Here is a 96,141-nt window from a genome sequence, read left to right as displayed (position 1 = left end):
GCTCAGGCCCGACAGCAACCCGACCCGATCGGATCGAGCTCGCGCGGCAGATCTGTGGGGGAGTTCGACAGACAGCGTGACGTCGCTGCCGACAGCGCTGATGTAAGGATCACCGCCCCGCCGTCAAGGGCCTGCACGAGGTGCCGGCGCCCCGCGCTGCCAGCAGGCGGCAGCCGTCGGATGGGCCTGCACAAACCACCATCGAGGCCGTTGCAGCGCGAGGTGCGAGCGCGCCGGTGAGCTGCGCCCACCGGCCCACACGGGGCCCCCACCCTACAGCCGTGTGCAGGACGCCGGCGACCGAACTGACCGGCAATCTGCGGATCATCCAGACGGTCCACGGCGACAAGGGCGCTCCATGCCGATCCCGAAAACCGATTTCGGCGCTGTGTGTTGGCGAGCTCCGGCCTCGCGCCGGGAGCGGCGATGCCGCACGCGGTTCTGAACACGGCCAAACCAAGTCCCGATCACGCAAGTTAAATTCGCGCCTCGGTGAGCGTTAAACCAGAAGTTAGCATCTCCTCTCCTAGAAGGGCAGGGTTTACCTGCCGCGGGCTGTGCCGGGCAGACCCTTTCCAAGGCCCCGTGCATGAGCGCTGATCTCCAGCCTGTCGCCGTGGTGAGCCGGAGGGCGGCGCGTCCGATCCGGCCGGACCTGGATATGGTGACCCGCGACACCCTGATCGGCTACCTCGACGCGGTCCGGCAGGGCTTGCTGATGATCGACGGCGTGGGGACGATCGTCGTCGCGAGCAGCCCCGCGCAGCATCTCCTGTCCAGCCTGAACGTGACGGTGCGGGAGAACGCGTCCGCACTGCCGCTCCTGCGGGCCCTCCGGGGCGGGACGGCGCAGGAGCGTCGCACGGCGATGAGCGCCCTGCGCCACGCGCTCCAGCGCCGGCAGCCGGTCGTGTTCGAGCTGCGGGGCCGGGACCACACGGTCCAGGCAGAGCTTCACCCGACCGCGGGCGGGCGCTGGGTCGTGACGCTGGAAGATGTCAGCACCCGCAAGGCGACCGAGGCCCGCGCCGACGAGATGGCCCGCCTCGATCCGCTCACGGGCCTCCCGAACCGCCTGCTCCTGCGCGAGCGCCTCGCCGAGGCCCTCGCGCGCCTGGCGCGCAGCGGCGAGGCCTGCGCCCTCCTTCTGATCGACCTCGACCGGTTCAAGCCGGTCAACGACACGCTCGGCCACCCGATCGGGGACGCCCTGCTGGAGAAGGTCGCCGACCGCCTCCGCTCGACGGTGCGCCCCACCGACACGGTGGCGCGGATCGGCGGCGACGAGTTCGTCATCCTGCAAGCCGGAATCCGCGACGCCGCCGGGACGCAGGTGCTGGCCCGCCGCATCGTCGACCTGATCGGCCGGACCTACATGGTGGAGGGACACCTCCTGACGATTGGCGCCAGCGTCGGCGTGGCGCTCGCCCCGGAAGACGGGGTCGACGCCGACAAGCTCCTGAAGAACGCCGATCTCGCCCTGTATCGGGCCAAGCTCGACGGGCGCGGGACCTACCGGTTCTTCGAGCCAGAGATGGACGCGCGCATGCAGGCGCGGCGCAAGCTCGAACTCGACATGCGCCAAGCCCTGGCGCGCCGCGAGTTCCAGCTGCACTACCAGCCGCAACTGCAGCTTGAGAGCGGCAAGCTGATCGGCTGCGAGGCCCTGATCCGCTGGCGGCATCCCGAACGGGGCCTGGTCTCGCCCCTGGATTTCATCCCGCTGGCCGAGGAGATCGGCCTGATCGTGCCCATCGGGGAATGGGTCATCCGCCAGGCCTGCCGCGACGCCATGACCTGGCCGGCCCCCATGTCGGTGGCGGTGAACGTCTCACCCGCGCAGTTCAAGAGCGACCGGCTCGTGGAGACGATCATCTCGGCCCTGGCGACCTCGGGGCTGCCCGCCCAGCGGCTGGAGGTTGAGATCACCGAGGGCGTCCTGCTGCAGGAGAACGAGAATACGCTCCAGACCCTGCACCGGCTTCGGGAACTCGGCGTGCGCGTCTCGATGGACGATTTCGGCACCGGCTACTCGTCGCTCAGCTACCTGCGCAGCTTCCCGTTCGACAAGATCAAGATCGACCGGTCCTTCGTGAAGGATTTGGCGACCAAGCCCGACGGCGAGGCGATCATCCGGGCCATCGCGGGGCTCGGCAAGAGCCTCGGCATGACCACGGTGGCGGAGGGTGTCGAGACCCCGGAGCAGATGCAGCGCATCCGGCTGGAGGGCTGCACCGACGTCCAGGGCTATCTCATCAGCAAGCCGGTTCCCATCGAGGATCTGGTCCAGGTTTTCGCCAGCTACCCGCAGGCCTGATCCCCTCCCCTCTCGGACGCACCGTTATGAGCGACCTCTACCGCCTCGTCTACGCCAGCAAGAACCTGCTCCAGGGACCGGAGGCCGAGGTCACGGCGGCCGTCCGGCAGATCCTGGACGCCTCGCAGCGGAACAACAGGGCGGTCGGCGTGACCGGCGCGCTGATGTTCAATGCGGGTGCCTTCGCGCAGGTCCTCGAGGGTCCGCGCCAGGGCGTCGAGGCGACCTTCGAGCGGATCCAGCGCGATCTCCGCCACAGCGACGTCACGGTCCTGCAATGCGGGCCGACGGAAGGCCGCGGCTTCGCAAACTGGTCCATGGCCTTCGTGGGTCAGTCGGCCCAGGGGCAGGCCCGCTTCAGCAGCATCGCGGCCGAGAGCGGCTTCGATCTCTCGCGCCTCGACGGCGACCGCGTCTTCTCCATGCTGCAAGGGCTGGTGTTGGAAGAAGAGGGCGTCCCGGCCGCCGCGGTGCCTCCCCAAGATGCCGCGCAGGGCCGCGGCGCGGCCGGTCTCGACGTGGCGCAGGTGCGTGCCGAGATCGCGCAGCTTCGTCCGGAGGCCGCGGCGCCCGCCGCAGCTCTCCCCCCGGCTGCGCCGGCCGCGGTCCGGCCGCCGGACGCCCAGGCCGGCAAGGGCAGGCCCGCCGTGGCGCGGGGGGCGACCGATGCGGCCCTCTGCGTGCTCAAGGCGGCGCTGACGAGCGAGCGTCAGCGCACGACCGAATTGCGGGCGGAGATCGACGCCCTTCAGGTGGCGCTGGCCTCGGCGGAGCACCGGTTCGATATCATGCGCGGCGAGCGGGACCTCTGGGCCGGGCGTGCGCAGCTCCTCGCGCGGGCTATGGCCCAGGAAGCCGATGACATCCAGCAGGCCGGGCAGAGCCGGCCGCGCGACGACACCGGCCGGGAGGAACTCCCCGACGTCCGGGCGGCCTGACCGCTATCCCGCCGGCCGGGAACACCGAGCACCGTTCTCTTGATAGCCGGATGCGTTCGTCATAAAGAACGCGCGCCGCTCGCTCGTCGGCGGGCGGCGTGGTTCGGCGCGGAGAGAATCGATGTCAGAGGGATTAGCGGCCCGCACCATCGCGGCAGCCAACGGCGTCGCTCAGGACGCGGCCTTCGGCGCGGTGATCGCGCCGATCCACCTGTCGACCACCTTCAAGTTCCCCGCTTTCGAGCAGCCCGGTCCCTACGATTACTCGCGTCTGGGCAACCCGACCCGCGATGCCCTGGCCGACACGATCGCCAAGCTGGAGGGTGGCGCCCGGGCCGTCATGGTCGCGAGCGGCATGGCCGCCCTCGATCTCGCCCTGTCCAGCCTGCGGCCGGGCGATCTCCTGGTCGCCCCGCACGACTGCTACGGCGGGACGCACCGCCTGCTCAGCTTCCGCAGCGCCCGGGGCCATTACCGCGTCGCCTTCATCGACCAGACCGACCCGGACGCACTGACGGCGGCCCTGGCCGAGAAGCCGAAGGTCGTGCTCGTCGAGACGCCGAGCAACCCGCTGATGCGGGTGGTGGACGTCCGTCGCGTCACGGCCGCCGCGAAGGCCGTCGGCGCACTCGCGGTGGTCGACAATACCTTCCTGTCGCCTGCCCTGCAGCAGCCGATCACCCTCGGGGCCGATCTGGTCGTCCATTCCACGACCAAGTTCCTGAACGGCCATTCCGACGTGATCGGCGGCACCGTGATCGCCGCCGACAAGGCGGTCGGCGAGGAACTCGCCGCCTGGGCCAACACGATCGGCGTGACGGGTTCGCCCCTGGACGCCTATCTGACGCTGCGGGGCCTGCGCACCCTGTTCGTGCGCGTGGAGCAGCAGCAGCGGAACGCGGCAGCCCTGGCCGCCTTCCTCGACGCGCACCCGGCCGTGAGCCGCGTCCACTATCCGGGCTTGCCCGCGCATCCGGGCCACGCCCTTGCCAAGGCGCAGCAGGCCGGCTTCGGTGCCATGCTGAGCTTCGAGCTGGCCGGCGGACGCGATGCGGTGCGGACCTTCGTCGAGGCGCTGCGGGTCTTCACGCTGGCCGAGTCGCTGGGTGGCGTCGAGAGCTTGGTCGCCCATCCGCCGACCATGACGCACGCGGCGATGGACCCGGAGGCGCGCGCCATCGCGGGCATCACCGACGGGCTGCTGCGCCTGTCGGTGGGGCTCGAGGCCGAGGCCGATCTCCTGGCCGACCTGTCCCGGGCATTGGAGGCGGTCGGCGGCTGAGCCGGCTGCTCACTCCTCCTCGATCACCTGGAACCCGGCCTCCTCCTCGACCACCCGGAACTTGGAGAGCCGCAGGGTCCGGGAACGCTCGGCGGCCTCGTCTCGGCATTTGTCGACGTGCACGGCCCGGTTGACGACCTGCAAGTTCGGAGCCCCCCAGAAGGCGAGCAGGTCCGGCCAGGGAAGGCCGCGATGCTCGCGCCAGACCCGGTAAAGCGGCAGCGCATGATCGACCTCGGCGGTACGCAAGAGCCGCTTGCCGGAGGTCGCGCAGCGATGGTGCTGGCGGAGCTTCAGCGCCCGCATCTGCGCGTGCGGGGCAATCCAGAACTTCCACGCCGCGACACAGGCCGCGTGCCAAGCCGCATTGCCGTTCGGCACACCGCGCTTCCACAGATCCCGGTGCCACCCGAACTTGAAGACCGGCTGGCCGCAGATGCAGCAGGCACCGCGGCCGCGCGCGAAAGCCGGGTCGCGGTACGGGGCGGGCGGAATCCGGAAGCTCCCAGCTCGACATTCCGTCCCCAGTTGCCACGTCCAGCCCTCCGGCTGGCCCGAGCAGGCCGCAAGGGCGCGCGCCAGCCGGTCGGCCCGGAGGATGTGGGTGCGCCAGTAGCTCTCGACGGCGAGCCGGGGCGTCGGCGGGATCAGGGGGCGCGTCAGGGCGTGCTGCAGGACCGGGATGGGGAAGAGCGGCGGCAGCGCTCGTTCCAGCCGCGCCCGGGCGTGATCGTTGCGAAGGGTGCGCCAGCGCGATGTCGTCATGCTGAGGTTGCTGCTACCCTGCGGCAGCCAGGAAGGCGACGACGCCGGGGCCACAGGGCCACCGCCTCGTAGCGCGAGCGAACCAGAGCGGTTTCGCGAGGTTCTCCCTTCGGGATTCATGTCCGCCCCGCAGCCGGGCCGGACCGAACGGGAGCGCGGGTGAGGATCGTCGTCTTCGGTCTGACCGTCAGCTCGTCCTGGGGCAACGGTCACGCCACCCTCTGGCGGGGGCTGTGCCGGGCCATGGCCCGGCGCGGCCACCAAGTCGTGTTCTTCGAGCGCGACGTCCCCTATTACCGGGCCCATCGCGACTTGGCGGAACTGCCGGGCGGCGAGCTCGTGCTGTACGGCGCGTTTTCAGAGATCCGCGCCGGCGCGGTGCGGGCGGTGGCCGAGGCCGACGCGGCGATCGTCACCTCGTACTGCCCGGACGCGCTTCCCGCCACCGAGATCGTGCTGGCGGCGCCCCGGGCGCGACGGGTCTTCTACGATCTCGACACCCCCGTCACCCTGGCGCGCCTGCGCGCCGGCGAGGATGTCGGCTATATCGGCCCCGGGGGCCTCGGCGGGTTCGATCTCGTCCTGAGCTACACGGGCGGGGAGGCGCTGGACGCCCTGCGCCGGGATCTCGGCGCACGACACGCCCGGCCGCTCTACGGGCATGTCGACCCGGAGGTCCATTGTCCGGCCGAGCCGCAGCCGCAGTACCGCGCCGATCTCTCCTATCTCGGGACCTACGCGGCGGACCGGCAAGCCGCGCTGGCGGCGCTCTTCGTGGAGCCCGCCCGGCAGCGGCCGGCGCAGCGCTTCCTCATCGGGGGCGCGCAATATCCGGCGAATTTCCCCTGGACCGAGAACATCCACTTCGTCCGCCATCTGCCGCCGGCAGAGCACCCGGCCTTCTTCTCCGCCTCGCGCCTGACACTCAACGTCACCCGGGCCGCGATGGCCGCCATGGGCTGGTGTCCCTCCGGCCGCCTGTTCGAGGCCACCGCCTGTGGAACGGCCGTGATCAGCGATGCCTGGGAGGGGCTCGACGCCTTTTTCCGGCCGGGCGAGGAGATCCTGATCGCCCGCGACGGCACCGACGTCCTGGCAGCCCTCGACAGGAGCGAGGCCGAGATCCGCCGCATCGCCGAGGCGGGCCGGGCCCGCACGCTGGCGGACCACACCTCCGAGCGCCGCCTCGACGATCTCGAACGCGCGCTCTCCGAACGCGGCGTTCCCGAACCAGCGGAGTCTGTCTGAGATGTGGGGGATTGTGCCTGCAGCCGGGCGGGGCAGCCGGATCCAGCCCCTCGCCTTCTCGAAGGAACTGCTTCCGGTGGGCAGCCGCCTGCGCGACGGGATGGAGCGTCCCTGCGCGGTGAGCGAGCATCTGGTGGAGCGCATGATCCGCGGCGGCGCCCGCAAGATCTGTTTCGTGATCTCCCCCGGCAAATCGGACATCGTGGAGTATTTCGGCGCCGGCTACGGCGAGACCCCGATCGCCTACGTAGTGCAGCCACGGCCGAGCGGCCTGTGCGACGCCGTCTTCTCCGCGCTGCCGCTGATCGCTCCGGACGAGCCGGTGATCGTCGGCCTGCCCGACACGGTCTGGCTGCCGCAGGACGCCCTGATCCAGCTGCCCGACGACGTCCTCTCCTTCCTGCTCTTCCCCGTCGAGCGGCCGGAGAATTTCGACGCGGTGGTGGTGGATCGGGACGGCGCGGTGCGCGAGATCCAGGTCAAGCAGCCGGGCGCCGCCTCGAACTGGATCTGGGGCGCCTTCAAGATGCCCGGACGGGTGCTGATGGAGCTGCACGCCCTCTGGCTCGCTAGGCTCTGCGCCGACGAATATATTGGGACCCTCGTCAACGCCTATCTGGCAGGGGGTGGTCGCGCCGTCGGCGTGCGGGCGGGGTCGGCCTATGTCGATGTCGGCACGCTGGACGGCTATCGCGCCGCCATGACGCTCTTGGCAGGTGCCGATACGGCGGCTGCGGAAGCGCGGCTGTCGCTCGGTGCCCCCGCCGCACGGGCTCCCGCGGCCCTCAGGCCGGCCGAGTAGCGCCGGGCCTGTGTTTCCCGTGAAACATTCGGCCTATCCGGCGGCCGGGTCGCGCGTCGCGTCGCCGGGAGCCGCACGGGCGTAGAGCTTCGCCACAAGCGCCCAGAAATCGCAGCGCTCGCCTTCGGGGATCTGCTGCAATCGCACCTCGATGGCCGCCCGCGCGGCCTGGGCGAAGTCCACGACCTGCTCTTCCAGGATCTCGAGGGGGTCGGCCATACGGAACCTCACGGCGGCGATGTTACGTCGAGCAACATCAACACGTCGGACTCCCTGCCGATCCCGCATCGCACAATCACGAAGGCGAGACCGATCCGACGCAGCCAGCTCCGCCATGGACAGGACGTTGCCGGATCGCAACAAAGATTCGTTTTTCAAGTATCGCCTCTACCAAAATCCGCCTTATTCAGTCACCAATCTTCGAATGCAGCATCTCTGAGATTAACATTTTTTATCCCAGTTACGAGCGGCCCGCCGGCCGACGAAGCCTTGAGGGAACCTGCATGAAGTCCATCGCGCGGGTGGCAGCAGCGCCGCTCTGGGTCGCCCAGCTTCTGACTGGAGCCAAATCCTTCGTCGACAACCCGATCCTCGGCTCGGAGCGGCTCAACCGGGCCGGGCTGCACACGGTGCGGGTGCGTCTGGCCCACGCCATGGCGGGCCTGCGCCGCCGCCAGCTCGCCCACCTCGTCAGCACCCAGGACCGGACCGACTTCGCCCGGGACGGCTTCATCAAGCGTGCCGATTTCATGCCGGCCGACCTGCACAGGGCGGTCTACGCCGAGGTCACGAGCGTCGCCGCCGAGGGTCGCGAGCAGGTTCAGGGCGACACCGTCACCCGCCGCATCCCGCTCGATCCCGAGACCCTCAAGCGGATGCCGGCCATGCGCCAGCTCCTCGCCATGCCGGAGTGGAAAAACCTGCTGCGCTACGTGGCGAGCTTCAACTGCGAGCCAATCCTGACCGTGCAGACGATCCTGTCGCACGTCACTGACGCGCCCCCGGATCCGCAGACCAACTTCCACATCGACACTTTCCACCCGACCATGAAGGCGTGGCTGTTCCTCACCGACGTCGCCGCCGACGAGGGGCCGTTCACCTATGTGCCGGGCTCGCACCGCCTCACCAAGCGGCGCCTGGCCTGGGAGCGACGCACCGCCGTCAACGCGGCGCGCGGTCTCGACCGCCTCAGCGGCCGCGGCTCGTTCCGGGCCAGCACGGCGGAGCTGAAGCGGATGGGCTACGCCAACCCGGTGGCCTTCGCGGTCCCGGGCAACACGCTGGTGGTGGGCGACACGGTGGGCTTCCACGCCCGCGGCCCGTCCCTGCGACCGGCGGTGCGCATCGAGGTCTGGGCCTACGACCGCCACAACCCGTTCCTGCCGCTGGCCGGCTTCGATCTCTGGTCGCTCACCGGTCTCGCGCGCTGGCGCACCCGGATCGAGTGGTGGTTGCTCGACCGGCTGGAGCAGCTCGGCCTGCGCCGCAATGTCTGGCGTCCGGTCGGCCCGCTCACGGCCGACGCACCGCCCCGGATCGTCTGAGCCGGAGCATCCGGGGGACGGGAGCGTCCCCCTACGCGGCATTCCGCGGCGCCAAGCGCAGGTAGGCGGGATCGAACTCCGCGAGCGTTTGCAGGCGCGGCAGGTCGAGGATCCGCAGGCGGCACTTGCACAGCTCGATCAGCCCCTTTCTCCGCACATCCCGGAGCGGACGGTTCACGTGGACGCTGGCCAGGCCCGTCGTGTCGGCCAGATCGGTCTGGGTCACCGACATGGCGTAGCCGTCGTCGCTGACGAGACCGACCGCCTGCAGGCGCACGAGCAGCTCGCAGAACAGGTGCGCCAGCCGCTCCAAGGCCGAGCGGCGGCCGATATTCACCAGCCACGCGCGGGCGATCGCCGCTTCGACCAGACGGCTCTTCCGCAGGGCGGCGGCGATCGTGGGGCGCTCCAGAAGCGGCCCGATCCGCGCCACCCGGCGGGGCGAGAGCGTGCCGATGGCGTGATCCACCCACGACAGTGATGTCGCCTCAAGATCGCAGATGTCGCCCGGGACCAGATAGGCCGTGATCTGGCGCATGCCCGTCGCGCAACCAGCTCCTGCGAGCGATGCAGGAGAAGGATTTCGAAGCCCTGCAGCCGCATCTGCGCCCTGTGGAACTGCCGGCCGGGGAGCCGCTGATCCGCCGCCACCAGCCGGTCCGGCAGCTCAGGCTGGTGGCCGATGCGAGCTACGGGACCGCGGAAGCGGAATACGCCCGGCTAATCGCGGGCGCGGACCGGGCCGCTGCACCGTGCTGAGCGGCGGGTCCGGCGCGCCGTGCCGCATCCGGCCCGATCCCGGCAGATGAAGTTTCACCTGCCTCCGTACTGACCGAAGATCGACTTGCCCGATCCGGGCGCCGGGTTGGAGTGACCGGGCGGCCTGTTGCCAGGATTGCGCGCTCCGCCTAGACGAGGCCAGCGCAATACTTGTGCTCACTCCCCCCTCTTCGGCAGAGGATGCCGCTTCCGTGATCACCGGTCCGTGCCTCATCGTCCAGCCGATCCACGCGGCGGGCCTCGATCGGCTGCGCGCGGCAGGGTTGGAGCCGCGCCGGGCCAGCGGCACCGATGCCGCCACCCTGGCCCGCGAGGTGGCCGGCTGCGTGGCCGTGATCACCCGCAACACCGGCTTCCCGGCCCGCGCCATCGCGGAGGCGGCGAATCTGCGGGTGATCGGCGTGCACGGGACTGGCACCGACCACGTGGCCACCGCCGAGGCGACCGACGCGGGAATCGTGGTGGTCAACACGCCCGGCGCCAACGCCGTCTCGGTGGCCGAGCAGACGCTGGCGCTGATCTTCGCCCTGGCCAAGGCCCTGCCGGAGGCCGACCGCTCCGTCCGGGCCGGCGACGACAGCTTCAAGTTCACCGCCCGGCTGATCGAGCTCGCCGGCCTGACGCTGGGCCTCGTCGGCTTCGGGGCGATCGGGCAGGCGACCGCCAGGCTCGGGGCCGCCCTGGGCCTGCGGGTGCTGGCCTACGGCCCGAGCCGCCCGGACGCCGATTTCGCCAATGCCGGCGCCCTGCGGGCCGCCTCGGTCGACGCGCTCCTGACCGAGGCCGACATCGTCTCCCTGCACGTGCCGCTGACCCGCACCACCCGCGGCCTGATCGGCCGGGACCAGCTCGCCCGGATGAAGCGCGACGCCTTCCTGATCAACACCAGCCGCGGCGGCCTGATCGACGAGGCGGCCCTGGTCGAGGCGCTGGAGGCCGGCACGATCGCGGGCGCCGGACTTGACGTCTTCGCCCAGGAGCCGTTGCCGCCCGACCACCCCCTCGCTCGCCAGGAGCGGGCGATCCTGACGCCTCATGTCGGCGGCTCCACCGAGGCCGCCCTGATCCGCACCGCCGAGACCGCCGCGACCCGCGTGGTCGACGTCCTCGCCGGCCGGCGGCCGGGCGGGCTGGTCAACCCGGCCGTCTGGGAGCGGCGCCGCGCGCCGTGACGCCCTGAGACCGGTTGCCGCCACGGGCCGTGCGACGAGCCTCCGACCGACTCATCCTGAGGTGCCCGCGTCAGCGGGCCTCGAAGGGCGGCTTCCGCTTCGCTCCAGCACCTCAGGATGAGGGCGCGGGTGGGAGGGCCGCGCTCCGATGCCCCCGACCCCGCCGGATCACGCCCTTTCGTCCGGACCGCGACCGCCCGCCGCGCGCCTTGTCATGCAATCGTCGCAGACGGCCCGGAAAGCCACGCGCTGCATTCCCGGCAGAGAGGGCTCCATGGACTTCCACCGCCGCTTCACGGTCCTGATGTGCGCCCCGGCCTTCGATCCGGACGATCTCGAGGGCGCGCGCGTCAACCAGATCGTGGCGGCCGTGGAGCAGCGCGGCTTCGAGGTGGTGCGCGCCCGGCGCGTCGAGGACGCGGCGATCGCCGTCCAGACCGACGCCGCGGTGGGCTGCCTCGTGGTCGACTGGGGCAAGCGCGGCCTCGACGGCAAGGCCGCCGCCCTCATCGACATGATGCGCCGGCGCGGCCTGGAGATGCCGATCGTCATCATGGTCCGCCGCAAGCGGCTGGAGGACATCCCGGTCGAGCTCCTCGACTTCATCGACGGCTACATCTTCCTCGCCGAGGAGACGCCGGAATTCATCGCCCGCGGCCTCGTCAGCCGGGTCACGCAGTACGCCGAGACGCTCAAGACGCCGTTCTTCGGCGCGCTGGTCGACTACGCCGAGAAGGGCAACCAGCTCTGGACCTGCCCGGGGCACAACGGCGGCATCTTCTACAACCGCTCGCCGATCGGCCGGATCTTCGTGGAGCACCTCGGCGAGGCGATCTTCCGCGACGACCTCGACAACTCGGTCCTCGACCTCGGCGACCTGCTGACCCACGAGGGCCCGGCGCTGAAGGCCCAGAAGGAGGCCGCCAAGATCTTCGGGGCGGAGAAGACCTACTTCGTCCTCAACGGCACCTCGGCCTCCAACAAGATCGTCCTGTCCTCCCTGGTGGCGGAGGACGACCTCGTCCTGTTCGACCGCAACAACCACAAGGCGGCCCACCACGGCGCCCTGTTCCTGGGCGGCGGCATCCCGATCTTCCTGGAAACGGACCGCAACGCCTACGGTCTGATCGGCCCGATCTTCCACGAAGCCCTGGACGAGACGCGGATCCGGGAGAAGATCCGCCGGAACCCGCTGGTGACCGATCCGAAAGCGTGGCGCCGGGAGCGGCCGTTCCGCGTGGCGGTGATCGAGCAGTGCACCTACGACGGCACGATCTACGACGCCCAGGAGATCCTGGAGAAGATCGGCCACCTCTGCGACTACATCCTGTTCGACGAGGCCTGGGCGGGCTTCATGAAGTTCCACCCGCTCTACGCCCGCCGCTTCGCCATGGGGCTGACCGGCCTCGACGAGACCTCGCCCGGCATCGTCGCCACGCAGTCGACCCACAAGCAGCTCGCGAGCTTCTCCCAGGCCTCGCAGATCCACACCCGGGACGGCCACATCCGCGGCCAGACCCGGCGGGTCGAGCACAAGCGGCTCAACGAGAGCTTCCTCGTCCACGCCTCCACGTCACCCTTCTATCCCCTGTTCGCCTCCCTCGACGTCGGCGCCCAGATGATGAAGGGGCGCTCCGGCATGATCCTGTGGGACGACACGATCCGGCTCGGGATCGAGTGGCGCAAGAAGGTCCGGGCGATCCGGCGCGAGTTCGAGGAGAACGAGCGCGACCCGGCGCGGCGCTGGTTCTTCGACCCCTTCGTACCGGACGTGACGGTGAACGCCGACGGCGCCGAGGTGCCGTGGGAGAGCGTGCCGACCGACGAGCTCGCCGCCACGCCGCGCCACTGGGAGCTGAAGCCGGGCGCGCGCTGGCACGGCTTCACCCACGTGGCGCCGGGCTACGCCATCACCGACCCGAACAAGCTCACCGTGCTGACTCCGGGCTTCGACCGGCACACGGGGGCCTACGCCCAGCACGGCGTGTCGGCGCCGATCGTGGCGCAATACCTGCGTGAGAACCGGATCGTCGCCGAGAAGAACGACCTGAACTCGCTGCTCTTCCTGCTGACCCCGGGGGTGGAATCCTCCAAGGCCGGCACGCTGATCTCGGGCCTCGTCGCCTTCAAGCGGTTCCACGACGACAACGTCCCGCTGGAGGAGGCCATGCCGGAATTCGTCAACCGCCGGCCGAACCGCTACCGGGGCGTGCGCCTGCGCGACCTCTGCGGCGAGTTCCACGCCTTCCACCGGGAGGCCGGCACCTCGACGCTGCAGCGGCGGCAATTCGCCCCCGAGCACCTGCCCGAGATGGTGATGCCGCCCAAGAAGGCCGCCCAGCTGCTGACCCGCAACAAGGTCGACTACGTGCCGATCGCCGAGGCCGAGGGGCGGATCGCCACCACGCTGATGCTGGTCTACCCCCCGGGCATCGGCACGGTGCTGCCGGGCGAGCGCCTGGACGACCGGGCCAAGCCCATGCTCGACTACTTCAAGATGTTCGAGGCCTCGGCCAACCTGTTCCCGGGCTTCGAGGCCGAGATCCAGGGCGTCTACCGCGAGGTCGACCCGGACGGGCGGATCCGCTTCCACACCTACGTGGCGCGGGAGGGGGCCTGATGGAGATCGAGGTCGAGACGCCCGGCCCGGTCCCGGCCCGGTCCTGCCCCGACATCGTCATCCGCCCGTCCTCGGACGCCGATGTCGAGGCCATGGTGGCGATCTACGAGCACCACATCAGCCGGGGCGTCAGCGACGTCGGTGTCGCCGAGGAGGACCGGCTGCTCCCCGACGACCTGAAGCGGCGGCGCAAGACCATGCGCAAGAAGCGCCTGCCGCACCTCGTGGCCGACCGGGACGGCGCGGTGGCGGGCTACGCCTACGCGGTGCCGTTCCGGAAGCGCCCGGCCTACCGCTACACGCTCAAGCACTCGATCTACGTGCATCCCGACCACCTGCACGCGGGGATCGGCCGGCGGCTGCTGCCGGCCCTGATCGAGGCCTGCGCGGCGGGCGGCTACCGCCAGATGATCGGCTACATCGACGCCGAGAACGCGGCGTCCCTGCGCCTCCACGAGGCCTGCGGGTTCGAGCGGGTCGGCTACTTGCGGGCGGTGGCGTTCAAGTACGGCCACTGGGCGGACAGCGTGATGGTCCAGCGGGCGCTGGGCACCGGGTCGGAGGACCGCCCGGGGTAGAACGCGGCGCACGGCAGTCAATCGGAAGGCTCAGGTACGCCGCCATCCCCGCGAGCGGAGCGAAGCAGTCCGGGACGTGCCACGCTCACTGCGGTCGCGCCGCCCTCGGTCGCTTCGTTGCGCCCGCTACGACGGCGTTTGCCCCTACTCCTGCCGTTCAAAGGCGCCCGCGATGGTGAGGTATAGGTCGTCGCCGATCAGCGGCACGTAGGTCTTCACGCCGAATTCCGAGCGCTTGAGCGTGCCGGTGGCCTCAAAGCCGACCGTGACCCTCTTGCTCAGCGGGTTCACGCCGGCGCCCACCAGGGTGACGTCGAGCGTCACCGGCTTGGTCACGCCGTGAAGCGTGAGGTCGCCCGTCACCTTCGCGCGGTCCTTGCCTTCGGGCGCGACCTTGGTGGACACGAAGGTCATGTCGGGGAACTTCGCCGCGTCGAGCCACTGGTCACTCTTGAGCTCGTCGGTGAGCTTGGCGCTGGTGGTCGCAACCGAGGCCACCGGGATCTTCACCGACAGCTTGGAGGAGGCCGGGTTCTTCGGCTGAAGCTCCAGCGTGCCCGACACGTCCGAGAAGCCGCCGGCATAGTTCGAGAAGCCCATATGGGAGACCCGCCAGCCGACCTGGGTGTGGTTGGGATCGACCGCGTAGGTGCCGGCCTGGATCTGCGCCGGATCGCGGGTCGGCGGTGTCTGGGCCAGAGCCGGGGTGGCGACGAGCAGGGCCAGAAGGCTCGAGGCGAGAATCGACTTCAAGGATGTCTCCCACACAGCAGACGGGCGAGCGCGATTCGGTGCGCCCCGGCAGCCCTGTAGCCCCGTTCACGGCCATGGTTGAGCCTGCTATCCGGAACCGCATGGTTGCGAGATCGGAAACCTTCCGGGGCGGACTCGACGACGTGCGCGCCTTCTGCACCGTAGTCGATCTCGGCACGGTGACGGCCGCCGCCGCGAGCCTGCGGGAGACCAAGGGGAGCGTCAGCCGGCGGATCTCCCGGCTGGAGCGGGCGCTCGGCGCCCGATTGATGGCGCGGACCTCCCGGGCGGTCTCGCCAACCGCCGAGGGGCTCGCCTTCTACGCCAAGGCGCAGGAGAGCCTGACGCTCCTCGACGAGGCGGCCGAGACCGCCCGAGACGCCCGCACGGTGCCGGCCGGGCACCTGCGGATCACGACCTCCATCGATTTCGGGATTGAGGTGATGCCCGAGATCGTCGCAAGCTTCCGCGCCGCCTATCCGCAGATCACCGTCGAGATGCTGAACACGGATGCACGCCTCGACCTTGCGGCCAACCGGATCGACCTCGCCCTGCGGCTCGGCGGCGCGGAGGAGACCGGCTACCGCGCGCCCGTCCTGGCGACCCTGACGGTCGGCCTCTACGCCGCGCCGGCCTACCTGCTGCGCCGGCCGGCGCCGACGAGCCTGGTGGAGCTCGCCGACCACGACCTGATCCTCGCCCGCGAGCGGTTCGGCGCGGCGACCCTCTCCCTCACCGACGGGCACGGCCGCGCGGAGCCGCTGGCCTTGAGCCCCGCGATCCGGGTCAGCGACTTCGCCACCGCGCACCGGCTGACGCTGGCGGGCGCCGGGATCGGCCATCTCCCGAGTCTCGTCGCCGCCCAGGCGGTCGCGGCGGGCCAGCTCCTGCGTGTGCTCGCCCCCTGGGCCAGCCGGGGCGCCGCCCTGCGCGCCGTGACCTTGGCTGGGCGCGAACTGCCGGCGCGGGTCAAGGTCTTCCGGGAGCATGTGCGCCAGGCGCTCGCGGCCCGCGACCGTGATCCCGAGGATCCGACCCGGGTCGACGTCCTGCCGGGGCCGTGACTGTGCCTCCGGATCGTGACCTGAAGCCGGGCGCAGGAGCCGCTGACGCCTCGTCTGCGCCTCGGACGGGGGAGAACGCGCGGCGATCGAGGCTCGGGCGGGGTGCCCGAAGCCGGCTTCGTCGAGACGTCAGGAACGCCAACCCTTCGGGAATGGCCTCGAAGCAGCACCGCACACGACGGGCCGGACGAAGTCGCTGACCTGACGCGTCAGGCGCTCCGGCGCTGGTTCCGCACGTCCGCCTTCAACCCAGAGCGGTGATCTGCGGCCTGCGGCGCCATCACCTGCTGGTTCCCGGGGGAGGCGTTCTCGCTCCGCCGAGAGGCGAGAACGAGCGCTGCGCACAGGGCCGCGCTCCCCGCTCCGAATGGAGCGGCGAGGACCGAATACAGGCCGAGCCAGGGCCATGCGCTCACGAGGCTGATGACGCCACCGATCAAGGCGGCAAACACCAATACGATCATCGCGCATCCACCCGGACACGACGTCCTTGGCGTCGTGCCGGCACCTCACGCATGCCCACCCCCCTCGTTGCCGTCACAGCGTGAAATTCCTCGCTGCCGTGCTCCGGCGCCTTCCTGTTGGGTGCTCTCGCCGGTGCTTCGGCAACCTTCGCGAGGGTTCCAGCCATGGCGCCCGGCTGCCCGAGGCCGATTCGCCTCGCGATGGCGGCGCGCTCCGCGGCATAGCTTGGAGCAACCATCGGATAATCGGCGCCCAGCCCGAAGCGCTCGCGGTAGGCGCGCGCGTCGAGACCTTTGGCCGCCAGGTGCCGTTTGAGGCTCTTGTAGCGCTTACCGTCGATAAAGCTGACGAGACCATCGTCCTGAATGGAAGCACGGATCTGATCCGGGCTGGGTTGCTCGGAAACGAAGACTGGAACGGCACCGAGAGCCCCGTTTGTCTGGCCGCCGGCGATGCGGGACACGGTCGCATAAACCTCTTGTATGAAATCAGACACTTCGGATTTAGGAACAGGATTGCTCCCGATGTAGGCGATGACGATTTCCCCGGCCAGTTTGACAACGTCAGATATGCCACCTACCGCCACTTGCGTCACGTTTTTGGTACCTATAGTTGCGATTGCTATTTCGATGTAAGGCTGTTGCCCAACAGCATTGGCGGATGCCAAAAATCAACCCAGGTTAGAATGCGGGCATCGCTGGAATCATGGGTTTCAACAAAACGTGATCATGAAAACAGAATCGGCGCCCGCGCCGTGCGGCAGTTTTCACCCGCCGCGCTGCCCGTCGCACCGGGCGATCCTGATCGAGCCTGCCGGGCCGCAGTCGAGGCGCAAGCTTTGGCACCGATAGAATTAAAGCCCGAGCCCGAGCCTTGTATCTACGATTACAGTAAAACTCGAACACGCTAGAAATATCTGGCGCATATATAAGCCCGGTCCGATAAAATTTTATCGTTGGTCGTATGGCCGTATTGAGAGGCTCCGAGCACGATATGGGACAGCGGCATCCCGGACCGCTCGGTGACTGATCCACCTGCCCCGGGACGCATCAGATCTTGCGCGGACGCCAGACATGCCCCTTCGCAGCAGGTGCTTGCGTTGCCTTCTCGTCCTCGGGCCGCTCGCGCTGACCGGCTCCTGCATGGCGTTCGGGAGTGCCTGGGCGACGCTGTCGAGCACGACCCGGATCGTGCTGCAGAAGGGCCGCCACTACATGCCGACCGACCTGTACCTCCGCCGTGGTGACACGATCACGCTGCGCAACGGCGACGAGATCCTCAGCCATCACGCTTTCATCGAGGCGGACCGGTTCTCTTTCGATGCTGGCGATCAGGAGCCCGGCACCGAGACGCGCCTGACCCTGGCCGAGCCGGGCGACTTCGTGATCCAGTGCGGCATTCATCCGAAGATGAAGCTGACCATCCACGTCCAGTAGGACGCGGGTCAGGCCGGGCCGGGTGTCAGCCGTCGCGACCGAAGCCCAGGCCGCGGATGATGTCGCCGATCGGATCGATCTTCGAGGACGCCTCCGGACGAGCCGGTGCGGGCTGAGGGACCGACGCGGAGACCACCGTGCGATCGGCCTGCGCGGTGCGTGCGAGCGGGGCGTGCCGCAGCCGGGCGATCCGGCGCAGGCTGCGCCCGGATCCCCTCGGTCGATGCGCCGCGACGGCCTTCCGGGGCGTTTCGGTCGGGCCCGCCATCTCGTCCGGAAGCCGCAGGGCCGGAGTTGCGCCGGGCGGGACCACGGCAGCCTGTCGCGGGGCCGGAATCGCAGACGGGACCGCGTTCCCGAGGCCGCTGGTCCGCGCGCCCGTCGGGATCGCGCCCGTCGTCTCGGGAGCGCCGCTCCGGGCCGGCGGGTCGGTCCAGGTCACGGGTGCGACCTGTATTGCGGCAGCTGCGGCTGGCCGCGGGCTGCGCGTCTGCATCTCGTAATTGCCCGGATGCAGCATATGCGCGGCCGCAACCAAGCCGAATACGGCAAAAGCACTGGTGGCGAGGGTGGACCGATAGTGTTCCATGGCGGGAAAAACGGACCGCCAAGCTCCTGGTTCCGCTTGACCGGAACATCGGAGGCGCCTCCGTGCTGCCGGAGGCCGAAAAGAAAAAAGGCCACTCCCGAAGGAGCGGCCCGAAGTCTAGGGAGGAAACGCCCAAGAAGGGCAGCGGGATCGCGACGCCATCGCCATCCCGCACTGCACAGATAGGCTGCCGCACTGCGGCATGCAACAGGCGGACAGCTCCGGAGGCATGCATAAGTGGTGTGCTCAGACCGGGGCCGCATGCGTCCACATCATGACCATAAGCTTCAGGCTCCGCCTGACGGGCCATCGTGCCCAATCAGTCGCTCGACCTCGGCCATCGCCACGGCGCGCGCGGCATGCTCGGACGCGTACGGGCGGTACGATCCCCGGACCAGCTTGCCGCGGTCGCGGATCGCCCAGGTGAAGCGGCCCGGGTCATGCCGGCTGGGCCTGACCTCGACCGTGTAGAGATGCCCGCCATTCGCACCCATGGACAGAATGTGCGGGACATCCTCGTGCCGGCATAGGGGGTGCGACCGTGAGCGGCAGCGGCTACCGGGTTGGCCGTGAGCGGCCGGCTCCGAGCCCGGCCTGCGCCGCCGGAGCCTCGGTGCGAGTGGCGAGCCAGACCACGTGCTTGGGACCGCTGCCCCGGCCGCTGGCATGGACGCGCAGTTCGTCGACCGTGAAGCCGGAGCGCTGCAGACGGCTCTTGAACTTCCGGTCCGGCGCCCCCGACCAGACGCCCAGGATGCCCTCCGGCCGGAGCGCCCACCGGGCTCGCTTGAGACCCCAATTGTCGTAGAGCCGGTCGTTCGCCCGGCGCATCAGCCCTTCCGGTCCGTTATCCACGTCGAGCAGGATCGCGTCGTACCGGTCCGGCCCCGCCTGGATCAGGCGGTTCACGTCGGCCGCCTGCAGGTCCACCCGGGGATCGTCCAGGCAGCCCGCGAAGACGTGCGCGAGCGGGCCCCGGGCCCAGGCGATCACGGAGGGCACCAGCTCCGCCACCACCACCCGCGCCTCGGGGCCGAGGTTCTCAAGGGCCGCCCGCAAGGTGAAGCCCATGCCGAGGCCGCCGATCAGGATCCGGGCCCGGGGCCGGTCCTTGAGCCGCGCGCAGGTCAGCGCCGCGAGCGCCACCTCCGAGCCGCTGCGGCGGTTGTTCATCAGCTCGATCGTGTCGGCCAGGATCGCGAATTCGTCGCCGCGCCGCATCAGGCGCAGGTCGGTGCCGCCACCGGGCACGGATCCGGTGTCGAGATGAACCCAGGGTATCACGGAAGCTCCTCGGTTGGCGGTGTGGCGCCCGGCCGGGATTGGCGACGCGGAGGATCGCGGCGAGAGCGGGGCGGCGCACGGGCCCGGCAGTGCGCGCCGCGCAAACCCCCCGCCCGACGCCGCGCCTTGCCGCGACCGATAACGGCGGCGTATCAGCACCTATGGCCAAGCGCATCAAGTCCAGACCGCAGGAGCGGGGCTTCGTCCTGTTCGATATCGTCTTCGCGGACGGCTCCCGGGCCTCGAACCGGCGCGTGCCGGTCGAGATCCTCGGCGGCCTCGACGGCGACGAACCGGCCCGGCAGCTCATCGCCGAGCAAGAGGACGAAATCGCCCGCAAGGCCGGGCGGCCGGGCCGCGAGATCCAGAGCCTGACGCGCTCGCCCATCGTCAAGCCGAAGCCGGTCGCCTGACCGGCCGCGGCCGGGCCGGTCAGGCCGTCTCAGCCAGCCGGCGGGCGACCTCGTCCCGCACCGCCTCGTTCATCTCGGTAAAGCGGGCCTGCGTGCGGGCCCGCAGCCATGGGAAGAGGCCGGGTGCGAGCAGGCCCGAGAAGGTCTCCGCCTGGACGAGGCTGACGCCGGTCCGCGTTTCGGTGATCCGGAAATCGTGGGCGCCGGTGATGAGGTGCGGCATCGGGATGCCGCCATGCCAAGTCAGCCGCCGGCCCGGTTCCCAGCACGTCACCTGCACCCGGACCGTCAGGAACGAGCGGCCGTTCAGGGTCAGCTCCAGGCGCCAGCGCGCGCCCTCGCGCCGCTGGCCCTCCGCCTTGCGGATGAAGGGGTTCCAGGCGGGGTAGGATTCGAGGTCCGTCAGCACGGACCAGACCGTCCCGGCCCGCGCCGGGATCGGGATTTCAGTGCTGCTGATCCTGTTGAACGTCATGTGTCCCCTCCCGGCGGGCCCGGACCCGTTCGGGCCCGCGACGCGCCCCCGGAGAACGCAGGTTGCGGGTGGTACGGTTCAGATCGCACCCTCGACCACCTCGAGCGCCCGGAGGATCGCGAAGCCGATCCGCTCGGCTTCGGCCTCCGCGTCGGCGGTGGCGGGCAGCAGCGCCACGGTCTCGACAACCCGCTCGTCCGCCGGTCCGATGACGACCCGGACCACATCGCCCTCCTGCGCCGAGGGGTCCCGGATCAGGCCGACCCGATGGCCGGCGGCCGCGCCGAAGACGCGCAGCGGCGCCTGGGCTGGATCGGGCGCAAGGACCGGCTCCGAGGACGGCGCGGAGGGACGGGGCACGCCGAAGACGGGGCGGATGATGTTGTCGTCGGACATGCGTGACCCGGTCTCCGTTCGCGTGCGGCGCCGGTGCGGACGGCGCTCAGTCCCGGGCGATCCGGGCGGTGGCCAGCACCGCATCGGCCAGAACCTCCATGCCGGCCCGCGCCCAATCCGGCGTGATGCTCTCGGCCTCGTTGTGGCTGATACCGCCGTGGCACGGGCAGAAGATCAGGGCCGCCGGCACCACGCGGGCGCAGTAGACGGCGTCGTGATAGATCGCCGTCGGCATGCGCGCCCAGGCATGGCCCCGCGCCTCGGCGGCCGCCTGGACCCGGTCCACCAGGACCGGGTCGAACGGCGTCGGCGGCGCGCGCCAGAAGTCATCGACCCGGATCGTGACGCCCCGCTCCGCGGCCAGCGCTTCGGCCCGGGCCCGAATTCGCGCCCGCATGACTTCCAGCTGCTCCGTGTCGCCGTGGCGCGTGTCGAGGCTGAACCACACCCGGCCCGGGGTGATGTTGCGGCTCGCGGGCTCGGCGTTCAGCACGCCCACGGTGGCGCGGCCACGCTCGCCGCCGGCGCCGACCGCGTCCTCGGCAATCCCCTCGAGCGACGCGATCAGCGCCGCGGCCGCCATCATAGCGTCGCGCCGGCCGGCCATGGGACTGCCGGCATGGGCCTCCTCGCCCAGCACGGTGATCTCGTACCAGATCTGCGCCAGCGCCCGGTCGACCACCCCGATGGTGAGGCCCGCATCCTCCAGGCGCTTGCCCTGCTCGATATGCAGCTCGAAATAGGCGCCGATCCCGCGCAGGGCGGCCGGATTCGCCTCGCCCTGCCAGCCGATGCGCCGCAGCTCGTCGCCGAAGACGTGGCCCGAGAGATCCCGGGTGGCCATCACGTCGGCCTCGGGGACGATCCCCATGGCGACGCCGCTGCCACTCATCGGCGGCGCGAAGCGCGCGCCCTCCTCGTTGCACCAGTTGATCAGCAGGAGGGGCGCCTCGGTCTCGATCCCCGACTCGTGCAGGGCACGCATGATCTCGAGCCCGGCGAGCACGCCCAGCGGCCCGTCGAACTTGCCCCCCGTAGGCTGGGTGTCCAGGTGACTGCCGATGGCCACCGGCTTCAGGCTCGGATCGCGCCCCGGGCGGCGAAAGATCATGTTGCCGATCCGATCCACGGTGAGGGTGAGCCCCACCGCCTCGCCCCAGTGCCGGAACAGGGCACGCCCCTCGGCGTCGCGGTCGGTCAGGGTCTGACGATCGTTGCCGCCGTTGGGGAGCGCCCCGATTCGGGCGAGCGCCGTCAGGCTGTCCCAGAGCCGATCCTGCGAGAGCGGGAGGTTGATGCGATCCATGGAAGCCTTTGCCGCCTGCGTACCGGAAGCGGCGAGGTTAGAGCATGATGTGGAGAAGTGAAATCCGGCCTTCCGAAAACATCATGTAATAACAAAGACCTAGAGCGCGCTGCAGCCTCCGTGAAAATGCACCCCGCTTCGGGACGCGATCCGATTCCCCGCTCGGGAATGCACCCACGCCCTCCATCCGGCCACCGCGGCGCAGGCGCGATCCGGCCGCTGAGTTACTCCAAGGCACTGGAATATCCGGCTCTGCGGACGTCATCGAGCGGGCGTCTTCTCGTCCATCCGCCGAGTACATCCCTCTATCCGGCGACACGGCAGCATTCGGGAACCGCCCGCATCTCGAAAGAGGCTCTCCCTGAACTTTCCAGATCGCGAACTGATCTGCCCGAGCCCGCGACAACATGTCAGAGACCTCGGGGAAGCCGCCGCGCGGCTGACATCTGGACATTGGCCGCGCGGGCTGCCTCTCTCCGGATCATTCGTCCGTCACCGTACAATCATCCGTTGCGGCCGTTTAGGGGGGTCGATGAATCTGGTTACCACGGCATCCGCGGCCTTGCAGGCCGCGGGCTTCGTCGGCACCTGGGATACGGATGTGCCCGCCGGCCGATCCGTCCTCGACGCGGGTGCGGCGTCCCTGCTCGCGGGAAATCCGCGCCTTGCCGGCACGCCCCTCGCCCTCGACGACGCCCTGGGGGGTGTCCATCCGGAGGATCGGGACTGGGTGTTCGGAAAGATCCGACGCATCCGGCAGACGGGCGGCCGGGTCTCGATGGAATTCCGCATCGTGACCGGGACGGGAGAAACCCGGTGGATCCTGAATCGCGGCTGCCTGATGCCCGACGCACTGGGCCGGCTGCGCGGGCGCGGCGTCTATATCGACATCACCGATCTCCACACCCGCCCGGCGGCACTCCCGAACGGCGCCGCCGCGCAGGCGGATCCTCTGGATGCCGCGGCCGACTATTGCATCGCGGCCCATGGGGCCCTCGAGCGCCACGGCGACACGCATCTGCGGATGGTCTCCGGCATGCTGCTTCTCGGGGTCGGCCGCGCACTTGCCCGGCGCGCCCCCTGAGAGCGGCCGGCCGGGTCAGGTCCGCCAGGGATGGGCGGGCAGCTCCGTGCGGCCGATGGCCTTGGCGCCGGCCTCCGCGACGGCGTGGTCGTTCTCGACCGTCGAGCCGCTGACGCCGATCGCCCCGGACATCACGCCGTCGGCATCGACGATCGGGATCCCGCCCGGAAAGGTGATCAGACCGTCATTCGAGTGCTCGATCCCGTAGAGGGGGCCGCCGGGCTGGGACAGTTGGCCGATCTGGCCGGTCATCATCCCGAAGAACACCGACGTCTTGGCCTTCTTCTGGGCGATGTCGATGGACCCGACCCAGGCATCGTCCATGCGGTGGAAGGCCTTGAGATTGCCGCCGGAATCGACCACCGCAATGCACATCTGGGTGCCGAGCTCAGTCGCCTTCGCCCGGGCCGCGGCGATCGCCTTCTCGGCCTGCTCGATCGTGACGTGCATGATACTCCCCTGACTCGTGTTGGCCGGAAAAGCGTAAGACGCGCGGACGGTTCCGGTAAAGGGTCAGGGGGCCTGCTCTCGGGCGGCGCGGATCCGCTCGAGGAGATCGGCCGCCAGGGCCGCGCAGGCAGCCGCGTCGGGACAGGGCCGCTTCCAGACCACGCGGTCCTCGCGCAGGACGAGCCCGCCCTCCACGGCCATGGCGGGGAGCGGCCGGTCGGGCCTGAGGTCGGCCGCCACGCCCTGCGGACCGCCCCGGAGCCGCGCCACGCTCAGCTCGCAGCAGGCGGCGCGCAGCCGCGCGAGGTCGAACAGGGCGAGCACCGGGTCCGGCGCCGCGCCGAACCGATCCTCTACCTCGCCGGCCAGCGCCTCGATCGCCTCGGCCTCGCGCAGGCGCAGCAGCCGCGTGTACAGGCTCAGGCGGATCTCGGGCTCCGGGACGTAATCCTCGGGGATCCGGCTCGGCAGGCCGAGCTCGATCTCCGGGCTCCAATCCTCGGCCAGCTCCCCCTTGGCGGCGGTGAGCGCCAGCTGCAGCAGGTGCTGGTAGAGGCCGAGCCCGACGAGCTTGGCGTGGCCGGCTTGGTCCTCGCCGACCAGATCGCCGGCGCCGCGCAGGTCGAGGTCGCGGGCGCTCACCGCGAAGCCGGCGCCGAGACGGTCGAGGGCCTCCAGGGCGCGCAGGCGCTGCAGGGCTGCCGCGGGCGGCGGCGCGGCCGGGTCACCGAGCAGGTGGACGGTGCCGCGGCGCTGACCGCGGCCGACCCGCCCGCGCAGCTGATGGAGCTGCGCCAGCCCGAACCGGGCGGCGTCCCAGACCAGCATGGTGTTGGCCCGGGGCACGTCGAGCCCGCTCTCGACGATGGCGGTGGCGAGCAGGATGTCGCCGTCGCCCTCCGCGAAGCGGACCATGATCTCGTCCATGGCGGAGGGCCTCAGATCCCCGTGCGCCACCAGGATCGAGAGGCCCGGCACCAGGGCGCGCAGGCGCTCGGCCATCGGGGCGATATCCTCGATGCGCGGGCAGACGACGAAGCTCTGGCCGCCGCGGCGGTGCTCGCGGATCAGCGCCTCGCGGACCGCCTCGGCGTCGAAGGGCGCCACCACGGTCCGGACGGGCTGGCGGAGCGCCGGGGGCGTGGCGAGCACGCTGAGGCTCTGGAGGCCGACGAGCGCCGCCTGGAGCGTGCGGGGGATCGGCGTCGCGGTGAGCGTCAGCACATGCCCGGCCCCGGCGAGGCGGCGCAGATCCGCCTTCATCTTGGCGCCGAAGCGCTGCTCCTCGTCGATCACCGTCAGGGCGAGATCGGAAAAGCGCACGCCGCTGCCGGCGAGGGCGTGGGTGCCGACCACCAGCCGGATCGAGCCGTCGGCCAGCCCTGCCTTGACGCGCTTGGCCTCGGCCGGCGCCACGAGACGCGAGAGCTGCGCGACCTCGATGCCGAAACGGCCGAAGCGGCGGCGCAGGGTCTCGGCGTGCTGGCGCGCCAGGACGGTGGTCGGGGCGATCAGCGCCGCCTGTTTCCCTGAGAGGATCGCGGCCGCCAGAGCGTGCAGAGCCACCTCGGTCTTGCCGAATCCGACGTCGCCGCAGACGAGCCGGTCCATCGGCCGGCCTGAGGCGAGATCGGCCATCAGCGCGTCGACCGCGGCGGCCTGATCGGGGGTCGGCGCGAAGCCGAAGCCGGCGGCGAACCGCTCCATGTCGCGGCCGGGAGGGTCCAGGACCGGTGCCTCGGTCTCCCGGCGGGCGCGGGCGGCCTCCAGCATGAGCCGGGCGGTCCGCGCCATGGTCGCCTCGGCCTCCAGGCGGCGCCGGGGCCAGGTGCCGCCGTCGAGCTTGTCCAGGGTGACGGCGTCCGGCTCCGGGCCGTAGCGCCAGATCCGGTCCGCCTGGGCCACCGGCACCATCAGGATCGCGTCGCTGGCAAAGCGCAGGCGCAGGGCCTCGGAGGACTCGCCACCCTGAGTGGCGACGGGCTCCAGCCCCTCGAACACGCACAGGCCGTGATCGCGGTCGACGGCGACGTCGCCGGGGCGCAGGTCGACCTCGCCCATCGGCAGGATCGCCCGCACGCCGCCCGTGACCGCGGCGTCCGGCCCGAACAGGTCCGCAGCGGCGATCACGGTGGCGCCCTGGGCGGGCACCCGGAAGCCGGCCCCGAGGGGCGCCTCCAGGGCGAGGACGTCGCCCGGCGCCGCCGCGGCCACGTCGGACCATGCGTCGATGAGCCGGATCGGACGGTCGGCGATTTTGCCAGCCTGGCGCACGAGGCGCCCGAGCGGCCGGCGCGTGCCCGCGAGGACGACGATGTCGCCGGCCTTCAGCCGCTCGCGCATCGTCTTGGCGAACGCCGTGCCCGGCCGGCGCTCCCGGGCGAAGGCCGGAAGCGCGAGCGATTCCCCGGCCGCCTCCGTGGCGGTGATCCGGCCATGCGCCGCCACGAGGTCCCGCCAAGCCTTGGGCGTCAGATAGAGGCCCGCGCCGGCCTTCCTGCGCCCGTCGCGGGCATCGAGCCGCGCCCGGGCCTCGTCCATCTGCTCGAAGAAGGCGTCGATCCGGGTCTGCGTGCCGTCCTCGACCACGAGGCGCGCTCCGGGCACGTAGTCGAGGAGGGTGACGAGGCGCGGGTAGTAGCGATCGAGACGATGCTCCTGGCCCGTGAAGGGCTCGATGGTCTGGCCGGATCCGGGCTCCAGGACGATCTCGGTGGCCGGGTCGATCAGCAGCTCATCCGCCTCCGCCACCGAGCGCTGCGAGATCGGGTCGTAGGAGCGGATCGCCGTGACGCGGCCCTCCGCGTGCTCGATCCGGCAGGGGCGCGGCGCCGCGGCGGGAAACACCTCCACGGTGCGCCCGCGGACGGCGATCTCGCCGGGCTCGTCGACCCGCTCATCGAGGATGTAGCCGAGGCGCTTGAGGTCGGCCGTCGCCGCCGCGACGTCGAGCGGGTCCCCGACCCGGAGGGTCACGCGGGCGGTGGCCCAGGTCTCGGGCGGCGGCACGCGCTGGACGAGGGCCGGGGCCGTGGTCAGCACGAAGTCCGGCAGCGCGTCCCGGTCGGTCAGCCAGCGCATCACGGCGGCCCGGGCGCCCATCGTGGCCCGCGACGGCGAAGCGTGGTCGAAGGGCAGGCAATCCCATTCCGGATAGATCGCCACGCGGGTCTCGGGATCGAGCGCCCGCAGGGTCGCGGCGAGGTCCTCCAGGCGGCGGGCGTCCCGGGCGACGTGGATGAGGGGCGCGGGGCCCGCCGCCAGATCGAGGAGGGCCACGGCCAGGGCCCCCGTGGGCATCAGCGGCGCGTCCTCAAGTCCCTGTTGCGCGCCCGCCTTCGTCCTGCGCTTGGCCATGCCTGATCCGAACCCGTCTTCCCTGTGCCGCAAACGCGGCATGCGCCCGCAGGGCTCCCGTCCGCGGCGATCCGATCCACAGCACGCGCGGGCTTCGCCGGCCGGGCTCTCGGATCGCGTCCGTCGCTGGACACGAAATCGTTATCGGGCTCGCGCGCCCCTCGGTCGTCCCGTGTCGCTGCGTCCCCAGCGTCGCGCCAATAGTACAATTTGGAATTGTATTGTGTGGGTACAGTGATAGTCGCGGCAACCTATCGGTCCTCTGAAAGATCCGGCCGCCGCGGAATCCGGCCCGGTCGTTCAAGAGCTTACCGTCCCGGGAACCGCCGGTTCGCCACGCGGCCAGAGCTGCGTTGCATGGACTCACTTGGGAGGGTCAGAGGGGTGGGATATGACGCTCCGGTGTCGCGGAACGAGACCATGTCCTGCCCGTCGGGTTTCGAGCCCCACAACCCTCAGCGGTTGGCCGCTCTGCGCGCCTATTCCATCCTCGATACACCACCGGAGCGCGAGTTCGACGAGATCGCCGAGATAGCCGCCCAGGCCTGCGGCACGCCGATGGCCCATATCAACTTCATCGACGCCGACCGGCAGTGGATCAAGGCCGCGGTGGGGCACGCGGCGCGGGAGATGCCGCTCCATCTCGGATTCTGCACCGAGGCCATGCGCGAGGACGGCGTCCTCGTGCTTCCGGATCTGATGGCGGTTCCGGACTGCGCCGCCAACGCGCTCGTCACCGGCGAGCCGCATCTGCGCTTCTACGCGGGCGTGCCGCTGGTGACGCCCGACGGCTGGGCCATCGGGACCCTGTGCGTCCTCGACCGCGAGCCGCGCACGCTCACCGACCAGCAGCTCTTCATCCTCAAGGCTCTGGCCCGGACGGTGATGACGCAGTTGGAGACCCGCTGCGCCGAAGCCGCCCTGCGCCGGCACGAGGAGCGGTACCGCTCACTGTTCGAGTTCATCGATGCCGGCTTCTGCCTCGTCGAGGTGCAGTTCGGGGAAGGCGACCGTGCGGTCGACTACCGCTTCCTGGAGGTCAATCCGGCCTTCGAGCGGCAGACCGGCCTGAAGGACGTGGTGGGTCGATGGATGCGGGACCTCGCGCCCGACCACGAGCAGCACTGGTTCGACCTGTTCGGCCGGGTCGCGCTGACCGGGGAGCCGGTCCGTTTCGAGCGTCCGGCCGAGGCCCTCGGCCGCTGGTACGACGTCCACGCCTACCGCGTCGACGGGCCGGCCCGGAACCACGTGGCAATCCTGCTCAACGACATCACGGAGCGCCGCCGGGGCGAGCTGGAGCTCCGGGCTCGGGAGGCGGAGCTTCGGCTGGTGGCGGACGCCATGCCGGTGCTGATCGCCTTCATCGACAGCACGCTGACCTACCAGTTCGCCAACGCGGCCTACGAGACCTGGACGGGCCAGCCGGCCGCCGAGGTCGTCGGGCGGACCGTGTGCGAGCTTCTCGGCGCCGAGGCCTTCGAGGCCCGGCGCCCCGCCATCGAGCAGGCCCTGGCCGGGCACGAGGTCCGGCACGAATGGATTTGGACCTTCCCGAATCGCGAGATCCGGGTCGCCGATACGCGCTATCTCCCGCGCCGCGGGGCGGACGGACGGGTCGACGGGTTCTATGTCTTCGCGCACGACGTCTCCGAGCGGAAGCGCTTCGAGGACCTGCTCCAGTCGCGGGCAGAGAGCCTGGAGGCGCAGGTCGCCGCGCAGACCCGCGACCGCGACCGCGTCTGGACGCTGTCGCCGGTGCTGAAGCTCGTCTCGAACCGGACCGGACAGGTCCAATCGGTGAATCCGTCTTGGAGCCGGGCGCTCGGCTGGTCCGAGGAGGAGACGCTGGGCCGGACCGCCCTGGACTTCGTAGTGGCCTCCGAGCGCGAGGCGGCGAAAGCGGCGCTGCAGCCGCTCTGCGAGGACCGCCGGGTCGAGGATGTCGAGCTCTCCTGCGTGACTCGCGCCGGCGATCGGCGGCGCGTGCTCTGGACAGTCGTCCCGGAGGATGGGCTGTTCTACGGCTTCGGGCGGGACATCACCGAGCAGCGCCAGGCCGAGGAGGCGCTGCGGCAATCGCAGAAGCTCGAGGCCATCGGCCAGCTCACCGGCGGCGTGGCGCACGATTTCAACAACCTGCTGACCATCATCCGATCCTCCGTCGAGTTCCTGCGCCGGTCCGACCTCGCCGAGGAGCGCAGGCGGCGCTACCTCGACGCGGTCTCCGACACCGTCGATCGCGCCGCCAAGCTCACCGGCCAGCTCCTCGCCTTCGCCCGGCGGCAGGCGCTCAAGCCCCATGTTTTCGACATCTGCGCGCGCCTGCGCAGCATCGCCGACATGCTCGATTCGGTGACCGGCGCGCGCATTCGCGTCCTCATCGACCTGCCGGAGGCGCCCCGCTTCGTCCGTGCGGACGAGAGCCAGTTCGAGACGGCGCTGATCAACATGGCGGTCAACGCCCGCGACGCCATGGACGGGGAAGGCAGCCTGACCCTGCGCCTCGAGGGTGACCGCCCGATGCCCCCGATTCGCGGGCATGCCGGCGCACCGGGACCGTTCGTGGCGGTGCGGGTCTGCGATACGGGCGCCGGCATCCCGGCCCCGGATCTGGGGCGGATCTTCGAGCCGTTCTTCACCACCAAGGAGATCGGCAAGGGGACCGGGCTGGGCCTGAGTCAGGTCATCGGCTTCGCCAAGCAATCGGGCGGCGACATCGACGTGGCGAGCGTGGTCGGCGGCGGCACCACCTTCACCCTCTACCTGCCGCAGGTCGAGGCGCCGTCCGAGGCGGCCGATGCCGGCCGCGACGACCGGCGGGAGACGGAGCTGCAGCGGGGCCTGTGCATCCTCGTGGTGGAGGACAATCTCGGCGTCGGGCGCTTCTGCACCCAGATCCTGGAGGATCTCGGCCACGCCCCGGTCTGGACGAAATCCGCCGAGGAGGCGCTGGTCGAACTCGGCAGGACGCCGAACCGCTTCGACGTGGTCTTCTCCGACGTGGTGATGCCGGGCATGGGCGGCTTCGCCCTCGCCCGCCAGCTGGAGGTCAGCCGCCCGGACCTGCCCGTGGTGCTGACCTCGGGCTACAGCCACGTGCTGGCCAAGGACGACGCGCACGGTTTCGCGCTCGTGCGCAAACCCTACTCCGCCGAGCAGCTCGCTCAGGTCCTCTACGAGGCGACGAAGCGGCGGAGCCCGGCGAGGCCGATGGCGGCCCGCTCCGCGGCGGAAGGATCCACGCGGGATTAACAGTCTTCCGCCAAAGGCTCGACACTCTAACCTAGACTGTTCCCGTCCTTAGCGGCCGGTTGTAGTATGCGCGTTTCGAATACCGACGCGCGGGACTGCCATGACCCTCACCGGACGTTTCTGGTTCCGCCGGACCTGGACCGGCAGGCTGATCCTGCTTGTCGAGGAGGAGCGCGAGCGCTGGTTTCGCCGCCGCCTGGGCAACAAGCTGCGCTGGCGCGATGCGAAGCTGCTCGATCTCGCAGAGACACCCCTGCGGACGCTCATGACACTGGAGCGGACCTACCGGGCCGAGTTCGGAAGCGGGGATGCGCGCCGCCCCTCCGGCCTTCCGGCCGCGACGCCGCCGCTGGGCACGGGCGATCCCGCCTGGAAACGCGGGACATCCACCCCAGGAACAAGGCCGCCCCTCTCGGGTTGACGCAGTGCAGCACCGCGATGGCGTCGCTGTGCTGCTGCCCCTCGTGGGCGTTTCCTCCCTAGACTTCGGACCGCTCCACTGAGGACGGTCCTTTTTTTTGGCCAATGCAGACCAACGCGGCCTGCGACAAATGGTTCTCACAAAATCCTTAGAATCCGCCGCTCATGCGCGGGATTCCATTGGCAGGCCCTTCGGGCCTCAGAGCCAGCAGGGCGAAGCTCGCGAGCCAGTGCTCGCCCATGTAGTCGCCGGCCACGTGCGGGAGCCCTGCCGCGAGGTGCGCCTCCGCCGCCGCGGAGAGCGGCGGGCGGCGGGGATCGTCGGTCTTGAGGGCAGCGGCCAGCGCCCGGAAGCACCAAGCGCGGCTGAGGTTGAGTCCGTCGAGATGCGCGATCTTCCCGTCACTGCGGTCGGTCGCGGCGGCTGGTCGGAACAGGGTTGCCGGTCGGCCCGCCGCGAGATCGGGCAGGAACCGGTCGAACCAGGGCCGGAACCGCGCCGGAGGCAGGAGGCGGCGCATGCACTCGGCCTCGATCAGCGCGGAGGACAGGAAATCGTCCCCGCCCGGCTCGCCCCAGGCGGGACAATCTGCATCCGCCCCGTACCAGCCCTCGGCGGTCCGCAGCAGCAGGGCGCCGAATTCGGCATGCCGCGCGCCCTCGGCGTAATCGGCCGCGAGGCGAAGCGCGAATGCGCTGTTGAAGTGGGTCCCCACCCGCACCGGATAAGAGGCAATCGGCAGGAAGTCCCGGAACCGCTGGACGATGAGGCCGGTCAGCGGTGCGAGGGCCTCAGACCAGCGGGGCTCGGGCAGGCGGGCGAGTTCGTCGGCGAGTTTCAGGAGCCACGCCCAGCCGTAGGGCCGCTCGAAGCCGCGCGCGGTCGGCGCGGCGAAGTAGGCGCATTCCCCCGCCACCGCGGCGGGGGTCAGCTGCGCGTCGAACCGGGCGCGGATCGCCCCGGCCTGGGCCCCCTCCGGAAACAGCCGCAGCACCCGCGCCAGCAGCCAGTAGCCGTGGACGCAGGAATGCCAATCGTAGCTGCCGTGGAAGACCGGGTGGAGGTCGGCGGGGGTACGGGCGTCCTCCGGTCCCGCCAGGACGTGACCCGGCTTGTTCGGGTATTCGCGGGTGACGTGGCCGAGCGCCACCGCCGCGAAGCGGGCGCCGATCTCCGGGGTGAGCGCGGTCGTCATCGCGGGGCTCCGGATTCGGGACGGGCCGGCATAGCGGGTTTTCGGCAAACCGTCAGGACATCCGGACGCTTTGCCGCGATGGTCCAGGATCGGCTATCGCGGATCCGCCAGCCGAGCCGGGATGCCGGCCTCACCGGGAGCCCCCATGCGCCGCGCGATGCTCGCCGCCCTCCTCGTCGCGCTCGCGATGCCGGCGCAGGCCGGCCCGGATCCCAGCCGGGACGTCCTGTGGGCGGCGCTGAAGACCTGCGTGCTCGCCAAGCGGGTCGCCAACCGGACCTTCCCCTGCCTCTCGGTCGACTTGGGCGACAAGGACCGGCCCGGCTCGGCCGTCCTGCGCGCCCCCGGCGAGCCGACCCATAGCGTGGTCATGCCCACCGCCACCGTGGCCGGGCTCGAAGCCCCCGTCCTGCGCGGCCCGGCCGGCGCGGCCTACTGGCGGGCGGCGCTCGCCGCGCGCCCCTTCGTGTCCGACGTGCTGAAGGGACGGCTGTCACCCGGGGAGGTCGGGCTGGCGGTCAACTCGGCCCGGGGCCGCAGCCAGGACCAGCTCCATATCCACCTCGACTGCATGAAGCCCGGCGTGCTGGCGGCCCTCAAGGCGCACGGCCACCAGATCCGCAGGACTTGGAGCCGCTTTCCGGTACCGCTGGCCGGCGACCGCTTCTTCGCGTTGCGCGTCCCGAACGCGGAGGCCGAGCGCTTCAACCCGTTCGCGGCCCTCCACACCCTGCCTGGCGCCCGGCCGGACCTGCACCGGACGAGCTTTGCGGCGCTCACCACGCCATCGGGCGATCCCGAGCCGGGCTTCATCCTCTTGGCCTACCGGGCGCCCAACGCCAGCGCCGAGGATGTCATGGACCACAGCTGCGCCGTCGCCTCCGGCCGCGGAGGTGCCTGAGCGGGCCCGAGCGCCCTATCCGGCCCCCACCGGCGGCGGCAGCGCGTCGATGAGCTGGCGCAGGAACGCCCGCACCGCCTTCGGGAGCCGCCGGTCACGCATGGCCTGGACCTGGATGCCGCGGGCGAGGCTCGCCCGGGACCGGATCGGCAGGCTGACCAGCTCGTTCAGGCGCAGGGGCGTCGTCACCGACAGCGCCGACATCAGCGCGAGCCCGCGGGAGCGCCGCACGAAGGGCAGCAGCGCCGAGAGCTTGTTGGCGGTCAAGACCGGCTCGATCACGATGCCCTCGAGCGCGCAGGCGGCATCGAACACCTGCCGCAGGGTCGTGTCCCGGGTGGGCAAGGCGACCGGATAGGTCGACAGGTCGGCGAGGCGCAGGGCCGGTACCCGCGCGAGGGGATGATCGGGCGCGGCGAGCGCCAGCATGTCCACCTGCCCATCGTAGAGCACCTCGACCTGCGTGGTGGGGGTGAGCGCGAAGGTGATGCCGAGATCGGCTTCGCCCACCGCCACCGTCTGGGTCACCTGCGCGGGCGGCTGCACCGTCACCTCGAAGCGTATGCCGGGATGGACCGCGTGGAAGGCCGCGATGGCGTTCGGCACGATGTCGAGGGAAAAACCCTCGGAACTCGCCACCCGGATCAGCCCCCGGGCGAGCCCTTCCAGCTCCCGGATCTCCGTGACCACCTGCTCGGAGCGAATCAACACCTGGTGGGCATGCTGCGCCAGCAGCTCGCCGGCCGGGCTCGGCACCATGCCGCGGGGGCGCCGCTCGAACAGCACGCAGTCGAGCTCGGCCTCCAGATTGGCGATCTGCCGGCTGATCGCCGACGCCGCCACGTTGAGCTGATCCGAGGCCGCGGCGATCGAGCCGGTGCGGGCTACGGCCAGGAAGTAGCGTAGCCCGGTTGTTTGCATTATTCTGCCTCGAAGCGACTGTCTCGCCATATCCGTTGCCGAGATGGCAAGGCAGCACTCGCCAAATTCTACTTGTTGCGATCTCAGATGCACAACATCATCGCAGGGTGAAAAAGGCGGCAGCCGCGGATTCGTCCCGCTCGGCCTGTTCGCCGGGCCGTCGGAGACGGAGTTCCCATGTCGATCCGGACACTCACCCTGGCTGCTTCCCTCGCCGTCCTGACGGTCGCGAGCCCAGCACTCGCCGGCAAGGCGGACGACACTCTGGTCTACGCCTCGGACAGCGAGCCGGAGAACGTCAGCCCGTATCACAACAGCGCCCGTGAGGGCGTGATCCTGGCCCGGAACTGCTGGGACACGCTGCTGTGGCGCGATCCCAAGGACGGCACCTACAAGCCGATGCTGGCCACCGCCTGGACCTGGAAGGACGACACGACCCTGGATCTCACGATCCGAGAGGGCGTGGTCTTCCACAACGGCGACCCGCTCGGGCCGGAGGACGTGGCCTTCACGTTTAATTACGTGCTGACGCCCGAGGCGCGCACGGTCACCCGCCAGAACGTCGACTGGATGAAGTCGGTGGAGGTCACCGGCCCGCACAGCGTGCGCATCCACCTCAAGGCGCCGTTTCCGGCGGCGCTTGAATACCTCGCCGGCCCGACGCCGATCTTCCCGGCCACCTACTTCAAGAAGGTCGGGCTCGACGGCTTCGCCAAGGCGCCCGTCGGCAGCGGTCCCTACCGGATCACCAAGGTCGACAGCGGCCGCGGCGTCACCATGGAGCGCTTCGACAAGTATTGGGCGGGCAGCCCGCTGGGGAAGCCGAAGATCGGGAAGCTGCAGTTCCGCGTCATCCCGGATGGCGAGAGCCGGATGGCCGAGCTGATGACCGGCGGCGTCGACTGGATCTGGCGGGTCCCGAGCGACCAGGCCGAGCAGCTGCGCGCCGCGCCCAACATCACCGTTCTCAACGCCGAGACGATGCGGGTCGGCTTCCTGCAGTTCGACACGCTGGGCCGGGCGAAGGAGAATTCGCCGCTCAAGGACGTGCGGGTCCGGCAGGCGATCAGCTACGCCATCGATCGCAAGGCGATGGTCGACAACCTCGTGCGCGGCGCCTCGCGGGTGATGAACGCCCTCTGCTTCGTCGACCAGTTCGGCTGCACCGACCAGGGCGTGCCGCGCTACCCCTACGATCCGGCCAAAGCCAAGGCGCTGCTCAAGGAAGCCGGTTATCCCGACGGGTTCGAGATCGACCTCGGCGCCTATCGCGAGCGGGATTACGCCGAGGCGGTGATCGGGTATCTGGGCGCCGTCGGCATCAAGGCGCGGCTCAACTACCTGCGCTACGCGGCGTTCCGCGATTCGCTGCGGGCCGGCAAGACCTCGATCGGCTATCAGACCTGGGGGTCGTTCTCGGTCCTGGACGTCTCGGCCTTCGATGGGGTGTATTTCCGCGGCGGCGAGGAGGACCTGACCAAGGATCCGCAGGTGATCGCCGACCTGCAGGAGGGCGACAGCTCCACCGACCCGGAGAAGCGCAAGGCCGCCTACGCCAAGGCGCTCCAGCGGATCGCCGCGCAGGCCTACGCCCTGCCGATGTTCTCCTACTCGACCAACTACGCCTTCACGTCGGACCTGAACTTCACCGCCCAGCCCGACGAGGTGCCGCGCTTCTACGCGGCATCGTGGAAGTGACGGCGATGGCCGCCGCTGCGCGACGCGCCCCCTCCCCCGCAGAGGGGGGAGGGGGCGCGCGCGATCCGCATCGGCCCGAAGGAGCCTGAGCCATGCTGGCTTTCACGTTCCGGCGCATCCTGGTCGCCCTGGCGGTGGCCTTCACGGTCTCGGTGGCGAGCTTCCTGCTGCTCCACCTGTCGGGCGACCTCGCCACGGCGATTGCCGGACCGGAGGCCACCGGGCCGCAGATCGCGCAGATCCGCCAGGATTACGGCCTGGATCAGCCGCTGCTCACCCAGTTCCTCACCTGGGGCTGGCGGGCGCTGCACCTCGATTTCGGCAATTCCTTCTACTTCCGCGAGCGGGTGATCGACCTGCTGGCCGCCCGCCTGCCGATCACCCTCTATCTCGGCATCATCGCGCTGGCCGTCGCGCTGTTCGTGGCGATCCCGCTCGGCGTCATCGCCGCGGTGAAGCGCGACACCTGGATCGACCGGCTGGCGCTCGCGGTCTCGGTTCTGGGCCAGGCGATGCCGAGCTTCTGGTTCGGCCTGACGCTGATTCTGATCTTCTCCGTGCAGCTGCGCTGGCTGCCGGTCTCAGGGAACGCCAGCTGGAAGAACTTCGTCCTGCCCGCAGTGGCGCTCGGCTACTACGCGATGCCGGCGGTGATGCGGCTCACCCGCAACGGCATGCTGGAGGTGCTGGCCTCCGACTACGTCCGCACCGCCCGCGCCAAGGGGCTGCCGCCGCGCAAGATCCTGGTGCGCCACGCCCTGCGCAACGCCGTGATCCCGGTGATCGCCCTGTCGGCGGTGCAGTTCGGCTTCATGCTCGGCGGCTCGATCGTGATCGAGGCGGTGTTCTCGCTCCAGGGCCTCGGCCAGCTCGCCTGGGAATCCATCGCCCGCAACGATTTCCCCGTCGTCCAGGCGATCGTGCTGGTGCTCGCCATGATCTACATCGGCCTGACCCTGGCGGCGGACCTGCTGAACGCCTTCCTCGATCCGCGCCTGCGCCGGGCATGAGCGTGCATCGTGAGGCGTCCGTCATGAGGAGGAGCCGCTCATGAGCCTGCCCCCCGACACGGCGGCGTTGACCGCGCCCGCCCTGCCGCCCGAGGCCGAGGTCCCGGTCGCCGCGGCGGTCCCCTCCCCCACCGGCCTCATCCTGCGGCGGGGGCTGCGCCACACGGGCTTCCTGATCGGCGCCGGGATCTTTGGGCTGATCGTGCTGGCGGCGCTCGCCGCGCCGCTCATCGCCCCGCACGATCCCTACGCGCAGGACGTGTCGCGCCGCCTGATCCCGCCGGTCTGGCAGGCCAAGGGCTCCTGGGACCACGTGCTCGGCACCGACAAGCTCGGGCGCGATTATCTCAGCCGCCTGCTCTACGGCGGCCAGATCTCCCTGCTGATCGGGGTCTCGGCGGCGCTGATCTCCGGGCTGATCGGCACGACCCTCGGATTGTGCGCCGGCTATTTCGGCGGCTGGGTCGACTCCGTGGTGAGCTACGTCGTCACCACGCGGCTGGCCATGCCGGTGGTGCTGGTGGCACTCGCCATGGCGGCGCTGGTCGGCGGCTCCCTGAAGGTGGTGGTGTTGGTGCTGGGCTTCCTGCTCTGGGACCGCTTCGCCGTGGTGACCCGGGCGGCCACGCAGCAGATCCGCAACCAGGACTTCGTCTCGGCAGCCCGCGCCGCCGGACTGACGGACCTGCGCATCATCGGCCAGGAGATCCTGCCCAACATCATGAACGCGCTGATCGTCGTGGCGACGCTTGAAATGGCCCACGCGATCCTGCTGGAGGCTGCCCTCTCCTTCCTGGGTCTCGGCGTGCAGCCGCCCCTGCCCTCCTGGGGCCTGATGATCGCCGAGGGCAAGCAGTACATGTTCTTCCAGCCCTGGGTGATCACCATCCCGGGCGTGGCGCTCCTCCTCCTCGTGCTGGCGATCAACCTCCTGGGCGACGGCCTGCGGGATATCACCGCGCCCGAGGCGCGCAACTGATGGCCTGCGCACGCCGCCGTCCTGGCGAGCGCAGCGGCGCAAACCAGCGGCGCCCCGTTCACCGATGTCGCGCTGCCCTGGGTCGCTTCGCTGCGCTCGCGATGGCGACGTGGGTAGGCCGAGCGATCGAAACCCTCTCTACTTCCTCCGAGATCAGACCATGACGCGAGACGACGCCATCGCGCGCGCCACCCAAGCTTTCGACTCGGGCGCGTTCCTCGCGCTCCTGCGGGAGGCGGTGGCGATGCCCACCGAGAGCCAAGCCCCGGGCCAGGAGGCGGCCCTGCGCGCCTATCTCGACGCCTTCATCACGCCGCTGGTGACCCGCCTCGGCTTTGCGGCCCCGAAGATCTTCCCCAACCCCGACGGCGTGCACGGCCCGTTCCTGATCGCCGAGCGCCACGAGGGCCCGGACCTGCCGACTGTGCTGATCTATGGCCACGGCGACACGGTGCGGGGCTACCCCGAGCAGTGGCGCGAGGGCCTCGGGCCCTGGGAGATCGTGGTCGAGGGCGACCGCTGGTACGGCCGCGGCACAGCCGACAACAAGGGCCAGCACGTCCTCAATCTCGCCGCCCTGGAGCAGGTGGTCGCGGCCCGCGACGGGCGCCTGGGCTTCAACGTGAAGCTCCTGATCGAGATGGGCGAGGAATCCGGCTCGCCGGGCCTGCGGCCGTTCTGCCGGGAGCAGGCCCAGGGGCTCCGGGCCGACGTGCTGATCGCCTCGGACGGCCCCCGGCTCAACGCCGAGCGCCCGACCCTCTTCCTGGGTTCCCGGGGCGCCTACAATTTCGAGCTCAGCCTGAACCTGCGGGAGGGCCCGCACCATTCCGGCAACTGGGGCGGCCTGCTGCGCAATCCCGGCACGGTGCTGGCCTCGGCCATCGCGTCGATGGTGGATGCCCGCGGCAGCATCCTGATCGAGGCCCTGCGGCCGCCGCCGATCCCCGAAGGCGTGCGCGCGGCGCTCGCCGACATCCGCGTCGGCGAGGACCCGACCGCGCCGAAGATCGATCCCGACTGGGGCGAGCCCGGCCTGACACCCGCCGAGCGGGTCTTCGCCTGGAACACCCTTGAGGTTCTCGCCTTCAAGACCGGCGACCCGGACGGACCGCTCAACGCCGTGCCGCCCCACGCCAAGGCGACCCTGCAGCTGCGCTTCGTCGTCGGCACCGACTGGCAGAACCTGATTGAGAACGTGCGCGCCCATCTCGACGCCCACGGCTTCCCGATGATCGACGTCAAGCCGGCCCGCGCCGCGGAGGTCTTCCAGGCGACACGGCTGCCCGTGGAGGATCCCTGGGTGGATTGGGCGCTCCAGTCGATCGAGGCGAGCACGGGCAAGAAGCCGGCGCTGCTGCCCAATCTCGGCGGCTCGCTGCCGAACGATGCCTTCTCGGAAATCCTAGGACTGCCGACCCTCTGGGTGCCGCATTCCTACCCGGCCTGCCGCCAGCACGGGCCCGACGAGCACATGCTCGCCTCGGGCACCCGGGAAGGCCTGGCGATCATGGCCGGCCTGTTCTGGGATCTCGGCGAGGCCGGACCCGACATCCTGCGCCGCGTCGCGAGGGCCTGAAATCATGGGTGAGCCGGTCGTCCGCATCCGCGATCTGACGATCGCGCTCCCCAAGGGCGCCGACCGCCCGCACGCGGTGGAGGGCCTCACCCTCGACCTCGAGGCCGGGAAGATCCTCTGCGTGGTCGGGGAATCGGGCTCGGGCAAGTCGATGAGCGCCTACGCGCTCACCGGCCTCCTGCCCCGGGCGCTGAAGCCGACGGCCGGTTCGATCCTGTTCGAGGGCCAAGATCTCCTGACCCTCGACGAGCCCGCGTGGCGGGTCCTGCGGGGCCGGCGCATCGCCATGGTGTTCCAAGAGCCGATGACGGCGCTGAACCCGGTGATGCGGGTCGGCGACCAGATCGCCGAGATGTTCGAGGCGCACAACCTGCTCACCCGGAGAGAGCGGTGGGCCCGGGCGGTGGCGCTGGCGGCCGAGGTCGGGCTGCCGAATCCTGAGGAGGCGGTGCGGGCCTATCCGCACCAGCTCTCCGGCGGCCAGCGGCAGCGGGCGATGATCGCCATGGCGCTGGCGCTGGAGCCCTCCGTCCTGGTCGCCGACGAGCCGACCACGGCGCTCGACGTCACCACCCAGGCCCAGATCCTCCGGCTGATCCGCGACCTGCAGCGGAAGCGCGGGATGAGCGTCCTGTTCATCACCCACGATTTCGGCGTCGTGGCGGAGATCGCCGACCACGTGGCGGTGCTCCAGCGCGGGCGGCTCGTGGAATCCGGCCCCGCCGAGTCCGTGCTGCGCGACCCGCAGGCGCCCTACACGCGGGCGCTGCTCGCCGCCGTCCCGAGCCTCACCCCGCCGCCGCGGCCGTCGCTGGAGGCGGCCCCGGTCGCCCTGTCGGTCGCGGGGCTGTCCAAGAGCTATGCGACGAAGGGGGGCCTGTTCGGCAAGCCGCGGGTGGTGGCAGCGGTGAAGCAGGTCACCTTCGACGTGCGGCGCGGCGAGACACTGGGACTGGTGGGCGAATCGGGCTCGGGCAAGTCGACGACCGCGCGGCTGGCGATCCGGCTGATCGAGCCCGACGGCGGCGCGGTTCACCTGGGCGACCTCGACTATACGGCGCTCGGACGGGCCGCGCTGCGGGACAAGCGCAGCCGCATCCAGATGATCTTCCAGGACCCGTTCGCGTCCTTGAACCCGCGACGCACCGTCGAGCAGATCATCACGGCGGGTCCCATCGCCCATGGGGTTCCGGCCGCGGAGGCGCGGGACCGGGCCCGGACCCTCCTCGACCTCGTCGGCCTCGATCCGAAGGCGGCCGCCCGCTACCCGAACGCCTTCTCGGGGGGCCAGCGCCAGCGCATCGGCATCGCCCGGGCGCTCGCCATGGAGCCGGACGTGCTGGTGGCCGACGAGGCGGTCTCGGCGCTCGACGTCTCGGTCCAGCGGCAAGTGCTGAATCTCCTGGAGGACCTGAAGCAGCGCCTGTCCCTGGCGATGCTGTTCATCACCCACGACCTGCGGGTGGCGGCCACGATCTGCGACCGGATCGCCGTGATGCACCGGGGCGCCATCGTGGAGATGCGCGGGACCGCCGACCTGTTCGCCGCCCCGGAGCACGCCTACACACGCAGCCTGCTGGCAGCCGTGCCGGGCGCCCGGGCCTCCTGAACGCGCTGTCCGGCCGCGACGGCCGCCCATTTGGGACGCAGAGACAAGTTTTTTGGACGCCACCGCCCTATTCGGTTGCGCACGATCCGGTACGATGCCGGTCTTGTCGAGGGTCGAGCGCCTCGGCGGATCCACGGCCGAACCCGCTATCCGTCCCTGCTCACGCCTCGCATGCGGACGGGGATTCTTCAGCGTGTCGATCTCAGATAAGTCCGACGGCATCCGCCCCGGTCGCAGAGAGTCCGAGCCGGAGGTGCCGCCGGTGCTGCGTCGCGGGCGCAAGCACCGGATCGTGCGCTGGATCGGGGCGGCCCAACGGCGCCCGTCGCCGTCTGTCGAGGCCACCCCATCCGCAGCGCCGGAAGCCAGCGTCATCCGGTTGAGCTGGGCCGATACGTACGGCCGGCCGGTGCGCCCCGCCCCTGCGGGTCTCGGCCGCTCCGCTCCGATCTCCGCGCAGGTTCTGCCCTTCCAGGCTCGCTCGACCGGCGACACCAAACGGCCGGCGCAGCGCCGCGACGCCGGTCAGCCGCCGGTGCCGGTCTTGCGCTGATTGGCGCGCGCGCCGGGCACACCCAGGCCGATCGCCTTCGCGAGTGCCGAGCGCTGCGCCGCGTAGCCGGGCGCGGTCATCGGGTAATCGGCCGGTAGCCCGTAGCGCTCGCGATACCGCTCCGGCGTGAGGCCGTGCGCGGTGAGGTGGCGCTTCAGCGTCTTGTAGAACCGGCCGTCGATGAAGCTGATGATGCCGTCCTGCTGGACCGACTTGCGGATCTGGGCCGGGGTCGGCTGTTCGACCGCGGGCGCGACCTCGGCGGCCGGCTTGCCGTCGAGGCTCGCCAGGGCCTTGTGGACGCTCGCCATCAGTTCCGGCAGCGCGGCCGGCGGGACGGAATTGTTCGCCACGTAGGCCGCGACGATCTCGCCGACCAGCGCGACGAGCTTGACGGTGCTCTCTGCATTTTTTTCAGGCACTGCGCGAGTCCACTCAAAGCTTTCGAGAATGACGGCAGAGGTTCCAAAAGCAAAAACCGGGCAAGTGTCAAGATACGCTTGATCGCCGATCGGCTGCGGAAAGCGCATTTTGATACCGGATGAGGGAAGCCGTATTCCGAACAGAACCGGTCATCTGCGGACGTGCCCGGGGACGGCGGGGGTTACATCGGCGCAGCGCCCCCGCCGCGCGAACAACACCGCACCGCAATATGATTGACTTGCCTAAGGTATGGTCCAAGTCGTTAGCCGCCTCAGCCGATCCCGAGGGCACGGATCAGGACGAGACTCAGGGCGACGAGCACGGCGAGCGACGCGGTGACGGCGAGCGTGACGCGACCGCCCACCCGGGCCAGCACGCGCACGTCGACGCCGAGGCCCAGGGCAGCCATGGACAGGACCGTGAGCACGCCCGCGAGTTGCGTCAGCGGTCTCACCGCCACGTCCGGGATCACGCCGAGCGAGCGCAGGGTGGCGAGCGCCAGGAAGCCGAGGATGAACCAGGGCACCAGCTTGGTCAGGCCCGGGCGTGCGGGTGCGGCCTGCATCCCCGCCGCCTGCGGCAGCCGAGGGGCGATCAGCGAGAACGCCACCACGACGGGGCCGAGCATCAGCACACGCACCAGCTTGACCAGCGTGCCGACCTGGGTCGACAGCAGGCCCACCGGCACGGTCGCGGCCAGGACCTGCGGCACCGCGTAGACGGTGAGCCCCGCCAGCACCCCGTACTGGGTGTCGCTCATCCCGGCGAGCGGCACGAACAGCGGCAGGCCCAGCACCATCAGAACGCCCAGCACCGCCGTGAAGGCGATCGCCGCGGCGATGTCCTTGGCCTCGGCCCCGATCACCGGCGCCACCGCGGCGATGGCCGAGTTGCCGCAGATGGCATTGCCACAGGCCACCAGGATCGCCATCCGGGCCGGCAGGCCCAGCACCCGGCAGATCAGATAGCTGGCACCAATGCCGAGCACGACCGTGCCGACGATCCCGGCGAGCAGGGCCGGACCGGAGGCGAGGATCGCCCCCAGGCTGAGCGAGGCGCCGAGCAGGACGACCGCGACTTCGAGCAGCTGCTTGGCCGAGAACGCGATGCCGGTCCGAAACCGGGTGTCGGGGGCCCAGGCGGTGCGCACCGCGATGCCGATCAGGATCGCCAGGACCAGCGCCTCGACATAGGGATGGCCGGCCACCCGCTCCTCAAGGGCCTGCGCGGCCATGGCGACGGCCGTGATCGCTCCGCACAGGCCGATCCCAGGCAGCACGGAGATGGCCGAAGCCGACCGGACGTCCTGCCGAGGGGCGGCCTCCGGGGTCGTCTTGGAAGAGGCTTCAGGGCTCACGGGGCGGGCTCCGGGGCAATCGTCGGAGCGCGTAGGAAGAAAACGTTCGTCGCACGGATGCAAGGGAGAAGAATGCTCTCCTTCCGTGAACCGTGCGAGAAAATGCGCCCCTACGGGGCGCCCGATGGGGCCGACGGGAGGGTCAGGTTTGCATGCCCCAGCGCCGGATGGTGCGGCGTTCGATGGTCTGGAAGATCAGGTTCTCGACGACGAGGCCGATCAGGATGACGGTGAGCAGGCCGGCGAACACGTTCGGGATGTCGAGCATGTTCTTGTTCTCGAAGATGAACCAGCCCAGCCCGCCCGAGCCCGAGGAGACGCCGAAGACCAGCTCGGCCGCGATCAGGGTGCGCCACGCAAACGCCCAGCCGACCTTCAGGCCCGTCAGGATCGCGGGAAACGCCGCCGGGATCAGGATCCGGCCGATCAGCCCGGGCCCGGACAGCCCGTAATTGCGCCCGACCATCTTCAGCGTCCGGCTCACCGACAGGAAGCCCGAATGGGTGTTGAGCGCGATCGCCCAGGTCACCGAGTGCACCAGCACGAAGATCAGGCTGCCGTTGCCCAGGCCGAACCAGATCAGCGCCAGCGGCAGCAGCGCGATCGCCGGCAGCGGGTTGAACATCGAGGTCAGCGTCTCGAGGAAGTCGGTGCCGATCCGCGACGCGATCGCGATGCCGGTGAGCAGGGCTGCCAGCGCCACGCCGGCGGCGTAGCCCATCAGCAGCACCTTCAGCGAGGACCAGGCGCGCGCCGGCAGCGTGCCGTCCGCCAGGCCGTGCACGAACGCCGTCACGGTGGCCGAGAAGGTCGGGAACAGCAGGTCGTTGTCGAGGTAGCGCCCGTAGGCCTCCCAGACCGCCGCCAGCACGAGCAGGATCACGGCCTTGCGCAGCCAGGCCTGGTTGTAGAGCCGCTCGGCGACCGAGAGCGGCTTCTCAACCACCGGGGCGGCGTGGGCCTGACCCGTGTCGCGCACGATCTCGGGGCGCGCCGCTGCCGCGGCGGCCGGGCGCGGCGGGGCGAGGCCGGTCAGGGGCGGGGTGCCGGTCAGAGGCGTACCGGTCAGGGCCTGGGCGCTAGACATTCTCGGCCTCCTGGATCTCTTCCGAGAACAGCATCTGCTGGATGCGGCTCTCCAGCCGCAGCGCCGCCTCGGGCGTCTCGGCGCTGTTGAGTTCGGCCTTGACCTCGCCGGGATGGGGCGAGAGCAGCAGGATGCGCGAGCCGACCTTGATCGCCTCGGGGATCGAGTGGGTGACAAACAGCACGGTGAAGCGCGTGCCCTCCCACAGCGCCAGCAGCTCGTCCTGCATGCGCCGGCGCGTGAGCGCGTCGAGCGCCGCGAAGGGCTCGTCCATCAGCAGGATGTCGGGCTCCATCGCCATGCCGCGGGCGATGGCCACGCGCTGCTTCATCCCGCCCGACAGGGTGTGCGGGTAGCTGTCGGCGAACTTCGTCAGGTTGACCTTGTCGATGTACAGGTTGGCCCGGTCCAGCGCCTCCCGGCCCCTGAGCCGGCCCGAGGCTTCCAGGGCGAAGACCACGTTCTGCCGGACGGTCTTCCACGGCAAAAGCTGGTCGAATTCCTGGAACACCATCATCCGGTCGGGGCCGGGCTCGGTGACCGGCCGGCCTTTCAGCCGGATCTCGCCCTCGGTGGCGGCCATGTAGCCGCCCACCGCCTTGAGCAGGGTCGACTTCCCGCAGCCCGACGGGCCGAGCAGGACGAACCGGTCCCCGGGCCAGACCCGGAAGCTCACCCGATAGGTGGCCGTGACGAGGTGCTCGGGCGTCTTGTAGCGAAGCGTGACGCCGTCCACCTCCAGCAGAGGCTGACCCGTGTCCATCCATCCTCCCTGGCGCCGCGGATCAGGCCGCGTTTCGCTGACGGCCGGAGATGGTCCGGCCCTCACGGGAAAGTGTATCGGCCTCGATCGGAGAGTGTAAAGCCGGGGACACCCAGCCAGTCGTTCCGGATGCTGCAGCTGTCAGGAGGTTTGAGACGGCGGCGAGCCAGGTTCCGGGCGCAGCCTCCGAGCTGTCGCGCCAATCCGAGCCTCTCACAGCCGAGGTTGGACGCTTCCTCGCCAACGTCCGGGCCGCGTAGGCCGGCGGTCCCGGCCCGGACCTGCGGGTCTCCGGGCCGGGGGCCCCGGTTCAGGCCGGGTGCCACCACGCCCCGCGCAGCACCACCCCCTCGGCGGTGATGCGCCGGTCTCCCGTCATGTGCTCGCCGCGGGTGTCGACGTAGCCGAATGCCCCGTCCCTCACCGCCAGCACGGTGGCGTCGCCGAGCGCCCCGACCTTCAGGGTCCCGTATTCCATGCGCTTCAACGCCACCGCTGCGTTCACCGTGGAGGCGGCGATGACGTCGTTCAGGCTCATGCCGAGGCAGAGCAACTTCGACATCGTGGTGACCTGGTCGAAGGCCGGCCCGTCGATGCAGAGCTGGTGCACGTCGGAAGAGATCGTGTCCGGCAGGAAGCCGCCGGCCAGCATCGCCCGGGCGGTCTTGAAGGCGAACGAGCCCTTGCCGTGGCCGATGTCGAACAGCACGCCCCGCGCCCGGGCCTCGCGCAAAGCCGGCTTCACGGCCCCCTGCGCGGTCACCGGTGAGTTCGGGAAGGGCCGGAAGGCATGGGTCAGCACGTCGCCGGGGCGCAGCAAGGCGAGAACCTGCTCGTAGCTCGGCGGCGGCTCGTCGATATGGACCATCAGCGGCAGGCCGGTCTCCTCGGCGACTTGCAGGGCGATGTCGAGGGGCGCGGTGCCCTGGTCGCCCGAGGCGTGGCGCCCGACCCGGACCTTGATGCCGACGATCACGTCCCGGTTGGCCTCGGCAACCTCGACGGCTTCCCGGGGCGCCATGAGCCGCGGGTCCTCGCTCTCGCCGACCATGACGGTCTTCGAGAAGCCGAAGATGCCGGCAAACGACACGTGCAGGTAGGCGAGGATCCGCGCCTGCGCGCGCTCGATCACGTGGCTGCGGAAGCCCGCGAAATTGCCGGGCCCGGCGCTGCCGGTATCGACCGAGGTGGTCACCCCGGAGGTTCGGCAGAACGCGTCGGCGTCGATGCCGAGCGAGGTGCCGCCCCAGTAGACGTGGGTGTGCAGGTCGATCAGGCCCGGCGTGACGATCGCGCCGCCCATCTCCCGCACCTGCGTGCCCGGGCCGGCCGGCAGGTCGCGGCCGAAGCCCGAGACGCGGCCGTCCGCGAAGGCGACGTCGCAGATCCCGTCGTGGTTCTGCGACGGGTCGATGACCCGCGCGCCTTTCAGGATGAGGTCGTGCTGCACGTCTGTCTCCGGAAGCCGTGTCAGGCCGCTCGGGCGGGGGCGGCAGTGTCGTTGAGGTGGCAGGCGGCGAAGTGGCCGGCGCCCACCGCGTCGAGGCCCGGCACCTCGGTCCGGCAGCGGTCGAAGGCGTGCGGGCAGCGGGTGTGGAAGCGGCATCCGGCGGGCGGGTTGATCGGGCTCGGCACGTCGCCCTTGAGCACGATCCGGGTGCGCCCGGCCCCGGGCTCGGGGATCGGCACCGCGGACAGCAGCGCCTGGGTGTAGGGGTGCTTGGGCGCGAGAAAGAGATCGCGGCGCGGCCCAATCTCGACGATCTTGCCGAGATACATCACCGCCACCCGGTGGGTCATGTGCTCGACGATGGCGAGGTCGTGCGAGATGAACAGCATCGCGAGGTCGAGCTCGCGCTGCAGGTCGCGCAGCAGGTTGACGATCTGCGCCTTCACCGAGACGTCGAGCGCCGAGACCGCCTCGTCGCAGATGATCAGGTCCGGCTCGGCGGCGAGCGCCCGGGCGATGCCGATGCGCTGGCGCTGCCCGCCCGAGAACTCGTGCGGGAAGCGCCCGAGCGCCTCGCGCGGCAGGCCGACCCGCTCCATCAGGCTGGCCAGCCGGCTCTCCAGGTCGGCGGCGTTGCGGGCAAGGCCGAAATTGCGGATCGGCTCGGCCAGGATCGCCCGCACCCGCATCCGCGGGTTGAGCGAGGAGAACGGGTCCTGGAACACCATCTGGATGTGGCGCCGCAGGGGACGGAGTGCGCCTGCCGAGAGGTCGTCGATGCGCCGGCCATTGAGCACCACCTGGCCGCCGGTGGGCTCGTAGAGGCGCATCAGCGCCTTCGCGACGGTGGACTTGCCGCAGCCGGATTCACCGACGAGCGACAGGGTCTCACCGCGGGCCACCGTGAAGGACAGGCCATCCACCGCCTTGAGCACGCGGGTCTGCCGGCCGAGCAGGCCGCCGCCGAGGGCGAAATGCTTCTTGAGATCGTTGACCTCCAGCAGGGTGCGGGAGGCGAGTGCAGGGGAGAGGCTCATGCCGCGAGCGCGTCCTTGGGCGCGTAATGACAGGCGGCGAGGTGGCCGGGGGCCTTCGGCTCCAGGGCCGGAGCGTAGGCGCGGCACAGGTCGGTGACGTCCGGGCAGCGCCCGGCGAAGACGCAGCCCTCGATCCGGTCCTTGAGGCTCGGGACCATCCCGGGGATCTCGGCGAGCCGTTCGTCGCCGCCATGCTCCACGGCCCCGAGCTTCGGCACGGCGCCGAGCAGGCCGCGGGTGTAGGGATGGCGGGGTGCGCGGAACAGGTCCCGGACCGGCGCCTCCTCGACCTTGCGGCCGGCATACATCACCACCACCCGGTCGGCGACCTCGGCCACCACACCGAGATCGTGGGTAATCAGCATGATCGCTGCGCCGACGCGAGCCTTCAGGTCGCGCATCAGGTCGAGGATCTGGGCCTGGATGGTCACGTCGAGGGCCGTGGTGGGCTCATCGGCGATGAGGAGCTTCGGCGAGCAGGCGAGCGCGATGGCGATCATCACCCGCTGGCGCATGCCGCCGGAGAGCTGGTGCGGGTATTCCCGCACCCGTCGCCGCGGCTCGGGGATGCCAACCAGCGTCAGCATCTCCACCGCCCGTTCCTCGGCCGCGCGCCGGCCCAAACCCTGGTGGAGACGCAGCGTCTCGCCGATCTGGCGGCCCACCGTCAGCACCGGGTTCAGCGAGGTCATCGGCTCTTGGAAGATCACGCTGATGTCGTTGCCGCGGATCTTGCGCATGGCGCTGTTCGGCAGATCGAGGAGGTTGGTCCCCTCGAACCTGATGGCACCGGCGATGCGGGCCGGCGGCTCGGGCAGGAGTCGCAGGATCGACATCGAGGTCACCGACTTGCCGCAGCCGGACTCGCCGACGATCGCCAGGGTCTCGCCCGACTGGATCGCGAAGGAGACCCCGTCCACCGCCCGGTTCACCCCGTCGGGGGTGCGGAAATGGACCTGCAGGTTCTCGATCGACAGGAGGGGTGCGCCGCTCACGCCTGTGCTCATCACACGTCCTTCGCCATGCGGGGATCGAGGGCGTCGCGCAGGCCGTCGCCGACGAGGTTCACCGCCAGAACGGTGAGCGAGAGGAAGATCGCCGGGAACAGGATGATGTAGAATTTCACCTGCCAGAGCGCCCTTCCCTCGGCCATGATGTTGCCCCAGGAGGGCGTGGCCGGCGGCACGCCTGCGCCGATGAACGACAGGATCGCCTCGGTGATCATCGCGGAGGCGCAGATATAGGTTGCCTGCACGGTCATGGGCGCGAGCGTGTTGGGCAGGATGTGGCGCCAGATGATCGCCGGCATCCGCGTGCCCGTGGTCACCGCCGCCTCGACATAGGGCTGCTCGCGCAGCGACAGGACCACGCCACGCACGAGGCGGGCCACACGCGGGATCTCCGCGATGGTGATCGCCACGATGACGTTCTGGATGGAGCCCCGGGTGAGCGCCATCAGCGCGATGGCGAGCAGGATCGGCGGGATCGACATCATGCCGTCCACGATCCGCATGATCACGCCGTCGAGCCAGCGCACCATGCCGGAGACGAGGCCGATCGCCAGCCCGGCGATCGAGGCGAGGAACGCCACCGAGAATCCGACGAGCAGCGAGACCCGGGCGCCGTAGACCACCCGCGAATAGACGTCGCGGCCGAGCATGTCGGTGCCGAACCAGTACTGGGCGGAGGGCACCCGGGTGCGCTTGGCCGGCGCCAGGGCGGTCGGATCGACGGTACCGAGGTAGGGAGCCAGCACCGCCATCAGGAACACGATGAGGAGCAGGACGCCGCCGACCACGATGGTCGGGTTGCGGCGCACGTAGGACCAGACCCGCCCCCGGCGCCGGCGCACCGGGATCACGTCCGGCAGCGGCGCCGCGACGGCGAGGCCTGGTGGAGGCGGCGCCTTGGGGAACGTCCCTTCGGGCGGGATACCCGCGGGACGGGCGCGATCGGGGACGGGCGCGACGGTCGCGGTCAATAGCGGATCCTCGGGTCGAGCACGGTGTAGAACAGGTCGATGGCCAGGTTCACGAGCACGTAGACGAAGCTGAACAGCAGCACGACGCCCTGGATGACCGGGTAGTCGCGCCGCAGGATCGCATCGACCGTGAGGCGCCCGAGGCCGGGAATCGCGAAGACCGTCTCGGTCACCACCGCGCCGCCGATCAGCAGGGCGATGCCGATGCCGATGACGGTGACGATCGGCACCGCGGCGTTCTTGAGGGCGTGGACGAACAGGACCGGCCCCTGCGCCAGCCCCTTCGCCCGGGCGGTGCGCACGTAATCCTGCTGGAGCACGTCGAGCATGGTCGCCCGGGTCACCCGCGCGATCAGCGCGATGTAGACGAGGCCGAGCGTCACCGCCGGCAGGATCAGGTTGGACAGCCAGGGCCACAGGCCCTGCTCGATCGGCGTGTAGCCCTGCACGGGCAGCCAGCCGAGCTGGAGGGCGAAGACGTAGGCCAGCACGTAGCCGACCACGAAGACCGGCACCGAGAAGCCCGTCACGGCGAGCCCCATGACGAGGCGGTCGATCAGGCTGCCGGCCTTCCAGGCCGCCACGACGCCGAGCGGCACCGCCACCACGATGGCGAAGACCAGGGTGACGAGCATCAGCGAGACGGTGGGCTGCACCCGCTGGCCGATCATGGTGGAGACCGGCAGATTGGTGAAGATCGAGGTCCCGAGGTCCCCGTGGAGGATCTGCCAGGACCACTCGCCGAACCGCACCAGGAAGGGCTGGTCGAGGCCCAGCGAGGCGCGGATGCGGGCGACGTCGTCAGGCGTCGCCTGATCGCCCGCGATGATCGCCGCCGGATCGCCCGGGGCGAAGTAGAGAAGGCTGAAGACGAACAGCCCGACCACCGCCATGACGGGGATGGTGGCCAGGATGCGCCTGCCAATATAGCCGAGCATGGGTCCCCGCTATCGTGCCGGCTTGCAGGACCCCGAACCGTCTCCGGCCGAGGCGCGGGTCCCCTCTCCCGTTCGGGAGAGGGACAGGGTGAGGGTTGAGACCGTGCCGGAGAGGTCGCACCCCGCACCCCAGCCCTCTCCCGCACGGGAGAGGGCGCGCGTCGCGCTGCCGGCGCGGGTCAGAGCGCGACCCATCACGCCTTCGAAACCCCCCAGGTGAAGGGGATCGGCCCCTTCACGATGCCCGAGACGTTCTTGCGCCACGCCTGGTAGCCCAGGAAGAACCCGGTCGGGACGTAGACCACGCCCTCGCAGGCGGCGGCGTTGCATTTGTCGATGGCGGCCTTCTCGGCGGCCGGATCGGCGGCGTCGAACCACTCGGCGATGGCCGCCTCCACGGGTGGGATGTCCGGCCAGCCGAACCATGCCTTGTCGCCGTTGGCGCGCACCGCCGGGTAGCCTGCCGGGTTGATGGTGTCGGCACCCGCATGCCACGTGTGGAACATGTTCCAGCCGCCCTGCGACGGCGGTGCCTTGGAAGCCCGGCGGGTGCCGGTGGTCCCCCAGTCGGTGGCGACGAAATCGACGTTGAAGCCCATCTGCTTCAGCAGGTCGGCGGTGATGTCGCCCTGCGCCTTGGTGATCGGCTGGTCCTGCGCCACGATGCAGATGACGGGCTCACCCTTGTAGCCGGCTTCCTTGAGCAGCTTCTGGCCGAGCTTGATGTCGCCCTTGCCGACCTGGGCGCCGCCGGCCTCGCTGTAGAGCGGTGTGCCCGGGGTGAAGAAGCCCGGGAGCGTCTTCCACAGGTTATCGTCGTCGCCGACGATCGCCCGCATGTAATCCTCCTGGCTCATCGCGACCATGACGGCCTGGCGGATCTTCGGGTTGTCGAAGGGCGGGTGCAGGTGGTTCATCCGGAACGACCCGATATTGCCCAGCGGATCGGCGATATCGACGTTGATGCTGCTGTTCTTGCGCAGGAGCGGCACGAGGTCCGAGATCGGGTTCTCCCACCAGTCGACCTCGCCGTTCTGCAGCGCGGCCGAGGCGGTGGCCGCGTCCGGCATGATCACCCACTCGACCCGGTCGACCAGCATGCGCTTCCCGCCCGCCAGCCAGGAATTCGGCTCGTCGCGGGGCTTGTAGTCGGCGAAGGTCTCGAACACCGCCCGGGCGCCCGGCACCCACTCGTTGCGGACGAACTTCATCGGGCCGGAGCCGATATACTCGGAGATCTGCGTGAACGGGTCGGTCTTGGCGATCCGCTCCGGCATCATCAGCGCCATCGGGGCGTTGGTCTTGCCGAGCGCGTAGAGGAGCTTCGGGAACGGCTTCTTCAGGCGCCAGCGGAAGGTCTTGTCGTCGGTGGCCGCCAGCTCGTCCTGGACGCCGCGGATCATCAGGCCGATCGGGTCGCGGGCCATCCAGCGGTTGAGGCTCGCCACCACGTCCTTGGCCAGCACCGGCTCGCCGTCATGCCACTTGAGGCCGGGGCGCAGCCGGAAGGTCCAGGTCAGCTTGTCGCCCGAGACCTCCTCGGACTCGACCATCTGGCGCTGCGGATTCAGCTGCGCGTCGACGCCGTACAGCATGTCCCAGACGAGGGTGCCGGCGTTGCGCACCACGTACTGGGTTCCCCAGATCGGATCGAAGTTGGCGAGGTTCGCCTGGGGGACGAAGCGCAGCACCTTGGCCCCCTGGGCCAGAGCCGGCCGCGCGATCTGCGGTGCGGCCAGCCCGAGCGCGGCCGAGCCCTTCAGGAACGTCCTGCGGTCCATCGTGATCTCCCTGGCGGTGCGGGTCTCAAGCACTGATCGCCGGCCCACACCTTGTGGGCGAGTTTGAACGGTTCTGATGCAGGGGCGCAATGGCCCGGCGTGACAACGGAGCTCGAGCGAGCGCCGGCCCGGCCACAGACCGGGGGACGGAAACAGGGCGGATGCTGACGGGGCCGGCGCTGATCGAACTCACGCCCGACATCACGCAAGCTCCGCGCCAGCCCGGCAGGAAGTGCGTTATGTATTCAGGAATGAGGAGGCGCGCCGGGGCCCCGTTCCGGCGAGTTGCTGAATGTGCAGACCGATCCGGCCCGTCCCGCTCGAGACCGAGCGCGGGTCCCCCTCTCCTGGAGGAAGTGGGACACGATGAGGGGTGTGCGGCTTGCGGGAGGGGCTCGCGCCGAACGTGCGGCGGGGGCGCGCTCAGTCGTGACCGTTCTCGCCCCTCACCCTGACCCTCTCCCACACGGGAGAGAGGGCGTGTGCGGGGTCCGGGTCGGCTCCGCGCTCAACCCACTTGGCGCAGATGCGCGCCGCGCACGCCGGGGGCCGCCTGCATGGTGCGGATGAAGGCGGCGATGCGGGGCGCGATCACCGCGCGGTAACGCGAGCCGTTGAACACGCCGTAATGCCCCACGCCCGCCTGGAGGTGGTAGGCCTTGCGGGTTTCCGGCAGGTTCGGCGTCAGGTCGAGGGCCGCCTTGGTCTGCCCGACGCCGGAGATGTCGTCGTTCTCGCCCTCGACCGCGAGGATCGCGCAGCGGCGGATCGCGCCGAGATCGACCGGCGTGCCCCGGTGCCGCATCCGGCCCTTCGGCAGATCGTGGTCGACGAACACGGTCTGCACGGTCTGGAGATAGTACTCCGCGGTGAGGTCCATCACCGCGAGATACTCGTCGTAGAACTCCCGGTGCTTCTCGGCCGAGTCGCCGTCGCCCCTCACCAGATGGTCGAACATGTCCGAATGCGCGGTGACGTGGCGATCGAGGTTCATCGCCATGAAGCCCGACAATTGCAGGAAGCCCGGATAGACTTGGCGCCACGCGCCCGGATAGATCGGCGGCACGAGGCTGATCGTGTGGCGCTCGAACCAGGCTTGGCCCCGCTCCTGCGCCAGGCAGTTCACCGCGGTGGGCGAGCGGCGCGTATCGATCGGGCCACCCATCAGGGTCATGGAGGTCGGCACCGCCGGCTCGTCGGCCGCTTCCATCAGCGCCACCGCGGCGATCACCGGTACCGCCGGCTGGCACACCGCCATGACGTGCAGGTCCGGCCCGAGGACGGCGAACATCTCCTGCAGGTAATCGACGTAGTCGTCGAGATCGAATCGCCCGGCGAGCAGCGGCACCATCCGGGCGTCGGTCCAGTCGGTGATGAACACCCGGTGGTTCGGCAGCATGGCCTCCACGGTGCCGCGGAGCAGCGTGGCGTAGTGCCCCGACATGGGCGCGACGATCAGCAGCTTCGGCTGCGCCTCGGCGGGAGGGGTGCCGAACGCGCGGTCGAAGGCAATCAGCCGGCAGAAGGGCCGCTCCCAGACGACGCGCTCCGTGACCGGAACGGCGGTGCCGTCGACCACGGTCTCGGTCAGCCCGAAGGCAGGCTTGCCGTAGCGGCGGGTGACACGCTCGAACATCTCGCAGCCGGCGCTGACGGAGCGCGCGTAGGGACCGTAGGCGAGGGGGTTGCCGGGCATCTGGAGCCCATAGCGCGTGAGATCCGCCGCGACCCGGGCGGGCGCCATCAGGGCACGCGCACCCTCGTACATCGAGTAGGCCAGGAGCATCGTCACCTCGCGGTCTCGGTCCGGCCGCCGGCGTCCAGCCGCGCGGCTCGGACCGCGGCAACCCGAATCAAAAGGATAATGTTCCAGACTGAACGATTATGGAACATCTTGGCGACGGGTAGACTTGCCCGTAGCGACACGAGCCCGCGACAATTCGGCCGCGACGAGGCGGTGGGACGGATTGCCGGGCTCCCCGCCTCTGCGCCATGCGGTAGGGATCCGCGAGGAAGCCGCACCGAAGCAGCGCATGCCCGATACCGATCTCAGCGGCCTCGGCCGCGACGCCCGCCACTTGCGGCTCGACACTTTCGTCCGCCTGCGTTGGCTCGCCATCACCGGCCAGAGCGCGGCGGTCGTCGGGGCGCAGTTCGGCCTCGGCCTGCCCCTGCCCTTCGGCTGGTGCTTCCTGGTGATCGCCACCTCGTCCTGGCTGAACCTCGCCCTGCGGATCCGCTTCCCGGCGAGTTACCGGCTCAGCGACGATTCCGCGGCTTTGCTGCTCGCCTTCGATATCGTGCAGCTCGCCGCCCTCCTGTTCCTCACGGGTGGCCTGCAGAACCCGTTCTCACTGCTGTTCCTCGCACCCGTGCTGATCTCCGCGACCGCCTTGCCGCCGGAGCGGACGCTGGCGCTCGGCCTGCTGGCGGTGGGCCTCGCCACCCTGCTCGCCCTGGTGCACCGGCCGCTGCCCTGGTTCGCGGACGGCCGGATCGAGCTGCCCTTCCTGTACGTCTCGGGGGTCTGGACCGCGATCTTGCTGGGCACGGCCTTCACGGGCGTCTACGCGTGGCGGGTGGCGGAGGAGACGCGGCTCCTCGCGCAGGCGCTGGCCGCCACCGAACTGGTGCTGGCCCGCGAGCAGCACCTGTCGCAACTCGACGGGCTGGCGGCCGCGGCTGCCCACGAGCTGGGCACCCCGCTCGGCACCATCATGGTGGTGACCAAGGAGCTGATCCGCCAGCTCGGGCCCACGGCGTCGCCCGCGGTGGCGGAGGATCTCAACCTGCTGCGCGAGCAGGTCGACCGCTGCCGCGGCATCCTCGGCAAGCTCACCTCCCTCGACGGCGACGGCGCGGGCTTCCTGGAGACGGTCACGTTCAGCCACCTCGTGGAGGAGCTGGTGGCGCCCCAGCGGGCACTCGGCGCCGCCCTCGACGTCACGAGCGCCGGGGACGGGCCGGAGCCGGCCTGCCGCCGCAACCCGGGGGTGATGTTCGGGCTCGCCAACATCCTCGACAACGCCGTCGACTTCGCCGAGGCGCGGGTCTCCGTGGAGGGGCGCTGGACGCCGGACCGGGTCTGGATCGAGATCCGCGACGACGGTCCGGGCTTCTCCAGCGAGGTGCTGCTGCGGGCGGGCGAGCCCTACGTGACCACCCGCGGCCACGACCGACCGCAATCCGGCGAGACCGTGGGAGCCGGGCTCGGTCTCGGGCTGTTCATCGCCAAGACCCTGATCGAGCGCTCGGGCGCCCAGCTCGCCCTGATGAACGTCGCGGCACCGGATGCACACGGGGCGATCGTGCGCGTCTCCTGGGCCCGCCACATCTTCGAGCGCGGCGCGGTCCCGCGACATTCTCCTGAACTCAATATCCGCCCCCCCCTGCCCCCGCGCGATGTCGTCCCTATATGAGGGACAGACCAAGAACTCGACCACGAAAACCCGAAAGGAGCGCCGGATGCTCACGCAGCCCGGGACCTCGGCAGCGGCAGACGCTGCCGTGATCAATGATGCCGATCCGCTGGCCGCCTTCTCCGACCGTAGCCTGTTGATCGTCGACGACGACAAGCCCTTCTCGACGCGCCTCGCCCGCGCCATGGAGAGCCGCGGCTACCACGTTCAGGTCGCCGACAGCGTCGCGGACGGCGTCTCGGCCGTTGAGGCGCGGGCCCCCGCCTTCGCGGTGATCGACATGCGCCTCGGCGACGGCAACGGGCTCGACGTGATCGCGCGTCTGAAGGAGCGTCGGCCGGAGGCGCGCGGCGTGATCCTGACCGGCTACGGCAACATCGCCACTGCCGTGACGGCGGTTAAGCTCGGCGCCTTCGACTATCTCGCCAAGCCCGCCGATGCCGACGAGATCCACGGCACGCTGATGGCGCAGCCCGGAGAGCGGGCCGACCCGCCCGAGAACCCGATGTCGGCGGACCGGGTGCGCTGGGAGCACATCCAGCGCGTTTACGAGCTCTGCAGTCGCAATGTCAGCGAGACGGCCCGGCGCCTGAATATGCACCGGCGGACGCTGCAGCGGATTCTGGCCAAGCGCGCCCCGCGCTGAGAGGTCGCCCGGGCGGTCGGTTGCATCGCCCCACCTCGGTGGGCTAGCTGCACGGGTCCCGGATGGTTCCATCCGGGACCCGGAGTTTTTCGAGGGTTGATCTCGTGAACGGGCGCAACGCCATCACCATCGTGAGCATGATGGTCCTTGTCGGCACCGAGGTGTTCGCTGTCGCCATCGCGGCCGGATGGGCGATCGCCGGCCTGTTCGATCTCGGGGAGCGGGTCGGCCACGTACTGATGGGCCTCTTCAGCCTGTTCGCAGCTTGGATCATGCTTCAACTCTGGCGGCGGGCGACCAGCATCGAACCGCTGCGGACGCATGCAGCCTCCCCGGGCCGATAGGCACGGTGAAGCGGTGGCCTGCGCGCTGCGGGTTGTCTTTGACGGGTCGATCGGTGCTGTGCGTGCCGAGTGTTCGACAGGCCGCCGGCCTTCCTGTTAGAAACGGTCTCCGGCAGCCTGTGTAATGATGCCGCAGGTCCTATTTCCGTTCCGGCCACGCGTGAGACCCGAGAATCCATGAAAGCCCGTATTATCGTCACCCTGAAGACCGGCGTGCTGGACCCGCAGGGCAAGGCGATCGAGGCCGCGCTCAAGTCCCTCGGCATCGAGGGCATCGACGGCGTGCGGCAGGGCAAGGTCTTCGATATCGAGGTCTCGGCGACCGACGGGGCCGCCGCCGAAGCGACGCTGCGGACGGCCTGCGAGAAGCTCCTGGCCAATACCGTCGTCGAGAATTACGCGATCGAGATCCTCTGATGCGCGCCGCGGTCGTCGTTTTTCCGGGTTCGAACCGCGAGTCGGACGTCGTCCGGGCGCTGCGCCGCTCGGGCGCGCAGGTGAGCCTCGTCTGGCACGCGGACCACGAGCTGCCGGCTGGCACCGACCTTGCCGTCCTGCCGGGCGGCTTCTCGTACGGCGACTACCTGCGCTGCGGCGCGATCGCCGGGCGCGCGGCCGCCATGGATGCCGTGCGGGCGCACGCCGCCCGCGGCGGACTCGTGCTCGGCATCTGCAACGGTTTCCAGATCCTGTGCGAATCCGGGCTGCTGCCCGGCGTGCTGATGCGCAATGTCAATCGGCGCTTCATCTGCCACCGGCAGACGCTGCGGGTCGAGCGTGCGGATACCCGCTTCACCAGCGCCTACACGGCCGGTCAGGTGATCGACGTCTGCGTCGCCCATGGCGAAGGCAACTACTTCGCCGATCCGGACACCCTGGCGCGGATTGAGGGCGAGGGCCGCATCGCCTTCCGGTACTGCGATGCGAACGGCAACATCACCGTGGAGGCCAACCGCAACGGATCCCTCAACGCGATCGCGGGGGTCTTCTCGGAGAACTGCAACGTGCTCGGGATGATGCCGCATCCCGAAAACTTCGTCGAAGGCCTGATCGGCGGGACCGACGGACGCGGCCTGTTCGACAGTCTCGCCGCGTGAGAGCCAAGCGCGAAGATTGCCATTAACGGGCCATTAAGGTTTTTGAGACATAAAGAGGCATCCAGAGATCTGGATGTCGAGTCGGATATTTTCGTCCGCTCTGTTTGATGCCTCCCTGATGACTCCTCGAAGCCGCTCCGATCGGGGCGGCTTTTTTCTGTGCCTCGATCGGGGTTGGGAGGCCTGCGGCGCTCTCCTCGGACCCGACGCGCGCTCCGCCTCAAAGGGCGACCAGACGCGTCCCTCTCCCTCGGACGCCAACGGCCGGGAACACCAGCGCGGCTCCCGTCCCCTGGCGATCCCGGTTTCGGCTGGAATCGCTCAAGCTTGCGGCTGGAAGCCAGGGATTGGGGTCAGTGCGGACGCTCACAGCGCTCGATCCTGTGCCATCTCCGTCCGAGATCTTCGAACTCCCGCCTGTAAGGTCGCGGGCTACGCACTCGGGTCGTTGCGCCGGTCACAGAGCGCGACGCACTCCCTCTCCCGTCAGGAGAGGGCCCCGCGCCCCGTCCTTCGCGAACGAAGCCGTCCAGGCTCGAATCTCTGCAGCCCGCAGCCGCGGCGGACGGGGAGCCTGCGCCCCGGGGATCCGCTTCCGGGAACGGTCGGTCCCGGACAAGTCCGGGACCGACGGGCGTTGCCTCAGTACAGGCCTCCAGCCTGCGCGGCCCGGTCGGCGTCGGGCGGCACCGCCGCAGCCGCGGGCGCCGCGCCCTGTCCGCCCGAGGATGGCGCCACGTAGGAGTCGGGCGGCGCGGTGCCGGGCTTGAACGCCTCCAGGATGGTCCCCGCACCCTCGCCCGAGCCGGCCCGGGTGCCGCTGCCGAGATTGATGCGGATCAGCTTGATCCCCGGGGGCACGCGGAACGGCGTCGGTGGCTTGTCCTTGAGGGCGGTCTTCAGGAACTCGAGGGCGATCGGCGCCGCCAGCCCGCCGCCGGTGGCGCGATCACCCAGCGAGCGGGGCTTGTCGAAGCCGATATAGATCCCGACCGCGAGGTCCGGCGAGAAGCCCACGAACCACGCGTCCTTGGCGTCGTTGGTCGTGCCAGTCTTGCCGGCCAGCGGCTTGCCGATCTGCTTCAGGATGGTGGCGGTGCCGCGCTGCACCACCCCCTCCATGATCGAGACCATCTGGTAGGCGGTGAGCGGGTCGAGCACCTGCTCGGAATCGTCCACCAGCTTCGGCTCGTCCTGGCCCGACCACTTCTCGGCATCGCAGCCGATGCACTTGCGGTTGTCGTGCCGGTAGATCGTCTCGCCGGTCCGGTCCTGGATCCGGTCGATCAGGGTCGGCCGGATGCGCCGGCCGCCATTGGCCAGCATCGAGTAGGCGGTGACCATGCGCATCACCGTGGTCTCGCCCGCGCCGAGCGACATCGGCAGAACCGGCAGCAGGTCGTCGTAGACGCCGAAGCGGCGGGCATACTCGGCGATGAGCGGCATGCCGACGTCCTTGGCGAGCCGCACCGTCATCAGGTTCTTCGAGTGCTCGATGCCGTAGCGCAGGGTGTGCGGGCCGCCGGACTTGCCGTCGTAGTTCGAGGGCGTCCACGCCTCCTGGCCCGGGCCGGCCTCGATGGTGATCGGCGAATCCTGCACGATCGAGGCCGGCGTGTAGCCGTTGTCGAGCGCCGCCGAGTAGACGATCGGCTTGAACGAGGAGCCGGGCTGGCGCATCGCCTGGGTGGCGCGGTTGAACTCGGATTCGTCGTACGAGAAGCCTCCGACCATGGCGTGGACGCGGCCGGTATTCGGGTCCATGGCCACGATGGCGCCGGAGACCTCGGGCTTCTGGCGCAGCCTGAACTGGCCGCGGCCGCCCTCCATCGCCTCCACGTAGACCATGTCGCCGGGCTGCAGGTTGGCGCGGCCGGCCCAGCGCATGCCCTCGGGCGTGATCACGCCGGTCTCGCGGTCCTTGGCCACCTGGCCGGAGGCCTCGCGCCGGGGCTGGAGGCCCACCTGCACGCCACCGCCGCCGTTGCCCAGCACCACGGCGAGCCGCCAGGGCGCCACGTCGCCCAGCGCCGGGACCTCGGCCGCCGCCATGCCCCAGTCGCGCCCGGTCAGATCCACCTTGGTGACAGGGCCGCGCCAGCCATGAGCCTGGTCGTAGCGCACGAGGCCGTCGACCAGCGCCTTGCGGGCCCAGGCCTGCATCTTCGGGTCGAGGGTGGCGCGCACCGAGAGGCCGCCCTCGTAGAGCTTCTTCTCGCCGTAGCGCTCGGAGATCTCGCGGCGGACCTCCTCGGTGAAGTAGTTGGCGTTGGCGGCGTTCGGGAAGGCGACGCGCGGATTGACCCCGAGCGGCATCTTCTTGGCGGAATCCGCCTCTTCCTTCGTGATGTAGCCGTTCTCCGCCATCAGGCGGATGATCTCGTTGCGGCGGTCGAGCGCCGCCTGGGTCTTGCGATAGGGGTGGTAGTTGTTCGGCCCCTTCGGCAGGGCGGCCAGGTAGGCCGCCTCGTTGATGGTCAGTTCGTGGACCGACTTGCCGAAATAGTCGAGCGCGGCCGCCGCCACGCCGTGCAGGTTGCGGCCTGGCACGATGGTGCCGAGGAAGATCTCGTTGAGGTAGAGCTCGAGGATCTTGTCCTTCGAGTAGGCCGCCTCGATGCGAAGCGCCAGCAGCGCCTCCTTGATCTTGCGGTCGTAGGTCTGCTCGGAGGACAGCAGGAAATTCTTGGCGACCTGCTGGGTGATGGTCGAGGCGCCCTGGCGCTTGCCCGACTTGGCGTTGGTCAGGAAGGCGCGCACGATCCCCTCGGGATCAATGCCGCCATGCTTGTAGAAGTTCTTGTCCTCGGCCGACAGGAAGGCCGCCACGACGATCTTCGGCATCGCCTGGATCGGCAGGTACAGCCGGCGCTCGCGGGCGTACTCGGCGAGCAGCGAGCCGTCGGCCGCGTGGACGCGGGTCATCACCGGCGGCTCGTAATTGGCGAGCGCCGCGTGGTCCGGCAGGTCCTGGCTGTACTTCCAGTAGAAGTAGCCAGCCACCACCGCGCCCACCATGAACAGCACCGCGCCAGCGCTGAACAGGATCCCGAAGAAACGAAGGATCAGACGCATCCGGTGTTCCGCTCGTCGCTGGCCCGGCCGCATGCCGGAATCGGCTCATCCGGCGCGTGCACCCGCTCTCGATGCGGTTGGCCCCCGGATAGTCCTGTCAGGCCCCCTCGGAATGCCGGTTTCGACGGCGGTGCGACGGGGCGTTCGGACGTCCCGTATCGACACTCTATCTATGGTGAAACTGGGGCGACGGCTGCCGAGCGGCGCGTGACGGTCGGTCGGCCCAGGGTGGCGCGATTGGTGAAGAACAGGTCGATCGCCTTGGCCATGGAGCCGGTGACGCCGGCCCGCCAGTCCGGCGATTGCAGCATCTCCAGGTCGCGCTTGCTCGACAGATAGCCGAGTTCCACCAGCACGCTTGGCACGTCGGGAGAGCGCAGGACCACGAAGCGCGCCTCGCGGTGGGGCTTGGAACTCATCTCCATCACGGGGGCGAGCTGGCCCATCAGGGTGCGGGCGAAACCCGAGGAGAAGCCGCGGGTCTCCCGCAGGGTCAGCTCCTGCAGGATGTCGGCGATGTCCGGGGGCGCCTCGGCGGCGTCGGCGCCGGCGGCGGCGTCGGCCCGGTTCTCGCGCTCGGCGAGCTTGGCGGATTCGGCGTCCGTGGCCTTCTCGGCGTTGGTGTAGATCGTGGCGCCGCGCACCTGGGGGGCCGCCGAGATCGAGTCCGCGTGGATCGAGACGAACAGGTCGGCCTTGGCCTCGCGGGCGAGGCGAACCCGCTCGGCGAGCGGCACGAACACGTCCCGGTCGCGGGTCATCCGGACCCGGTAGCGGCCGCTTGCCTCCAGCTTCTCGACCAGCGACTGCGCGAAGCCGAACACGATATCCTTCTCGAACACGCCGCCCACCGCGATCGCACCGGGATCGGTGCCGCCATGGCCGGCATCGACCATGATCAGGGGGCGCTGGTCCGTGGGCTCGGGCGGGGCGCTGCGGGCCTGGGCGGGGGCGGGATCGGCGGCAGCGGCCGCCTTGCGGAACGCCTCGCGATCGGCACGCTGGAGCGGGATCGTGAGCAGCACGGCCCCGTCCCGCGGCCGCGTCACCGTCTCGACCTTGCCGACCGTGGCGGGCGCGGCGAGGTCGATGACGATCCGGGAGCGCCCGGGGGCGAACAGGCCGTAGCGGAAGGATTGCACGAGGCCGTCGCGCCGGCTGCCGGTCCCGGAGTCGAGCTGGAAATTGACCTCCGGCAGGTCGATCACCGCCCGGTCCGGCCGCTCCATCACGAAGCCGCGGGCCTCCACGGCCCGGGACAGGGTCAGGGTGAGGCGGGTGGTCCCCGCCTGGCTCGCGAGATCCGCCCCGATTGCGACCGCGGGCTTCTCACCGTTCTGCGCGGCCACCGGCGCTCCCGCCAGCGCCAGAGCGAGGCAGAGACAGGCGGAACGGATCAGGCGCGTGCAGCTCGGCATCGGTCCGGTGTCGTTTCCCGTGCCCTCCGTTAAGGCATGGGACCGGCTTGGTTAACGATCGGTTGCCGCCGCTGGTTTCGATCCGGCCGCTGTTGTTGCCGCGATGCGACAACCCCGGTCGTGCCGCGTCAGAGAAAGGCGACGACGCGGCTCGCCTTGCTGACCACCGTCACCCAGCAGGACAGGGAGGCGTCGGCGGCGCGCTGGACCTCGCTCACCTGCAGGCGGATCACGTCGGCCGGCGAGCGGGCACCCGAGAGGGCTCGCAGATGGGCAAAGGCTGCCTCGCCCTCGCTCCGGACGTAGCGGGCAATGGTGGAGCCGATCTCGATGATGTCGAGGCGTTCGGGCGCGAACACGATCCGGTTCTGCGCCGAAAGGACGGCGATGGACGGCGCGACCGCCACAGGCAGGTCCGACGCTATGTCGTCGTGGGTGTCGGCCGCAGCGTCTTGGGCAACCGGCTCGACCGCTTGGGCGGGCGTTTCGGCCGACCCGGAAGCCTCGGCCTCGGGAGCCAGCCCGTCATCCGGAACTTCGACCGGCACCGCGGCGAGCACCGGATCGGCAGGCGTGTCGGCCACCGCGGACACGTCCGCATCCAGGGGCGGTTCCGGCTTCCAGGTGGAGCGGGGTCCTCTCGGTCGACGCGGCTTTCCCATCGCGCGATGTCCTCCTGTCCGCTTCACGCCGACCTAACGGAGCGGGGGCCGGAAGGCTGCGCAGTACCCACCCTGCGGCTCCCTCGGCACCGCGCCTGCGACGCCCGGGCGTCAGGTCGGAAGGTCCGGCAGCCGGGAGCCGGCTGACCGAACCCTGAGAGTGCACTGTCCGATCCGCGGGGACCGGCCAGCGCTCGACCGGCCCTTAGCGGGCGGCGTTCTGGGCGAGGGTGCCGTAATCCTTGGCCTGGGCCTGGAAGGCGGCGAACTGGCTGCGGACGAACTCGGACTGCAGCTCGAACGCCTCGCGAAGGTCCTTCGTGCGCACGAGCTTCTGAGCGAAATCGAAGGTCGCGTTGGCGTTGGCCTGGGCGTGATCGAACCCCTTCGCGACCGCAGCGCTGAGGGTCGACTGGAAGGTCTGACCCGAGGCCTGGACCTGCTCGGCGGCCTTGACGGCGTTGGCCATCATGGTGCCGACAGCGTTCCGGGCCTGGTCGACGCTCTTCTCAGCGAAGTCGCGCATCTCGGTCGGAATCTCGAAGTTCGGGGTCTGCATCGGTGTCTCCAGCATGATCCTTGGAGCGGGACGCCGGCTGCGTCCGCGTTGACGCGCCTCTATATGTTGCACTGCAACAGGAAGTCAAGTGCATATTCCGGTGCCGAACCGAACCCTGAGGGCTCGATAAAATGCCGAACCCAGGATCTCGCAAAGTCCTCGGGTCTCTCGGCCGCCTCTTTGGCGGCTTGCGACCAAGCTCTGCCGTTTATCAGAGCCGGCAGAATTGGTCACCACGGCTCCAGTCGGGTTTACAAAAATCTATCCCGTTGTCCATAGGATCACGAACAGACCGGTAATTCTTGTCATGACCCATCAGGCCGCGGTGATCCACGATCAACGCAGTCCGAGCAGCGCTCCCGAATGCTGCACCGCACCAGTGGCAGCCCCGCGGAACCCGGCATAGACCGCTTGGAGCGCGGCGGCGTGCGTCGCCAGCGTCATCGGCTTTGCGCGGAACCGGGCGCGGGCCTCCGCCCCGAGGGCGCCGGCGCAGGCGTCGTCGCGCAGGGCCGCGAAGGCTGCCGCCAGCGACCCGACCGCGGGGGCGACCACGAAGCCGGTCTGCCCGTGCCGAACCTTCTCGGAAGCCCCCGACCGCTCGGACGCCACGACCGGCAGGCCCGCCGCCAGGGCCTCGTAGACGGTGAGCGGGCCGGTCTCGTACCAGCGCGACGGCGCGGCCAGCGCCCGGGCGCGGGACCGCAAGATCTCCCAGACAGCCTCGGGCGGCTGCCAGCCGATGACCTCGACACCGGGCCGCGCGCGCAGCTCGGCCTCCAGGGGGCCGGCGCCGATGAACAGGGCCGGGAGCCCGGCGGCCCGGGCGGCCTCGGCCACGAGGTCGGCCCCCTTCTCCCGGGTCAGGCGCCCGACATACGCGATGGCGTCGCCGCGGGCGGGCGCGGCCGGCGGCCCCTCCGGGAGCCGGACCGGGTTGTCGATGCGATGGTGCGTGACGGCGCAGCCGTCGAGCAGGTCCCCCAGCCGCCGCCGGCTGGCGTCGCAGACATGGACCACGTGGAGCGGACGCCCCTTGAGGACCTGCCGCAGGGCCGCGGTGCGGGCGACGCGCACGAGCTTGTGCGCGCGGCTGCGGGCGTCGCAGGGCGCCGCGATGCAGGCGGCCGAGAGGGGCGCGAGCCCGCAGGGCTCGGCCCGGTCGAAGCGGTAATGGACGCCGTTCGGGCAGACCAGGAAATAGTCGTGCAGGGTGACGACCAGCGGCACGTCGAGCCGGAACAGGACCGGGAAGATGGCCGGCGACAGCGCGCGGGTCCACTGGTGCAGGTGGATGCAGTCCGGCCGCGCCGGGAGCCCGTCGAGCGCCGCCGCGAGGCTGCGCGCCGCCGCCCCGTGCCAGATCCCGGCCGCCGCCGCCCGGACCCCGCCCAGGGACCAGATGTCGGGCAGGCCGAGCACGATCCGCCGGATGTTGCCGTGGTCGAGCATCCGGTCGGCCTCGCCGGCGATCGCCTGGATGTAGGTCACGGCGAGGCCGGCCTCGGCGAGCCCGCGGGCCGATTCCAGCGCGACCTTCTCGGCCCCGCCGCTGGCGGCGGCGAACTCGGCCAGGATCACGACATGCATGGGACTCGTCTCGGCCTCAGAGGCCGGGAGGATGGGGAAGATGGGTTTACGCGGGATCAACCGCCGGCGGTTACAGACTTCGATCCCGGATCAGAGCGGCGGAAATCCTGACGTGCACGTCGTCCTCGTCGCAGACCACGCCGCGATCAACGGCGGCCAAGCCAAGGTCGCCATCGAGTCCGCCCTGGGGCTCGCCGCCCGCGGCGTCCGCGTGAGCCTGTTCGCGGCCGTCGGCCCGGTGGATCCGCGGCTGGAGCCCGCCGGCATCCGGGTCGTCTGCCTGGAGCAGGACGACGTCACCACGGCGCGCAGCAAGCTGGCCTTCGCGGCCCAGGCGATCTGGAACGGCGCGGCGAGCCGCGCCCTGGCGGCGGAACTCGCCGCCTGCGACCACCGGGACACCCTGGTGCACGTCCATGCCTTCGCCAAGGCGCTCTCGCCGTCGATCGGTACGGCTCTGCGGGCCTCCGGCCTGCCCTGCCTCTACACGATGCACGAGTTCTTCCTGGTCTGCCCCACCGGCGGCTTCTACGCCTATCCGGAGCAGCGGATCTGCCACCGCACGCCCATGTCGCCCTCCTGCATGGTGGCCAATTGCGACGCGCGCAGCTACCCGCGCAAGGTCGCCCGGATGATCCGCCATGCCGGGCTCGCCCATGTGGCCAAGCTGCCGGAGCTGTTCGCCCACATCGTCACGATCAGCGACCTCCAGGAGAGCGTGGTGCGGCCGCTGATGCCCCGTGGCACCGTGTTCCATCGGGTCGACAACCCGATCGCGGTGGCGCAGGCGCCGGTGCACGACGGCCCTCCGGGGGACTTCCTGTTCGTCGGGCGGATCTCCACCGAGAAGGGGGCCCCGATCTTCGCCGAGGCGGCCCGCCGGGCCGGGGTGCGGGCGGTCTTCGTGGGCGACGGCTCGGAGCGGGCCGACCTCGCCGCGCGCTACCCCGAAGCCGTGATGCTCGGCTGGCGCGACGCCGCCGCCGTGCAGGCGCTGATGCGGCGGGCCCGGGCACTGGTCTTCCCGAGCGTCTGGTACGAAGGCCAGCCGCTCACCGTCTACGAGGCCCTGGCCTGCGGCACGCCGGTGATCGTCAGCGATGCCTGCGCGGGCCGCGAAGCCGTGGTCGACGGCGAGACCGGATTCTGGTTCCGCTCGGATGACCCGGACGCGCTGGCCGCCCATCTGAGGCGCCTGTCCGACGACGGGCTCGCCGCCCGGATGGGCCGGGCGGCGCACGGCCGCTACTGGGCCGCGCCCCTGAGCCTCGACACCCATCTCGACCGGCTCGAGGGCGTCTACGGGTCCGTGATGCGCGAGGCCGCCGGTGGGCGGGCCGCCGGGCCGGCCACCGCCCGCCCCCTGGCGACGGCCTGAACCGGACCGGATGGCGCGATTGACGCGGCGGCCCGGAAAGATCGGAAACACCCGCCCTCCTTCGCGTTGACGCGCACCGGCACCTTCGCGTGCCCCCGTCACGGACGAGCGAGAGAGATGGCCGAGGATCAGAAGCGTCAGAACGAGACCAAGCCGGGCTTCCAGCAGGGCAGCGCCAAGCCGGGCGACGCGAAGCACCCCGACAACAAGCAGGAGAAGCTCAGCGAGCGCCTCGACGAGGCCCTGGAGGAGACGTTCCCCTCGAGCGACCCGGTTTCGGTGAAGGTCACCAAGTAGGGACGGCTCGCCGGGCGGCGTCAGGCCGCCCGGCCGATCCCGCAGGGCTCAGGCGGCTTCGAGCAGGCGCCGGGCGATCACCTGGGCCTGGATCTCCGCAGCGCCCTCGAAGATCGAGAGGATGCGCGCGTCGCACAGGATGCGGCTCACCGGGTATTCCAGCGCGAAGCCGTTGCCGCCGTGGATCTGCAGGGCGTTGTCGGCCGCCGCCCAGGCGACGCGGGCGCCGAGCAGCTTGGCCATCCCGGCCTCCAGGTCGCAACGCTTGCCGGCATCCTTCTCGCGGGCCGAGAAGTAGGTGAGCTGGCGGGCGATGTTGATCTCCACCGCCATCATGGCGAGCTTGTCGGCCACCCGCGGGAAGTTGACCAGCGCCTTGCCGAACTGGACCCGCTCCTCGGCGTAGCGCAGGCCGACGTCGAGGGCCGACTGGGCGACGCCGATGGCGCGCGCCGCGGTCTGGATGCGGGCGGACTCGAAAGTCTGCATGAGCTGGGCGAAGCCCTTGCCCTCGACCTCGCCGAGCAGGTTGGCGGCGGGGACCTCCAGCCCCTCGAAGGCGAGCTCGTACTCCTTCATTCCACGGTAGCCGAGCACCTCGATCTCGCCGCCCGACAGGCCCTGGACCGGGAAGGGATCCGCGTCGGTGCCGCGCGGCTTCTCGGCGATCAGCATGGAGAGACCCTTGTGGCCCTTCTCCTCGGGCTTGGTGCGCACCAGGACCGTCATGATGTCGGCGCGGACCGGGTGGGTGATCCAGGTCTTGTTGCCGGTGATCTTCCAGACGTCGCCCTCCTTGACCGCGCGGGTGCGCAGGCTCGCGAGGTCGGAGCCGGTGTTCGGCTCGGTGAAGACGGCGGTCGGCAGGATCTCGCCGCTCGCGATCCTCGGGAGGAAGCGGTTCTTCTGCTCCTCGGTGCCGCCGCACAGGATCAGCTCCGCGGCGATCTCCGAGCGGGTGCCGAGCGAGCCGACGCCGATATAGGCCCGGGACAGCTCCTCGGAGACCACGCACATGGCCGTCTTGGGCAGGCCCATGCCGCCATATTCCTCGGGGATCGTCAGCCCGAAGACGCCGAGCTCGGCCATCTTCTGGATGATCTCCATGGGGATGTAGGCGTTCTTCAGGTGCCACGCATGCGCCTGCTCCACCACCTCGGCCTTGCCGAAGCGGCGCATCTCGGAGCGGATCGCCTCCATGTCCTCGTCGAGGCCCGAGGCGCCCACCGTGGCCGAGCCGCCGCCGTCGCGCATCTGCGCCACCAGGGCGGCGCGGTTCTCAGGGGTGTTGCCCTCGGCGATCAGCGTCTCGACCGCCTCGGTGCGGAACTGCGCCACCTCCTTGGCAGAGAGACCCAGCGAGCCGGTTGGGCGGACCATCTCGCCCTGGCTCATGGGGATGCCGGAGAAGAGCTGGTCGAGATACTCGCCGGCGCCGATCCGGACGAGGAGCGACTCGGTCTCGCCGAACCGGCCCTCGGCCTGGAGGCGCTCGGCGTAGCCGCCGAGTTCGCTGATCGCCTCCGCGTAGGTGGCGATCCAGGCGAGCCCGTGGGCCGCGTGCTGCTGTCCCTCGAGCTTGGCCGCATCGATCCGCCCGTCCGTGCCGAGGATCCGCGTCCGGACCCGGCGCGTGGCCTCTGCCACGAGGGCCTTGGCGCTCTCGCCGGCTGCCTTGGTGAGGGCCACGATATCCTGCGGCTCTGTCGCGATGGCGGGGAATGCGGACATGGTTTTTGGCTCGCGTGGCGTCTTATTGGATCGCGTCTTCTAACCCGTCCGGGCCTCGAGCCGAAGCAGATTTCGTTTGCGGCGCCTTGAACTCAAGTTGAATACGCCGCCCCGCGGCACAGAGCGCGATCCATCGAAGTCGACACGCACGGATCATGACGACGCAGGGTGGATCGGAGATTGATCAGGGCTGTCGCGTTCCGACCAAAAGGCGTGCGGCTCAGTGCTTCTGCTCGCAGCGCGTCTTCACGTAGGCACCGTCCTCGCCCTTGAAACCGGCATTGGCCGCGAGCACCGGACCCTGGATCAGGCATTCCTGCAGCGTGTGGGCCGGGCCGGTCACCACGTCGATGGCGGTGTCGCGCGAGCAGTCCGGGGCCTGCACGGAGGCGGCGCAGATGAGGGCGACGACGATGATCTGGCTCATGGGGCCTCCCGTGGGTCGGGCCCGGCTCTCCGGCGACGGGCGGTAACAGGCGAAAGGCGCGGGCGCGGACCGCGGTTCCCTCAGACGTAGGCGGCGAGATCCGCGCCGCCTTCGATCGCCTCGGGGCTCGGCACCCGGCCCTCGCCCAGCAGGTGCAGGAACGCCGTGAAGGCTGGATTGCGGCCGATGCTGCAGGCGGCGGTGACGCGGCCCTTCCGGACGTAATAGGCGATGAAGTCGAGCGCCGCGGGGTCGCCCTGCAGGATGATCCGCTCGAAATCCGGCGCATAGCCGCCGTAATCGAGGCGCTTGTCGCCCTGGTTGCTCCAGAAGAACGGAGCGCCCGAGAATCCGCCGCCGGCTCCCAGGATCGCTTTGGCCACGTGCGTCCCGTGCTGCTGCGCGAGCCGCCAGTGCTCGATCCGGGCAGTGAGACCGCTGCCGTGCTCCGGGAAGGCCGCGATGTCACCCGCTACCCAGACGCCGTCGGCGAGCTTCAGGTCGGCGCCGACCGGGATACCGCCCTTCTCATCCGGCTCGACTCCCGCGATCACCCCGGTCTCCGGGGCGGCGCCGGCGCCGATCAGCACGATGTCGGCCTGCAGCCGCGTGCCGTCCTCGATCTCCACCGCCTCGACGGATCCGTCTCCGGCAATCCGCGCGACGCTTCCGGTCACGAAGGTCACGCCGTTGCCGGCGTGAAAGCGCTTCAGCGCCGCGCCCACGGCCTCACCGAAGCGCTTGGCGAAGGGGATCTCCTCCCGCGACAGGACCGTTACGGCGAGGCCGCGCTTGGTCAGGAAGGCCGCCGCCTCCAGGCCGATGAAGCCCGCCCCGATCACCACCACGCGCTTGGCCCGCTCCGCAGCGGCGCTGAGCCGCACCGCATCGTCGAGGCTGCGGAGCACCGTCACGCCCGCGCGGTCGCGGCCTTCGAAATCCGGCATGGCGGCGCGGCTCCCGGTGGCGATCAGCAGCGCGTCGGCGCTGAGCACCCGCCCGTCCGCCAGGGTGACGCTGCGGGTCGATGGATCGATCCGGGTGGCCTCGGCCTCGATCCGCGCGACTTGGTGCGTGGCGGCGAAATCCGGTTCGAGCAGGGTCTTCTCCGCCGGGGTCGGTTTCGCCAGGAACTGCTTGGACAGCTTGGTCCGGTCGTAGGGCGGATGCGCCTCCCGGCCGACCATCGTGATCGTGCCGGAGAAGCCCTCCCGGCGCAGGGTCGTCACGCAGGCAACCGAAGCCGCGCCGGTGCCGACGATCAGGACATGCGCCACGGGCGTCTCGGCGCGCCGGGCCGGGGCGGGCTCGGGGGCCAGGGTCGCCACCGCCTCGCCGCCCTCGATCCGGACGGGATAGCGGGTGAGCGGTTCAAGGGCCGGCGGCTCCTCCAGGCTGCCGTCGGCGAGCGCGAAGGCCGCCTTGTGCCACGGGCAGTAGAGCCGACCGCCGCAGATCTCGCCCTTGGCGAGCGGCGCCCCGAAATGCGGGCACTTGGCCTGGAAGGCGCGCACGCCGTCCGCGTCGCGCACGAACAGGACCGCATCCTCGCCCGCCTTGCCCTCGGCCTTGCCGCCCAGCGGGATCGCGTCGAGGGCGAGCCGGATCTCGCGGGGCTTGTGCTGGTCCATCGTCGCCTCGCTCGGTGCCGGCCTCGGACCGTATCGGGCCCGCGCGCATCAAGTCGCGAGGCGGCCCAGGGTTTCCGGGCCGTGCGGTCGCAGGCGCGGCCGCTCAGCCCCGGCTCGCCACCGCGACGCCGAGGGCGGCCAGCGCCATGCCGGCGCCCTGCACGGGGGTCAGCACCTCGCCGAACAGCAGGTAGCCCAGGACGGCCGCGACCGGCGGGACCAGGAAGAACAGGGCGGCGACGCCCGCCACCGCGCCGCGCCGGATCAGCGCCAGCAGGAGCAGGATCCCGGCCACCGAGTTGACGAGAACCGCCCAGGCGAGCCCGAGCCACAGGGGCGGGGCCGGGTCGATCGCCGCGCTGCCGAAGGCGAGCGCCAGCGGGATGGCGCAGGCCATGCCGCCGACGAACTGGAGCGTCGCGCCGGCGAGGAGGTCGACCCGGCCGCCGGTGCGCTTCTGCCAGAGGGTGCCGAACGTCAGCGCCAGGACCGCCAGGAGGCTGATGGCGAGGGCCCGCGGTGGGATCCCGGACGGGTCCGTGGCGCCGAGCTTCGGTGCGAGCACGAGGGCCGTGCCGGCAAAGCCCATGAGGATGCCGAGCGCCCGCCGCCCGCTGACGCGTTCGCCGAGCAGCGGCCGCGCCAGGAGAGCGGTCAGGAGCGGCTGGAGGCTGCCCACGAGCGCCGCGATGCCGGCCGGCAGCCCGTGACTCACCGCCCAGAACACCCCCGACAGATAGACGCCCTGCATCAGGAAACCCGCAATCACGGAATCGCGCCAGCCCGCCCGGTCTCCCGGCCAGCGCACCCGGGAGATTGCAGCGATCCCGGCGAGGACCAGGGCGACGGCCGTAAAGCGGACGGCGGTGAAGGCCAGCGGGTCTGCGTGCGGCACCACGGCCCGGGCCGAGATGAAGCCGGTCGCCCAGATCGGCACGAACAGGGCCGGGAGGGCGCTGGTCGCGAGGCTCGACGGTCGTACAGAGGCAAGCATGGCCGTATCTAAGGCGCCTCCAGCCGACGGACCGCAACGGCGATTCGGTCGGCTGGACCGCGGCACGCGTCGACGGGCATCCTCCGTGGCCTGGGCGCTTCACCGGGCAGCGAACGCCGCCGGGACGGCGCGGCGGCGTTGACGGGACCGCCGGCGGGCCGTTCATCGGCGGGCCGCGCCGCCACGAGGATCGTTGGACACCCGTGAAATCTCTCCGCAGCGGATTACAGGTCATGGGCGTCGCCGCGCAGCGCTTCGTCTCCCATGACGGCTGGGCGATCGCGAGCCACATCGCGCTCTCGACCCTGACGTCGCTGTTCCCGTTCCTGATCCTGCTGGCGGCGCTGGCCGGCCTGTTCGGCACGCAGTCGCTCGCCGATGAGGCCGGGATCCTGATCTTCGATGCATGGCCGCGGGAGATCGCCAAGCCGATCGTCGGCGAGGTGCACCGGGTGCTCACCGAGCAGCGCCGGGGGGTGCTGACGCTGGGCGCGCTGCTGGCCCTGTACTTCTCCTCCTCGGGCGTGGAGAGCCTGCGGGTCGGCCTGAACCGGGCCTACGGCCTGCGGGAGAGCCGGCCCTGGTGGCTGACGCGGCTCGAATCGATCGGCTACGTGATCTGCGGCGCCTTCGCCATGCTGGCCTTCGCGCTGCTCGTCGTGCTGGGGCCGCTGATCTGGCGCAACATCGTGCTGGTGGCGCCCGGGCTGGAACCCCTGAGCCTCACGGTGGCGATCGGGCGGATCGCGGTCACCGCCCTGCTGCTCGCCCTCGTCCTCGTCATTGCCCACAAGTTCGTCGCGGCCGGGCGGCGCTCGATCCTGTCGGTGCTGCCGGGGATCGGCGTGACGCTGGTCCTGTGGTTCTTCGCCGGTCTCGGCTTCGGGTACTACCTCGACCGGTTCTCGAACGCCTACGCGTCGACCTACGGGGGTTTGGCCACCGCGATGGTGTTCCTGGTGTTCCTCTACTGGCTCGCTGCCATGTTCCTGTTCGGCGGCGAGATCAACGGCACGGTGATCGCCGCCCGCCGCAGCCGCCTGCAGGCGAAGATGCTGGCGCGCCGGGCCGAGATGGAAGGACGATGGACGGAATCGAGCACCTGAGGATCGGCGTGAACGGCGCGGATCTGCACGTGGTGCGCTGCGGCGCGGGGGCGCCGCTGTTGCTGCTCCATGGCTGGCCGGAATTCTGGCTGACCTGGGAGCCCGTGATGGCGCGGCTGGCCACGCGCCACACCCTGATCGCCCCGGACCTGCGCGGCTTCGGCGACAGCGACAAGCCCGAGGGGGCCTTCGGTCCGGCGGATCAGGCCGTCGATATGGCGGCCCTGCTGGATGTCCTCGGGATCGACCGTGCGGGCATCGTCGGCCACGACGTTGGCGGGGCGGTGATCCAGGCGCTCGCCCGGTCTCACCCGGAGCGCTGCGCCGGCCTGTTCCTGTTCGATTTCGTCTATCCGGGGATCGGCGCCCGCCTCGGGGCGCCGGACCGCCTCAACGAGATCTGGTACCAGTCCTTCAACCAGATGGACCTGGCGGTGCAGCTGGTCGGCGCCAGCCGGGCGAGCTGCGGCGCCTATATCGGGCACTTCCTGCGGCACTGGTCCCACCGCAAGGACGCGTTCGATCGCGTGCTCGACGCCTTCGTGGACACCTTCCTGAAGCCCGGAAACCTCGCGGGCGGCTTCGCGCATTACCGGGCCGCCCATACCGGGCGAATCGCGATGCTCGAGGGCGAGGCCCCGCCCCTGCCGCCGATCCCGGTGCCGACCTGCGTGCGCTGGGCCGAGCACGACCCGATCTTCCCCTTCGCCTGGACCGACCGCCTGGGCGAGACCTTCTCGGATCTCGACTGCGCGCTGTTTCCCGGCGTCGGGCACTTCCCCCACCGGGAGGATCCGGAGCGCGCGGCGGAGGAGATCGCAGGGTTCTTCGCGCGGATCGGGTGGGTGTGAGGAACAGTTCCCTCCCCCTTGCCAGCATTGGCTAGGGGGAGGGGTTGTTCAGGATCAGGCATTCCGGTGCCGCTTGCGCCACCCCCAGCTCCTCCCCGCAAGGGGGAGAACACCCGCTCGGCAGCGGCAGCCCATCCTCACGCCGCCAGCGCCAGCCGATCCTCCTCTTCCTCCGCCTGGGCCGCCATGAATTGCGCCCGGGCGAGTTCAGCGAAGCGGCCATCCTGCGCCACCAGCTCGTCGAAGGTACCGGCCTCAACGATCCGGCCCTCGTGGAAGACCAGGATGCGGTCGGCGTTGCGGATCGTGGCGAGGCGGTGGGCGATCACGAAGGTCGTACGCCCCTCCATCACAGTCTCCAGCGCGCCCTGGAGCTTGCGCTCGGTGGCCGCGTCGAGGGCCGAGGTGGCCTCGTCGAGGATCAGGATCGGCGGGTTCTTCAGGAGCGCCCGGGCGATCGAGAGCCGCTGGCGCTCGCCGCCCGACAGGGAGCGGCCGCGCTCGCCGATCACCGTGTCGAGCCCGTCGGGCTGGCGCGCCATGAAGGCGCCGGCCTGGGCCCGCTCCAGGGCGTCGAGCATCTCGGCATCGGTGGCGTCGGGGCGGCCGACCTGGAGGTTCTCGCGGATCGAGCGGGCGAACAGCATCGGCTCCTGGAACACCACACCGATGTTGTGGCGCAAGGACGCGAGGCCGACGTCGCGGACATCCATCCCGTCGATGCGGATCGAGCCGGAGGCCGGGTCGAAGCTGCGGTGCAGGAGGCCGAGCGTCGTCGACTTGCCCGAGCCGGTGGTGCCCACGAGCGCGATCGTCTCGCCCGGACGGGCCGAGAACGAGACACCGTCGAGCGCCTGGCGCCGACCGTCGTACGAGAAGGCGACGTCCTCGAAGGTGACCTCGCCGGCAAAGCGCGCCACCTGCCGGGCATGCGGCCGGTCGGCCACCGCCGGCACGGTGTCGTAGATCTCGAAGAACTCGGCGATCTTCGGCGCCTGCTGGAACAGGCCGTTCACGAAGCCGACCACGTGGTCGAGCCGCGCCACGAAGGCGGTGGCGAGGCTCATGAAGGCCACGACCTCGCCCACCGTGGTGGTGCCCGCCTGGTAGAGCCAGATGCCGGTGACGAAGATCGCCGTCATCGTGATGGTCGCCGAGGCCCGGGTCGCCACGTTGGCGAGCGCCCACCAGGACAGGACCGGGATCTGCGCGGCGAGCAGGTTGGTGATGATGCCGCGCATCGCCTCCTTCTCGGCCTTGGCGCGGGTGAAGGACTGGATCACCGCGACGTTGCCGAGCGCGTCGGAAGCGTGGGCGGCCAGCCCCGAATTGAATGCCTCGACCTGCCCCTGCAGCGTCTCGGTCCGGCGCATCACGAAGGTGGTGAGCGCCGTGAAGGCGAGCACCAGCACCACCAGGATCGAGCCGAGCTGCCAGTTGATGAACAGCGTCATCGGCAGGAGCACGCCGAGCGAGACCAGGGCGACCAGATGGTCGCGGAAGAAGCCGAGCCACAGCCAGGCCATGCCGTTGGTGCCCTCCAGCATCGCCTTCAGGACGCGGCCGGAATGGTTGGCCGAGTGGAAGGCGAGCGGCAGGTCGAGGACGTGCTCGAAGTAGCTCGCCATCGACGACAGGCGGTTGCGGTGGGCGAGCCGGTCGGCGTGGAGCGCGATGAACACGCCCGCCGCGATGGTGAAGAAGCCGAACGCCACCCAGGCGGCCAGCAGCGGCAGCATGGTGCCCATCGCGTCGCCGCCGCGCTTGAGATGGGTCAGCTGGTCGATGATCCGGCCCATCAGCAGTGGCTCGGCGAAGGCCGCGATCGCCAGGACCACGTTGGTGACGGCCAGGCCTATGGCCAGCCGCCGCTCCGCCCTCAGGAACCCCAGGACCCGCCCGTACAGACGAACCATCGTACCACTCCGCCACCCCTGACGCGGCCCGTGTGACCCGGGTCTCACGCCTTCACCGAGGAGGTTCGCGCCGCCGGCATCAGCGCCGTGTCCGGGTCAAACCCCTCGTACGACACGGGTATGCCAGGCCGCGCCTGAACGGCCGATGACAGACCGATACAGGGTCAAACCGGCTGCCTTTACTGTTCGTTCAGCAAGATTTCCTACCGCTGGGGGCAGCCCGGCCGATTTCGGCCCCGGGTTCCGTTTTTTCAACGATTCGGCATCGGGCACCCGCCTCATGGATCTCGCAACCGCACTCGGCCTGCTCTCGGGCCTCGGCGTCGTGGTCGGGCTGATCATGCTCGATGGCGGCCATTTCGGCGCTTACGCGTCGGAGCACGCGGTGGTGGTGGTGTTCGGCGGCGCCACCGCGGCCACGATGATCCGCTTCCCGTTCTCGGTGATCCTGCACGGCCTGCCCATGGGCCTGCGCTTCGCCTTCATGATGCGCTCGGTGAAGCCGCAGGAGCTGATCGAGGAGATCACCAAGATCGCCGACGTGGTGCGCAAGTCGGGCCCGATGGCGCTGGAGAACATGGAGATCTCCGACCCGTTCCTGGCGCAAGGCGCCCGCTACATCGCCGACGGCTACGACCGCGAGTTCATCCGCGACACGATGGAGCGCGACCGCGACAACTTCCTGATGCATCTCGACGAGGGCTCGAAGGTCTATCGCGCCTACGGCGACTGCGCCCCCGCCTGGGGCATGGTCGGCACGATCCTCGGCATGGTGGCGATGTTCGCCAACATGTCCGACCCCTCGAAGCTCGGCCCCGCCATGGCCACCGCGCTGCTCGCCACCCTCTACGGCGCCGTGATCGCCAACCTGATCACCCTGCCGCTCGCCGATAAGCTGCACGTGAAGCTCGAGGAGGAGGACGTGTCGCGCTCGCTGATCATCGACGGCATCCTGATGATCCGCGACCAGAAGAGCCCGACCCTCGTGCGCGAGATGCTGGTCGCCTATCTGCCCCACAACCACCGCGAGGCGCTGCTGGAGCAGGCAGCCTAGAGCTGCTCACGAGACTCCCGACCAGCAACCGTTCTCTCCCGCGGCGCGGCGGTGCCGCGGGAGTTTCGTGAGGGGCTCCGATATGGCGAAGAAGAAGCGCGGCGGCGCGCATGGCGGCCACGGCTGGTTCGTCACCTTCGCCGACCTGATGGCGCTCTTGATGAGCTTCTTCGTGATGGTCGCGGCGTACTCGACGCAGGACCAGAAGAAGATGCAGATGGTGGCTGGCTCCATGCGCGACGCCTTCGGCGTCAACAAGGAGTCGAAATTCGCCGGCATCATCGAGACCGAGGGCCTGCCGGCGGCCGACCACGTGAAGTACCTGCGGGACATCCCCCCCGATCAGGCCACCGACCGGACCACGCCGCCGCGGCTCAACAAGAGCAGCGAGTTCGGCCTGACCGATACCGGCGAGCCGGAGAATTTTGGCCTCGCGGCCGCCTCCCTGCGGCAGGCCCTGCAGAGCCTGCCGGACTTCGCCGAGCTGTCGAAGAACGTCGTGATCGCCCGGACCGAGCAGGGCCTCGACGTATCGATCGTCGACCAGGATGGGCGCTCGATGTTCCCTGAGGGATCGACCCGCCCCAACGAGCGCACCCGGCGCCTCTTGGAGAAGCTCGGTCCGGCGCTCCGCCAGATGCCGAACCGGATCGCCATCACGGGCTTCACCGCCACGGACCGGCCCGGCCAGCGCCCGGCGGCGCCCCCCTGGGAGCTGTCGGCCGGACGCGCCGTCAGCGTCCGGGAGATCCTGGCCGGCTCAGGCGTGCCGGACGACCGGTTCGCCTCGGTGGCCGGCAAGGCCGACACGGAGCCGATGTTCCCCGACAACCCCTACATGCCGGCCAACCGCCGGGTGACCGTGACGCTGCTCAAGGAAGCGCCGCCGGTGCCGAACGTGAAGGGGCTGCCGTGAGGGTGGCCGCTACTTGGCGGTGAGCAGCGCCCAGTAGACCTTGTATTTCGAGCCCGGGGCATAGGCGGTGGCGATCCCCATCTTGGTCGCCCGCGGCGCGAGCATCGTGGCGTCGTGCGGCGGGCTCTCGCGCCAGCCGGAGAACGCCTCGGCCAGGGTGTGGTAGCCGGCCGACAGGTTGGCGTTCACGTCGGCGTAGCCGAGCCGCTCCACCGCGGCCTTCACGGTCTGCGCCCGGCTCGGCCGGTCGGCCAGCGCCATGGCGGCCGCCTCGGCCTCCGCGAGACGCTGCAATTCGGGATCGACCGCGAGCGGGGGCGCGCCGCGGTTGCGGCGATAGGCCGAAATCATGTCGCGGGCCGTGTCCACGTCGATATGGGCGCTGTTGCTGGCGAGCGGCAGGTAGATGCTCGGCAGCGCCGCCGTGGTCGGCGCCTCGGTGGTGCAGCCGCCGAGCAGCGCCGCAGCGGCCAGCGCGGCCGCGCCGGCGGCCCGGCATAGAGCGCGTCCCGTGTCTCGACCGTCCAGATCCTGTTTCTTCACGTCTCACTCACCCGCGCGACGGCCTTGCCGCCCGCGCGGGATATAGGCGATGCCGGCCGGCTTCGCACCGGCCGGTCAGGCTCCCGCGCTCCGTAGGCTGCGGTCGCGCTGCGCCCGGCCCGGCTCCCCGGTCTCCGGGAGCGGCAGCGCGAACCGGCTCGCGATTTCGCCCATGGCGCTCTGCATCGTGTCGAGCCCCTGCACGGTCACGATGCTGGAGCCCGGTCCGAGCGGCGGGATGAAGCCCGCCCCCGAGAGGGTCGAGAACACCGAGAAGTTCAGGTCGGTGAGCACCTTCTGGCCGAGGCTCACGTCCACGATCCAGACCAGCAGCTCGAACTCGAGGAACGGGTCGCCGATCTTCTTGAACACCACCCGCGGCGGGGGGTCCTTCAGCACGTCGGAATGTCCCTGCGCGCAGCCGGCGATCATCTCGGCGGCCCGCACCGGGTCCTGGTTGCGCAGGACGCTGACCGTGATGCTCACCCTCCCCGAGCGGTCGCCCCGCACCCGGTTCTTCACCACCCCGGAGATCAGGTTCGAGTTCGGCACGATCACGGCCGAGCGGTCGAAGGTCTGGATCTCCGTGGAGCGTACCGAGATCCGCTTCACGATGCCCTCCTGATCGCCGATCACCACCTGATCGCCGACCCGGATCGGGCGCTCCCACAGGAGCAGCAGGCCGGAGACGAAGTTGTTGACGATCGACTGAAGGCCGAAGCCGATACCCACCGACAGGGCGCCGGCCACGATCGTGAGCTTCTCTAGGCTCAGGCCGAGATACGAGAAGGCGAGCGCGAGCGCGATCAGGAAGCCGCAATAGCCCGCCACCGTGGTGATCGAGTTGCGCAGGCCCGCGTCGAGGTCGGTGGCCGGCAGGTAGGTGTTCTCCAGCCAGCGCTGCACCCCGCGGGTGATGAACACGCCGACCACCAGGATGCCGATCCCGAAGGCGATGCTCGACAGCGAGATCGTGACGTCGCCGACCTTGAAGCCGAAGAAGGCCTGCCGGACCGACGAGACGATGTCGGTGGAATCGAGCCCCCAGGGCGCCAGCACGAGGACCGCGGCCGCCAGGAACAGGACGACCCGGGCGGCGCCGGTCGCCAGGACCGAGATCTGATTCAGCGAGCGCTTGCGCAGGCCGGTATTGGCCTGGAGCGCGGTGGCCAGCCGGGTCTCGTCGCTGAGCGCGCGGCCCACGAAGGTGTCGACGCTCTGGACCAGCAGGTAGAGCAGCACCAGCACGCTGGCGTCCCAGATCAGCTGATCGATCAGGAAGGCCGAGAAGACGACATAGCCCACCAGCGCCCCGAGCCCGATCAGCCCCACCGCGGCCCAGCCCAGGAGCCGCGCCGGCCCGCCGATCCCCGTGGTGGTCTTGGTGGGCACGTAGGGGCCGAAGCAGGCTTCCTCCTCCTGCTCGGTGTCGGCGAAGCGGTGGAGACCGACCGCCAGGATCAGGGCCGTGGCGACCGCGCCGATGCCCCGCGTGGCGATGGAGATCGGCAGGGCCGCCGAGATCCCGGAATTGAGCGCCTCCACGGATTTCACCACGGTGATCACCGTGGCAATGCCGACCGCGAGCCGCGTCAGGCGCGTGGCCGCCGCGTCGCTCACGGGGGCGGGGCGCCAAGCGGGCTGCTCGGGGCTGAGCAGCCCGTCGCAGAGCGCCTCCACGAAGGCGATGAAGGCGAGCCCCCCGAGGATCGCGGCCGCCACCGGCAGGAGCCGCGACGGCAGGAGGTTGGTGGCGTCGAGCGCGTAGTAGATCGCGTAGGACCCTGCCACCGCCGGCACGGTGCCGAGCAGGATCACCCGCCAGGCGGCGAGCAGCATGGCGCGCCGCGACGGGTCGGTCCTGGCGGCGTCGCGGCGGGCGCCCCTCGGGGCGATGTTGCGCCGCCCGAAATACAGCGCGATCGAGATGCCGAAGGCGAGCCCCAGGAACAGCAGGTTGCCGATGCTGCCGTTGCGGGAGAACAGCAGCCCGATGTCGGAGACGGCGCTCTGCAGCGCCCGCGTGTCCCGGGGCACGTCGGCCATCACCTTGGCCCAGAGGCCCGGGCCGACCAGCGGCTGCGAACGCTGGAACAGGTCGCGGGTGAAGGATTCGCGCCGGCGGTTCGAGACCCGGTCGACGATCTGATCGCCCTGCACCACCAGGGAGCGTGCGAGACGCTGGGTCTCGTCGATCCGGGTGACGGCGGCTTCGCGCTCGACGCGCTGCTGAGCAACGTCGGCGCTCTCCTGGGTGTCCTTCGGCTTCGGGCCGAGCTGAGCCAGTCGCTCGCGCGCGGCCTCGAGCGGCGCGTCGAGCCGCGTGACCAGACCGCGGATCTCGTCGGTCACCGTGGCGGCGCTGTCGCGGATCGCCGTGAGGTCGGCCACGGTCAAGTCCGTATGCCCCAGCTGCTTCTCGCGGGCGTCCAGTTCGGCCTTGGCGGCGTCGAGCTTGGCGCGGACGACCTTGAACTGCTCGGGGACCTCGGCCTGCGCCGGGGCGGGCGGGGCGGCGGCCGGCTTGGCGTCGGACGGCTTGGCCTCCGCGGCAGGCTTGGCTTCCGCGGGCTTCCCGGCCGGGGCCGGGGCTTGGGCGGAGGCCGGCAGGGGCGCGGCCGCCGGGGTTGCGAGCATCAGGGTGGCGAGGAGAGCCAGCATGCGGGACGCGCGCGGGGCGCCGTCGGGCTTCCGGGTACGCACGGGCGTACGAGTCATGGGCAACCTCTCGTCGGGCGCGCCGGACACGCGGGTCGGGGTCCGGCATCGGCGAATCGGCGGCGACAGGGGACCGGGCCGGCCTCCTGGCGGCCGGGCGCTCTGGGCGAGCAATAGGGCGAAAGCGTGCCCCTGCCCACCCCGGGCCGGATCCGGCGCCGGCCTGCCCGTCTGTGGGTGCGTCCCCGGAGCCCAGCCGGAAAAGCTTCACAAGGGTGTCACGCTGGGATTAGATGAACACCTGATGGACAGGGCCTTTTCGTCATCACGCGAAAGGGCATGGCCGGTCACCGTGCCGGCCCGGCCCGGCCGCGTTCCGGATGCTACCGCCCCGACCGGCGCCCCTGCGCGCCGGCCCGCCGCCCTGTTGCTCCCTCCGCCTCTCCCGCCAAGCCGACGCGCCGCGCGCCGGCCCGTCCCGCATCGGCTTCAGGCCGGTTCGGGCGGGCCGGCGGCGCGGCGGCGCGGTCCCGCGCGTTATCCGCGTCAGAGATAGTCCGAAGAGTCGCGCCGATGATGGATCTCCAAACCCTCGTCCTGAACGCGGATTATCGGCCGCTCTCGTACAATCCGCTCTCCCTCTGGTCGTGGAAGGACGCCTTCACGGCCCTGTTCCTCGACCGCGTCACCCTGGTGGCGAGCTACGACGTCGAGGCGCGCTCGCCCTCGCGGTCGCTGCGGGTGCCGAGCGTGGTGGCGCTGAAGAACTATGTGGCGCTCGCCCGCAGCCCGGCCTTCACCCGCTACAACATCTACCTGCGCGACGGTTTCAGCTGCCAGTATTGCGGCCTGCGGCTGCCCTCCGGGGGCCTGACCTTCGACCATGTGGTGCCGCGCTCCCGGGGCGGCCTGTCGAGCTGGGAGAACGTCGTGGCGGCCTGCTCCCCCTGCAACCTGCGCAAGGCGAACCGCACGCCCGATGAGGCGGACATGCCGCTGATGACCGAGCCGCGGCGGCCGACGCGTTACGAGCTGCACCACCGGCAGCCCGAGTTCGACCACCGGCAGTACCACCACACCTGGCTCGACTACCTGTACTGGGACAGCGAGCTGGAGAGCTGAGGCCGGATCGCCGCGGCGGTCACCAGGCCGGCCCGCGGCGGGGCGGCTCGTTGTACATCGGGACGTTGTGGTTGCGCGGCAGGTAGCCCTGCACCAGCACGGGTGGCGGAACGGCGGGGAGGGTCCGGACCGGGCCGCGGTACCGGACGATGCGCGGTGCGTGCCGCTCCCTGGGCCAATCCGCCGCGACGGCGGGTGCCAGGGTCGGGCCGGCAGCGAGCAGCAGGGCGGTGATCCGGACGGCGCGGTGGTTTCGCATGGGCAGGCTCCCGCCGAGACGCGGCATCAGAACTTGACGGCCGCGCCGGCGCGGACGGTGTTCAGGTTGACCTTGTGCCCGTCGAAATCGCTGAACAGGACGTACTGATACTCGGCGCGGAGCAGGATGTTCGGGGTGATCGCGTACTCGATGCCGGCACCCGCCGCCACGCCGGCGACGACCTTGGTCTTCGACTGTGCCTGGAGCGCGGTGAACGGCGTGCCGCTATAGGGCGCGCTGGGATTGAAGGCCGTGTAGCCGAAATGGTCGACGTAGGTCGGCGTTCCGGCCAAGTTGGCGTTGTAGGCGGTCAGGTTGAACCCGTAGTTCTGGTAGGACGTCGCATCAGCGATGCGCGCCCGTCCGATGGCCACGCCGCCGGTCACGTAGGGCATGAAGTTTTCGAACGCGTAGCCGATCCGCGCGCGCAGCGTGCCGTAATCGTTGACTCGGGTGGCGGTAGATCCGTTCAGGTTCACGGCTTCGTACACGCCGGCGGCGGTGGTCTGGCTGCGGGCGAGCCCGTCGCTCGATACGCCCATCCGGCCGAAATAGGTATAATCGGCCTCGACGCCGAAGACGATCTGGTCGAACTGGACATTGTAGCCCGCGAAGGCGCCGAAGCTGACGTCGCCGACACGCTTCGATGGCGGGCTGAGGAGGGTCGAGGCGCTGAAATCGGACTCGCCCGTCGTGTTGTGCGAGTCCCGATAGATCAGGGGCTGCAGCGCGCCCTTGGTGCCCAGCGTCGCCGAAGTGTACCCGCCATGCCCGCCGACATACACGCCGCTCCAGTCGAACACCGCGACCGGAACCGGATCGTACTCGGCACCGCGCAGGTAATCGTAGTCCAGATCGGCGGCCCGGGCGGTGTTCACGCCGCAGAGGCCGAGAACCGCCAGCAGCGGAAAGGTGACGGTACGCATCGGGATCGTCCTGGAACTGATGAGACGGACGGCGGATCGAGCCTCACCCCGGTGATAGACGAGTAACCTTAATCGTCCGTTGCTGGATTACGATTCCCGGTTCCAAAGTCGGTCAATCTGGTCTTGGTGCGTATCAAACGGGAGCCGAGACGGCGAGCGCCCGGTCACCCGGTGCAGAACGCGAAACGGCGCGGAGGACCTCCGCGCCGTCATCGCTCTCGGGGACTGTTGGGCCCGGTGGGCGATCAGTACTTGCGCACCAGCGGGCCGGGGACCGGCTCCGGCATCAGCGGCGGCAGCGGGGCCGCGACGACGCCGCCGAGGTAGTAGCGCAGGCCGATCTTCACGTCGTGCGCCTCGATGTCCTTCACCTTGATCGCCTGCAGGCTGCCGGTGCAGCACGGCACGTAGCCTGCGCCGGTCTCGACCTTGCCGAGGTTCAGGTAGCGGTAGGCCAGCTCGATCTTCAGCGCGTCGGTCACGTTGTAGGCGAGACCGGCATGGAGGGCCCAGGCGAAGCTGCCGGTGGTCTTGTCCTTGTAGAACCTGCTGCCGCTGTTGGTGTTGTAGACCGCGTTGCCGTTCGCGTCGTAGACGGGCCCGTAGTTGTAGTAGGGCTGCCCGCAGCCACAATCGTAGATCGGGTGGCCGTAATCGTAGCCGTAGGTCGGGCTGGTGAACTGCTGGTTGGTCGAGAAGGACGAGACGTGGTTGAAGGCGTAGCCGACGCCGCCGCCGATGAACGGCGTGATGCCGTACCACGTGCCGAGGTCGAAATAGGCGTTGGCCAGCACCACCGCCGAGTCGAAGTGGCCGCTCGACTTGTTGACGCCGTAGGAGCCGAGGCCGTCGTCGAAGTCCGGTCCGCGGTAATACGCGCTGCCGCGCAGCCCGGTGGAGTAGCGGTACTCACCGGTGATGTCGCCGCGAAGGAACGGTGTGAACTGGTAGCCGACGCCGACGCCCGCGAACCCGCCGCCGCCGACCTCGTTGCCGAAGGCGCGGTTGGCGTCCGGATAGCCGGTGTAGTCGTAGGCCTCGCTGTATTTCGGGCGGGTGTAGACGCTCGCACCGACATCGCCGCGCAGGTACCAGCCGCCGCCGACCTCGATCGGGGGGGGCGGGGGGGGCGGGGGTGGAGGCAGCAGATCCGCGGCGGCGGCGAGGCAGGGCGCGCCGACGCTCGCCGCGAGCGTCAGGCTACGCACCAAGGCATTCAGCTTGGAGCGGGCCATAGAGATTCCTTCACTGAACTCGTGAGCCGGACGCTCGGCGTGCGGACTCGGGGTACGGCGTGAAGGATGAAAGCAACGTCTTAAATCCGGCTTAACGTTAAATGTTAGGCTTGCGCGTTCCTTTCGCTCGGTCGAACCATGCGCGTCGCAGATATTACTTGTCTCTGCGGCAACGCGTCGGCACGTTCGTGGCCATCCACTGTGGCGGCCGGGAGCGCGCGTACATGAGCGGCCCAATCTTCGGCACCCCGGCCGCCGGGCCGCGGGCGGGTGAGCCGGGCTGAGGCCCCGGTGCTCCCCGACGACGTGCGCATCCTAGCGCTGATGCTGCCCGAGGCGGTGGCGGGCGCCCACAGCGGCAATCCGGATTTCCGCGTCGGCGGCCGGGTCTTCGCGACGCTCTGGGTCGAGGAGGCGCGGGTGGTGCTGCGGCTGTCGCCCGAGGATCAGGCTGCCCTGTGCGAGGCCGAGCCGGACCTGTTCGCGCCCCTCGACGGCGCCTGGGGGCGCCGGGGCTGGACCAATCTCGACCTCGACCTCTGCGAGGAGGAGACGCTGCGGGACGCGCTGCTGGCGGCGTGGCGCGAGACGGCGCCGCCGGAGCTGCGCGCCGCCTACGACCCGATCTGACCGATCAGGCCGCGGCCCGGGTCACGGCGTCGACCACCTCGTCGACCACGTCGTTGACGAGGCCGCGGTCGTCGCCCTCAGCCATCACACGGATCACCGGCTCGGTGCCCGACGGGCGGATCACCAAGCGACCGGCATTGCCGAGCCGCTCCCGGGCATGCTCGATGGCGCTGACCACGCTGTCCTGCCGCAGGGGCTCGCCGGCCTTGTAGCGGACATTCTTGAGGACCTGCGGCAGCGGGTCGAAGCAGTGGCAGACCTCGCTCACCGGCCGGCCCTGCCGCTGCACCACGCTGAGCAGCTGCAGAGCCGCCACGAGACCGTCGCCGGTGGTGGTGTAATCCGACATGATGATGTGGCCGGACTGCTCGCCGCCGAGATTGTAGCCGTGCTCGCGCATGTGCTCGAGGACGTAGCGGTCGCCCACCGCGGTGCGGGCGAGCGTCAGGCCGAGGCCGCCGAGATAGCGTTCCAGCCCGAGATTCGACATGATCGTGGCCACGAGACCCGGCTGGGTGAGGCGCTCGTCCTCCTGCCAGGAGCGCGCCACGACGGCCATGAGCTGGTCGCCGTCGACCACGTGGCCCTTCTCGTCGACGATCAGCACCCGGTCGGCATCGCCGTCCAGCGCGATGCCGATATCGGCCCGGCGCTCGCGCACCTTCTCGACCAGCGCCGCCGGCGCGGTGGAGCCGACGTCGCGGTTGATGTTGAACCCGTCCGGCTCGGTGCCGATGGCGATCACCTCGGCGCCGAGTTCCCAGAGCGTCTCGGGAGCGACCTTGTAGGCGGCACCGTTGGCGCAGTCGACCACGACCCGCAGGCCCTCGAGGGTCACGTGCCGCGGGAGGGTCCGCTTGGCGAACTCGATGTAGCGGGCATGCACGCTCTCGATGCGCTTGGCCCGGCCGAGATCGTTGGAGCCGGAGAGCCGCTTGTGCATGTCGGCGTCGATCAGCGCCTCGATCTCGCGCTCGATCGCGTCGTTGAGCTTGAACCCGTCGGGCCCGAACAGCTTGATGCCGTTATCCTCGAACGGGTTGTGCGAGGCCGAGATCATCACGCCGAGATCGGCCCGCATGGAGCGGGTCAGCATCGCCACGGCGGGTGTCGGCACGGGCCCGAGCAGCAGCACGTCCATGCCCACGGACGTGAAGCCCGCCACCAGGGCGGTCTCGATCATGTAGCCGGAGAGGCGCGTGTCCTTGCCGATTACCACCCGGTGGCGGTGGTCGCCCCGCTGGAACACGAGGCCGGCGGCCTGACCCACCTTGAGGGCGAGTTCGGGCGTGATCACCCCGTTGGCCCGGCCCCGGATCCCGTCGGTTCCGAAATACTTGCGCACCATGAGGTCTCCGATGCCCGGTCTCACCGGCCGGACAGAGTTTAGCAGATTGTCGTGCCCGGCGGATGCCCGATTGCCAGCAGCGTGAATCGGGTGCTCCTCGACAAAGGCGGTCGAAATGGGGCCGTTCCCGGCGCCGGGGCTACAGGATCTTCGGGATGGCCGTGGCCGCCAGGGTGATGCCCGACCCGGTCAGGAGGCTCAGCACGAGCCTGCGGAATGCCGCCTCGCTGATGCCCAGATAGGCCCGGGTGCCGAGAAGGGCCGGGAGCAGCATGGTGGGCAGGACCACGGCCAGCATCGGCAGCATGGGCCGGGTGACCACCCCGGAGGCGAGGTAGGTGATCATCGTCACGCCGAGCATCGCGAGGTTGAAGTTCTGGATGATCGTGCGCTGCACGTCGCGCTCGTAGCGGCGCAGGGTGCACCAGAGGGTCGGCAGCACCCCCGTGAACCCGCCCAGGCCCCCCATCACGCCGCCGGCGAGGCCGATGACGGCATCCGCCAGCCGGCCGCCGGCCGTGATCCGCGGCAGGTCCCTGGCGCGGAGCATCAGGGGGCACCAGACCATCAGCAGGAGGCCCAGCAATGCCTTGAACCAGTCCGCGTCGAGGCGGGGCAGCAGGAGGACACCCAGCGGGATGCCCAGGAAGCCGCCGAGCACGAAGGGGGCGAGGCGGCCGAGATCGAAGCCGCGCCGGACCGAGACGGCGGCGACGATCTGGCCGGCCAAGCCTCCGGACACGGCCAGGACGGCGGCGAGCTTCGGATCGAGCACCCAGGCCCAGAACGACAGGGCCACGAGCCCGAAGGCGAAACCCGAGAGGCCTTGCACGAAGCCGGCAACGCCGGCGCCGAGGGCGACGACGAGATAGGTCGAGATGGGCATCCGGGCTCCGCTGCCCCTGGTCGGTGGTGCTGGGTTTTCGCCTCCCTGGACGAGGCCGGGCCTCCGGCCAAGCTGGCAGCCGCGTTTCACCGACAGCAATTCCCGTTTGTCACCGGATATCGGGTCCGGATCGGCGGCCGCCGCGCCGGCGCAACGCAGAAGGGGCGCCCTGGGGCGCCCCTTCCGGATGTGTCCGTCTACTGCGTGACGGCCTCAGGCCTGCGGCTGCGGCTCCAGCCCGCCGTCGCTCTCCTTCGGCCGGCCGCGGCCTGCCGAGGGGACCGAGGAACCCCGGGCCGGAGTCGGCGGCACGTCGCCGCCGTCGCGGATCGGGGGCTGGCCGCGGAGCAGGTTACGGATCTCCTCACCCGAGAGGGTCTCGTATTCGAGGAGCCCCTGCGCCAGGGCTTCCAGGTCGTCCTTGTGCTCGGCCAGGATTCGGCGCGCCTCCTCCAGGCCCGTCTCGACGAGGCGGCGCACCTCGGCGTCGATCTTCTGGGCGGTCGATTCGGAAACCGATTGCTGCCGGCCCATCGACATGCCGAGGAAGACCTCGTCGTTGTTGTCGCCGTACGCGACGGTGCCGAGCTCGGGGCTGAAGCCCCAGCGGGTCACCATCATCTTGGCGAGCCGCGTCGCCTGCTCGATGTCCGATTGCGCGCCCGAGGTCACCTTCTCGGGCCCGAAGATCATCTCCTCGGCGATCCGGCCGCCCATCATGATCGCCAGCCGCGAGGTCATCTGCTCGAAGCTCATGGAGAGCTTGTCGCGCTCGGGCAGCTGCATGACCATGCCGAGCGCCCGGCCGCGCGGGATGATGGTCGCCTTGTGCACCGGGTCGGTCGCCGGGACGTTGAGGGCCACGATGGCGTGGCCGCCCTCGTGATAGGCAGTGAGCCGCTTCTCGTCCTCGGTCATGACCAGGGTGCGCCGCTCGGCGCCCATCATGACCTTGTCCTTGGCGTCCTCGAACTCGTGCATCGTGACGATGCGCTTGCCCCGGCGGGCCGCCAGCAGGGCCGATTCGTTGACGAGGTTCATCAGGTCGGCGCCCGAGAAGCCCGGGGTGCCGCGCGCGATGGTCTTCAGGTCGACGTCGGGCGCCAGCGGCACCTTGCGGACGTGGACGCGCAGGATGCGCTCGCGGCCGGTGACGTCCGGGTTTGGCACCATGATCTGGCGGTCGAACCGGCCGGGACGCAGCAGCGCCGGGTCGAGCACGTCGGGGCGGTTCGTCGCCGCGATGATGATCACGCCCTCGTTGGCCTCGAACCCGTCCATCTCCACGAGGAGCTGGTTCAGGGTCTGCTCGCGCTCGTCGTTGCCGCCGCCGAGGCCGGCGCCGCGGTGGCGGCCGACCGCGTCGATCTCGTCGATGAAGATGATGCAGGGCGCGTTCTTCTTGGCCTGCTCGAACATGTCGCGCACCCGGCTGGCGCCGACGCCCACGAACATCTCGACGAAGTCGGAGCCCGAGATGGTGAAGAACGGCACGTTGGCCTCGCCCGCGACCGCCCGGGCGATCAGGGTCTTACCGGTGCCGGGCGGGCCGACGAGCAGCACGCCGCGCGGGATCCGGCCGCCGAGCCGCTGGAACTTCTGGGGGTCGCGCAGGAATTCCACGATCTCCTGAAGGTCTTCCTTCGCCTCTTCCACGCCCGCGACGTCGTCGAAGCTGACGCGGCCGTGGGCCTCGTTCAGGAGCTTGGCCTTCGACTTGCCGAAGCCCATGGCGCGGCCGGCGCCGGACTGCATCTGGCGCGACAGGAAGATCCAGGCGCCGATGAAGACGAGGATCGGCAGCCAGCTCACGAGCAGCTGGATGAACCAGGGGGTGTTGTCCGACGGAGGACGGGCGGTGATCTGCACGCCCTTGCCCTGGAGCTTGGAGACCAGGCTCGGGTCGTTGGGCGCGTAGCTCGTGAAGTTGCCGCCGCCGACATAGGTGCCGGACACGTCCTGCCCGGAGATCACCACCGACTGGATCTTGCCGGCATCGGCGTCGTTCAGGAGCTGGCTGTAGGCGATCTCGCTGCCGCCGCCCCGGTGCCCCGGGTTCTGGAACAGGGTGACGAGGGCCAGCACCAGCAGGAAGATGACGACCCACAAGGCAAAGTTGCGAAAATTCGGGTTCATCGATCAATCCTTGGCGTGTGCGACCCCCTGACGGACGCGTCGTCCGGTTCGGCCGATCCATCCGTGCACACCTCGCCAATGTAGGCGGGGGGCCCTCCCTTGCCAAGTAATCGACCTCCCCCTGCGGCGAGGGCAGCACCCGGCGCCCTGCGCCGGCGCGGCGGCGCGGGGACGAGGCTCACGGTCCCGCCGGCATCGGCCGAGACCAGAAAACCCGCCAAGGTGCGCCGGATCGGCTCCCGGCGGCGCAGGGCCGGCAGCAGCGCTTCGAGGACCAGGGCTTCCAGGCGTTCGAGGCGGCGCGGCGCCGCGCCCGCCCGTGTCAGGGCGATGTCGATGCAGCGCAGGGCCACGGCTTCCGGCAGCGCCGCGAGGACATCCCCGTCGAGGTGCGGGACGGCGTCCGCCGCTCCGGGCCGCCGCATCGTGCCGAGGGCCTGCTCCGCCGCGCTCCGGAGCGCGACCTCGTCGCGGGCGGCGCGCTCGGCGAGCCGGGCAAGGCGCGCGGGGGTCAGGCCTTCGCGTTCCAGCACCGGCCAGGCCCCGCGCAGGCGGGCGCGGGCGAAGCGCGGATTCACGTTGGCGGGATCGCGCACATACGCGATGCCGCGGCCCTCCAACCACGCCACCAAGTCCGCCTTCGACAGGTGCAGGAACGGACGCCCGAGGGCGATGCCGGGGGCGAGCTCCCGCTCCGCACGCATGCCGGCGAGCCCCGCCGGGCCGCTGCCGGCGGCAAGGCGCATCAGCACCGTCTCGGCTTGGTCGTCCTGGGTGTGGCCGGTCAGCACGAGGCCGGCGCCGACCGCTCCGGCGTGAGCGGCGAGCAGGGCGTAGCGGGCGGTGCGGGCCGCATCCTGAAGGCCGCTGCCAGGCTTCGGGCCCGCCCAGGGCAGGAGCGCGTGGGCCAGGCCGAGATCCCGGGCGGCGCGACCGACGCCCTCGGCCTCGGCGTCGGAGCCGGGGCGCAGGCCGTGATCCACGGTGGCGACCCGCACGGATGCGCCGAGTGCCTCGCGCAGCGAGGCGGCGGCGTGCATCAGGGCTGTGGAATCGGGACCGCCCGAGACGGCGAGGAGAACGCCCCGGCCTTCGCGGGCAGACCGGCCGAGCCAGGAGCTGAGGGCGTCGAGGACCGGGTCGCCCGGCTCGCTCAAGCGCCGCAGCGGGCGCGCTTCTGCTCGCGCACGACGCTCTGGCGGACACCCGTCCCGGCATTCGGGAATTTCCGGTCCAGCTCCGCAAGGGTCGCGCAGGCCTGCTCGCGGGCGCCGAGCGCGTTGAGCGTGACGCCGAGCTTCAGCATGGCTTCGGGGGCCTGTGAGGAACGGGCGTAGTCGGTGGAGACCTTCAGGAACTGCTCGGCGGCCTCGCGGTTGCGGCCGCGGGCGAGGTAGCTCTCGCCCAACCAGTAGGTGGCACCGGCGACGCGGTTGTCGCGCGGATGCGACTGGATGAACTGGCGCAGCCCCATCTCGGCCTGCTCGTACTGCTTGGCGCGGTACAACTCGACGGCGGCGTCGTAATCCGCGGCCGGGTCGCCCGTCCGGGTCGCGGCCACGCTCTCGGAGGGACGCGCCGCCGGAATCGCGCCGGTCCGGGCCGGCGGGCGCAGGTCCACGGGCTCGTCGTAGCCGGGGGCGGAGGCGTCGGCGTCCTCATCCTCGCCCGCCCCGTTGATCGCCCCTTGGGGCAGGCGCTGGGGCCGGGGCGCGGCCTCGACCGCCTCCGCGGCCTCCCGGGGGGGCAGCGGCGCGGTGGGCTGGGTGCTGCCGAGCTGCCTCGGGGCGCCCGGCGCGCCGGGGGATTGCGACGGGTCGAAGGCGTCGCCGCGCTTGCCGGGGCGTCCGGAACCCGGATTGCCGCCGTTGACGGCGCCCGACGGCGCGGGGGCCGCGGACGGCTTGCCGCCCTTGCCCTCGTTCAGGCGGAACTCGACGTCCTCCTGGAACTTGCGCAGCTGCTCCTTGAGCTGGCGGTTCTCGTACTGGAGGGTCTCGATCTGCCCGGCCATGACACGGGACTGGTTCTCGATGCGCCCAAGGCGCACCACCAGCTCGGAGGCGTCCTGCGCGGCGGCCGGATGGCCGAGGAGCGCGGCGCCGAGGGCCGTAGCGAGGGCGAGGCGGGTGCGAAGGCGGGCGGGCATGATGCGGCTGCGATCCGGTTTCGGCGCGAGGCCCTATCAGATGCGCCGCACCGCGGCAAAACTGCGGCGCGGGCGGGCAGCGGGGTGAGCCCCGCTCCCGGAAGTGAGGCCGCGCGGGTTACGCCCCGGCGCCACGGTCGAGGACGATCACAGCCCGGCGGTTCTGCGACCAGCAGGAGATGTCGTTGCACACCGCCACCGGCCGCTCCTTGCCGTACGAGACGGTCCGCATCCGGCTCGCCGCGATGCCGCGGCTGGCGAGATAGTCGTTCACCGCCTGGGCCCGGCGGGCGCCCAGAGAGAAGTTGTACTCGCGGGTCCCGCGCTCGTCGGCATGGCCCTCGATGATGAAGGTGTAGCGCGGGTAGCGCTGCAGCCACGCGGCCTGCTTGTCGAGGGTCGCGGTGGCGGTGGGCGTCAGGTCGGTGGAATCCGATTCGAAGAAGACCCGGTCGCCGATGTTGACGACGAAGTCCTGTGCGCTGCCCGGGGTCGCCGCACCCGCGCCGAAGGCGGAAGCGTCGGCGAGGTCCTTGTCGTTGCTGCAGGCGCCGAGGCCGAGAGCGGCGACGAGCGCGAGGCCGAGGGCGGCGGCGCGGAAACGCTGGGGCATGATCGTTGTAACTCCTCGAGCGGTGCCGAAGGCCGGCTGCGGGTCTTCGAGGCGGGTCCGCGTAGTCCTGAGCGCCCTGGTAGGCGCGGATGGTTAAGCGACGGTTCCGCCGAGCGGGATGAGGTGGTCCTGGCCGCCTGGTCCGGTCGGTGGCGTGCGCTGCCGCACGCAGGCGGCTGCTGACGCGCCCGGAATGCGGCGGCGGCGGGGCGGTCGGGCAAGCGCAGCCATTTCCGCCGCGCAGGTTGCGACGATGCAACAGGACCGGTCTGCGCGCAGCCGCGCCCCGGACGGGAGCTTAAAGGATCCTCAACCCCGTTCGTTAAGGATGCGCGGCGTCGATCACCGGATCTTCAGCATGCGTCGCGCCCAGTGCGTCCTCATCGTCGAGGATAGCTACCTGCTCCTCGAGATCATCGCGAGCCTGTGCGAGACGCACGGCATCCGGGTGATCGAGGCCTCCACCGGCGAGGCGGCGCTGACGCTCCTGCGCGCGCGGGGCGGCGAGATCGACTGGCTGTTCACCGACATCCACCTACCGGGGCTGATCGACGGCTGGACCGTGGCCCATACCTTCCGGGCGATCCACCCCGACCGGCCGGTGGTCTACACCTCGACCGATGCCAATCGGCGGAGCGGCGTCCCCGGCAGCCTGTTCCTGCGCAAGCCGTTCCAGATGCAGGAGGTCAACCGGCTGGTGCGGATGATGGTCGAGGGTCTGGGTGAGGTGCGTCTCGACGCGCCGCTCTGCGCGGCGGGCTGAGCCGGTCAGCCGGCCCGGAACAGAGCCACGATCTCCGGCGCGGCGAGCCAGGCGTCCACCCTCGGGCAGGCGAGATCGCCGGCGGGCATCGCATCGTAGATGGCGAAGCTCGCCGCGATGAAGCCCGGCAGGTCGTAGAGGGTCGGGAAGTCGTCGCCGCGCGGCTTGGCCTTGAACAGGTACGAGCCAATGAGCCCGAAATGCTCGGCGACCGGCGGGTAGATCGGCCAGACCACATCCTGCGCCAGTTCGTCACCGAGGTAATCCTCGATCTCGACGGGCTCCGGCGTGAGCCCGCTCTCCTGCAACAGCCGCCGGGCGATGTCGCCGAGGACGTGGACCTTGGGATGGTTCATCAGGTGCATGAAGGCGCCGCGGCGCGCCCAGCGGGTCACCTCGCGCTGCAGGTCGAAACCCAGGACGGCGGCCGCGCCGACGAGCTCGCGCACCGCCGGGTCCCAATGGTCAAAATAGCCCAGGCGCCGGAACACGTCCTCGCGGAACAGGGCGGCGGTGCGCCCGGCATCGAGGCCGAGCCTGTGGGCGGTGAGCGCGATCGCCGAGTGGTACTGCCCCATCGGCGACGGCGTCAGCTTCAGGGCGGCGAGGTCCGAGGCTTGGCCCACATAGACCATGTCCGGATGGAAGGCCGAGAACACGATCGACGGGAAGAGCTTGAGCCGCGGGTCGGCCTCGCGCACTGTGGCGACGTCGCCGCCCGGGATCAGCCCGGCCGGGAAGGCCTGCGAGAAGACGTGGTCGTGGGAGCGCAGGGTCCGGATCAAGCCGTCGACATGGCCGTGGTCGCGCTTCAGCGAGCCCATGGGCAGGTAGCGCACCGGGCTCCGCGGTGCGAGCAGGCGCATCGCCCGGGCGATGCCCCGCGCCTGGCAATTGCCCAGCACCGCGATGCTCGGCCCATTCCGGGTCGTGGCGGCGCGGGCGCGGTTCCGCCATGGTGTCGCCCAGGTAGGCGCCCAACTGGGCGTCGAGAGGGTGAACGCGCTGCGGGCGCGCCGGGGCAGGTCGTTCAGGGCCACGTCGCGTGCCGGTGTCCGCGGACGGCGCAACGGTCCCGAGGGCCTGTCGCCGTCGTGAAGAAGAGGGTTCGAAGATGGCGTTGAATCCGTATACGGGTCTACCGGCCGAGCGATTCTGGCGCAAGGTCGTCACCAACGTGCCGCCCTTCGCGGTCAATCCGCATCCGAAGGACACCTTCGTGATCGGGCCGACCGACAAGGTCGCCACCGGGGGCTCCTGCTTCGCGCAGCGCGTCGCCGAGGCGGTGCGCGGCGCCGGCTTCAACTACTACTTGACCGAGCCGCCGCCCCCCGGCATGAGCGCCGAGGAGGCCAATGCCCGCCAGTTCGGCACGTTCTCGGCCCGGTACGGCAACCTCTATTACACGCGCCAGTTCGTGCAGCTGTTCGACCGGGCCTACGGCCGGTTCGAGCCGGAGCTGAAGGCGTGGCTGCGGGATGACGGCCGCTACGTCGACCCGTTCCGCCCCACCGTCGAGCCGGACGGATTCGCCAGCGAGGCCGAGGTGATCGCCGCCCGGGACGCGCATCTCGCGGAGGTACGCCGCCTGTTCGAGACGCTGGACGTGTTCGTACTGACGCTCGGCCTCACCGAGGGCTGGCGCTGGCGCGCCGACGGCGCGGCGCTTCCCCTCGCTCCGGGGGTTGCGGGCGGGACCTTCGACCCGACCCTCTACGAGTGCGTGAATGCCGGGGCGGCCGAGGTCCTCGGCGACCTCAACGGCTTCCTCGACCGGCTCTGGAGCGTGAATCCGAAGGCGCGGGTGATCTTCACGGTCTCGCCGGTGCCGATGATCGCCACCTACATGGACCGGCACGTGATGGAGTCGAACAGCTACTCCAAGTCGGTGCTGCGGGTGGCAGCCGGCGAGGTGGTCGGCCGGGGTGACCCGCGGGCGGTCTACTTCCCCGCCTACGATATCGTCACGAGCAACGTGAATGCCGGGCGCTACTACAACGAGGACCAGCGCACCATCAACGACGCGGGCGTGCGTCACGTGATGCGCCTGTTCCTGGCGACCTTCGCGCGCGACCGGGCGAACGCGGCTCCGGTCCACGCGCCCGTGGACCTCGCGGCGGAGTTCGAGGGCAATGCCGGCGTGATCTGCGACGAGGAGGAGATCGAGCGCAGCGTGGCGTAGGGTTTGCCTCCGGGCGGGCGTTTCGGGCAGTCTCGCGCCGCCCGGGGCGCCCGCGCCCTTCCGGAGACGAACCCCTTGAGCCTGCCTTCGCCCCGCCGCGCCGACCACGACATCGATCCGGTCTTCGTCAAGCGGCACTCGCCCCGCGTCTTCACCGGCGAGGCCGTGCCCGAATCCGAGCTGATGCGGATGATCGAGGCGGCGCGCTGGTCGCCCTCCGCCTACAACTCGCAGCCCTGGCGCTTCCTGTACGCGCTCAAGGGCGACGCCAATTGGGAGACCTTCCTCGGCCTGCTGGTGCCCGGCAATCAGAAATGGGTTTCCGGCACCGGGGCGATCCTGTTCCTCGTCTCGAACGGGCTCATGAAGGTCGGCGACGAGTTGAAGCCGTCCTACAGCCACTCCTTCGACGCGGGCACCGCCTCGCTGGCCTTCCAGCTCCAGGCGATCCACCAGGGCTGGCACGCCCACGGCATGGTCGGCTTCGACCATGTCCGCGCGCCCGAGGTGCTGCGCCTGCCCGAGAAGCACCGGATCGAGGCCGCATTCGCGGTGGGCCGCAAGACGCCCGAGGCCGAGCTCACCGAGGAGCAGCGGCCGCGCGAGACGCCGAACGGACGCCGGCCGATCACCGACTTCACCATCGCGGGCCCGTTCCCGCCAGCCGCCGGGTGAGGTGAACCGGAACCGGTGTCTGCGATCAGGGATTGTGTCCGCGTCGTAACGCCGTCGCGGGCCCGGCGCTCGCCGCCGGCCGGTCGGTCTTCGGGCCCGCGGATCGCCGGTCCCGCGCCGATCCTGTCCGTCCTGCGACGCATCGGGAGCTGGCTCATGAACCCGTCAGACGACGCCGCGCGGGCCGGTTTCCTCGACGACGGACGGCTCGACCACGGGTCGGTGCTGCAGAGCGTGGCCGAGCGCCACGGGGTCAGCCTCGATGCGGTGCGCCATCTCATGCGGGCCCTGGAGCGCGGCCACGGCACGATGGCGCAGTTCGACCATCCGGATCTCGGCGGGATGGGTCAGTGGTTCTCCGGCGGCATGGTGATGGTCGGTCGGATGTTCGACGACGGCCTGAAGGCGCGGGTCGGCGCACTCTGCACCGAGTTGGCCGGGGCGCTGCCGGCCGGCGGCTTCTCGGACGCGGCGCCCGCGGCGCGGCGCGGCGGCGGCGAATGGTGGCCGGCGGGTCTGGGGTCTCCGGCGAGCTCCGGCGCGCAGAACGGGCTGCGCTACGCCTATTTCCCGGAGAGCCGGCGCCTCGCCGTCGAGTCGGGCTCGGGCGTTTCCGTCTACGATACCGGGGAGCACGCCATCACCGGCGTGTCGCAGGCGAACGGCAGCCTCGGCTTCAGCGGCCCGACGGGTGCCGTCGACCTCGCCCGCCTCCGCCGGATCGAGGCGGAAGTGGCCGCCCCGCGGCAGGCCGACCCGGGGCAGAAGCGGGCCGCCGCGGAGGCGCCCGCGTCGGCGCGTCCCTCTTCGGACGACGTGCTGGCGACCGTCGAGCGGCTGGCGGAGCTG

Annotated in this window: 89 protein-coding genes (1 of these 89 only partly in view); 40 read left to right on the top strand and 49 right to left on the bottom strand. The window is 70.4% G+C overall.

The genetic code is table 11. The features are described from left to right. The first annotated feature begins 589 nt into the window (after positions 1 to 589). From ACYCO6_RS32395 to metB, 3 genes are all read left to right on the top strand, one after another. Positions 590 to 2,317: a putative bifunctional diguanylate cyclase/phosphodiesterase gene (locus ACYCO6_RS32395; RefSeq protein WP_459767106.1), complete on the top strand. Its 1,728-nt coding sequence runs from the start codon at positions 590 to 592 to the stop codon at positions 2,315 to 2,317. Positions 2,318 to 2,343: 26 nt separating this feature from the next. After that, complete coding sequence (locus ACYCO6_RS32390) at positions 2,344 to 3,255, top strand: BLUF domain-containing protein (protein WP_459767104.1); 912 nt, start codon at positions 2,344 to 2,346, stop codon at positions 3,253 to 3,255. Between the two features lie 121 nt (positions 3,256 to 3,376). Next, complete coding sequence (metB, locus tag ACYCO6_RS32385; protein ID WP_459767102.1) at positions 3,377 to 4,537, top strand: cystathionine gamma-synthase; 1,161 nt, start codon at positions 3,377 to 3,379, stop codon at positions 4,535 to 4,537. Positions 4,538 to 4,546: 9 nt separating this feature from the next. Here the strand turns inward: metB and ACYCO6_RS32380 are convergent, their stop codons facing one another. Further along, positions 4,547 to 5,302 (bottom strand): hypothetical protein, encoded by a 756-nt coding sequence (locus ACYCO6_RS32380; RefSeq protein ID WP_459767100.1) that lies wholly within the window; start codon positions 5,300 to 5,302, stop codon positions 4,547 to 4,549. A 159-nt stretch (positions 5,303 to 5,461) separates the two neighbouring features. Here ACYCO6_RS32380 and ACYCO6_RS32375 point away from each other — a divergent pair, with 159 nt between their 5' ends. Beyond that, the gene (locus tag ACYCO6_RS32375) at positions 5,462 to 6,550 is read left to right on the top strand and encodes a CgeB family protein (RefSeq protein WP_459767098.1); all 1,089 of its coding nucleotides are present in this window, start codon (positions 5,462 to 5,464) and stop codon (positions 6,548 to 6,550) included. Between the two features lies 1 nt (position 6,551). Then, positions 6,552 to 7,352, top strand: a complete 801-nt coding sequence (locus ACYCO6_RS32370) for a nucleotidyltransferase family protein (RefSeq protein WP_459767096.1) — start codon at positions 6,552 to 6,554, stop codon at positions 7,350 to 7,352. Positions 7,353 to 7,385: 33 nt separating this feature from the next. On the opposite strand, the gene ACYCO6_RS32365 is transcribed toward ACYCO6_RS32370, so the two are convergent. Next, complete coding sequence (locus ACYCO6_RS32365) at positions 7,386 to 7,571, bottom strand: hypothetical protein (protein ID WP_459767094.1); 186 nt, start codon at positions 7,569 to 7,571, stop codon at positions 7,386 to 7,388. A 284-nt stretch (positions 7,572 to 7,855) separates the two neighbouring features. Between ACYCO6_RS32365 and ACYCO6_RS32360 the strand changes: the two genes are divergently transcribed. Next, entirely contained in the window at positions 7,856 to 8,896 is a 1,041-nt protein-coding gene (locus ACYCO6_RS32360) for a phytanoyl-CoA dioxygenase family protein (RefSeq protein ID WP_459767090.1), read from the top strand. A 31-nt stretch (positions 8,897 to 8,927) separates the two neighbouring features. Here ACYCO6_RS32360 and ACYCO6_RS32355 read toward each other — a convergent pair whose 3' ends face one another. Then, on the bottom strand, positions 8,928 to 9,434 hold the full coding sequence (locus ACYCO6_RS32355) for a Crp/Fnr family transcriptional regulator (RefSeq protein ID WP_459767087.1): 507 nt from the start codon (positions 9,432 to 9,434) through the stop codon (positions 8,928 to 8,930). A gap of 29 nt (positions 9,435 to 9,463) precedes the next feature. On the opposite strand from ACYCO6_RS32355, the gene ACYCO6_RS32350 reads away from it, so the two are divergent. The 4 genes from ACYCO6_RS32350 (at position 9,464) to ACYCO6_RS32335 (ending at position 14,046) form a co-directional block, all read left to right on the top strand. Beyond that, the gene (locus tag ACYCO6_RS32350; RefSeq protein ID WP_459767085.1) at positions 9,464 to 9,655 is read left to right on the top strand and encodes a hypothetical protein; all 192 of its coding nucleotides are present in this window, start codon (positions 9,464 to 9,466) and stop codon (positions 9,653 to 9,655) included. A gap of 212 nt (positions 9,656 to 9,867) precedes the next feature. Next, positions 9,868 to 10,848: a hydroxyacid dehydrogenase gene (locus ACYCO6_RS32345; protein WP_459767083.1), complete on the top strand. Its 981-nt coding sequence runs from the start codon at positions 9,868 to 9,870 to the stop codon at positions 10,846 to 10,848. 274 nt (positions 10,849 to 11,122) lie between these two features. Then, positions 11,123 to 13,468 carry an Orn/Lys/Arg family decarboxylase gene (locus ACYCO6_RS32340; RefSeq protein WP_459767081.1) on the top strand — a complete coding sequence of 782 codons (2,346 nt, stop codon included), beginning with the start codon at positions 11,123 to 11,125 and terminating at the stop codon, positions 13,466 to 13,468. After that, entirely contained in the window at positions 13,468 to 14,046 is a 579-nt protein-coding gene (locus ACYCO6_RS32335) for an N-acetyltransferase family protein (protein WP_459767079.1), read from the top strand. The genes ACYCO6_RS32340 and ACYCO6_RS32335 overlap by 1 nt, the downstream gene beginning before the upstream one ends. Positions 14,047 to 14,190: 144 nt before the next feature. On the opposite strand, the gene ACYCO6_RS32330 is transcribed toward ACYCO6_RS32335, so the two are convergent. Beyond that, positions 14,191 to 14,799 carry a YceI family protein gene (locus ACYCO6_RS32330; RefSeq protein ID WP_459767077.1) on the bottom strand — a complete coding sequence of 203 codons (609 nt, stop codon included), beginning with the start codon at positions 14,797 to 14,799 and terminating at the stop codon, positions 14,191 to 14,193. Positions 14,800 to 14,900: 101 nt separating this feature from the next. Here ACYCO6_RS32330 and ACYCO6_RS32325 point away from each other — a divergent pair, with 101 nt between their 5' ends. Further along, positions 14,901 to 15,863, top strand: a complete 963-nt coding sequence (locus ACYCO6_RS32325; RefSeq protein ID WP_459767075.1) for a LysR family transcriptional regulator — start codon at positions 14,901 to 14,903, stop codon at positions 15,861 to 15,863. 209 nt (positions 15,864 to 16,072) lie between these two features. Here the strand turns inward: ACYCO6_RS32325 and ACYCO6_RS32320 are convergent, their stop codons facing one another. After that, positions 16,073 to 16,327: a hypothetical protein gene (locus ACYCO6_RS32320; RefSeq protein ID WP_459767073.1), complete on the bottom strand. Its 255-nt coding sequence runs from the start codon at positions 16,325 to 16,327 to the stop codon at positions 16,073 to 16,075. Then, positions 16,324 to 16,923, bottom strand: coding sequence for a Ros/MucR family transcriptional regulator (locus ACYCO6_RS32315; protein ID WP_459767071.1), 600 nt, complete (start codon positions 16,921 to 16,923; stop codon positions 16,324 to 16,326). The genes ACYCO6_RS32320 and ACYCO6_RS32315 overlap by 4 nt, the downstream gene beginning before the upstream one ends. Positions 16,924 to 17,422: 499 nt before the next feature. On the opposite strand from ACYCO6_RS32315, the gene ACYCO6_RS32310 reads away from it, so the two are divergent. Next, on the top strand, positions 17,423 to 17,764 hold the full coding sequence (locus ACYCO6_RS32310) for a cupredoxin domain-containing protein (protein WP_459767069.1): 342 nt from the start codon (positions 17,423 to 17,425) through the stop codon (positions 17,762 to 17,764). A gap of 25 nt (positions 17,765 to 17,789) precedes the next feature. Here the strand turns inward: ACYCO6_RS32310 and ACYCO6_RS32305 are convergent, their stop codons facing one another. The 3 genes from ACYCO6_RS32305 to ACYCO6_RS32295 all read right to left on the bottom strand — a co-directional run bounded on the left by ACYCO6_RS32305 (position 17,790) and on the right by ACYCO6_RS32295 (position 19,637). Continuing rightward, positions 17,790 to 18,353, bottom strand: coding sequence for a hypothetical protein (locus tag ACYCO6_RS32305; protein WP_459767067.1), 564 nt, complete (start codon positions 18,351 to 18,353; stop codon positions 17,790 to 17,792). 287 nt (positions 18,354 to 18,640) lie between these two features. After that, positions 18,641 to 18,847, bottom strand: coding sequence for a hypothetical protein (locus tag ACYCO6_RS32300; protein ID WP_459767065.1), 207 nt, complete (start codon positions 18,845 to 18,847; stop codon positions 18,641 to 18,643). 61 nt (positions 18,848 to 18,908) lie between these two features. Next, positions 18,909 to 19,637 (bottom strand): polyamine aminopropyltransferase, encoded by a 729-nt coding sequence (locus ACYCO6_RS32295; RefSeq protein ID WP_459767062.1) that lies wholly within the window; start codon positions 19,635 to 19,637, stop codon positions 18,909 to 18,911. A gap of 161 nt (positions 19,638 to 19,798) precedes the next feature. On the opposite strand from ACYCO6_RS32295, the gene ACYCO6_RS32290 reads away from it, so the two are divergent. Beyond that, positions 19,799 to 20,050, top strand: a complete 252-nt coding sequence (locus ACYCO6_RS32290) for a hypothetical protein (RefSeq protein ID WP_459767060.1) — start codon at positions 19,799 to 19,801, stop codon at positions 20,048 to 20,050. 19 nt (positions 20,051 to 20,069) lie between these two features. On the opposite strand, the gene ACYCO6_RS32285 is transcribed toward ACYCO6_RS32290, so the two are convergent. The 3 genes from ACYCO6_RS32285 to ACYCO6_RS32275 form a co-directional block, all read right to left on the bottom strand. After that, positions 20,070 to 20,525, bottom strand: coding sequence for an SRPBCC family protein (locus tag ACYCO6_RS32285; RefSeq protein ID WP_459767057.1), 456 nt, complete (start codon positions 20,523 to 20,525; stop codon positions 20,070 to 20,072). Between the two features lie 78 nt (positions 20,526 to 20,603). Then, the gene (locus ACYCO6_RS32280; protein ID WP_459767054.1) at positions 20,604 to 20,921 is read right to left on the bottom strand and encodes a hypothetical protein; all 318 of its coding nucleotides are present in this window, start codon (positions 20,919 to 20,921) and stop codon (positions 20,604 to 20,606) included. A gap of 46 nt (positions 20,922 to 20,967) precedes the next feature. Beyond that, on the bottom strand, positions 20,968 to 22,227 hold the full coding sequence (locus ACYCO6_RS32275; protein ID WP_459767050.1) for an allantoate amidohydrolase: 1,260 nt from the start codon (positions 22,225 to 22,227) through the stop codon (positions 20,968 to 20,970). A 532-nt stretch (positions 22,228 to 22,759) separates the two neighbouring features. Between ACYCO6_RS32275 and ACYCO6_RS32270 the strand changes: the two genes are divergently transcribed. Then, a complete protein-coding gene (locus tag ACYCO6_RS32270; RefSeq protein WP_459767047.1) occupies positions 22,760 to 23,311 on the top strand; it encodes a PAS domain-containing protein in 552 nt (183 codons plus the stop codon). 15 nt (positions 23,312 to 23,326) lie between these two features. Here ACYCO6_RS32270 and ACYCO6_RS32265 read toward each other — a convergent pair whose 3' ends face one another. Then, positions 23,327 to 23,761, bottom strand: a complete 435-nt coding sequence (locus ACYCO6_RS32265; RefSeq protein WP_459767044.1) for a GlcG/HbpS family heme-binding protein — start codon at positions 23,759 to 23,761, stop codon at positions 23,327 to 23,329. A 63-nt stretch (positions 23,762 to 23,824) separates the two neighbouring features. Next, entirely contained in the window at positions 23,825 to 27,118 is a 3,294-nt protein-coding gene (locus ACYCO6_RS32260; protein ID WP_459767042.1) for a DEAD/DEAH box helicase, read from the bottom strand. Positions 27,119 to 27,538: 420 nt separating this feature from the next. Between ACYCO6_RS32260 and ACYCO6_RS32255 the strand changes: the two genes are divergently transcribed. Beyond that, on the top strand, positions 27,539 to 30,373 hold the full coding sequence (locus tag ACYCO6_RS32255; RefSeq protein WP_459773819.1) for a PAS domain-containing protein: 2,835 nt from the start codon (positions 27,539 to 27,541) through the stop codon (positions 30,371 to 30,373). A gap of 100 nt (positions 30,374 to 30,473) precedes the next feature. Next, the gene (locus ACYCO6_RS32250; RefSeq protein WP_459767040.1) at positions 30,474 to 30,794 is read left to right on the top strand and encodes a hypothetical protein; all 321 of its coding nucleotides are present in this window, start codon (positions 30,474 to 30,476) and stop codon (positions 30,792 to 30,794) included. A 148-nt stretch (positions 30,795 to 30,942) separates the two neighbouring features. Here ACYCO6_RS32250 and ACYCO6_RS32245 read toward each other — a convergent pair whose 3' ends face one another. Continuing rightward, entirely contained in the window at positions 30,943 to 31,989 is a 1,047-nt protein-coding gene (locus tag ACYCO6_RS32245; RefSeq protein WP_459767037.1) for a DUF2891 domain-containing protein, read from the bottom strand. A gap of 145 nt (positions 31,990 to 32,134) precedes the next feature. Here ACYCO6_RS32245 and ACYCO6_RS32240 point away from each other — a divergent pair, with 145 nt between their 5' ends. Beyond that, positions 32,135 to 32,890, top strand: a complete 756-nt coding sequence (locus ACYCO6_RS32240) for a CDP-diacylglycerol diphosphatase (protein ID WP_459767035.1) — start codon at positions 32,135 to 32,137, stop codon at positions 32,888 to 32,890. 15 nt (positions 32,891 to 32,905) lie between these two features. On the opposite strand, the gene ACYCO6_RS32235 is transcribed toward ACYCO6_RS32240, so the two are convergent. Continuing rightward, positions 32,906 to 33,811, bottom strand: coding sequence for a LysR family transcriptional regulator (locus ACYCO6_RS32235; protein WP_459767033.1), 906 nt, complete (start codon positions 33,809 to 33,811; stop codon positions 32,906 to 32,908). Positions 33,812 to 33,988: 177 nt separating this feature from the next. Here ACYCO6_RS32235 and ACYCO6_RS32230 point away from each other — a divergent pair, with 177 nt between their 5' ends. From ACYCO6_RS32230 to ACYCO6_RS32205, 6 genes are all read left to right on the top strand, one after another. Then, positions 33,989 to 35,509 (top strand): ABC transporter substrate-binding protein, encoded by a 1,521-nt coding sequence (locus ACYCO6_RS32230; RefSeq protein ID WP_459767031.1) that lies wholly within the window; start codon positions 33,989 to 33,991, stop codon positions 35,507 to 35,509. A gap of 92 nt (positions 35,510 to 35,601) precedes the next feature. Further along, positions 35,602 to 36,519, top strand: a complete 918-nt coding sequence (locus ACYCO6_RS32225) for an ABC transporter permease (protein ID WP_459767029.1) — start codon at positions 35,602 to 35,604, stop codon at positions 36,517 to 36,519. A 40-nt stretch (positions 36,520 to 36,559) separates the two neighbouring features. Continuing rightward, positions 36,560 to 37,498, top strand: a complete 939-nt coding sequence (locus ACYCO6_RS32220) for an ABC transporter permease (RefSeq protein WP_459767027.1) — start codon at positions 36,560 to 36,562, stop codon at positions 37,496 to 37,498. 160 nt (positions 37,499 to 37,658) lie between these two features. After that, positions 37,659 to 39,077 carry a M20 family metallopeptidase gene (locus ACYCO6_RS32215; RefSeq protein WP_459767024.1) on the top strand — a complete coding sequence of 473 codons (1,419 nt, stop codon included), beginning with the start codon at positions 37,659 to 37,661 and terminating at the stop codon, positions 39,075 to 39,077. Positions 39,078 to 39,081: 4 nt separating this feature from the next. Continuing rightward, the gene (locus tag ACYCO6_RS32210) at positions 39,082 to 40,686 is read left to right on the top strand and encodes an ABC transporter ATP-binding protein (RefSeq protein ID WP_459767022.1); all 1,605 of its coding nucleotides are present in this window, start codon (positions 39,082 to 39,084) and stop codon (positions 40,684 to 40,686) included. Positions 40,687 to 40,879: 193 nt separating this feature from the next. After that, entirely contained in the window at positions 40,880 to 41,239 is a 360-nt protein-coding gene (locus ACYCO6_RS32205; RefSeq protein ID WP_459767020.1) for a hypothetical protein, read from the top strand. On the opposite strand, the gene ACYCO6_RS32200 is transcribed toward ACYCO6_RS32205, so the two are convergent. The 11 genes from ACYCO6_RS32200 to ACYCO6_RS32150 form a co-directional block, all read right to left on the bottom strand. Further along, positions 41,212 to 41,661 (bottom strand): Ros/MucR family transcriptional regulator, encoded by a 450-nt coding sequence (locus ACYCO6_RS32200; protein ID WP_459773818.1) that lies wholly within the window; start codon positions 41,659 to 41,661, stop codon positions 41,212 to 41,214. The genes ACYCO6_RS32205 and ACYCO6_RS32200 overlap by 28 nt on opposite strands. 272 nt (positions 41,662 to 41,933) lie before the next feature. Next, the gene (locus tag ACYCO6_RS32195; RefSeq protein WP_459767018.1) at positions 41,934 to 43,019 is read right to left on the bottom strand and encodes a YeiH family protein; all 1,086 of its coding nucleotides are present in this window, start codon (positions 43,017 to 43,019) and stop codon (positions 41,934 to 41,936) included. A 142-nt stretch (positions 43,020 to 43,161) separates the two neighbouring features. Further along, the gene (locus tag ACYCO6_RS32190) at positions 43,162 to 44,106 is read right to left on the bottom strand and encodes an ABC transporter permease (protein ID WP_459767016.1); all 945 of its coding nucleotides are present in this window, start codon (positions 44,104 to 44,106) and stop codon (positions 43,162 to 43,164) included. Then, entirely contained in the window at positions 44,099 to 44,869 is a 771-nt protein-coding gene (locus ACYCO6_RS32185) for an ABC transporter ATP-binding protein (RefSeq protein ID WP_459767013.1), read from the bottom strand. Before ACYCO6_RS32185 ends, ACYCO6_RS32190 begins: the two co-directional genes overlap by 8 nt. 310 nt (positions 44,870 to 45,179) lie before the next feature. Further along, a complete protein-coding gene (locus ACYCO6_RS32180; RefSeq protein ID WP_459767011.1) occupies positions 45,180 to 46,319 on the bottom strand; it encodes an amidohydrolase/deacetylase family metallohydrolase in 1,140 nt (379 codons plus the stop codon). A gap of 20 nt (positions 46,320 to 46,339) precedes the next feature. Next, entirely contained in the window at positions 46,340 to 47,356 is a 1,017-nt protein-coding gene (locus tag ACYCO6_RS32175; protein ID WP_459767009.1) for an ABC transporter ATP-binding protein, read from the bottom strand. After that, positions 47,353 to 48,363, bottom strand: coding sequence for an ABC transporter ATP-binding protein (locus tag ACYCO6_RS32170; protein ID WP_459767006.1), 1,011 nt, complete (start codon positions 48,361 to 48,363; stop codon positions 47,353 to 47,355). Before ACYCO6_RS32170 ends, ACYCO6_RS32175 begins: the two co-directional genes overlap by 4 nt. Continuing rightward, entirely contained in the window at positions 48,363 to 49,289 is a 927-nt protein-coding gene (locus ACYCO6_RS32165) for an ABC transporter permease (protein WP_459773817.1), read from the bottom strand. Before ACYCO6_RS32165 ends, ACYCO6_RS32170 begins: the two co-directional genes overlap by 1 nt. A gap of 44 nt (positions 49,290 to 49,333) precedes the next feature. Further along, positions 49,334 to 50,275: an ABC transporter permease gene (locus ACYCO6_RS32160; RefSeq protein ID WP_459767004.1), complete on the bottom strand. Its 942-nt coding sequence runs from the start codon at positions 50,273 to 50,275 to the stop codon at positions 49,334 to 49,336. Between the two features lie 194 nt (positions 50,276 to 50,469). Further along, complete coding sequence (locus tag ACYCO6_RS32155) at positions 50,470 to 52,056, bottom strand: ABC transporter substrate-binding protein (protein ID WP_459767002.1); 1,587 nt, start codon at positions 52,054 to 52,056, stop codon at positions 50,470 to 50,472. A gap of 508 nt (positions 52,057 to 52,564) precedes the next feature. Next, positions 52,565 to 53,842 (bottom strand): polyhydroxyalkanoate depolymerase, encoded by a 1,278-nt coding sequence (locus tag ACYCO6_RS32150; protein WP_459773815.1) that lies wholly within the window; start codon positions 53,840 to 53,842, stop codon positions 52,565 to 52,567. 247 nt (positions 53,843 to 54,089) lie between these two features. Here ACYCO6_RS32150 and ACYCO6_RS32145 point away from each other — a divergent pair, with 247 nt between their 5' ends. From ACYCO6_RS32145 to purQ, 5 genes are all read left to right on the top strand, one after another. Next, positions 54,090 to 55,475, top strand: a complete 1,386-nt coding sequence (locus ACYCO6_RS32145; protein WP_459767000.1) for an ActS/PrrB/RegB family redox-sensitive histidine kinase — start codon at positions 54,090 to 54,092, stop codon at positions 55,473 to 55,475. Positions 55,476 to 55,521: 46 nt separating this feature from the next. Continuing rightward, on the top strand, positions 55,522 to 56,121 hold the full coding sequence (locus tag ACYCO6_RS32140) for an ActR/PrrA/RegA family redox response regulator transcription factor (protein ID WP_459766998.1): 600 nt from the start codon (positions 55,522 to 55,524) through the stop codon (positions 56,119 to 56,121). Positions 56,122 to 56,225: 104 nt separating this feature from the next. Then, positions 56,226 to 56,465, top strand: coding sequence for a hypothetical protein (locus tag ACYCO6_RS32135; protein ID WP_459766996.1), 240 nt, complete (start codon positions 56,226 to 56,228; stop codon positions 56,463 to 56,465). A gap of 177 nt (positions 56,466 to 56,642) precedes the next feature. Further along, positions 56,643 to 56,882, top strand: coding sequence for a phosphoribosylformylglycinamidine synthase subunit PurS (purS, locus tag ACYCO6_RS32130; protein WP_459766994.1), 240 nt, complete (start codon positions 56,643 to 56,645; stop codon positions 56,880 to 56,882). Further along, positions 56,882 to 57,562 (top strand): phosphoribosylformylglycinamidine synthase subunit PurQ, encoded by a 681-nt coding sequence (purQ, locus tag ACYCO6_RS32125; protein ID WP_459766992.1) that lies wholly within the window; start codon positions 56,882 to 56,884, stop codon positions 57,560 to 57,562. The genes purS and purQ overlap by 1 nt, the downstream gene beginning before the upstream one ends. Positions 57,563 to 58,204: 642 nt before the next feature. Here the strand turns inward: purQ and ACYCO6_RS32120 are convergent. From ACYCO6_RS32120 to ACYCO6_RS32100, 5 genes are all read right to left on the bottom strand, one after another. Next, complete coding sequence (locus ACYCO6_RS32120; protein ID WP_459766990.1) at positions 58,205 to 60,637, bottom strand: penicillin-binding protein 1A; 2,433 nt, start codon at positions 60,635 to 60,637, stop codon at positions 58,205 to 58,207. 170 nt (positions 60,638 to 60,807) lie between these two features. Continuing rightward, positions 60,808 to 62,055: an N-acetylmuramoyl-L-alanine amidase gene (locus ACYCO6_RS32115; RefSeq protein ID WP_459766988.1), complete on the bottom strand. Its 1,248-nt coding sequence runs from the start codon at positions 62,053 to 62,055 to the stop codon at positions 60,808 to 60,810. Between the two features lie 128 nt (positions 62,056 to 62,183). Next, positions 62,184 to 62,648 carry a hypothetical protein gene (locus tag ACYCO6_RS32110; RefSeq protein WP_459766986.1) on the bottom strand — a complete coding sequence of 155 codons (465 nt, stop codon included), beginning with the start codon at positions 62,646 to 62,648 and terminating at the stop codon, positions 62,184 to 62,186. A gap of 274 nt (positions 62,649 to 62,922) precedes the next feature. Further along, positions 62,923 to 63,276, bottom strand: coding sequence for a phasin (locus ACYCO6_RS32105; RefSeq protein ID WP_459766984.1), 354 nt, complete (start codon positions 63,274 to 63,276; stop codon positions 62,923 to 62,925). A gap of 336 nt (positions 63,277 to 63,612) precedes the next feature. Next, positions 63,613 to 64,866 carry a glycosyltransferase gene (locus tag ACYCO6_RS32100; protein ID WP_459766982.1) on the bottom strand — a complete coding sequence of 418 codons (1,254 nt, stop codon included), beginning with the start codon at positions 64,864 to 64,866 and terminating at the stop codon, positions 63,613 to 63,615. 112 nt (positions 64,867 to 64,978) lie between these two features. Between ACYCO6_RS32100 and ACYCO6_RS32095 the strand changes: the two genes are divergently transcribed. Both ACYCO6_RS32095 and ACYCO6_RS32090 read left to right on the top strand, forming a co-directional pair. Next, a complete protein-coding gene (locus ACYCO6_RS32095) occupies positions 64,979 to 66,244 on the top strand; it encodes a glycosyltransferase family 4 protein (RefSeq protein WP_459766980.1) in 1,266 nt (421 codons plus the stop codon). Positions 66,245 to 66,361: 117 nt separating this feature from the next. Beyond that, entirely contained in the window at positions 66,362 to 66,541 is a 180-nt protein-coding gene (locus tag ACYCO6_RS32090) for a hypothetical protein (RefSeq protein WP_459766978.1), read from the top strand. 48 nt (positions 66,542 to 66,589) lie between these two features. Here the strand turns inward: ACYCO6_RS32090 and ACYCO6_RS32085 are convergent, their stop codons facing one another. From ACYCO6_RS32085 to ACYCO6_RS32070, 4 genes are all read right to left on the bottom strand, one after another. Beyond that, complete coding sequence (locus ACYCO6_RS32085) at positions 66,590 to 68,272, bottom strand: acyl-CoA dehydrogenase family protein (protein ID WP_459766976.1); 1,683 nt, start codon at positions 68,270 to 68,272, stop codon at positions 66,590 to 66,592. 220 nt (positions 68,273 to 68,492) lie between these two features. Further along, positions 68,493 to 68,699 carry a hypothetical protein gene (locus ACYCO6_RS32080; protein WP_459766973.1) on the bottom strand — a complete coding sequence of 69 codons (207 nt, stop codon included), beginning with the start codon at positions 68,697 to 68,699 and terminating at the stop codon, positions 68,493 to 68,495. An 80-nt stretch (positions 68,700 to 68,779) separates the two neighbouring features. After that, complete coding sequence (locus ACYCO6_RS32075) at positions 68,780 to 70,330, bottom strand: FAD-dependent oxidoreductase (RefSeq protein ID WP_459766970.1); 1,551 nt, start codon at positions 70,328 to 70,330, stop codon at positions 68,780 to 68,782. A gap of 103 nt (positions 70,331 to 70,433) precedes the next feature. After that, the gene (locus ACYCO6_RS32070) at positions 70,434 to 71,324 is read right to left on the bottom strand and encodes a DMT family transporter (RefSeq protein ID WP_459766967.1); all 891 of its coding nucleotides are present in this window, start codon (positions 71,322 to 71,324) and stop codon (positions 70,434 to 70,436) included. 233 nt (positions 71,325 to 71,557) lie between these two features. Here ACYCO6_RS32070 and ACYCO6_RS32065 point away from each other — a divergent pair, with 233 nt between their 5' ends. Together ACYCO6_RS32065 and ACYCO6_RS32060 are read left to right on the top strand one after the other, a co-directional pair. Then, positions 71,558 to 72,430 carry a YihY/virulence factor BrkB family protein gene (locus tag ACYCO6_RS32065; RefSeq protein WP_459766964.1) on the top strand — a complete coding sequence of 291 codons (873 nt, stop codon included), beginning with the start codon at positions 71,558 to 71,560 and terminating at the stop codon, positions 72,428 to 72,430. Further along, complete coding sequence (locus ACYCO6_RS32060; RefSeq protein ID WP_459766961.1) at positions 72,409 to 73,281, top strand: alpha/beta fold hydrolase; 873 nt, start codon at positions 72,409 to 72,411, stop codon at positions 73,279 to 73,281. The genes ACYCO6_RS32065 and ACYCO6_RS32060 overlap by 22 nt, the downstream gene beginning before the upstream one ends. Before the next feature lie 137 nt (positions 73,282 to 73,418). On the opposite strand, the gene ACYCO6_RS32055 is transcribed toward ACYCO6_RS32060, so the two are convergent. Next, a complete protein-coding gene (locus ACYCO6_RS32055; RefSeq protein WP_459766958.1) occupies positions 73,419 to 75,197 on the bottom strand; it encodes a glucan ABC transporter ATP-binding protein/ permease in 1,779 nt (592 codons plus the stop codon). A gap of 280 nt (positions 75,198 to 75,477) precedes the next feature. On the opposite strand from ACYCO6_RS32055, the gene ACYCO6_RS32050 reads away from it, so the two are divergent. Both ACYCO6_RS32050 and ACYCO6_RS32045 read left to right on the top strand, forming a co-directional pair. Next, positions 75,478 to 76,251, top strand: coding sequence for a motility protein A (locus ACYCO6_RS32050; RefSeq protein WP_459766956.1), 774 nt, complete (start codon positions 75,478 to 75,480; stop codon positions 76,249 to 76,251). 82 nt (positions 76,252 to 76,333) lie between these two features. After that, entirely contained in the window at positions 76,334 to 77,167 is an 834-nt protein-coding gene (locus tag ACYCO6_RS32045) for an OmpA/MotB family protein (RefSeq protein ID WP_459773813.1), read from the top strand. Positions 77,168 to 77,176: 9 nt separating this feature from the next. On the opposite strand, the gene ACYCO6_RS32040 is transcribed toward ACYCO6_RS32045, so the two are convergent. Then, positions 77,177 to 77,695, bottom strand: a complete 519-nt coding sequence (locus ACYCO6_RS32040; RefSeq protein ID WP_459773811.1) for a CAP domain-containing protein — start codon at positions 77,693 to 77,695, stop codon at positions 77,177 to 77,179. Between the two features lie 90 nt (positions 77,696 to 77,785). Further along, complete coding sequence (locus tag ACYCO6_RS32035) at positions 77,786 to 80,428, bottom strand: DUF3772 domain-containing protein (RefSeq protein WP_459766953.1); 2,643 nt, start codon at positions 80,426 to 80,428, stop codon at positions 77,786 to 77,788. 513 nt (positions 80,429 to 80,941) lie between these two features. On the opposite strand from ACYCO6_RS32035, the gene ACYCO6_RS32030 reads away from it, so the two are divergent. Continuing rightward, positions 80,942 to 81,490: an HNH endonuclease gene (locus ACYCO6_RS32030; protein WP_091782538.1), complete on the top strand. Its 549-nt coding sequence runs from the start codon at positions 80,942 to 80,944 to the stop codon at positions 81,488 to 81,490. Between the two features lie 19 nt (positions 81,491 to 81,509). Here ACYCO6_RS32030 and ACYCO6_RS32025 read toward each other — a convergent pair whose 3' ends face one another. From ACYCO6_RS32025 to ACYCO6_RS32015, 3 genes are all read right to left on the bottom strand, one after another. Next, entirely contained in the window at positions 81,510 to 81,749 is a 240-nt protein-coding gene (locus ACYCO6_RS32025; RefSeq protein ID WP_459766950.1) for a hypothetical protein, read from the bottom strand. 26 nt (positions 81,750 to 81,775) lie between these two features. Then, positions 81,776 to 82,675, bottom strand: coding sequence for an outer membrane protein (locus tag ACYCO6_RS32020; protein ID WP_459766948.1), 900 nt, complete (start codon positions 82,673 to 82,675; stop codon positions 81,776 to 81,778). 245 nt (positions 82,676 to 82,920) lie between these two features. After that, positions 82,921 to 83,910 carry an outer membrane protein gene (locus ACYCO6_RS32015; RefSeq protein ID WP_459766946.1) on the bottom strand — a complete coding sequence of 330 codons (990 nt, stop codon included), beginning with the start codon at positions 83,908 to 83,910 and terminating at the stop codon, positions 82,921 to 82,923. A 291-nt stretch (positions 83,911 to 84,201) separates the two neighbouring features. Here ACYCO6_RS32015 and ACYCO6_RS32010 point away from each other — a divergent pair, with 291 nt between their 5' ends. Beyond that, complete coding sequence (locus tag ACYCO6_RS32010) at positions 84,202 to 84,540, top strand: MmcQ/YjbR family DNA-binding protein (RefSeq protein ID WP_459766942.1); 339 nt, start codon at positions 84,202 to 84,204, stop codon at positions 84,538 to 84,540. 4 nt (positions 84,541 to 84,544) lie between these two features. Here ACYCO6_RS32010 and glmM read toward each other — a convergent pair whose 3' ends face one another. The 6 genes from glmM to pal all read right to left on the bottom strand — a co-directional run bounded on the left by glmM (position 84,545) and on the right by pal (position 91,672). Next, entirely contained in the window at positions 84,545 to 85,885 is a 1,341-nt protein-coding gene (gene glmM / locus ACYCO6_RS32005; RefSeq protein ID WP_459773809.1) for a phosphoglucosamine mutase, read from the bottom strand. A gap of 142 nt (positions 85,886 to 86,027) precedes the next feature. Beyond that, entirely contained in the window at positions 86,028 to 86,774 is a 747-nt protein-coding gene (locus ACYCO6_RS32000) for a sulfite exporter TauE/SafE family protein (RefSeq protein ID WP_459766940.1), read from the bottom strand. A 213-nt stretch (positions 86,775 to 86,987) separates the two neighbouring features. After that, entirely contained in the window at positions 86,988 to 88,910 is a 1,923-nt protein-coding gene (gene ftsH, locus ACYCO6_RS31995; RefSeq protein ID WP_459766938.1) for an ATP-dependent zinc metalloprotease FtsH, read from the bottom strand. Next, positions 88,907 to 90,067, bottom strand: coding sequence for a tRNA lysidine(34) synthetase TilS (gene tilS / locus ACYCO6_RS31990; RefSeq protein WP_459766936.1), 1,161 nt, complete (start codon positions 90,065 to 90,067; stop codon positions 88,907 to 88,909). The genes ftsH and tilS overlap by 4 nt, the downstream gene beginning before the upstream one ends. Continuing rightward, a complete protein-coding gene (ybgF, locus tag ACYCO6_RS31985; protein ID WP_459766934.1) occupies positions 90,064 to 91,059 on the bottom strand; it encodes a tol-pal system protein YbgF in 996 nt (331 codons plus the stop codon). Before ybgF ends, tilS begins: the two co-directional genes overlap by 4 nt. Before the next feature lie 118 nt (positions 91,060 to 91,177). Further along, complete coding sequence (gene pal / locus ACYCO6_RS31980) at positions 91,178 to 91,672, bottom strand: peptidoglycan-associated lipoprotein Pal (protein ID WP_459766932.1); 495 nt, start codon at positions 91,670 to 91,672, stop codon at positions 91,178 to 91,180. A gap of 358 nt (positions 91,673 to 92,030) precedes the next feature. Here pal and ACYCO6_RS31975 point away from each other — a divergent pair, with 358 nt between their 5' ends. Beyond that, a complete protein-coding gene (locus tag ACYCO6_RS31975) occupies positions 92,031 to 92,435 on the top strand; it encodes a response regulator (RefSeq protein ID WP_459766930.1) in 405 nt (134 codons plus the stop codon). 5 nt (positions 92,436 to 92,440) lie between these two features. Here the strand turns inward: ACYCO6_RS31975 and ACYCO6_RS31970 are convergent, their stop codons facing one another. Further along, positions 92,441 to 93,475: a WcbI family polysaccharide biosynthesis putative acetyltransferase gene (locus ACYCO6_RS31970; RefSeq protein ID WP_459766928.1), complete on the bottom strand. Its 1,035-nt coding sequence runs from the start codon at positions 93,473 to 93,475 to the stop codon at positions 92,441 to 92,443. 74 nt (positions 93,476 to 93,549) lie between these two features. Here ACYCO6_RS31970 and ACYCO6_RS31965 point away from each other — a divergent pair, with 74 nt between their 5' ends. The 3 genes from ACYCO6_RS31965 to ACYCO6_RS31955 form a co-directional block, all read left to right on the top strand. Next, positions 93,550 to 94,617, top strand: a complete 1,068-nt coding sequence (locus ACYCO6_RS31965; protein ID WP_459766926.1) for a GSCFA domain-containing protein — start codon at positions 93,550 to 93,552, stop codon at positions 94,615 to 94,617. Between the two features lie 75 nt (positions 94,618 to 94,692). Further along, positions 94,693 to 95,292: a nitroreductase family protein gene (locus tag ACYCO6_RS31960; RefSeq protein ID WP_459766924.1), complete on the top strand. Its 600-nt coding sequence runs from the start codon at positions 94,693 to 94,695 to the stop codon at positions 95,290 to 95,292. Positions 95,293 to 95,448: 156 nt separating this feature from the next. Then, a protein-coding gene (locus tag ACYCO6_RS31955) for an SHOCT domain-containing protein (protein ID WP_459766922.1) crosses the window boundary here: on the top strand, positions 95,449 to 96,141 show its 5' portion. Its footprint extends 69 nt past the window's final position; the window shows 693 of its 762 coding nt (coding positions 1-693); it begins with the start codon at positions 95,449 to 95,451; the stop codon falls past the right edge of the window.

The sequence above is a fragment of the Methylobacterium sp. CM6257 genome (assembly GCF_054611515.1).
The sequence above is the reverse complement of the archived record's forward strand: the minus strand, read 5'-3'. Positions and strand labels throughout refer to the sequence as shown.

Excerpts from the sequence above, each read along its gene's own strand:
- ACYCO6_RS32290 (WP_459767060.1), top strand. The coding sequence starts at position 19,799 with ATGGCCAAGCGCATCAAGTCCAGACCGCAGGAGCGGGGCTTCGTCCTG.
- ACYCO6_RS32085 (WP_459766976.1), bottom strand. The coding sequence starts at position 68,272 with ATGTCCGCATTCCCCGCCATCGCGACAGAGCCGCAGGATATCGTGGCC.
- ACYCO6_RS32015 (WP_459766946.1), bottom strand. The coding sequence starts at position 83,910 with ATGGCCCGCTCCAAGCTGAATGCCTTGGTGCGTAGCCTGACGCTCGCG.
- ACYCO6_RS31975 (WP_459766930.1), top strand. The coding sequence starts at position 92,031 with ATGCGTCGCGCCCAGTGCGTCCTCATCGTCGAGGATAGCTACCTGCTC.
- ACYCO6_RS32155 (WP_459767002.1), bottom strand. The coding sequence starts at position 52,056 with ATGGACCGCAGGACGTTCCTGAAGGGCTCGGCCGCGCTCGGGCTGGCC.
- ACYCO6_RS32270 (WP_459767047.1), top strand. The coding sequence starts at position 22,760 with ATGAATCTGGTTACCACGGCATCCGCGGCCTTGCAGGCCGCGGGCTTC.
- ACYCO6_RS32210 (WP_459767022.1), top strand. The coding sequence starts at position 39,082 with ATGGGTGAGCCGGTCGTCCGCATCCGCGATCTGACGATCGCGCTCCCC.
- ACYCO6_RS32240 (WP_459767035.1), top strand. The coding sequence starts at position 32,135 with ATGCGCCGCGCGATGCTCGCCGCCCTCCTCGTCGCGCTCGCGATGCCG.
- ACYCO6_RS32220 (WP_459767027.1), top strand. The coding sequence starts at position 36,560 with ATGAGCCTGCCCCCCGACACGGCGGCGTTGACCGCGCCCGCCCTGCCG.
- metB (WP_459767102.1), top strand. The coding sequence starts at position 3,377 with ATGTCAGAGGGATTAGCGGCCCGCACCATCGCGGCAGCCAACGGCGTC.
- ACYCO6_RS32300 (WP_459767065.1), bottom strand. The coding sequence starts at position 18,847 with ATGGGTGCGAATGGCGGGCATCTCTACACGGTCGAGGTCAGGCCCAGC.
- ACYCO6_RS32160 (WP_459767004.1), bottom strand. The coding sequence starts at position 50,275 with ATGCTCGGCTATATTGGCAGGCGCATCCTGGCCACCATCCCCGTCATG.
- ACYCO6_RS32105 (WP_459766984.1), bottom strand. The coding sequence starts at position 63,276 with ATGCAGACCCCGAACTTCGAGATTCCGACCGAGATGCGCGACTTCGCT.
- ACYCO6_RS32215 (WP_459767024.1), top strand. The coding sequence starts at position 37,659 with ATGACGCGAGACGACGCCATCGCGCGCGCCACCCAAGCTTTCGACTCG.
- ACYCO6_RS32150 (WP_459773815.1), bottom strand. The coding sequence starts at position 53,842 with ATGCTCCTGGCCTACTCGATGTACGAGGGTGCGCGTGCCCTGATGGCG.
- ACYCO6_RS32075 (WP_459766970.1), bottom strand. The coding sequence starts at position 70,330 with ATGGACCAGCACAAGCCCCGCGAGATCCGGCTCGCCCTCGACGCGATC.
- ACYCO6_RS32360 (WP_459767090.1), top strand. The coding sequence starts at position 7,856 with ATGAAGTCCATCGCGCGGGTGGCAGCAGCGCCGCTCTGGGTCGCCCAG.
- ACYCO6_RS32390 (WP_459767104.1), top strand. The coding sequence starts at position 2,344 with ATGAGCGACCTCTACCGCCTCGTCTACGCCAGCAAGAACCTGCTCCAG.
- ACYCO6_RS32120 (WP_459766990.1), bottom strand. The coding sequence starts at position 60,637 with ATGCGTCTGATCCTTCGTTTCTTCGGGATCCTGTTCAGCGCTGGCGCG.
- ACYCO6_RS32370 (WP_459767096.1), top strand. The coding sequence starts at position 6,552 with ATGTGGGGGATTGTGCCTGCAGCCGGGCGGGGCAGCCGGATCCAGCCC.
- pal (WP_459766932.1), bottom strand. The coding sequence starts at position 91,672 with ATGCCCCAGCGTTTCCGCGCCGCCGCCCTCGGCCTCGCGCTCGTCGCC.
- ACYCO6_RS32260 (WP_459767042.1), bottom strand. The coding sequence starts at position 27,118 with ATGGCCAAGCGCAGGACGAAGGCGGGCGCGCAACAGGGACTTGAGGAC.
- ACYCO6_RS32325 (WP_459767075.1), top strand. The coding sequence starts at position 14,901 with ATGGTTGCGAGATCGGAAACCTTCCGGGGCGGACTCGACGACGTGCGC.
- ACYCO6_RS32000 (WP_459766940.1), bottom strand. The coding sequence starts at position 86,774 with ATGCCCATCTCGACCTATCTCGTCGTCGCCCTCGGCGCCGGCGTTGCC.
- ACYCO6_RS32175 (WP_459767009.1), bottom strand. The coding sequence starts at position 47,356 with ATGAGCCTCTCCCCTGCACTCGCCTCCCGCACCCTGCTGGAGGTCAAC.
- ACYCO6_RS32050 (WP_459766956.1), top strand. The coding sequence starts at position 75,478 with ATGGATCTCGCAACCGCACTCGGCCTGCTCTCGGGCCTCGGCGTCGTG.
- ACYCO6_RS32055 (WP_459766958.1), bottom strand. The coding sequence starts at position 75,197 with ATGGTTCGTCTGTACGGGCGGGTCCTGGGGTTCCTGAGGGCGGAGCGG.
- ACYCO6_RS32350 (WP_459767085.1), top strand. The coding sequence starts at position 9,464 with ATGCAGGAGAAGGATTTCGAAGCCCTGCAGCCGCATCTGCGCCCTGTG.
- ACYCO6_RS32225 (WP_459767029.1), top strand. The coding sequence starts at position 35,602 with ATGCTGGCTTTCACGTTCCGGCGCATCCTGGTCGCCCTGGCGGTGGCC.
- ACYCO6_RS32170 (WP_459767006.1), bottom strand. The coding sequence starts at position 48,363 with ATGAGCACAGGCGTGAGCGGCGCACCCCTCCTGTCGATCGAGAACCTG.
- ACYCO6_RS32280 (WP_459767054.1), bottom strand. The coding sequence starts at position 20,921 with ATGTCCGACGACAACATCATCCGCCCCGTCTTCGGCGTGCCCCGTCCC.
- ybgF (WP_459766934.1), bottom strand. The coding sequence starts at position 91,059 with ATGCCCGCCCGCCTTCGCACCCGCCTCGCCCTCGCTACGGCCCTCGGC.
- ACYCO6_RS32245 (WP_459767037.1), bottom strand. The coding sequence starts at position 31,989 with ATGACGACCGCGCTCACCCCGGAGATCGGCGCCCGCTTCGCGGCGGTG.
- ACYCO6_RS32020 (WP_459766948.1), bottom strand. The coding sequence starts at position 82,675 with ATGCGTACCGTCACCTTTCCGCTGCTGGCGGTTCTCGGCCTCTGCGGC.
- ACYCO6_RS32355 (WP_459767087.1), bottom strand. The coding sequence starts at position 9,434 with ATGCGCCAGATCACGGCCTATCTGGTCCCGGGCGACATCTGCGATCTT.
- ACYCO6_RS31965 (WP_459766926.1), top strand. The coding sequence starts at position 93,550 with ATGGCGTTGAATCCGTATACGGGTCTACCGGCCGAGCGATTCTGGCGC.
- ACYCO6_RS32255 (WP_459773819.1), top strand. The coding sequence starts at position 27,539 with ATGTCCTGCCCGTCGGGTTTCGAGCCCCACAACCCTCAGCGGTTGGCC.
- ftsH (WP_459766938.1), bottom strand. The coding sequence starts at position 88,910 with ATGAACCCGAATTTTCGCAACTTTGCCTTGTGGGTCGTCATCTTCCTG.
- ACYCO6_RS32145 (WP_459767000.1), top strand. The coding sequence starts at position 54,090 with ATGCCCGATACCGATCTCAGCGGCCTCGGCCGCGACGCCCGCCACTTG.
- ACYCO6_RS32060 (WP_459766961.1), top strand. The coding sequence starts at position 72,409 with ATGGACGGAATCGAGCACCTGAGGATCGGCGTGAACGGCGCGGATCTG.
- ACYCO6_RS32275 (WP_459767050.1), bottom strand. The coding sequence starts at position 22,227 with ATGGATCGCATCAACCTCCCGCTCTCGCAGGATCGGCTCTGGGACAGC.
- ACYCO6_RS32115 (WP_459766988.1), bottom strand. The coding sequence starts at position 62,055 with ATGCCGAGCTGCACGCGCCTGATCCGTTCCGCCTGTCTCTGCCTCGCT.
- ACYCO6_RS32070 (WP_459766967.1), bottom strand. The coding sequence starts at position 71,324 with ATGCTTGCCTCTGTACGACCGTCGAGCCTCGCGACCAGCGCCCTCCCG.
- ACYCO6_RS32045 (WP_459773813.1), top strand. The coding sequence starts at position 76,334 with ATGGCGAAGAAGAAGCGCGGCGGCGCGCATGGCGGCCACGGCTGGTTC.
- ACYCO6_RS32235 (WP_459767033.1), bottom strand. The coding sequence starts at position 33,811 with ATGCAAACAACCGGGCTACGCTACTTCCTGGCCGTAGCCCGCACCGGC.
- ACYCO6_RS32340 (WP_459767081.1), top strand. The coding sequence starts at position 11,123 with ATGGACTTCCACCGCCGCTTCACGGTCCTGATGTGCGCCCCGGCCTTC.
- ACYCO6_RS32380 (WP_459767100.1), bottom strand. The coding sequence starts at position 5,302 with ATGACGACATCGCGCTGGCGCACCCTTCGCAACGATCACGCCCGGGCG.
- ACYCO6_RS32230 (WP_459767031.1), top strand. The coding sequence starts at position 33,989 with ATGTCGATCCGGACACTCACCCTGGCTGCTTCCCTCGCCGTCCTGACG.
- ACYCO6_RS32335 (WP_459767079.1), top strand. The coding sequence starts at position 13,468 with ATGGAGATCGAGGTCGAGACGCCCGGCCCGGTCCCGGCCCGGTCCTGC.
- ACYCO6_RS32090 (WP_459766978.1), top strand. The coding sequence starts at position 66,362 with ATGGCCGAGGATCAGAAGCGTCAGAACGAGACCAAGCCGGGCTTCCAG.
- purQ (WP_459766992.1), top strand. The coding sequence starts at position 56,882 with ATGCGCGCCGCGGTCGTCGTTTTTCCGGGTTCGAACCGCGAGTCGGAC.
- ACYCO6_RS32250 (WP_459767040.1), top strand. The coding sequence starts at position 30,474 with ATGACCCTCACCGGACGTTTCTGGTTCCGCCGGACCTGGACCGGCAGG.
- ACYCO6_RS32080 (WP_459766973.1), bottom strand. The coding sequence starts at position 68,699 with ATGAGCCAGATCATCGTCGTCGCCCTCATCTGCGCCGCCTCCGTGCAG.
- ACYCO6_RS32265 (WP_459767044.1), bottom strand. The coding sequence starts at position 23,761 with ATGCACGTCACGATCGAGCAGGCCGAGAAGGCGATCGCCGCGGCCCGG.
- ACYCO6_RS32030 (WP_091782538.1), top strand. The coding sequence starts at position 80,942 with ATGATGGATCTCCAAACCCTCGTCCTGAACGCGGATTATCGGCCGCTC.
- ACYCO6_RS32140 (WP_459766998.1), top strand. The coding sequence starts at position 55,522 with ATGCTCACGCAGCCCGGGACCTCGGCAGCGGCAGACGCTGCCGTGATC.
- ACYCO6_RS32365 (WP_459767094.1), bottom strand. The coding sequence starts at position 7,571 with ATGGCCGACCCCCTCGAGATCCTGGAAGAGCAGGTCGTGGACTTCGCC.
- ACYCO6_RS32190 (WP_459767016.1), bottom strand. The coding sequence starts at position 44,106 with ATGTCTAGCGCCCAGGCCCTGACCGGTACGCCTCTGACCGGCACCCCG.
- ACYCO6_RS32035 (WP_459766953.1), bottom strand. The coding sequence starts at position 80,428 with ATGACTCGTACGCCCGTGCGTACCCGGAAGCCCGACGGCGCCCCGCGC.
- ACYCO6_RS32100 (WP_459766982.1), bottom strand. The coding sequence starts at position 64,866 with ATGCATGTCGTGATCCTGGCCGAGTTCGCCGCCGCCAGCGGCGGGGCC.
- ACYCO6_RS32320 (WP_459767073.1), bottom strand. The coding sequence starts at position 16,327 with ATGATCGTATTGGTGTTTGCCGCCTTGATCGGTGGCGTCATCAGCCTC.
- ACYCO6_RS32025 (WP_459766950.1), bottom strand. The coding sequence starts at position 81,749 with ATGCGAAACCACCGCGCCGTCCGGATCACCGCCCTGCTGCTCGCTGCC.
- purS (WP_459766994.1), top strand. The coding sequence starts at position 56,643 with ATGAAAGCCCGTATTATCGTCACCCTGAAGACCGGCGTGCTGGACCCG.
- ACYCO6_RS32065 (WP_459766964.1), top strand. The coding sequence starts at position 71,558 with ATGGGCGTCGCCGCGCAGCGCTTCGTCTCCCATGACGGCTGGGCGATC.
- ACYCO6_RS32305 (WP_459767067.1), bottom strand. The coding sequence starts at position 18,353 with ATGGAACACTATCGGTCCACCCTCGCCACCAGTGCTTTTGCCGTATTC.
- ACYCO6_RS32395 (WP_459767106.1), top strand. The coding sequence starts at position 590 with ATGAGCGCTGATCTCCAGCCTGTCGCCGTGGTGAGCCGGAGGGCGGCG.
- ACYCO6_RS32185 (WP_459767013.1), bottom strand. The coding sequence starts at position 44,869 with ATGGACACGGGTCAGCCTCTGCTGGAGGTGGACGGCGTCACGCTTCGC.
- ACYCO6_RS32285 (WP_459767057.1), bottom strand. The coding sequence starts at position 20,525 with ATGACGTTCAACAGGATCAGCAGCACTGAAATCCCGATCCCGGCGCGG.